Here is a 115,343-nt window from a genome sequence, read left to right on the forward strand (position 1 = left end):
AACTAAGCACCTGCTGCAATGGCGAAATCCTCAGTTTCGCTGTTTTAGTACTAGCACCTGTATAGTTCTTACCACCATCCACTTTAACCGTAACCATATATTCGCCAGCATCGATATGATCGTTGTTACTATAGGTAGCCGTTAACCCAGCAGGAAGGTTTGTAATTATTAATGACTTCACTGTGCCATCGTAAACGAAACTAGCATCTGCAAAAATAAAGGCAGGCAATACCGCTTTCATAATCGTCAGCTTAGCAGTCTGCGAACCATTTTCATAGTTGTTGCCCCCATCAATAACAGCTGTAACTGTATATTCCCCTGCTTCCGTCTGCTCGTTGTTCTGGCAGCTCACCTGTGTTCCCACTGGCAAGGCACCTGCAATAACTAAAGACTTCACAGTACCATCATAAACGAAACTAGCATCAGCAAAAGTAAACATCGGTAGGGTTGCTTTCTCAATCGTCAGCTTAGCAGTCTGCGAACCATTTTCATAGTTGTTGCCACCGTCAATAATAGCTGTAACTGTATATTCACCGGCTTCTGTCTGCTCGTTGTTCTCGAAGCTCACCTGTGTTCCTACTGGCAAGGTACCTGCAATAACCAGAGATTTAACAGCACCATCGTAAGTAAAACTAGCATCAGCAAAAGTAACCCCTGCTATAGAAGCTTTCGTAATTAAAAACTTCGCCTTCTCATACTGGATATTATAGTTTCTAGCTAGGAGGTTTACGTTGTTAATATCGTAGTCACCTACATCCTCACCCGCTACACGCGTTATGCTACCCGTAACTACCGAAGCATCATCCCCATTACGCAGATCTGAAGCTTTCACAGTATACGTCAATGCAGGGTCTGCATCACCATATACCTTCGTCTTCGCATCCGCTGTTACGGTAAGATTTGCTTTCGTGATACTCAGAGTTGATTGCTCATAGTTGACGGTGTAGTTATCTGCTGCGAGATCCACATTCGTAATATCGTAGCTGCCCACAGATTCGCCTACTGCACGTGTCAATGTACCGCTGACCACCGAAGCATCATCCCCATTACGTAGATCTGAAGCTTTCACAGTATACGTCAATGCAGGGTCTGCATCACCATATACCTTCGTCTTCGCATCCGCTGTTACGGTAAGATTTGCTTTCGTGATACTCAGAGTTGATTGCTCATAGTTGACGGTGTAGTTATCTGCTGCGAGATCCACATTCGTAATATCGTAGCTGCCCACAGATTCGCCTACTGCACGTGTCAATGTACCGCTGACCACCGAAGCATCATCCCCATTACGTAGATCTGAAGCCTTCACCGTATACGTCAATGCAGGGTCTGCATCACCATATACTTTGGTCTTCGCATCGGTTGTTACCGTAAGACTTGCCGGAACTATGGTTAATAACTGATTCACAGATACCGCAGGCAAGTATTCATTGTTTCCAGCCTGAGCTGCTGTAATAGTCACCGTTCCAACCTTTTTCGCATCAACCTTCCATTTACCGCCATCATTGTTGTCCTGATACACTTCGGCAATATCCGAGTCGGACGACACGAACGACACAGGTAGCTGTGATGTCGCCGAAGCTGTTAACACCACCGTTTGTTGTCCATAAGTTAGGTTGCCTAATGTTGCAAAACTTATGGTCTGCTCGCCCATCGTTTTTGCAGATGCCTGTGCTTCTGCACTACGATTGCCTACCTGGTCTACTGCTACCAAAAAGAATTCAAAAGTTTTTCCGTTCGGCAGCCCGGTATACCCAAAGTTTTCCGTCCCTTTTAAGATCTCTGCTACATAAAAGGTTGAACCGTCTTCACCTTTTACATAAAGTATATATTTTGCTAAATCCACTTCTGTATTGGCTTCCCAAAGCAGTGATATCTGCCCATTTTGCCCTATAGCCGTGAAATTAGCTGGAACCGCTGGAGGTTTAGCATCCACTTTTACACCAGTGGTACTTCCTACCGAATTTAATGTCAGGTTTGCATCATTGCCTGCAGCATCTTTGATTGCGCCACCATTCAATGATAAAGCACTTACGGTAATTCCATCATGGTCTTCCAGGCCGTTAATCACTACATAGCGGAACTCAAGAGCAGTGCTTCCGGAGCCAGATAGGTAATTAGCATAGACTGCCTGTCCCCCAATCGTAAGCGATAGTCCAGGCGTTCCTCCTGTCTTATTTACCAGCACAGCCTCCGAAAAGTTGACCGTAAAGTCCAAATTCTGATTCAGCAAGTAATAGCCATTGGCCGGCACAGCTACCGATGCTACTGTAGGTCGCACTCCATCTATCGCAATAGCATGTTGCCCAGCAATGGACTTCGGACCGCCAACCGTAGGCAAGGTCAATACCGCATCATCTCCAAAAGCATTTTTAATGGTAGCACCATTCAGTGATAGCGCAGTTGTAGATTGATAATCCAGATCGGGTGCTGTATCCCCTTCCTGTACCGTATAGCTAAATGTTAACGTATTAGTTCCAGTACCATTCATATAAATGGCCTCCCGGTCCACTGCCCCTGTTTCCAACAAAAGCCTAGGTGCATCTCCCATTGAATTCACTACCACCTGTTGATCGAAAGTCACGACCAGTGCAATTTCATCACCTATTTTATAAGTTCCATCAGCCCTTGAAGCGCCTACGGAGACGACTTTCGGGTTGATCGGATTAACCGTAATAGCTATGGTATTTGTAGCAGTCTGTGACCCTCCCGACCCCGTATTGCCTAAGTCATCTGTAGTTATTTGCAGCGAAGCAGGCCCATTATAACCTGGCGTCGGTTTAAATATCAAACCATTTAAAGCATTATTAATAGCTACAATAGGTCCTGTCAAAGTCATGCTTGCATCATTTGTACCGCTCCCTATTGACACACTAAGTCCTGAAGTACCAAATAGTGTAATCAGGCCATTAGTAGCTGTTAAAGTAAGCTGGACAGCATTAGCACCTGCATCCACATCCGAAACAAAAATCTGGTTGTTATTTGCAGCGCTAAATACTAATGTAGCATCCTGATCAACAGATTGTGCTCCCGGCACGAAATTGATTGGTGCATCGTTTACAGCTGTAACCACTAGTGCAATCGTTTTAGTGTCTGACAATGCCGTCCCACCAGTGTGTCCGTTATCGTTAATAGATACCGTCAGTGTCACGTTACTCGTTGCGTTGCTTGCCGTGGTAAATGTAATAGCACCAGCTGCTACAAAAGTATTGATATCAGAAATTCTTCCATTAAGTGTCAAAACGCTGGCCGTTCCTCCCGCAGTGACACCCGTTCCTGATGTCGCACTGAGCATACCACTAGGCACAGAAAAAACAACTGTCACAGAATTTGTTCCTGCATCTACATCACTAAAACTTATTCCTGTAAGCGGAGATGGGGTATCTTCCGTTACGGCAATGCTCAGAGGCACGGTAACTACAGGTGCATCATTTACCGGATTAACGGTTAAATGCAACCATGCTGTGCCACACTTAGAAGGAACTCCATTATCGCACACTTGGTATCGTAAACTATCCCTACCCGCGTAATTCGCGTTCGGTGTATACGTAAAACTACCGTCCGCATTCAGGACTACCGTGCCGTTAACAGGCGTTATGACTAAGGATGCCATTAAGGCATTACCTTCAGGATCCGAATCGTTCGTTAACACATTGCCCGTTGCTGGTATATCTTCTGTCAACGTAACATAGTCATCTACTGCAACCGGCGCATCGTTGACTGCGATCACGGAGACAGTTTTCGTAGCGGCCACAGATTCCTGACCACTATCGTGTACTTTGAAGCTTATCGTACGGTTTGCTGTTGACGGATTTTGCGACGAGTTACTATATTTAACCGCACGCAAAGCCGCCTGCCATTGCGCCAAATTCGCCGTGGCTCCAGCGGAACTAAGTGTCAATAGCCCCGTTGCGCTATTGTACAGCGCTGCCGTTATATTACCCATTGTAGTCCCATTATTGGTAAATTCCAACACATCTTGTCCAAATTGGAAATTACCCGTAATCGCTACTGTTGCCGAGGCTAAGGTTCTATTATCTGGGTCAGAAACTATAAGAGCGTCATCTACTACAACCGCTGTTCCTTCGGTATATGTTGTATTGCCTCCGCTAGTGGTAACTATCGGCGCAACATTGACAGACACAATGGTTATAGTAGACGCTATCGATAGTGAAGTCACATCGGTACCACCATTCGCTGTGCCACCATTATCCTGTATAGAAGATAACGTTATAACACGGTTTGTTGTATTGAGATCAGTACTTATATTACGATAAGTTAGTCCGTTAACTATGCCCAACATAATAGCCGGAGAGACTCCCCCGCTCTTACCTATCTCCACGGTCGTCGCCCCCCCACTTACTAAAACACCTACTGTAAGCCCATTTGTTCCTGTGGCCTGTGTGCCAGATACTAGGGGCACATCAGAGCCATCTATTGTCAATATCTCTTGATTACCATCTGACACATTAGCTACAGTAAACACCAGTTTACTTATTGCCTGCCCCGCTTCAATTGTACTTATAGCTGTTCCACTGAACAAAGAAACAGCAGCCCCGCCCTCTGTAAATGTCGGGTTTACTGCAGTAGCTATTAGCGTAGGTGCATCATTGACGGCCGTAATCTGTACAGTAACAATAGCTGGAGTACTTGTACCGCCATCGCCGTCATTAAGCGTTACGGCTATCGTACGTGCTGCTGTGGCAGGATCAGTAGTATTACTATTCGAATACGTCAGGTTACGGATTAATGCCCTCGCACTAGCCGGACCAGAATTAACATTAAAACTGATGACCAGATCGTTCGTTCCCGTTCCACCAGCCCAAGTACCTATAACCACGCCACCGTAAGTCACATGGCTACCCGATACCCCAATCTGCCCTGCTCCTGTTCCTTGATCACGAATGGAAAGAACATCTTCGTCGCTAACTCGATTAGCCGTAATGGCAACTTTCATATTTCCTCCGCTAAAATTAGGAGAATCCGAATCGGTTACCGTTGCATTAGAACCAGCATCAATTAATACGGCAGTACCGCCCTCCATATATGTAACAGCATCTCCATCCAGGTTGCTGATTGTAGGTACTGCATTAAATATTGGACACAGACTTATATTATCCAAATCTACATACTGAAACGATCCACCAAGCTTAATTTCCAGTTCATCAATCACGGCTGAGGCATACGAGCCCAAATCAATAAATGTATAACCATTATTGACAGAAGGATCTGTATTAAACCCTGTACTTTTCATTTGGGTGAATACAGGGGTTCCTGCCCGCTTCCCCGTTATAGTTACCGTTCCATTTGTAGCGAGTGTATTTCCAGATGCATCGTCCGATAGAAATAGATAGAAACTACCGACTTTGAATCCATTTGTACTCACCTTCCATGCCATCGGATCTTGCCCCGTACCCGAAAGGTGAAAGCCTGAGCCATTAATCCCTCGTACAGGACTGAACTTTCTCACTTTCCAATTACCAGAAAGCTGGTACGTCTGTCCATTATTCGAAAAGGAAGCTGCATTATCGGATTCTCCTTGGTCAAAATTTTCTATACTACATGGGCCTACAGCATGAGTTTCTCCAGCAGTAAAAGGGAGTGTCCCTACAATATTGCCAGTCATTGTGGCTATATCGGTCCCCGAATTTAGATGCAGCTTTAAAGTACCTTCTCCACTTATCGAGGCGATGCTTACCCTATAGACGGTAGTCGATACAGGTGTAATATCGCCTACTACCCCCATAGCGCCAATCCCCGTAAGCGAGAAGTCATCGACACTTACGTTCTTCACAGGCTTATCAAACGTAACCAGGAAATTCATGGTCGTCGCAGATGAATTTGGCGATCCATCCACCACAATACTGGACACCTGCGCAGGCGCATTCGCATTCGTGCTATAAGGCGGCCCTGCCATAAACTGATCCAGGTAGATGTTGAGATCTGGTGCTTCTATCCGCACCTCATCGATGTCGTAAAAATCAGGATTACCCACAAAAGACTGGTTCAATGTTCCATCAAAATCCACTTCCACCGAATTACCAATTTTTACTCCGCCTTTATAAGCCGTAACAGTACCATTAGTCGAGCCTCCAGATCCCGCATCTTTTAAGAATATCCCCTTAAATTGAAAATTTGTATCATCACTTTTTATGATGCTCCATTGCGTTACCCCACCAACGTTAAAATTATTATCAAACAATGCATTAGAACCTTGATAACCTTCTCCTGAAGCGGAAACAATAGTTGTCAAGGAGTGAGTTGTTGTAATAGCAAAGACAAAACCACCAGCGAGCGTCAGTTCATCTTCATCATCATCACTCTCAACAACACCAAAAGCTTTACCATAGCCAACACCAAAACCAATTATGGGATCAAACTTCACACCCTCAAAATCGATCGTAGTTTGGGCTGTTAGCGGCTGTACAAACGCTACCAAAAGGCAACACAACCAGAGCAAAAAGGAATACAATTTCATATGTATATAATTACTTCGTGATCCGTCAACTGGCGGATCGGTTTGTTTTTTATCTGTCATATGGAATACTCATAGGTGTTTGTGCTTTGCTAAACATGAGTATTTCATATTTTCAATAATTGCTGTTATAAAAGGAATTAGTTTCTAGAAGGATACTCACCTACCAGCGCAATACAATAATTCATAACTAGATAGGGTTGCCTATTTTCATGTGGTAGGCCCGCTCCCTGAACGCCAACTGCTGCTTGGTTTAGTTGTCCACCTTGGCTAGTGCTATACAAATTTGCAGGAACAGTATTGCCACGGGCAATGGTCACTGCACCATTGGCCAAATAATTCCCATTAGCCACATCCGTAGTTCCTGCTGCATTCGAAACCATTAGTTGATGCGTATGCGCAGGCATTTGATTTGGCAAAAGCGTGACAGACTCTGCTCCTCCTTGTTCACCTAAAGTATATGTAGAGAATCCTGGACTTTGCCCATGTCCAATAGCTACCCGCCCCCTAAGATCTGGCAATCCAAAAGTAGACTGCCCATTACCTCCATAAGTTGTACCCAATAATGCAAATAGAACCGGATTGCTATTGATTGACAAAAGCTGTCCATGACAAAAAGCCCATCCTCTTGGTGCATAATTGAATCCGAATAATTGTATTTGTCCTATAAATGGTTCCATAATATTTTATTTTTAATAACGTCGTTTAGTTTATATCGATTTTAATTCTTTATGTGTTATTTGTTGCGGCAACACCAACCCATCTCTTTCTAGACTATACACCTGCTTAGCTATAGTGTTTCCCTGTTCATGCCCCACTTGCACTATGACATCATGCCCATTGGCATTTTTCATTATTCCGTTAGAAGCTTTCGCTTCTGTTAAGCCAGCACAGTTGATAACATCTATGGATCGGCTTCCACCTACACAGTCCTCAACAAAGCGCTTATCATACCCTTGCGGCATAAGACAGACTACCATATCACAGCCACTATCTTCTTTTAGCTTTTTAGCCCAGGCTTCCGTTTCTTGCCAGGCTTGGAGATCCTTTTCAGCCCCCTCGGATGGGCCCATAGCCACTACTGCTACGCTTCTATGTCCTAACCAAATAATTTCATAAGGTTTAATCCAGGTTTGCCAATCTGATGCGTATCCTTTTCCATGGCTTTTCACCAGCGAAAAATCACATTCTTTTGCGAGCTTCAGAAGTTTCCTATCACCCAAAGCCCATTCATTTTCACCTATAGCAGCCACCTGATACCCCTGTTGATTCATTTTAGCCACTGTAGCTTGATATTGGCCATTGGCATGCACAAAATTACCCGCACTCAGCCAGAGTGCATTTTCTGTTTGCACAGCATCTGGCAACTCGGTTAAGAAATTAATGCGGTTATTCAGATTACCTGTACAATACACATGCACTGCATCCATTTCCGGCCTTAAGTTAAAGCGGGCTGCGCGGCCAAGTTCCGATCCGTAAGATCGATTACCTAGTATCATCGCACCTGATAATAGCCCTATTTTGGCCAAAAAATCTCTTCGACCTCCATTATTCATATTCATATTATGTAAGCCTAAATTGTTCATAGGTTATGTACTGTACAAATCGGGGTTTGTCCGATTCATTCGGTGTAGCAGCGTGCGGCATCGTCTCGACCCAAAGGATCAGATCGCCTTTCTTTCCTGCTATTTTCACTTCTTTATGCTGTGTTCGCAACACCTCTGCCGCTTCATGCATCCCGCCGTGTTCTCGGATAAGCGATTGAAATTGATGATGCATTTTAGGTATTAAGCTAAAAGCACCTCCCACTTCCTCGACATCATGCAGATACACCATACCTTGTATGTGGTAGCGAGGCCCAATCTCCATATCAATATCCCAGTGTAAAGGGCTTCCTCTAAAAGGATAGCCTGTCGATAGCGGAGGCATATACCCTAGCGGAGATCGCATGGATAACAGATCTTTCCGACGGTACAGATCCTCAAACACCGCCCTAATAGTCGGGTTGTGCCTGATAGCTTCTTCCGCTTCACTTTTTGCTGAAAACAAAAGTATTCCCTGCCAGTTGGCAACCGCTGGACACCAGGTATCTCTATTTGCTGGGTCAACACCTAGCTGTCTACAGATTTCTGTTTTAACCCGATCGCAATCTCCAGCATCTACAGCCTGCGGCACCACCAAAAAACCTTCGTTATTCCAAAAATCAAGCTGGTCTGTGGTCAATATTTGGTAAGTATAGGCTTCGGAAAATTTATTACCCACCGTATCGATACCGAGAAACATTTTCTTTGCCTCCTCAAAAGCAACTTCCCCCATCCTATTCTTTAGCCACTCTTCAAAGTGTAAACTATCCCTGCATTCACCAAAAACAAATTGGTACAGTTCCTGATTATTCAACTCGAACAATCCTCTAAATAATTTGGTTTTATGTAGGTAATCTTGCGATTTATCTTTCTTCTCGCCAAACAAAAAAGCCTGTTCTTTCAATCTGCTTAGAAAATCCAGAAACGTCTTGTCTTCGTCACTCTTAGCGAGATCATTCCTTAAATATTGAACAACCGTGTCTGCACACTCCTTTATTGTCTGCTGTGCTGTATCCAAAATCAAATCGGCATCTGCGGGTCGTTCGAAAGGATCCGAAATACCTGTAAAGGCCGGCATATAATCAGGGTCCTGTGGGTCAAGCAAGGCCCTTTTGTAGAGCCCTTTTGTATCTCGCTGCACCAGTACATCCAATGCACAATCTAGAAACAGCAATTTGGCATTATACGCTGTTTTCAATATATGCCTACCTACTTCATAAGGATTTATGGCCGCCAACAGCACGACATCAAAATCTGGTGCCATCGCATGCGCAAACCGCCCCAATCGTTTCACATTCTCTAGTCGATCTTCTTTTGAAAATCCCAAATCGCTGCATAAAGTCTGCCTATACACATCACCATCCACTATTGCAACCTTAAAACCTTCCGCCTCTAACCCCGTTTTCACCTGGGTCGCCAGTGTGGTCTTACCAGCACCCGACATTCCTGTCATTTGGATAATTACACCTTTTCGCTGCGACATATTAACTCCTCATATTGTGAATAAACACTTAAACAGTGCTCGTATAAAGCACTATCTTCCTCTTCCTTTAATTCAGCAAACACCTGATCTGGGTATTTACTGTGTTTGTGCAATCTTTCCAAAGCGGCTTTCGATTCGCTCAGCCTGGTGCCCACATGCGCATCAAAATCAGCCAATAACCCCATCATACCCGAGGCATAATCATAAAAACGATCTAAGGGATTACCCTGCAACCTGATGTTTATCAGGCCTTTATAAAAGATACGCAACACATCGGCTGTAAATAGCGAAAACTCTCGATAATGCCGTTCAGTAACTGTAACCGGATTTGCCTTCTCCGATAAATAGCCCGGTATCATCTGGATTCCCCTGCGTTTTTCATGCGATCGAATAATTGCTTTAGGTTCTCTACTTAAAAAATAAAAAGGGACGTTCGAAAACCATCCTCTTAGCAAGCCATATTGATGGATGTGCCAACTATCCAACTTAATAAATAATTGCTCCTGCCCTAGTCGTTGCTGTCCCAAGAAAGTTAATACAGCTTTAAAGAATCGCTCTCGGGATATTCCTTCCGGCAATAGCGCTTCGTCCATCTGCAATATCTCGTCCAATAGCGGAGCTTCGGGGATAGTAACGTATTTCTTATCTGCCACCAAACATTGCGACAACAAGGTGGATCCACAACGGCTGACATGAAAAATAAAAGCAGTAACCGAGCTTCCCTCAACCTCTGATGCCCATGCGCATAGGCTCTGAATATCAGATTGCGAGACCATTCGGCCTCTTCCCTTATTTCTGGCAGCTATTCTATTATCAAAAATTGTTTCGCCAAAAAATGGCTCTGCAACATAACGATCTTCCAGATCGAGCCACAATACCCGTGCTCCCCGGCCTGTTACTTCTAATTTATAGGGGATCCAGTTGCTAAGCATCTTGTAGTTCTCTTTTTAGTTGAAGTACCAATTGCCTTGCACCATCTCCCTCCATCATTTCTAGTTGAGCTATCATCGCTCTTTTAGTTGCCTCATCATAATCAGGTTTAGGCGCTTCTTCATATCCATGCTCTATAAACCAGCTATCTGTATCTTCGTCCCTTAGCCCATCAATAACCAAGTGAACCCGTACCTGATCACTTCTATTTATAATCTGATGTGTTTTAGAAAAATCGAGATACCAGCAGCTCCCCTCCTCCATAACGATACGTTCGCCTTCGAGGTAAAATTCTACTGCCGGATTCGTACATATTGGTATATGTATCCGGTATACTCCGTCGGCATATGCACAGCCACGATCCTTATGTGGTTTTATTTCTGCACCGGGGTAAAGCGCCATTAATCGGATCGATTCTTTTGCGCCCGGAATACCTTCTATCACGCCACGTATATAAGGCACCTGATCCAACAGCGGCGTATCCTGGTATGAACCTTCGCCGCCAAACCCAACGATTGTATGGCTACAACCATCAACAGAACGCAACGAAATACACTGCCAGCATCCTTCATAATCGTTCTGATTAAAATGCTGAACCCAGTTATACCCCACGCATAACAGTAACTCTTCTTGCAGCATAGCCACATCATAGTTTCTGTTGAATTTGATCGAATTATACCCCACGACTAATAATTGTGAAGTAAATGTAAATAAAAACCTACAAAAAGATATTATCTAAGGGGTGGACATCGGGGGGACACCCGTGGTAAAACGCTTATTATAAGGTGATTATTTTTACATAATCACTTAAAACATTTCTCTACTCCAATCTATTTAAGCCCCGATTTTTTATCCTTTAACAGTAAAAAAAAGCAAGTATGCGTCCATAGACGTAATCATTTTAAATAAAAAGATCGCTGCTTTTATTCTACAATTTGTACTTAAGCAAGGAATGCAGAAGACAGTTAAATTTCCATAACAGCACAAAATATCCTCTTTTTTTTGTAGCATTGTAATACGGTCGGTTTCGGCGCGTACGATCTTAAACCAGATTATAAAATTTTATAAACCTTCACACTTATGCATGTCAATAACACGACTGAAGAAAAAGAGAGTTTAACTCAGCAAAAATCAAGATTAGGCGTTCGTCTATTTTTCATTTATTTAATTTGCTACACCGGCTTTGTGATTTTAGGCGTATTTAAATACGAGCTATTAGCTAAGACGGTCTTTGCCGGCCTCAACTTAGCCGTCGTTTACGGTATAGGGTTAATAGTATTTGCTGTTATTTTGGGTATTATTTACAACTATTACTGCACAAAATATGAAGACGCTGCAGAGCAGTTAGCGGAAGGAGCAAGCAAATGATTTACGATATTTCTATCACTGCGCTCGTTTTCTTTTTCATTTTTGTAGGTTTAGTACTTGGTCTGTCCTTCTACTTTGGCCGCAAAAAAAGCTCCTCCTCATCCTACTATGCGGCTGGCGGACAAATCCATTGGGCTGTCAACGGTATTGCCTTTGCGGGCGACTACCTATCTGCAGCTTCATTTTTGGGTATATGCGGCATGATTGCCATTGCCGGTTTTGATGGGTTTTTATATGCTATAGGTTTTTTGGCGGGCTGGATTGTCGCTTTATTTCTAATAGCCGAACCTTTTAAGCGCCTAGGGAAATACACATTTACCGACGCCTTAAACGCCAAGTTCAACTCGCGCGCCATCACCCTTACGGCTTCCATCAGTACGCTAATTATTTCTGTCTTTTACCTTATTCCACAGATGGTCGGTGCTGGCGACCTCGTCATGCCTTTATTGGGCTTGCCGCATTGGGCAGGAGTCATCTTAGTGGGCGCTATTGTTATCGCTATTGTAGCCAGTGCAGGTATGGCTTCAACGACCTACGTACAGTTTCTTAAAGGCGGGTTACTTATTGTTCTTTCGCTCGTATTGACTTTCTATATCTTAAAAAACGGACTATCTACACCTCCCGAATTCAATGGCAACAAATACCATGCTTTCATTGAGCTTGTACCCGAGGTACAGGACGGTAAAGTCCATGCTGTCGAGGGGTGGGATGTATTGGCGCAGCAGCAAATAGGCGACAAAACTTTCGTCAAATTAGCGCAGAATGGAGTAGAACGATGGTTTGACTTCAACACCGAAAACACAAGCCCCCTACTGAAAGAAACACTCACTATCACGCAAAAGGGCGACGGCAGCGTGCTATACAACGGAGAACCTAAAGAAAATAGAAAATTTTATCAGGTCGGTCATTTAAGCAAGATTATTGTCAACGGGGAAGAGGTAAAAGAGACGGGCCCTTTAAATCCGTTTCAATTCCTATCAACTATTAAGGACAGCGAGATTGTCCGTTTCCAACAGGTCAAACTAAGCGATGGCAACGACCAAATCTCTGTATATTACCCCGAGATTACTCCAGGTTCTAAATATATGTTGCCGGGCCTAAAATATAAAATCGGTAGCGGAGCCGACCTTTGGAGTAAAATGGACTTTGTATCGCTCATGCTCGCCCTGTTCTTAGGGACAGCTGCTTTGCCCCATATTCTTATCCGGTATTATACGGTAAAAACTCCACGTGATGCCCGAAAATCCACTATCCTCGCTATCGCCGCTATCGGTGGCTTCTATATCCTCACCCTATTTATTGGTTTGGGTGCCGGGGTCAACGGCGTAATGGATGTAGAATCCAGTAACATGGCTGCCCCACTCTTGGCGCGGGCCTTTGGTGCTGCGCTTTTCTCCATTATATCGGCTGTGGCTTTTGCTACCGTGCTGGGCACCGTTGCGGGGCTTATTGTCGCTTCATCGGGTGCGATAGCGCACGATTTTATTGACGGCTATTTAAAGAAAAATTTAGATGACGCCAAAAAAGTCAAAGTCGGGAAAATTGCGGCCGTTGTAGTCGGTATATTTGCCATCTTATTAGGCATGGCCTTTCAGGGCATCAACGTATCTTTCCTGGTCGGCTGGGCATTTGCTATTGCAGCTTCCGCTAATCTGCCGGCTATTCTTTTTCTATTATTCTGGAAAAAGACTTCTTCTACAGGCATTTCTTCCTCTATCGTCGTCGGTATTGTTGCTTCTTTGGCTATCATCCTTACGTCCCCCACCATGTGGGACAAATACGGCTTAGGAGCAGGAAACGCTTTACATCAGTTGGAAAACCCTGCTTTGATCTCCTTTCCGCTAGCTGTACTAACAGTTTATATCTTTAGTAAGCTCTATCCCAAGAAAGCAGAAATAAAGTCTTAAACACGATATATTAAAATAACAAGCGGGCTCCCTTATTAGGCGAGCCCGTTCTGATCTAAGCTAGCACCATCCCTAGCCATCAAACTCGCCACAGTCGTGTTCTTTAAAAAGCTCTAGCGCATCTTTAGTGGTATAATAGGTAGCTATACGTTTATTATTCATCTCCAGGGGTGCTCCTTCTATCCGCAGCTCATACACTGGCGCCTCGTCTATTTGTGTCAGAATATATGTACGTTCGGCTGTTTTCAGTATGGTTTTTTCCATATCGCCTGACACCGTAAAATCATCCACCACTAAGCGATCCTTATCGTCGCATACGTTTGTCCATATCATCTTATTTGTTGCTACAGACAGGCCTGCCAGATCGCAGGCATAACAATTGCCAGAAAACTCAATCCCATACTTTTCAAAAACATTATCGCTGGTGCTGTCCACAACGGTTAGAGGCACTAAAGCTAACAAATCTGCTGGCACAATCACGTGCTCAGCTATTTCCGGCCCACCTTCCGTGCTATGCTCCACAACGTTTGCTGTTGTATCTGCCTGCCCTGCCTTTTTCTCACTGCCTGTTGTGCAGGAAGACAATATTGCCAGCGCAAACCAAAAAATCATTATTTTTTTATACATACCTATTATCTTTTTTTATCCCAGACCAAAACGGCTCATACGCTGCAAATTGTACTATATAGCCCTATTTTACCCTCGGATTTATTGATGGTAAAGTTGCCCAAAACTGTTCTTTACTACTATCCCTGTTTTCAGCCATTTTTATGCTACAGCTCTTTTTTTGTTGGCAGCTATAGGCCTTAACTAATATCTTTGCTAAAAATAGCACCACATGAAATCCCTATATACAGCCCTGCTCTGCCCCTTCCTAATCGCGTTTGTAGCTTGCAACTCGCAGAACAATAACAAAGAGACCTCAAAAAGCGCTGTCGAAGTTACGCAGAAAACGGTCACTTTTAGCGATTTTAAAAAGATTAAAGGAGTAGATAATGTACAGGAAGTACCTTTTCAGGTATTTACCAAGCTCGACTCTATACAACTTTTCACAGCGCCCCGTAAAGATGCCCCGCAGCTTAAAATAGGCAACGATAAGTTTAATAATTATTATGGTTTCGAAGAGTTCGACGATTTCTACGCTATACACTTCAGCATAGCTAATAATATTTCCAACAGCATCGAAGCCTTTGTGTTAAAAACAGAATTTACTGCCGCTTTCGACCTTACTCTGGAAGGCGCCGACCTCTACGAAATTAGGAGCAGCACCATCAAAAACGTAGACAATTTCAACGACAAATCCTTTGCTATTTATGGCAGTATTAACGAAGTATCCGAACAAGAGTTTAACACCGCTGCTAAAAACCGCATAGACGAAGTTTTAGTGAAAAACCCACACATCAAGTTAGTAAATGAAAACTGGGTGTACAGCCTCGGGGGCGATCAGCTGATTATTACCCAGCACGAGAATGTTTCCACCGAAGAGGGCCCCTTATCCAACGAATACATCGGGCAGTCACCGCACTTAAAGCTTGAAATATTCTGCGAAAACTCGGTAGATGTTGTTGATAGCTACTATTCGTTTTACGACTTAGAGACGGCAGCCGAATTTGCAGTTTTCACCAGCGGATACCCGCAAATTGTACCGAGCAAAAACTGGATTTCTTCCATTACTTCCAACAATTCTGTGGGGAGTGATTTTGTTATCAGCGAATACCTGCCCGCAAAACAAAATAGCGAGCCCCTACTCTATATCAACTTCACCAACTTCAAAATTGCCAACGAAAAGGCCGCTTTCTGGGCGGATGACCATACTTTCTACGCCGAGGTATACCCCTTAAACTCTGCCCCTGCCAAAGGTAAAAAGCAGAAAGCCGCTTTTATAAAAATACAAGTCAAAGCCAATCTTTCCATAGCTAAGGAAGCTATGCATTAAAAGACTGCAAAGCACTGCAGCTAGCTGCTACCCAGCTGCAGCTTTTCCCCTGTTTTTTGTCTATCAAAACACAACATTCTTATTGGTTTATTAAAAAACCTGCTCCGCTACCTTTATACGTTGTTCTTCTTGCTCCTGATGTTCTTCATACAGTTCCACCTTAATCATCTTTACATTCTTTGGCATACTGTAACTTATATCCTTGCTGTAATTATAGCCCGACACATTTGCACTCTCCTTGCCTGGTATTTTCCTCACCTCTACATAATACCTCAACGTTAAGCTCTCCTCCAGGTCGTCTCCTTTTTCAAAACGTATTTTCTTCACCTGCCTTATATTATGCCCACCTGAATAAATATTACCCTGCAAGCGAAACCTCCATTTACCGTCTGCGCTATCAAGCATCACAACCTGAGGCGTGAGTCGCTTGGTCACCTCTTTGTTCGTTGTATAAGTATGTGTGCGTCCTGTTTCTTGCGTTTCTCTACTCACCCGATGCGGCTGCACATACACAGGCTCTACTTTTAGCTTTTTCTGTGCTTCGGCACTGCAGCCCAACAGGCCAAACAAACAGGTTAATATAAAGATTAGCTTCATCTTATCTATAATTTGACAACTTCTACAGTAGCGCCCAATGCCTCCAGTTCCTGCGCACTTGCCAGCGCCCACTTGTAAGGTCCCTTATGGTAGAACACCCGATCTTGCTTACTTAATTTCAAGGCTTCAGGCCCCGATAACTTAAATTTCTCTTTCAATAACGCTACAATTTTCATTTTATTCGGGCCTAGTGCTGTAATATACACCTCGGTTTCAGCCCAATCCGAACGGTCTAGCTGCTCGATCTCATCGTCCTCGCTATACTCGGGCATATCCAGCACCGCTTGATACACCTCCTCCCAAAAAGCATTGCCCTCACAACCGATATCTCGCACAAAATCGAGCAAATATGCTTGATCAAATTTATTATCAAAAATAATACGCAGCCTTTCCTGAAAACCTGCTATAGTATCAGCCACCTTAATAGGTGTCCATCTTCCTGCGCCGTGAAAAGCAAAATATACAGGAAAACCTTCTTCCGCCTCATTAAAGTCTATAAAGAAGGGATCTGCAAAATAATTAGCCGCTACAACTAGCCAGCTTTCCTTAAAATCTTCTTCCCTTCCGCCCTGTAGACTTTCGCCCGAAACGGCGTTAAAAGCATACCCCGCTTGAAAAGCCAAAACCTGCCCAGGTTCGGGGTAATATTCAGGTAAACTTAAATTCTCAATCACATAATACTGTTTCCAAAAATCAAGCAACATAGGCCATTGCTCTACTTTAGCCTGCAGTTCTTTGCTTTTTTGCTCCCAAACAACCTGCTGCTCCGGGCTCTGCTTTAAATCTCTTTCGTTTTCCCTATCAAAAGGAAAGCTCCGCTGCATCCAATGCAACAGATCACGATCCAGCACCTTAAACCCCTCTTCCTGCAATGTTCCATAGGAAGTCAGGTAAACCTTCGTATCACCGTCACCTTTTGCTATAACAGCCACTTGTCCACCCGAATCATCCGCCACAGGCAGATAATTAGGTAAGTATTCTTCAAAATCGTACGTTTCGTAACGTTCTTTGATGTCTTCCTCATTCTGAAAAACACGTACCTGTTCATATACGAGCTCCGAATCAAACTTCTTTTGAAATATCTTTATAAAATCATACCAATGCTTAGGAATACGTTCTCTATTCATTCATTTGTCTTAACAGTTCGTTACTAGCTTTCTGCTTTATCTTCTTCGGCAATGTTTCAAAACCTGCATCGCTCAGGTTCCTGTAGTTATCTCCGACTTAAAATACTATCCAAGCTGCAGCTTTGCCCCTATTTTTACTTTTCAATATTAAGGAGAATTGAGCAGCTATCCAATCCCGATTATCAGCTATATTTTCATCGCTATTGAATTATATGGCCCAAACTGCGCCTATGTCCCTACCCGAACCTTCAAAAACAGATAAACCATGCATTTCCCCATAGCGATGATAAGCAGCCTCCAGTAAGAAAGCCGTAGAGTCTGAGCGGAAAGGCCAACAAGTATCAAGGAAAGTCCGGCAAGTCACAGCGGTGGTAACGACCACCGGGCCCGAGAGCTACAAGTAGGAAGGAAAGTCAGCGAGGTACATCGCCGAAAGCTACTACCCACAGGAGTTTATCAACGCCCCTCGAGGAAAGTCGACACCGTGCCGAAGATTGTTCAAGAAGTACAAGTGGATAAGCATCTTCCCTCAAGACTTTGCGAACAAGCCTAAGCGGAAGTTACAAATGGCCACGGCGGCCGCTCTCTTCCACTAAGGGAAAATGGCCCATTATATCATAAACCCAGCCTTTAAGCAAAATCCTCCAGATTGTATGATACAGCAGCTCCCTAAATTATTATGGAGTTGCTGCGTGATAGGTTTTATTGAAAAGTAAGTGTCCACTTCGGTCAAAGTTTTGTCCAGTTCGGTATAAATACCTCTTGACAAACTCCTTTTCCTTCTTTTTATTTCACAGCTTAGCTTAAAACTGATAAACATTATCTTATGAGAAAAATTGATTTTACAACAACTGGTGTAATTGCTTTTTTTATTAGACTGCAAATGCTCCGTCCTTTCCAATTAATGGAGCATACATTTATGTCAACAATTGGAATAACGACAAATTTTGACTCCAGTCATTTATATTCACCTATTAAGTCACCTCCTAACCAGTGGAAAAACATATGTGCCATACTGAGCCGAAAACCAGTACGGCTATATGACTTATAACCCATTGAAGAAAGCCATGATACGAAGCCTTATTATCCAGCCACAGCGCTACTACCCTCATGCTCGCAAGAGTAATGAACTACCACGAGGTAGCAGCTATGATATGGCCTATGGTGAGGTAAGGAGTTGGCAAATCGACGACAGCTGGTGTAGCATACAATGGTACAAAAGCAAGTATATTCTGCCTTATTGCATCGAGATAGAAGCCAAAGAGCAGCTTTATCTACCCGTATCAATAGGGCATCCTGATATACACTGGCAGTATATTATCTTGGGCGGCTACGGCATTAAAGAGGCCGGAGATCATGAGCTCATCCTGGCCGAAGGCTACCAGCATAAAATCTATGCCGATTGCTGCGACTTTATGAGCTTTGTACCCATCGGCCGCCATCTTATTGTAGGCTACAGTATCATAAGCGACTGGCTCGACAAACATAGAAATTTGCAGGTACCCGCAAAAGCAGACATGCCCCATACCCTGCTGCAGGATCGCCTGTACCGTAACGACCCCGCCCCCATTACTCCTGATATGCTCACCGAGCTCTATTACATACTCGAGCACCCTCGGATATCAGGCATCCAACAGGACACTAACATCTACGCTGCGGTAGGGCGCTTACAGAGCCTACACGAGCAACAGGAAAAATCCCTAATTGCAGAACCTAGTACTGCCGCAGAAAAGATCAAAGCAATACAACAATATATTGTTCTACTAATCGCTGAAGAAAAAATTATACCTTCAATCGCCGAGATTGCCGATCTGTACCATATAGACAAAGACCACTTAAGTAAAACTCATAAAAAGCTACACAAGCAAAGCCTACAAGATTATATTAACGACAAAAGATTAGAATACGCTCTCCTACTCCTTCAACAAGGTATATCTGTTGGAGCAGTGACTTATCGACTACATTATCACGATATCCCCGCTTTTAGCAATGCATTTCTGAAAAAATACGGAATACGTCCCAGCGAGTATCATTTATAAAGCCGTCTTCGACTTGTGCACGGATTTTTACAAGTAACATCACGTATTATTACAACCAAACTAGGACAAACCCTAACTACCTTTGGTGTATACCATTACATTAAAAAAATGAAAGCACTAGCAGGCGATATTAACAAACATTTCAGGCAGCATCTGACAATCTATCTAGACGCCCTGGCGGTGCTCTGTGCTGCTTTGCTGATCTATCTTTTTGTACAAACAGCTTTGAGCAAAGTATTGCACCATGCGGTGTTTCGCATTCAGATGGGCAAGCAACCGCTCCCGGGCTGGTCAAAACCAATATTGGTTTATGCACTGCCGGTTATTGAGTGGGCGACGGTGCTGTTGCTCTTATTTAGGCGGACACGCCTTTGGGGGCTTCTGCTTGCAGGAACTCTGCTGTTTGCCTATACCATATATGCCTACCTGGCTTATAAAGAAGTGTATGGCTATGTGATTTGCGCGTGCGGGAAAGTGTTTGAAGATATGGGCTGGCGCGAGCACTTTTATTTTAACGCCATACATACGCTGGTGGCGCTGGCAGGGTTTTATTGCGTTTATAAAAGCAAAACATTAAAAGCAAACAACAAGAAAGAATAAAAACAAACTATGCATAGTGGCTTTCGACGGGAAGCCGCAAAAAGGGTCTTGAGGACCGGGGAAATAAAGGTAGAACCTTTTGGGATTGCGACAATTTAGATATCAATCTCCGCAAGGAAAAACATAAGAACAGGCAAGTTGCCAAAACGTTCTACCAGGCTTTCCCGCTCTCTGACCAAATATTTTTAAACAATTAAATTTTTGAAGCTATGAAAAAGCTCATTAAACTTGTGCCTGCGATGGCACTACTATTAGCATTAGGTGTTTACACGGTAAACGCTAAAATGAAAGCAGCTGTTGCGGAAAAGACGCAAACGGAGAAAGAATGGATGTTGAAGCCAGGAGGTAATCTAACGGACCCAACTGATTATGAACAAGCTTCTGCCGGACGGTTTGAAGATTGTGTAGCAACTAATACATCTGTATGTGCAATTAAGGCTCCTGCCGATCCAAACAATCCGAATATCCCACTCTTTAGTGATCAGATACAAACTGCACTTGAAAGTGATTTAAATCATCCGGATATCAGCACAGGCCCTTATAATCCTTAAAAGGTTCTAAGAGATAAAAGGGCGTAGTAAAAAACTACGCCCTTTTTATGATCATCAACGATGATTCTGTGGCATACCACTTATTTGTATCACCGAAAAAGGCAACATAAAAGTATACCGATCATCTCCAGGAATCAATTCATAACGATCATCCAATTTTCGAACCAATATCTTAGCAAAACGAGGATCCTGATTGAGCCTTCTTAGATCCGACCATCGAATCCCTCCTCGAAAAAGCAATTGTTTTTCACGTTCCTCCAAAATAATCGTCAATAGATCATCATTCGACGCCAATTGCATTGGTACAAACCTATCCTTTTGCCAACGTTTTGACAATAATCGATTCAATACTTCCAGTGCCTTTTGTTCCCTTCCCAACCGAGCTAAGCATTCGGATTTTATTAAATATAATTCATCTATTGCTATACCACTGAATAATGCGTAATTACCTCCATCATAAGAACCTTTAAAACGAAAAAGACCAGTATCATCCGCTTTTAGAAAAGCAGTTTTCCGAAGGTCATACTCATTATATTTCTTAACCAAAACGGTATCTACAAATGCGTATCCCTGCTCATGGACACCAGATCTTGCCAACATAACAGCATGAAAAACAACATCTTTATTGAATACTTTGAACGGAATATCTGAATCCCGATCTACGTCATTATAATCTAACAAAACATCATTTATATCAAGACTATTCTCCGTATAATACAACGATAGTTCAAAATCGCCCATAATTAAGTACAACTTCGCTAGGGCTCCTAGGGCTGCAGCACGTGATGGACGAGTCGGAACCCCAACTCTATCCGGCAATAATTCAGCCGCACGCTCTAAATCATCAATTATGCGAGAATACGTTTCATGAACCGTAGACCTAACAACCGGCTCATTGATATCCGACACCAGTTGAAGGGGTAAGCCATATTCTGAATCTGCCATCCCCTTTGCATAATACGGCACATACAACTGGGCTAACTGGAAATAACTCCACCCCCGATAAAAATAAGCACGTCCTTTAATGATATCTCTGTCAGCTTCTGTCATACTTCCTAGTTTAGCCTTGTCTATTTCGTCCAAAACGACATTACAATGGAATATACGTTGAAAGGAATAGTTCCAATCTAAGTGATTCTGGGCATTAATATCCCATATATATGTCATACGCGCATCAATGTCACGTGAGTCCCAATCTGCTTTGCTCAAGAAATAGTAATCTGCCCCAATATCACCGGCTGCAGGATATTGCATATTGAAGACATTTTCATAGTCAAGTAGCGCCTGCAAATCCTGTACATTATCCGGAACCGTAAGTGAATCATCCGGCTTTACATCTAGATAATCCGAGCATGCCACGAAAGTATATAGCACACTGAATGACATCACAAGTAGTAGATTTTTCATAATATTTAAAAATTAGCGTTTAAACCAATAGACCAAGATTTAGGTAAAGGCAACTGTGCGACATCTGGGTCAAGATTATGCTTATTTGCCCGCCATATCACCCCTAGGTTTCGGGCATAAAACGTAGCTCTTATATTTCTAAGTGGCTTAATCCCATTTCTTAAAAACGTATACGATAGATTAATATCTTGGATACGTATATGGTCTCCTCGCTCTACCGTAACCTCTGCGTTTCTATAAAACTCGTCACGTCTGGTATTCGTGGGATAGATCATTGAAGGAACAGTGGTGTACCTTTCATCCCCCGGTTGTTGCCATCGTTCGTTAAAATCGCCGTGTTCAACCTGGCCATTAGCGGTCAGGAGGTTTGAATAATTAATAGTCTGTCTGCGGAAATAATAATTTGTACGATAGGCGATATTCATGGATACAGAAACTCCTTTCCATTCAATGGTATTCCGAAAAGCTCCGAAAAACTCTGGAAGTGCCGACCCATGAAAAACGAGATCGTTTTTTGTGACCTGCTGGTTCAACAAGCTGTAATCTTTTGTTTCCACCCCTTCCAAATATCCTATTGGGTCTCCGGTTTCGGGATCGAGTCCTCCCCAGCGATAACTAACAACCGAGTATGCTGGCTCTCCTTCAATAGGAGATACGGAGGAACCTGTACCGACCCATTGGCTAAATCGCGTAGGCTCGAGCATGTATTTTTCTATACGATTTCGGTTTAAAGACATCAGCAAAGTACCAGACCAATGCGTATTTCCCAGCTTGGTGTTGCTGTTCAACGTCAAGTCTACTCCTGTATTTTTTATTATCGCACTGTTCATGCTCAAAGATCCAAACCCCGTCGTTGGGTCAGTCTCCACCAAACTAACCAGATCCGTCGCCGTTTTCCGATAGAATTCGATGCTTCCCGCTAATACATTATTTACAAATCCAAAATCGAGTCCCAGATTAAATGTTCCTATTTTCTCCCATCGCAATTCAGCATTCGGTGGATTCATTACAACCGCATAAGGATACCTACCCAATCGGCTTGTTCCGTAATATTGCAGCGTCGTTACCGCGGCAACATCATTCCTAACATTTCCACTATACCCATAGGTTGTCCTGACCTTAAGTCTCGGTATTAGATTCGAGTGATAGAACTCTTCTTCCCCTATGTTCCATGCACCTCCGACCGACCAAAGTGGAGACCATTTGTCATTTGTAGCAACCCCAAATAAATTTGAAGCATCTTTACGTGCGCTTACGGAGAGCGTATATTTTTTCTTATATGTATACGAGCCGTTGCTATAGGCAGAAACAAACCTTTGTGTACCACCGAATGCCCTGTCTGAAAATATAATGGTAGACGCTCCCGCTAAGTTATCATAAATAGGTAGCCGGTTTACGTAATCTACGCGGTTGGTCGTCTGTAGGTCATCGTCGTACCCATACAGTCTTGTATTGTTTCCCTCATTTCTTGCATGCCGAATTTCCATTCCGATAATTGCAGCGATACTATGGTTTGCCCAATCCTTCGTATAATTTATTTGCCCTCTAAACGACTGCGCTTTTAGTTCAGACTGACTTCGATCTAATATACCCCCCAATGGAATCGGTCGTATAATACCGTTATCTGCTACTTGAGTAAAGCGGTTTATCAGATCTCTAGTATAATAGGTATCCTCGCTGTAAAATTGACGCCCAAAAGAAGGTTCGTGTTCGTATTGATAATAGACTTCTCCAGTCAGATCTGCTAAAAATCGATATTTCAAATTGGTACTGAACAACAGGTTGCTTCCGGTTGTCGTATTATCAGCGAGGTGCAGCTCATCGTAGGGTCGGTACCGCCAATCCAACAACCCTCCTCTTTCATCAACTTCATCGAGGTAACTGTTCCGATAATCTTTGGTCACTGCCAACGCCTGCCCATATTCGTCTACAAATTCGGCATAAGGGTACATACCTTTGGCAGCAGACATTTGTATATTGCCGAGGTGGTTATTGGTTCCAAAAAGCATCGAATAACGTATACCTGTACTCAAATCCAGCCGTGGAGTAAGTCTGAATGTATTCTGTATGTTAAGGTTGATTCGACGAAAATCATTTCCTACTAACGTGCTTCTATTATGATCGTATCCAGCGGAAAATAACGTGGTATAGTTTTCTCCCCCTCCATTTAGGCTGAAAGAATACTGCTGGTTTATACCGGTACGATAAAAATGATTGCTTAGATCTTTTCTGATATCCTGCTCACGAAAATAATCTAACTTATTTTTTAGCGTTGTTTCACTTATTTCTCCACGAGTATGTTCATCAAGGAGTTCGATTACAGGCGTCAGCGGAGGCCTATTTGTCGTATTTGCTAACATAGAGGTGAAAGCGCCCTGTTCGTACAGAAACTGCTCGATATCGATAAAATCGCTGGTAGACATGCGTGGCATATAATAGAGATCGGGTTTCTCTTGGATGGTACTGTTAGCATGAACGGAAACCTGCCACGGCGCTTTATATTTTCCTTTTTTTGTCGTAATTACCAGCACTCCATTCCCTGCTTTCGCGCCCCATATACTTGCCGCCGCCGCATCCTTTAAAAGGGTCACACTTTCCACATCATTGGGATTAATACTATTGATATCTCCCTCAAACGGAAAATTGTCCAAGACAATCAAGGGTGCCCCTTGTATGGCGCTCAGCGACGATACCCCTCTGATCACCATCCGTTGTTCGGCTCCAGTTCGCTTGTCAAACAAAATTGATGGCATTATCCCGTCCAATCTGCTGATTACATCTGTACCGATCTGCCGGTTGAAAAGCTCAGCGTTTACGACTTCAAAAGAACCGGTAGCCCTTTCCTTGGGAATACTTTGGTACCCTGTATTGACTGTCACTTCTTCCAGTACATTATCTGCCGGCTTCAGCGTGATGGTCACAACTGTATCTTTATCGATTTTCATATTTACATGGAGAGGATCAAACCCGATTCTTCTCATTGTCATCTGATATTCGGGTCTCCTCGGTAGGACTAATTCAAACATTCCATCCTTATCTGTTGTATATATCCGCTGTATGTCCTTCACAGAGATCGTGACACCAGGTACCGGCGCACGGTCTATTTCATCGACAGCTTTCCCCGAAAGCCGCACAACACCCTGTTGGGCAAAGGCTCCTTTTAAGACTAGGAAAATCGCGCCTACCAACACTAATAATTTCCCCTGTCTCATTGCCGCCCCCTTTCTTTTTTAAGGACATAGCCATATCTCGTCAGAACAAGTTCAGGCACCTCTATATCCAGTTCATGTATTGGCCGGTCTGCAACAACAAACATTTCCATCATGTGGTTCTCTATCTGCACGTCAAATCCCTGTTGTTGGAATGTCTCTTTCAATAGCTCGATATCCCCTAATCTTTCCGGCAGATCAACATCGATTCTATAGTTTATTCCGGTTGAATCGATAACGCAGGGAAAAACCTCATTATATTGGTTATTTAAGTAATTTACGATATTATCGACCTTGGCCCCCATAAAGTAAGTATTTGCTCCCGATGGGGAATTACCGACATACTTAGGCGGATTCGACTGAAGTTCGCCGTTTTGTACCAGCTTTAAGGTGGTCTTCGATTCGGATACCTGCGCACCTGGTTGTTTGCGAATTATCAGACTCGGCATTTCCTGTTCTATATAGCCCGCATAATAACCAGTGAAAAGCGCCATATCATCCAGCATTTTATCTTTGATTTGGTCCGCACTCCATTCAACCGGAAGAGCGTATTCGTAACTTATACTGAACTGCTCCCGATCAAAAGGAACCTCCCGATTGTAATAGAAATCAAGTCTCGAAGAATCCGCTGTAGCCATTATCCGCCGATTGGGCCTCATGGCGTCGAACCTTTTTCTTGGCGCAGCGATCTGAAGAAGTTTAAGTATTGCGTAATTAATATAATTTCCTTTTTTTGCAGACGATATAACATCTGTGTATTCCCGGTTCGAGATTTCAAAGCCGTCCATATATCCACTTATCGTAGTATAATAGGTGGGCCTATATGCCCTCAGATCAGTATACGTATCCGATAGAATTGTTGTATCCAGTTTTCCCCGATAATCAGGCAAGTAATATTCTTTTCCCACCGCTATACTTAAAAGGGCTTCCTTGTCCAAAAGATGGGGCTTAGTCGATTGCTCCAAGATGCCCGCTGGATTGATGATCGCTATATGTGGAATAGTTCGATGTGGGATGAGGTCGGCCAGACTGGCCCCATCAACAATAGTATAAAAACGTTCTCCTAAACTTTGTATCGTTTTGGAACCCGTTGTTGACAGATATTTTGTAATAAGTGATTCTTCCTGCCTCGTTACCGGCAACAATACAACCTCATTTGGCATTTCCTCAACAAGCTCATGCATTTTCGGCATGCTCAGGATGCAACCTGCACACCAAGTAGCCCAATAGTCCAATATGATCACCTTCCCACGATAGTCGGCTAGGCGAATTTCTTTGGTCTTCCCACCATATTCTACCACCTGCAAAGGCATATTCCATATTTCCTCAGGGATGGTATCCCCTATTTCTAAAGGCTTGATCTCCCCTATCTCAGTTGCCCCGCCTTGGCGGAGCTCCTGAGCCTTTGCTTCTACTATAGAAGCAAAACTAAACAACACACAAAATATCGCTATAAGCTGTAAGCCATAGGCCATAGGTCTTTTAATATCGTCAGCTCTTTCTTTATCAAGCAGAAAACTATCCGCTTCATTTAAGCCGTTTTGAGGGCTCCTTTTATTTTTGACTAGCATAGGCTCCACTTTACCCCTAGCCTCATCGTAAAACGAATGAAACCACCTTGAAATCAATCGATTCATATGCAGACCATTCATCATCTTCCCGTCATGGCAAGCAAAACGTGGCAGTCTATTCATCAGTCCTTCGAGTCGTGTTCGGGAGTTGTTCGACAATCCTTCGAGTGCTCTTCGACAGTCCTTCGACTGGGCTTCGAGTCGGCTTCGACACTTGTTCGACAATCCTTCGGGTGCTCTTCGACAGTCCTTCGACTGGGCTTCGAGTCGCACTCGAACAGCACTCGAACAACACTCGAACAGCAGTCGAACACCAGTCGAACAAATGTGCACCAAAGTACGACCCAATCTCGAAGCCATGCCGAACACCCCGGCTACCCTAGCCGAAGCGGTCTTAGTGTATGGCCTAAGTATTCTCCAAGTATGCGTGAAGTAGTAACAGTGTATAAGGAGTGTATTAAAAGACATTACATTAGCCATGCTCCATGATGGCTTCATAACTGCCTGGTTCTTGCCTCTCCCACCTTCGCCAGTTGTCCCGCGGGCGCGGGACTTCTGAACATAACAACTAAACTGATAATAAATTTTGCTGAGAGACAGCAATAAACATTGAAAGCTATTTAGAGATAAGTAATATCTTTTCCTTATAGGTTTTTCTAGGGCATAACAATCCCCTTTGCGTAAAAATCGCATCATAATTATTCGGTTTTTAAATCATTATTTAAAAAATTAGAAAAAAACCGACCTCCCTACCCATGCAAAAAGCATAGGTAACGATATATATTTTGGAATAATAGAAAATCAAGCTATCTTTAAAGTGCGAAATAAAAATAAACCGATTATTATTAACCCAAAAACAAGGTACACCATGTTTTAGTTGGAAAGTCGGTAAACAGGTCTATCAGGACAGTTCAAACTCCCTTTTGGCTTTTGAGCTGACAATTGGGTATTATTTAATACCAATAATGCCCCAAACTGTAGAAATGGCTTACGCCCCTCCCCTTTTATACCTGTATTATTTTAGCACAGCTTAGTCCGGAGGACAGCATACGTTCTTTATCAAAATGGAATAGGAAAACCATAGGCTACGATCCTTGATCGTGTCTGGGTGGTTCTGCTTGGTGGTTTTTAATCGTTTCATAATCATTTATATGGTTATAAAAACGATGACACTCTCAGAAAGCTAGAAGGAAAGTCAGATTGGTTAAAAAAACCAATGGGTCGAACCTTGCTGCTTTATGGTTGAGGGAAACCGGCAGGAACCCCTCGCAGTATAATCTTCACGAGATTTCTCTGCTTTGACCACCAAGAAAGACTTCCACAAAGTTCGCCCCATCGGTTATGTATATCACGAAGATAATAATAATCCGATAGATGATGGCGAACTCGCAGTCTTCTCGTTGGTCAAATTTGCCGGTTTTCTCAAACGAGAGACATCGTTTAGGCAGAGAAATATACTCTCTGCGCTATTAATCGCATCTACTAAACAAATATAATCAATCATTTCCATTTTTAAAAGCATTATTAATAAATAAATTGAAATGGCAAATTTATGAACAAGCACTTCAGCCAAATATTTATAACAAATATTAAAGAGTTAAGAGTATCACTAAAAATTACAGAAGCAGGGATGGACTACTTGCTTCAAAAATATAATTTGATTTACACAGGTAATGAAAAGCAATCCAAGGGAAGTATTTCTTTAGATCTAGCTAAACGAGTATCTGATCTATTCGGAAAAGATATCGAATATTTTCTTAATAAAGATTCCGTTTTGATAAGTGAAGATAATCTCCCCACAGAAACACAATTTTTTTTAACCAATACATTACCATACATGCTAAATGCTGAGCAGGACAAAGATGAGAAATTAAGCATTTACGCTTATACAATAGTGTATCTAAAATATTATAATAACAATAAAACAAAATTTGTTAATTCAGAGATCTTGCCATTTTTACCGGCTCCATTGAATAAGTCAACATCAATTGATTGGTCAGGCGGTCTATTGAAAGGACTGGCTACTAACACAAAAACATATAAAAAGAATCCTCTTATACCAGATCCACGCAACCGAGGAGAAGCTTACTACCAATTAAATGGTCCAATACCGACGGAAACTGTCGATAAAGCTCTAAAGAAAGTTAATATAGCTCTTTTGGAGAAAGCTATCAATTTGGCACTAAAAAAGATGGAAGAAAAAGAGGAATAAGAATTACTAAAAAAGGCTATGAAGAACATCGACAAAGAATGGATAAAGGAATTTGAAGAGAACATTTAAAAATCTGATAGCCCTAGAAAACTTAACTATCACTATTCAAGCATAAAACTTAGTTATTACTAAGCAAATAATTTTCAACACAACTCACATGGCGAAAACTAACTTAGATGCTATAATTCCTCGAGAAGATTTTGAAGTTGTAGGCACTCAAAACTCTACTAATCTCTTTAATAGCATTTCGATAACTAGTATTACTAGTGGACTATTCTATCCTTTTCTCAGAAAGCCAGATTTTCAAAGAGAGACAAACGAATGGGATGCAAAAAAAATAGCAGAGTTTATTGAGAGCTTTATAAATGGAGAGCTTATTCCCGCAATTATTCTTTGGAGAAATAATGCAGGATTATATTTTGTAATTGATGGAGCTCATAGATTGAGTGCTCTTATTAGCTGGATAAAAGATGATTACGGAGATGGTGAAATATCAAAGAAGTTTTATGGAGACAGCTTAAGCGATGATCAGAAGGAAATTGCTGAGAGAACAAGAAAATTAATAAATAAGAAGATGGGTAAATTTCAGGATATTGCAAATGCTACAAATGCTGATAATCCAGACCCAGCTATTCTAAAAAAAGCGATGAATTTAGGAGCTTATTCAATTGATGTCCAATGGGTAAATGGAGACGCCCAAAAAGCGGAAAAATCATTTTTTAAAATTAACCAACAACCATCAAAAATTGACCCAACAGAATTCAAAATACTTGAATCTCGAAAAAAAGGAAACTGTATTGCGGCGAGAGCTATTATAAGAGCAGGAGAAGGTCATAAATACTGGTCAGATTTCTCAGCAAACAAACAAAGTGAAATACAAATAATTGCAAAGGAAATTCATGAAATCCTTTTCAACCCAACCCTTAAGACTCCTGTCAAAACTCTCGACATACCAATCGGAGGAAAAGTAATGTCAGCACAAGCATTGCCATTAATCTTAGAATATGTAAATATGGTTAACAAAATAGGTGTCAATTTTGCAGATGAACTGCAAGACGACCAGACGGGGGATTCAACATTATCATATCTCAAAAATGCTAGAAAACTTGCTTGGCGTATTAATAGTGTACACCCATCTTCCTTAGGCTTACACCCAATCGTATATTTTTATTCTATCGATGGCAAACATAAACCTGCTTCATTCTATTTTACATTAGCTTTTATTCTAGAGCTAGAAAGAAAAGGTAAATTCAATGATTTCATAAAGGTAAGAGCGAAATTTGAGGAATTCATCTTAAATTATGATTACTTAATACAACAAATTACACGTAAATATCGAAGTGCCTTTTCGGCGATACCGCACGTTACAGACTTTTATATGCAAATCATAAAAAAATTATTAGAAAATAAAACAACAGAAAAATCTATAGAAGAACTTGTAAAAGAAGAAAACTTCAAATATCTAATACTAAATCAATTTGCTGAACACAAATCATCATTTATAAATTTTACTACAGAAACAAAATCCGAAATTTTTATACGCGAAGCTTTAAAAATTGGTTTAAAGTGTAAGATATGCAACGGATACATCCATAAAAACTCGATTTCAATCGATCATATTCAACGGGTTGAAGATGGAGGTAAGGGAGAGCCTGAAAATGGACAGCTTACCCATCCCTATTGCAACACAACTTTTAAGAATTGAAGAAATAAGTACGACAATAAGCTAATCCAAGAGTTTGAACATTTGCTAAATAAATATATAACCAATTGATAAAACCATGTTAAAAGACGTACTTACCAAAAACCTTGATGTAGTATTTTGCGGAACCGCAAAGGTAAAAGCATCAGCATTAAAAGGGTTCTATTATGCTGGACCAGGAAATAAATTTTATAGTGTATTACATACCGTAGGGTTGACTCCTGCTAAGTTGGAGCCAAAAGATTGTTATGATATAAACAAATACAATATTGGTCTAACCGATTTAGTACATAATGAATACGGTAACGACAACCAAATTTCTAGCGAAAACTATGATGTAACGGGGTTTATTGCAAAAATTGAAATGTTTCAGCCAAAGTACATCGCTTTTAACAGCAAGAAAGCAGCATCATTTGTACTGGGGTACCAAGGTATTACTAGCCTGGTAAACTATGGGCTTCAAAAAAAGAATATAGGACAATCAAAACTTTTTGTACTCCCATCCACCTCTGGAAGTTCTAGGCGATACTGGGATGAGGGGTATTGGTTTGAATTGAAAAAGTTGATAGATCAGGAAAGGGTTAGTACTCCGTCCCTCCTTTTGTGATGGGTGGAGAAAGTGAAAAAAACAGCGATGGAATTGCTCGGGAGATAAATTAAAAACATAAGTTAATAATTATGAAGAAAAGCTATTTAATTGGTTATGATTTAAATAAAACAGGTCAAGATTATACAACGCTCATCGAAGAGATTAAAAGATTAGGAACTTGGTGGCATTGTTTAGATAGTACGTTTATTGTCAAGTCTTCTTCACCTGCAACTTTAATTAGAGACCATCTGAAAAAATTTATCGATTCAAACGACGAACTTCTAGTAGTTTGCTTATCAGGAGAAGGAGCCTGGGCTGGATTTAGTAACGAATGTTCCGATTGGCTAAAGAATAATCTATAATAGATTGATTAAAAAATACTTAAACATCAAAACTAAACAATCGGGGACAATATGAGGCCGCTTTGAAGAAAGTGAGACAGTGAATTATTAGAGAATATAAAAATAACAACTCAATTGCAAAGACACTTACTTTCGTTGATCTGAAGTTACTCAACCCATAAAATATCGTGTTACCATATTTTACAATGAAGAAAAGTATATATTTTAACAAAAAAACAAGTATAATAAACAGAAAATAATATAAATACGGATAATTATGATAGAAAAAATAAAATCATTTATTATTAATGTAAAACTGCAAACCATTTTAGAAGGTGAAGAAAAAACTAAAGAGTATGTCAGGATTATAAAAGAACTGTCAAGCAGTAAAAATATAATGCCAGTAGGAAAAAACGAGGGAATCCAAATGTATTCGGTAAGAGGAATTAAAGACCTTAAAATCCCTGAGTTTATCTATGGTCATATAGCTAAAGGAACATATATACAAGATAAAGAGATCAATGTTATAGAAAATAATAAGATAATTAAAGATGTTAACAAGCCAAGAATTCTAAAGCCAACAGTAATAGACTTTTTGTTTATTCCAAAAAAACACAGATTAGTTTTAGAAAAGAAAAATGGGGGACCGTTAGAAAAAGAAGTTGAAAATTATCTTAGAACTTTTTTAAAAAACACCATTAGGAAAGAAGATGTTTTAGAAATAGTCCTTGAGAAGGACACCAATGTGATTCATCAAATATATGAGGCAAAAAAAGTTTTTAAATTGAATTACGAAATATCCTACACTAACGATGACGCTGTAGGTCACTTAGGCGAAGACCTAGAAGATATTATAAAAGAATCCAAAATCGGGAAACTTAAACTAAGCGCAGAAGCAGATAATAAAACAGTAGGTTTAAAAATTGATAAGTCAATTTTACTTGCCGGAGGTTTAGAGTTAGCTGAATCTAATGGTACAATTAACTCTGCACAAATTCTTCCCAAAGAAGGACAAAAAATCATCAATATTTCCAATAAAGAAAAACCAAAAATTATACCTATTGAAATAGACTTAGATTTAGGCGGTAAATTTAGGTTATGGTATTCAGAGATCATTAAACACCTTTAACCGTGCAAAACGAACAAGAGTATTTAACACAACTTGAAAAAACTCACGACGGAAACTGGAAGAGCTTTTTCAAAGTTTACAATCTTAAAAAGAGTTTTAAAAATAGTAGATCGTTAAAGATTTCGATAATTATATCTATTGTTGTACAGATCTTTTTACTTATCTCTAACAGTGATCTATATGTTTTTTTTAAAAATATGCTCTCTATAAATCTTTCAATAATTCCAAATATTCTGGGCTTTGCAATTGGTGCTTATGCATTATTAATATCTGGATTCTCAGAAAAAATTCTAATAAAAATTGCTAAAACTAGATTGAAAGAAAAAAAACTCCCATACAATAGTTTCCAAAAAACTAGTGCAGTGTTTGGAATGGCTATTTTTATGATGACAATTGCACTTCTCGTAAATTACCTTTCTCAAATAATTATCGATACAGGTTTTTTCTATAGCATAAAAGTTAGTGCCTGCTTAGCTGTAGTATTGAACACATTTCTCTTATTACTGTTAAACATAATTTCGATTTATGCAATTCTTCTTATTTTCAATACCATAATAAATCTATTTGCATTTTCGCAATTTATAAGTGCAATATTAACAATTGAAAAAAAAGAAGATGAAATAATCGGTGATAAATAGTGTTAAAAGCTAATGGCAAATTATCCGCTCTTAGGAAACCTAAAAATAAGTCGATTGTGACTATTGGAAAGAAATCAACATTTATACAGTATAATATTTTTAAATACCGACGATTAAAGCCGCCATTGAAAATGGTATTCTTTTCTAACAAAATTGAAGATTTATAATGTATCTTCGTCACATGCCCAATTAGATACATTTTGAATCACGAAATAATCATGAATTTATTAAGTAAAATCTACAAAAAAGATAAATTAGAAGATATTTTCACACCAAACACGATTGCTAAACTAACTTATATTAATAGGAGTATTGTTGAAAAGGATTTAGAAAAATATCTTTCTCTCCCAGGAAAGCAAATTATTGTTTACGGACATTCAGGAAGTGGCAAGACAACTTTAATAAGAAAATCTCTAAACAATAAAAGGCAAAATTTCATTAAAACACACTGTGAATCAAAAACTACTTTTGACGATTTACTGTTACAAGCATTTGATGATTTAAATAAATTTTATATCCACGAAAAAAACAGCAATTCACAATATTCAATCTCTGCTGAACTCAAAGCAGAATATGCTGGTTTAAGTAGTAAAGTAAATGAAACAAAAAACACCAGTCATGAGAAAAAAGAGACTCGAATCGTTCCAATACAACTAACCCCCCAAAAATTAGCACAATTTCTAGGTGAAATAAATTGCGTTTGGCTAATTGAAGATTTTCATAAAGTTGCTGAAATTGAAAAGCGACGAATTGCTGATGTCGTCAAAATATTTATTGATACAGCTAACGATTATAAAGAAGTTCGAATTATCTGCATTGGAGCTGTCGCCACTGCGAGAGAATTAATAGAACTTGACAACAACTTAAACAACAGAGTAGCGGAACTGCAAGTTCCTTTATTAAGTGAGGATGAAATATCGCAAATTATAAATAAAGGTTTTAGTCTGTTGAATGTGAATATCGATGATAGTACGAAAGAAAAAGTTGTGTTTTATTCCAATAACTTAGCCGCCATCGCCCATCAAATTTGCTTTGATTTATGTTTTGATTCAGAGATTAGAAGTTGGAGTTTTTTCAAGCGAAACATAAAAACGACGTCTTTTAAAGAAGCTGTAAATTCTTATGTAAGAAAAAACTCTGATACATTCACAAAGATATATGACACAATTATACGTGAACCCTCTGGATGGAATATTTTAAAAACTTTCGAGAATTCAGCCAAAGAAATGTTAAGCTTTAACGAGATTAAAAATAAAATTCCTAAAAACAAAAGAATAGCGGACGAAGAAATGTTGACTTTTTTAAGTCAATTACAACTTCCTGAATATAAAGAAATTTTGAGGTACGATAGAAGTTCTCAAAAATACTCTTTAGCAAGTCCATTTTTCAAAGCATTCCTTAAAATGAAATTTGCTTTAGAAAAAACCGAACATTCTAACGCGATAAAAACAAGTGATAATAGACGGAATAACAAATACTCTATTGACTCATCTCATACTCAAGATTTCAACATTGACGAAGATTATTTCACTAGCTTTAATGAAATATTAGAGCGTCTTATTCTTGAAAGCGGAGCAAAATCAGGTAGAATTAGAATTAAACATACTCGACGTTTAAAATAAATATAATTTCGAGTAGGCAACGTAAAATAACTCATTCCTATTAGCATTTTATTTTAACAATAAAAGGACCAAGCTTCCTCCGAAATAGCTTGGTCTTTTTAATAATAGGCTGCAAAAGAGGTGTCAGGTCAAATCATCTTCGATATTAAGGTAATATGGGTTGCAAATTGACAATAGTTAGAACACCAAAATAGACTGATACTCCTTAAGATGTGTATATGCTAATTCGATATGCTCATCCTTAAAAAGATTAGCTTTCCTTTGATTCCATTTTTTTATATGATGTTTGATATCTTCGACCGATTTAACACTTTCCTGCTTACTAGCAAAGTCTACTGATGCTAACAGCTCCAATGCATAAGTGGTTTCGAAACCTTTGATCAAAGTTAAAACCGACTTAAGACGATCTAACTGTTGCGGTTTAAGCTGAGTATGTACATATTCCTCCACCTCTTGATATTTCTCATAATTGAGTAAAAGTGGTTCAAATGCTTTTGCTTCATTCTGTTCTAAGCCCTTAAGATAAACACCATTAATACTGTATAAAACATGATTCACCTGTACGGCATATGGTCCATAATGATGAGCTTGAAACTTTAACTTCAGATTCTCTCCGCTTTCCTGTAAAAAGTATGCCAACTTATTTGCGGAAAATAAACTACTAATATCTCCGACTGATTCGTAATGAAACATCAAGTATAAAAGCATGGCTTTCCCCGGAGTCAGTTTTTTTGTTGTTGTTGTATTTTTCTCAGATTGGAGTATTTTTTTGATTTGAACGTTAGGTTCGTAAACATACACATCAATCCCTAGATCTCCTAGAGCACTTATAATCATTGGCTTAACAATATTCCAATCAAGCCCTCCATTACCACAACCTAAAGGTGGAATAGCTATGCTTTTAATATTATACTCTTTGATAGACTCTTTTAAAGCTTCAAGCCCTTGTTGAATATAAGAGATCTCTGAAGGTGATCGCCAATGTTCTTTGGTTGGGAAATTGATAATATATTTTTCACACAATATATCACCATCTTTGACAACCAATAGCTCTCCAACTTTCAATTCTCCTTTTTTACAGGCTTCCTTATAGACTTTATAATTATATGGATATTGGTTTTTAAACTGCAAAGCAATCCCCTTGCCCATAACACCCACTGTATTGACAGTATTGACCAATGCTTCAGCATCTGACTGTAATAAATCCCCTTTCAAAAACTTTATCATACCTAATAATATAATCTTCCCTCAACTGCAACAACAACCGGGATATCTAGTCCTAAGTTACGGACAATATCTTCAATTTCTATTTTTTTCGCCTCGTTTTTCACAACAATCTTATTGATATAACTAACAGGAATGTGACTCTTTACTAAAAACTCAGCCTGTTTAAAGTCTCTTCGCTGAAAATCGTCCTCTGTATTTCTCCAATCCTTAGCCTTAATAACATCCCATCTGAGTCTATGTAAATCACTTGGATTTGTCGAAAAATTTGCCAATCTTACTTTAGCATGTCGATCAGTAAAAACATATTGGAAACCATCTTGTATAATATGAGCACTGTCCACAATTATAAATACAATATCTTCCTGTGGATAACGCTTTACACCTCGAAGTCCATTAGCTATCATGAATAACATCGGGGATTGTCCCCAGAAATAAAAGGGTATATACTCACCTAAGGTGCCATAGCCATTAATAGGTATGACATAATCGTTACGATCTACAATCAATTGTTGATGCCCAATACTAATGTAATTAGGATCGATATTTTCATGATCTTTACAGCATAGGCCATGAGTCAAAATATATTTGATATTACGCCAATGCACCATGCGAAAGAGGTAAACTGGATCAGGAGTAGCCATTTTATAAACAAAGATATAAATTATTAAACACTAGTCATACCAGTCAAAAATTTTTTAGACTGTTGTTCATCGAAAACAAAACCGATATATTCGTCATTAGTCAAAACTAATAGTAAAAAATCACCCGTTGTAAATTTTCGATTGAGACGGGTGATTCTGAACTCTTCCGTACCAAAAGCCTTTCCATAATAAATAAAATTGCATAATGAAGTCAGTTTCGAATCATACCATAAGATCTTGATGTCGGCATGTACATTCTCCCCTTTCTTAAAAGATTTAGGAAATAGTTTTTTTCCATCGTCCATACGTACGTATATCCCGCTCTGGTGTGAACCATTACTACCAACATCATTTGGTGTTAGATATTTATAAAAATAACCATCACTATTGACGACACACTCCAGAGCTTTCGCAACTATATCTATCATAATTTTTAAATATTATGTCTAATAATAATCAAGTAATATCGATAAAACCTACCCTACTGCAATTGTAAGCAAGAACATAGGCTATAAAGTTCCTTCATCGTAGGAGCCTCACCTCTATGTAGGGCATTGCCTATTTCGTCCAATACGGAATAGTATTTAGCATTCTTGGCTTTGAAGATCTCACGCTCGCGCTGGAAGACAGATCTAATATCTTCATTATTCTCAATGCAATTATTGTAACGGGATAGGACAAAATCGTAAGCTGCTAACCATTTGCTTTCTTCCTTAACAGCAATCTCATCAAAAACATGAGGCTGTGAAACTCTAACTTCATTCAGATATTCCATCTCAAATGCCCGTAGATTGTCGGACAGATCTTCCTTGTTATTAATCAATGATATGATATTGTCAAACTTATTCTGCTGATTGGCTGTGAAGCTTCTACCCAAAAGAATTCCTAGTTTCTGATAGTATGCTGCAGTCTTATTATATATCAATACATTTTCATAAAGTTTGGAAAAGTTTACATGTTTTCTTCCCTTCGCCGTCTTTTCTGCTGCTTTTTTGGCGTCTTTGGATGTCAACAAACGAGATATTGATGTTTTAAACAAATCTGATTCAATAAACTGTTTGATCTCAATCGATTTGCTGATAGCATCCCATAGTTCTTCTTTCTTAGAATACTCGCCCAAGTCATCGCTCAACGCGTACTTTTTAATCAAATTATTCATCAAATCCATAAGACTGTAGGTCATCTCTAAAAACGATTCGTCAAACTGCTCCTGCTTCCAAATTTTGGCTAAATCGAAAATCATATTTGGTTTTATATTACCAGCATATTTGTAAACAATTGCTATAGAGTATGGTACTACCGCAGATCGCAGCTGACCTAAAGAGTTTTTACCTGCCCCATACTGCTTTTCTAAAGTTCTGAAAAGCATGATCCTAGCAATAGTTTCTTCAAAGAAATCTCGATCGATCGTAGGAGCTTTTTTCTTTTCTCCGCCGGAGATTATTTCAATGAATGACCTAAAGATCTTCTCTCCTCCTTTTTTGACCATATAGGGCTGATCTCCCCAAGACATATAATACTTAGCCAGCTCTTCTTTTGAAAACCGCCTCTCTTTAGGGTACTCGTTATTGATCCTAGTTTTGGCTGCCGGATTTTTCCGGATCAATGTATTGAACTCGCCCTTAAAACGTTCGAAAAACCATTTCTTTCCAGTAGGTGTTAAGGTACTTTCAGAAACTGCTTTCAGCTTGACCAGCTGTTCATTTCGAGACCGTAGATCGGTAGACGAAACCTTGGACTGAGCATTTGAATAAATACTGATCTGCGATATAAATTCATTAAGCTTATCCTCATCGGTATTCTTAGCAACATTAATTTTTGCCATTACCCGCACTTTCGAGATATCAAGTCCCTCTTTTTTGGAAAAATATATAGATGCTGTAGTCTGTCCACCATTCACGATCTGAAAATCTGTAAGAGACTTCAAAATATACTGTCCATTACTCTCTTTAAGCTCTGAATCTACGGCTGTAATGGTCATTCCGTTATTATAAGCGATAAAAAGCTCCGGTGTCTTCTTAATGGTATCACGAATACCTTGATTGACTCCTTTAAACTGAAGAAACGACCGTACGTTCTTTTCGAGAATACGTGTACTGTATTTACGATACAATTCAGCAATCAGTGCCGCAGGAAGTACACATAAATAAGATTCGAAATGTTCTTCGTCTGCTGCTTTCAGAAGATGTATCTCTTCAGGATATAGATTTTCGAAGTTGACTAGTAGAACCTCCCTATTTCCTTGGGAGATAAGAACATTATATATAAAATTAAGATCAATAAGTCTTTTAAAGACACTTATTGATTTGGATCGACTTTCCTTTCCAACCGTATATTTAACTGTAATACTATCATCGTCAAACTCAATCTTCTTTGGCTGCGGCTCCGCACCTCTTTTTTCTACCGTGATGGCCGCAGATACTAAGAATATTTCGATAACATCGATTTGTTCTAACCCCGCTGTAGAAGATAAAAAATTGACAAGAGCTTTGACCGGACTGGAATCTTGTACATCTTCCTCAAGGTGCTTCTTTATTGCTTTATTAACAAATTTTACAGATCTATTAAACTGTTGGTCGTAAAGACTTTTTTGCGAAATCAATAGATTTTCCTCTTGTCGCCCTAAATCAATCGACAATTCGTCTACAAGAAATATCTGCAGTCGCTCGCCAGATTCATTGATCACGTACCCATTAATCTTGAGATTATCGCTTTGTCCTAGATGAAAGGAATCATTGTAAATCTCGGAATCAACTAGTTTAGCATCATTAAGGAATGGCATTACATGGGTCAAAAAGTCCTGTTGAGAAATAAATTTTTCGTCGTCTTGACATTCTTCTAATAAATCTATTCTATACTTTAATAGTTCACTGATCTCCATATTAACTAAAGGGATTGCTCTTTTTTAATAAATTCGGTTAAATTGGTCAGACGGATTTGGTAACGCACTTTATGTATACTCTGAGAGATTAAATCTCTCTTAAGTCTTGGAAATCCATCTGCTAAACAGTCATAAAAGACTATTTTATCTACTTTATATCTATAGTTGTCATAACTTTCTAGGTCATTAAAACTGATGTTTTTTTCCTTCAATCCTTCAACGATGAATGAAAGATCTCCTCTGGAAGCTATCACTTTATCTTTTATACTGTTAATAAGATCTTGAAGAGAAATACCCTCAATATAGTTCTTATCAATATCAATGATGACCAATTCTAATGACTTTCCTAAATCTTCCTGTAACTGGTATTCACTTGAAATATTAATATCGAGCGAGCGACCGGGTTTGGTTTTTACTTCAAAGTCAATATCTGGAAATTCGAAATCATGTCCTTTATCATAAGGCCCTACCCAACTCTGCTCTATCTCTGGAATTGTAAATCTTGGTGAAGACTGAGATAGTAGGTAATCCATAAAGCAAAGTTCTCCAAAAAGTCCTATCAGAATCTCTTCGGATAATTTGGCACCTCGCTTCTCATCAAAGAAATAGGCCCAGCGATTGAAGGTTCTAAAAAACTCTTTGACACAAGCTTCATCTTCTTCAATTTGGTGAATTTTATTATATATTGAAATCACAAAATCATTAAAAAGATCCCAAAAGTATTCGTCAAGGACACGGATAATGATCCGATCTTCTACTGGAAGATACACTATAGAAAGATTCGAAAACTCGTTTTTGTCCAGATACTCTTCTTTTAAGCTAATAGCCTTCAAAGTCAGACAACGTTTTCCATCGGTATCAATTCCTATAGAAAGATCTGGTTTACAAACCGAATCAATCCGTAAGATCTTTATAGCGCCGTCCGGGTGTATAAGTTGCCACTTTTCATTCAAAACAAATGCATCCATATTATTCGGCATTAAACATTTTCACTATCATGCGGCAGAGGGGCATCTGGATCATCCCCATCTCCTATATCTTCTGATTTGTCATAGTCCCCGACTACATACTCGCCTCCTGGATCAGGATCTATTTTAGGGAAGCCAATGGCTATACCCACTAGTGGCACTTTTGGAGTTTTATCAAAACCTCTTTGTATGTAAGAAGCTTTCATGTCTTTTGTTTGATCTTTATCATCGACACGATATACAGCTTTCATATCCATCAAGTAAACAACTATAAGCCCATCTTGATCAGACATCTCTTCACGATAAATACGCTCAGGTGGATTTAACTTTTCTGCTTTTTCAAGCGCAAGTTTCTCATTATCTGCCTTACCTTTTTTTAGATAATATTCAGTCTTTTCGTTAATAAATTTTTGTTTGGCCTCTACTTTTTGAGATTCAGTCAAAAGTAAAGAGAAGTCTTTTCCCGAAGATACAATATTGGCCGATCGGTTACCTGCAGCGAAAAGCCCTTTGTTGATAAAATCATTGTAATATACATCGTCTTTTTTAGGCCCTGTGCGTACAGTCAATTCTATCCTTTCGGAAAGTCCGGTTTCATCTGTCTCTAAAAAAACGTTAGAAGCCCCTGTTAATTTAATAGCAATAGTCCAGTTTCTTAAGAAATGTTTCTCTTCACAAATCTCAATGAATTTAGCAATACTGGACATTTCAAAATCACAGTAATTATTTGGTAAGTCAAGGAATTGCAATGCTCCTTTTATATCGGTACGGTGTATCAAAAAGTCATCCTTGAGCTCCAAATTTTTACCTTCGAAATAATTTCTAAAGCTATCCCAAGTGTTTGATACTTCTGTTGCACTGGAAACATTAAACTTGGTAGTCTGCACAAGTTGATCCTGATAAGACCATTTGACTTCATTTGTCTTTTGCAGAATAGATGGTCTTGTAATTTTGAGTGTGCCTGGATGCTTACGTACGCGCAGTTCATAATCTTTTGGTTGCTTGCCTTCCCGTCTCATCTTTGTGAATTCGATTTCTAACTCTTCGATTGCTCGGGTCGTGGAATCAAATTTTGATACTGCATCTGATGTTGTAAATATCTTACAACAGTCCAAATAACCTGGTCTATAGCCGAACCAACGTCCCATCTGTAATAGTGTGTCAGAAAAATTAGTATTTCGCAGGAAGTAATTGATCGTTAATCCCTCTAAAGTAAAACCTCTAGATAACCTATTTCCTCCAACAGCGATATATTTTGCGCCTTTTCCAAACTGATCTTTCTCATAAACCAGTTTATCGCCAGTATCACTATTGACAGCCACAACATTTATTCCTTTTATGGATTCGTCCAGAAGATGCTTCAGGTCATTGAATGTTCTAGGTAACAGAAATTCGTCTCTATAATCATCCGCTACATGGTCTTTTATATTCTCAACAATGTAAGCGTAATACTTATACCAAAGCTTTTGGAAATAACCGTAGATGGAGTTTTCGGATGTAGGCAAATCGCTAGTAATCCTACCCGCAATTTCATTTATTAGTTCCTGTATCTTGTCCTTAGTTTTATTCTGCCAAGGTATAAACCGAGAAACATGAACCAGCATTGTGTGATGCGGGTTTGAAATAGATGAGCCCGTCATCGCAAATTGTCTACTATAACGTAAAGCAATACTCAATATAAAACATCCAACAGCATCCTTTAAAGATTCTGGCAACCCTTTTGGGAAAGTGTCAGTCTTCTTGGCTGCTCTGGTTTTAGTGTCGCTTGCAGATGCAGGGCGAATAACACCATCCTTTTCTACGACACGCTCCGGAAAATAGGTATTATAATCATAGATCGTCTCAATGATTGGCAACTTCTTCACATCATCATCATAGACGGTCTCAAACAGCTGTTTTGCGCCTATATAATTAGATGGATTCTTTAACAGTTCGATAAAGTCATCAGGATATATGTTGTCTACCAGTGAAAACTCTCTATTAACAACCTCACCGTTTACTTTATCTTTTATAACCCACTTCTTTTTACCTAACTTATTGCGATCTGCCAGAACATTCGCAAAAGGGGTAGCTGTATAACCGAGGTAGGATTTTTTTGTAAATAAGGCTAAAATAGCCCGAATATGACCATTTATTGTACTGGCTTCTTCTATTCCCTTTTTACCGAGGTTATTTAAAGAAGCATTATCAGCTTCGTCATCTACGATCAATAAAGGCAAATCATGTTTGTCTTTTCCTTCTGGCAGATGTTCGTTCAACCATAATAAAAGATTCTTTAATACACCTGAATTCTTTTTGCATACAAGAATGTTTCTCCGATCCAAAGGAAAATCAGCCTCCTTTAAGGTTTTCTTAAAGTCTGATTTATAAGAGGTCGGCGTAGTAAGTTGGATCTCGGTAAAGTTTGAAATACTACCAACTCCTTTTACTCCCTTCTTCTGGTTCTTTTTATCTATAATACCATAACCAATAACTTCTTCTTCAACTCGCTCCTGCGTCTGAGCTCTTAAATCCTCCATAATGCCAGACAGCACTATAATTAACTTATAACCACAGTCGACCGATCGATTGATAACAGCATTAAAATTACCAGTCTTACCGGACTGAACACTACCAACAACCATCCCTTTACAATAATAAGGCACTTGCGAGTCAGGATCTCCAAGCTTTTCCATAATACTTTCTGAAGACAATCGTATTGACTCAACAACTTTATCCGCTCGTCCTTTTTGTTTAAGGTACCTAAGGTATCTTTCTAAATAGTTTTCGGTTCTTGTGTTGATTTCATTCTTTCGTTCCTCTGTCAACCAGAAAGGATGATTGGTTTTTACAATTGACTCTGAATCTTCAATATTAATCGGGTGTACAGATAAATATTCTTTGACAGCGATATTATAAGCGTGATTTTTTGAATCTTGATCCAACTCAGCAAACTCACTGGAAATAATTTCCATTTTAGTAAAAACACTATCCTTTATTTCTCCAAATATAGAATCAACAACTTTCTCGTAGCTTTTTAATGCCTCCTTAATAAGGGCTTTGATCAGTTCTAAGTAGTTCATATTACTGTATAAGGTTTAAAATTGATTTTGGTATCGTATTTGCCTTTATTCCCATATTAGGAATAATCGAGTTTTTGATAACATCTTTCGATATTCCTGAAGAGATCAGATGTTTTATAGTATCAAGGAGGGTCTGCTCTTCGTTGGGCGAATTAATTTCTATTTTCTCAAAGTCAACATCCTCATACACTTTTCTAATTTTATTGACTTGGGTATTGATCATACGTAATAGCATACGTAGATTAGATTGATCTTTTGAACTGATTGAAGCTAAGAGAGTCTCAACCAAGGGAAACTCTTCGTTTATTTCAACTAGTGCTCCCTTATTAGTAGCTTTCCTTTGAAAAAGATCTATACTGCTTTTAGTATTGTTACTCGCTATTCTCTTTATTCCTCTATTGAAATACTCTTTCTGCGCCTCTTCTTTTAACTCAGATATATATCGATAAAAGGCTTTCCTTAATTCATACGGAATCTTAATCTGTGATTTAGAAACATTAAGATGTATCAGGTGATCAATCTTATTTCCCAGATCTACCTTCAATCTCGCTAGTTGAAGATTGGCTGATTTCCTAATTAGTCCATTCCATCCACCAAAAAGTATGATCCTGTCCGCTCTGTAAATATAAATTCCTTCTAAATCCAATAGACTATTGAACTTGGTAGTCCATATCGATGTAGCTTGTTTAGATTCGTCTATACTCCGCACCGGTAGCACATAACCCTCGAGCTTAATGGCTTCACCATTAAATAATGCCTGCTTAGGTACCAAAAGGCGAAGGTCTGGAACATCGTTTGGAAAAGGACTAAATGGTTGAAGTACCTTGTTATTTATCCTAATTGAAAAAGGTTTTTTCTTGCTCTCTAGAAAACGATGAAAAACCAGCGATAAATAATCTGAAGTAACCTCAGCTATCTCTTTTTTTATTGCTTTTAACCCGTTTTCGTGACTAAGATATGTTTCGAACTTGAATAACCCATCCCAAAGAATAATTGTATTGGGTTCGAAGTCTTTTACTCCATTTAAATATTGCTCAGACAATAAATTAAATTTCTCCAGAATATAAGTGATTTCTGCTTGCGTGTTCACTATAACACGCCATTCGCCTACATCTTTTAAGTAATCAACATCCCATGTTCTAGCATTGTACGAACCGCTTCCCTTTTTTCTCGATAAAACGGTAAACTTTCTTGTTTGCGAAAAAGAAGCAGTTTTCATCCCCAATCCAAATCGTCCTAGATCAACACGATCCCTATTAGACTCCATCAAAGAACTAGGAAACTTCATATTCTGAATCAACTCCAATTCTGTCATTCCATCTCCATCATCAGCGATGAATAACTTAAACCTAGGCCCCTCTAGATCCGTAAGAATCTCTATATTGGATGCTTTTGCCGAAATAGAGTTATCTATCAGATCTGCTAACGCACTCTCTAAAGTATATCCCTGCTCAGAAATGGATTTGACAAGATATTCGGGATTAGGAATACTATCTTCAAAATTAATCTTGATATGGTCTGGATTTGTCATCATAGGGATAAGGGTTTTACATCTAGTTTATCGGAAAGCTTCGTTTAAAATCTTTTGGCTGACTGTCCAGCTTACTTGAATAGTTGTATACACATATTTTTCTGCTCCAATTCGCGCAGCAGGGTTTTGAAGAATTTGGACCTGAGGTACAGCTGAAACATTAGATATTAGACATAGATAGTAGTCATCTCCTATACGCTTTGCAACTTTCCATTCTTTGTTAGTGAATAATAAACCGCCTTCCTCACCATCTCTTCCCTTAACCTCGATATAAACGGTTTTAATTTTTGATTCGATTGAAAAGTCGTATCCTATGCCTAAATCACGACAGTCTTTTAATATTCCTTCAAAAGGAAGTTTCCCAGCAGTGAATTGAGTTATAAAAAACTCCTCAGCTGCGCGACCTGTTATTCCTCGAGGAACATAAACACCATCCTTTTTTAATTTAACATCACCATCTGAGACGATATTTTCCAGCTGTTTGATTTCTGGATCATCCGTTTTATGAGATTTAGAAAGAATATCTTTTACCAACTCATATATTGTTGACTCATCTAAATCGGCTAAAGCATTTGCTACAGCCAACCTACTTTTGGACAAAGGTCTTTGGTACCACCCTGCCCTATGTCCAAACAAGGGGTCAAATTCATCTCGCCAATTTTGTACAGTAGAAGGCTTAACATTTAATAATTCTCCTATCATAATATGCGTATCGCGTTGACTGCCATATCCAAGCTTTGCGTAGGCTTCTTCATTAAACCTAGCCAAGTAATAGGACACATATAATCCGATAAAATTATTCTTCTCTGCCATACATTTATACTAATTGCTTTTAATGATTGTCAAGTTCTTCGTGCAGCAGCTCTCCATTGTGTCTTCTCATCTGTTCAAAGATCTCGTTGACCACAATCCCTATTTGATAAGCTAAATAAGGCGGTACTGCATTTCCTACTTGATGATATTGCTGTGTCCTTCCACCATAGAAATAATAATTATCAGGGAATGTCTGTATACGTGCTGCTTCCCGTACCGTTAAGCTGCGAGCCTGGAGTGGATCATAGTGAATAAAATAATGTCCATCTTTTGATATATGACTCGTAACGGTTGTCGCTGCATCATCAGGTTGTTGAACTCTGAATCGATCATTAAATTTTCCAGACGTTGCGTTTTCGTGATCAGGCAATAAATCTTTTCCGGCTGCAGCATAATCAACCATTTTGGGAAATGTTCCTCTTTCTTGAGTAAATTTTGCAGCAAAGTAATACCGATAAATATCCTGTAACAAATGTTTTCTAGAGACATGGTGCGAGATACCTTTCAAATTTGAATCATAAAACCATTCGTGTGCCGCAGTATCCGACTCAAAGTCATAAGTATCAGAATGAATAAACTCCTTACCTAAAGAGCTGGCAAGTCTGGTTCTTAAACCCTGATTCTCTAACTTTCCCGAAAGTTTTCTATCAAACTCAAGGATACTATTTTTCCAAGTATCAAGCGTATCGTTAACTCTTGTGTAATTTCTTTTCTTTTTACGTTTTCCATCATGATCCACAATCCATTCAGCCGAATCAAAAGATCTTGTAATACCACTTCTCAACTTTGGCAACCCGCCTATAACACTTCTTAAGGTTACCACTTCTTGCGGAATTAGTATATCTGGAATAACATTAATATCAGTACGTATACCTAACAAAATGACCCGATGTCTCTTTTGGGGAACACCATAGTTTTCTGACTTAATCAAGTAATCTTGAGGACTAAATACTGGTTCGTTATTGTGTAAATCTATATCTCTTGATAAGGTAGATAATGAATACACGTGATAGCGTACTCTATTCTCGTCAACTATTTCTACAAATGGAAGAGTGGGATCTCTTAAATCAGTTAGAATTTTAGAAAAGATACTTTCATTTCCTATGGTTTTGGCTGATAATAAACCTTTGACATTTTCCATAACAAAGACCGCAGGACTATGTTCTGCAATAATTCGGAGATACTCCTTGTATAGCCCTACCCTTTTATCCTTATCTTCGTCAAGAACAGTTTCTTGACGACGTGACCGACCTACTAGCGAATAAGCTTGACAAGGCGGACCACCAATAAGCACCCAATCTCTCTGCCCATTTAATGCACGTACTATACGCCTGTCTATTTCTTCATTGGTCGTTGCATATGGGTCGCCATTATCAGCCGTACCTAATGTTGCACACCAAGCTTCCTCGTCTGCTTCTCTAAATTGCTCAGGATATTTTGTATAAAGTTCGTTCAAAGTAATATCTCCTCTTACGAACTCATAATATTCACTAGGAACTTTACCTTCTGGAAATTTTCTAAAAAAACTGCGCAGTCTCAGGGTTTGATGTGCGTAAGGATCTTTTTCAATCGAAAGTTTTATCTGAAAAACACGATTATCATCATTATCTAAAATAGATGAAAAACCTTCTCCTAATCCTCCTGGTCCTGCAAATAAATCAATAATAGGAATTGGCATCTACTCGAAATCTTCGTGGTTAAAAAAATCCTTTACTGTTGATCCTAAAGTGGTAATCAATTTTTCCAAATTGACCACAGAAATATTTCTCTTACCATTTTCCACCTCACTTATATACGTTTTATCAACATCTGACTCATAGGATAATTTCTCCTGTGTCAAGCCTTTATTGGTTCTTAAATCTTTGATATGCTTGCCAATTCTCTCTTTAATATCCATACTGCAAACTCGACATTTTTCGACTATAAGTCAATCGGATATAAGTGAACTTTCTTTTATAAATACATTACAATTCTAATCAAAAAATGTATTCCTACATTTTCTTATTAAACACTCAACTAGGATTAATACAATTTAAAAAATCACCTTTCCCTCTCCTATGTAGACTTCCGGTATTGACCAAAATTATTTTAAGTTGTACCAGAGGCCATTGGTATATTATGATTTTCACACTATCCCTTTTTCGGAATTAAGAGATATGAATATTTCCTATATTAGCACTATGCACATATTCCCACCAGACCAACAATTGCCCACACAACACTTAGCCGCATGCTTCAACAGCACCTCGGCTACCTACAAATTCTATTGGTTGCTGGCTATATTAGACGCTATACAAGATGGGCAGCAGGAAGTAAATAAGCAACAATTATTTGCAGGCATGATAGCCAATGCGTGGTATACCGTAAACTACTTCAACGTATCTTTTGGCCAACAGGACATGATACAGCAGACTGTAAAGCAACTTAAGGATATTGAAGCAATCACAATTGATGAAAACCGTTTGCGAATAAAAGCGCAATTAGAAAGCTCGGACAACCTGACGACAAGAAAACTATTATTTCATTTTGACAAGCAAGTGCCCCACTGGTTTCTCAGCCCTTGGTATGCAGGCATGAACAATAAAGGGAAAATATATGAACTATCGCAGGCGGACATTAACAGCCCCATATATAAGCTGTATGCAGAGAAAATAGTTATATCCGACGGATGGTTTGCGTATTTGAGTAAGCACATCCGTATTATACGGGATTATGTGTACTGGAACCTTTCTTTATTCTTACAGACACGTAATCCGAACGTGCCGGATATCCCCAACAAATTGATAAAACCACCTTTGCGCAACTCGCTGACTAAGCAACGTAAATTTTGGGATTATGTGATGGAGGTGAATGGCCCTTTAAAATGTATTTATACAGGAAAAGAACTTTACAAGGCACAATATCACGTTGAGCACTTCGTGCCTTACAGTTTTGTGTCGCACGACCAGATATGGAACCTCATACCGGCAGATAGCAGCTTTAATGTGAGCAAAAGTAATAAGCTACCCGATTTGGAACGGTATTTTGAGCCGTTCTATACGATGCAAAATTTGGCATTACGCACTTATATTCGTGAGCGGCCTAAAGAAAAGCTATTGGAAGATTATTTTTATATTGGCACCGATTTGAGCGAGGGACTATCAAGAGAGAAATTTTATGATGTTATCAACCCGTTAGTGACTATTGCATCTAACAATGGATTTGAGTTTTTGTATAAATAATTGTAGCGATGGGGATCAATAACTTTTTTGAGATTGACCGAAACAGGCATATTGGTGAAACGCTGCATTTTTTCCTGATAAGAGACGGCTTTCCAGTGAGCCCCGGGCATACACTGATTATTACAAAGGCGCTGAGGGAAGATTATTTTGAGCTGACGCAGGAAGAAAAAGCAGACCTAGACAACGCTATACAACTAGCGAAGAAACTTGTGGAGGAAGAGTTTGCGCCAGATGGTTATAACATCGGCATGAACTGTGGCGAGACTGCCGGGCAGACGGTGTTTCATTTTCACTGCCACCTTATCCCCCGCTTTAGCGGCGACATGGAAGACCCTCGAGGTGGTGTGCGGTATGTGATACCGAGTAAAGGGAGTTATTGAGAAAAGTTGATTGTTTTGTCACAAATATTTAATGTTTTTGTGACAAAAATAAGATTAGAGTTTTCATATTTATTTCAGTAAAAATTAAGTTAAACGAATCGCTTAGTTTTCACAACAGTCTTTAATTCCTCAATTTTACTGCCGTACTAAAAATAGTTTCTTATAATAACGCAATAAGTGTTAAAAGCACGAATGTAAACATCCACTAACTAGTTTTTGCTAAATTATCCTTTTGATAACGCTCGACTTTATTCCTAAGATCTAATGTAGATGCCTGTATGGATGGGCCATCGGTGATCACGATAGAGGCTTCGGAACGGTGATAGGGACTTGTCTTGTCCCGTGTAGCAGAAAGCCAGTTAAAAGACCCTTCGATCAATACGCTATCATCGATGAGGATAGTCTTGTTATGTACACCATTGGCAAGCAACAAAAGAATAAAGATGTGTCCATTTTGTAACACGAAACTCAACGCTAGAAAAGGAAAGTATGGCCCATTTTTAGGTTGTCCAAATTATCCTGAATGCAAATATACACAACGCAACTAGATATAAAATGTCACCACCTACTCTGCTGGATAAATTATAATCTATTTATATGCTCACGTATCCTCTCCAATATGTCATTAAATTCGGGCTGTCCTTTATAGTACAATGCAGCAGTGGCTTGGTAACGATCTTTGAAACGCTGACGTTGCTCAATAGACCCCAATAAAAACGCCTCATTTTCTCGAATGGGCACCTCCTGATCTTTCTTCGGGAATCTATCTTGCTTATGCAAAAGATAGGGTTCTGTACCGATAAAATGACAAATTTCATCAAAAGCTAGTAAGCAATACACATCATAATACTGACGCATTAAATTGGATCGCTCTTTCCCTGTTTCTTGCTCTTGTCTATATTTGGTAGCAATAGTTTGAAGTTTTTCGACCAGCGTATACCCCGGATGATAGCATGCGATATCGTAAGCTTTATTATCAATTAACTGTCCTCCTACCACTGATACAGCTTTGTCATATGCCCATGAACTAATATGCGTTAGTTTGTTGGGGGTTACTGTATCAAATCCCACCTCTAACAATATTCCTTCTTTTACCCCGTCTACATAATCGGTCTGACTTTCATACTGTAAACGAATACCACCACTACGATAATACTTCTTGTCATCAAATGCAGTATCGCGTTCAATACTTACGATTCCATCAATATTAATATTTTCTGCAAGCCAATCATAATATTCTTTTCGACTCTTAATCTGATTTGGCTTAGTCTTCTTAGGATTGGTATTAACGGCTAATTCTTTTGGTGGATGGATATGGATGTCAATGTCTTCAGAAAAACGTTGGATAAACTGGTACCCTTTAGATAAAGACGTTCCTCCTTTAAGTTCAAATTCTAATCCCATCTTTGTTAGACCATACAGAACATGCATAATCCAATAGTCTTTCTCGATAAGGTATGCTAATATTCCCGTTTCCTTTTCGAGAAGGCGTAAAAGATCACTAAAGTCTTTACGATCGTGCAGATAGCTAGTTCGCATATTGCTTCGGATTCATCTGCTGCAGTACGGGTTGTAATATTTTTTTGGTCTTGGAATGCCCGTACTCCCGAACTGCATATTTCAGTTTATTAAAATCCATCGTTTTTGCTTTAGCAAGAGTATTGTTTAAGACCATCTCCCGATCTTCAGCTAATGTATCAAGGTGATTAACCAAATCGACTAAAAGGAATTCGGATGTAGCTTTTTTAGGAAAATACGGTGTTTTGTGAAAGAAGAACTTTTTACCGTCTAAATTGATTTCACCATGGCGTTTATGATTGTATACCAAACGTTTATTGTATAGTTGAGTAGTACCTACATTTAATGCATTATAGCTGTTCGGTGACATCAATAAAAAATGATCATCTTTTAAAAAACTACGTACCAATACCTCATCTTCGGGCGGAACTGCGCCAAAAACAGATTGTTTGGGAAAATGATACAAACCTGGAGCTACTTTCTCGAGCGTCCCATCATCGACCAATTCTGCCAAATGCCGATCTACCGCATTAGAGTATTTAACCAACTCTTCTCTGCGATATACCTTACCTGGTTTTAGCTGTTTTTTAAATGCTGTGACTCTGTCCATAACCTGATCCTTTATTAAGCTATATATAAACAAAGATAAGAAACAAATATCCTATTTACAATATTTATAATTCAAAATTCATGCAATATAAAGACATAACACACTTAAATAAAACAGATTATAAAAACAAACTCCTAAGCTGACACATATTTTCGGTTTGGGGGATTAAAAATGATCTTCTACTTCCGGGAGTCTTCTTTTGGATAGAACATATGAAGTTTATAATATACCGTTTCAAAGTGTTCTAACCCTTCGAAGTGTAATCGACCAACTATTTCTTCTGTGTAATATCAATAAAATCGTGTTAGTAAATGATCAATACTTAGCATTGTCTTTTTGGTGATTTTGTGAAATTCCAATATTATTTATTAATCTGCAAAAATCAGAGGAGGACTTCTCTCCTACAACAATGTATGATGATTATGCGATAGATGAGAGTTTATTTCATTGGCAATCGCAAGGAAGAACTACTGATAACTCAGCCACTGGAATGTCGTATATCAAACAAGTGGAACTGAATAAAAAATAATTTTCTATCTTTACAACTATGTTATACTTCTATAATAAGGCTATGATGGCAAAGCCTTGGTTTTCCTAATCAAATAGTCGCCGAGATGGCTTCCATGCGACAGTAATTCTACTGTCTCACAATTAATTCATGTATCAGATTTTTGTTCCCTGATGGGAAATGTTTATCCATACGAAAAGAATATGGGTAAAGTGTTACACCTGTATATGACATTCAGAATGTCCTGTCGGGGCAACTGGTACCAATTTAATAAAACAAAACAGTATAGAAATGACAATCGAAGATATGCAAACATTAGCCCTAGAGCATGGGCTGAGAATTTCGGAAGAGATGAGCGTCAATGAGATGGGCATCGACTTTAGAGTTGCCTTTGTAAAGGAAGTCAACGGTGAGAACTGGGTACTCCGTATACCTCGAAGAATCGATATGCTTGAACAAATCGAAAATGAAAGTAGAATATTGGATTTAGCCAAAAGAAACCTGTCGATCAATGTTCCTGATTGGAAAATTATATCGGAGCGCCTAATAGCCTACCCTTTACTGGAGGATGCGCCTGCTCTGACATTCGATGCGATAACACATGAGGTATCTTGGAACATAGATCGCGATAGCATAGTTTATGTGGAGTCTCTGGCAAAATCATTGGCCGAATTACATCGTATTACAGCTGACGATGTGAGAAAGAGCAACTTGAAAATAATGACTCCAAGTGAATTGAGGACCGAAATAGCTGACCGTATTCACTTGGTGAAATCTGAAATAGGTATCAGCGAGCCGTTGGAAAACAGATACCGTAGATGGTTAGACAATGACCCTTTGTGGCCTGAATTCACTTGTTTCATCCATGGCGATCTCTATGCAGGGCATATCTTAACCTCAAAGGAAGGTAAGACCTCTGGTATCATAGATTGGTCTACTGCGCATATGGGTGATCCTGCACTGGACTTTTCTGGCCACGTATCGGTTTTTGGAGAGGATAGCCTGAAGCGTTTGATAACGGAGTATGCTAAACAAGGCGGAACGATATGGGATAGGCTCTACGAACAATCTATAGAGAGGGCTGCAGCAGCTCCATTAGCATATGGCGCTTTTGCGGTAGAATGCAACGACGATAATCATATCAATGCCGCCAGAGCAGCCTTAGGTGTTGTTCAATAAAATGAAGTGAGGATAGTCTTATACGGATATAGCGAAACACCCATAAAAAAAGCCATTTACTAAACTAAACGGCTGTGTATATTTTTAGCAGATGCTATCTTGCTTAAAGCTTTTCGATCTCTTCGACTGTCAGTTTAGTAAATTTCACAATCTGCTCGGTAGTTGCCCCATCTTTCTTCATAGCCTTGGAGATCTCAATCGCATTTTTACGTGCGCCTTTAGCCAGACCTTCAGCCTTCACTAAACACCTTTTAAAGCCTTTTCTAACTCGGCCTTGGTTAAAGAAAGTTTACTACAGATATCAGCAACACTAAATCCCAGTTCTTGCAACATCTCGATTTTTCCTTTAAGAATGCCAGAAGCCATACCTTTCTCAAGGCCAGAAGCCATTCCGGTGGCTATTCCTTTCTCAAGTCCGGTAGCCAGACCTTTCTTAAGCCCACTAGCCATTCCGGCTTGCATCCCCTTATCGAGTCCCTCTTTTTTTGCCTTATCCAGTAAATATTCACGAGTTCCCATGATAATACTCCTTCCTAAATTTTGATGATAGTGTTTATATTATATGGCCATCAAGAGCCCTTCGGGGTTAATTTCTATTTCTTGTTCAAGTTCACAATAAACCTTCACTAAACACCTTTTAAAGCGTTTTCTAACTCGGCCTTGGTTAAAGAAAGTTTACTACAGATATCAGCAACACTAAATCCTAGTTCTTGCAACATCTCGATTTTTCCTTTAAGAATGCCAGAAGCCAGACCTTTCTCAAGGCCGGTAGCCATACCTTTCTCAAGGCCAGTAGCCATTCCAGTAGCCATTCCGGCTTGCATCCCCTTATCGAGACCCTCTTTTTTTGCCTTATCTAGTAAATATTCACGAGTTCCCATGATAATACTCCTTCCTAACTTAATTTCTATTTCTTGTTCAAAGATACTCAATACCTGTTGGTTATCAAAACTCACATAATAAGTAAGAAAGTCATATAACCCTTGACGGGTAGCCTTACTCATCTTACGTTTCATCATTTCGTCGTACAGGTCGTGCTTGATGGTTTTCAGTTGTTCGTCATCAGCAGAAGTATGTCGAATATCTAGCAAAGCTGTAAGCACCACAACAGCAAAAGGATTGTCGTTAGCACGTAATGCGACTTCATCCTGGTCCAAGATTTTATAGCTTTTAAAATTATACTGAATTTTGGTATCCATAAATTCGCTCACATACACAGACGGACGGTAGCTTTTATTCCGATCGTTGAGGATAGCAATAGCTGTAACCGGAACTTGGTAGCGTTCGAAGATCTTGTAATAATAACGAAACATACGCTCGGCAAGATCACCTTTGCCCTTACTGCTCTGAACCTCGATATGGCATAGGATAAACTTCTCGCTACCATCTTTTAAGAATACCTTGACAAGCTTATCAACGTAACGCACACCCTTGCCCCCATTCTCTGGCGGAAAAAGGCTCTCGAACTCTTTGTCCAAGTAATCAAAAGGTTTGTCCAAATCGAACACCTCTGCAGCATCAGGAAACATGAACTGCAAAAAATGAGAAAAAGTTTGTTCGAGAATAGATTTCCACAAAAGGTCATCTACACGCCTAGATTTTCTAGTCATAACTGTTTATCAAATGGTTAACAACACAAACATAACAATTAAAAATGACTAAAGCTAATATTATTAGCAAAAAAGATATATCATGATATAGCAGCTAAGAGCGGGATTTTTTAAAAGATGTGGTTTATATTTGAAGAAATCGCCCCCCCCTCCTCTAAAAAAACAGGCTCAATATATGGTTGTCTTCATATTGTTGAGCCTGTTTAATTATTAGTAGGTGAAAGAAAATATAATTTAACTCCTTATTTTAAACTTGTTAATCCCAAAACGGGTTTTGCACGAGATTAGGGTTTTTATCGATTTCTCCCTGTGGAATAGGAAACCAGTAATTTTTTGCTGTAAAAACACGTTTTTGATACACAGATCTTTTGAAGAAAGCTTTCGGATTGCTTTCGTTATCATCTTTCTCCGTACCAGAAAAATTCATACCATAAAAGTTACCATCGAGTTCCTTTTCTCCAATTTTCCACCGCCTAATATCACGGTACCGAATCCCCTCGTTGTTAAGCTCGACCCTACGCTCTCTACGGATTGCTGCCCTCATATCTTCCTGAGAAACAGGAACAGGTATAGAGTTTATCCCAGCGCCATACCTAGGGATGCCTGCCCTTTCTCGTATAAGATTTACATATTTTTCCCTTCGAAATAGCACAAAACAAATGTTTCCCGTCTCTTTCTGGGGAATAAGTCGGTATATTCTTTTATAGGCTGATCATATATTATTTTTTTTAAAAAAATAATATATGGAAGGTATACTTGCAAATCTCCTTTAGCGAGCCCACTTAACGCAAAACATTGTAGTCCCTTTCGAAGGTAGCTACGCAAGAAAAGTATTATATCCGGGTGAGTGTTAGCGAGACCTATTGATAGAAGTCGTACAAAGCGAGATAACGTAAAAAGAAAGGATATTGATAAGGATAAAATACGTTCAGGCTCCTTCGCTGAACGTAACAGAATATAGAATTTTCCTTAGTGCACTACGAACTTGACTTTTGCCTTCCTTCTGTATTGTAGAGATAATATATGAAATAAAACCATTTTTCAGCTGGGTCTATTTAAGGCACAGAGAGTCTTTCCTTTTATTTATCAAAAATTTTATTTCACATGTATATGTAAACACCTATACACTTGTAATTAAATTATAGAAGATGTATATTGCTGATTATAAACTATAAATATTGTAAAAAAAACGATTCTACTTCTTTTAGTATTTTTCAAAAAGTTATTTTGGCTGTTCTAAATAGGGCAAAATAAAGGAAATACATCCATTATAGTAGTCTGACATTTTACATATAGTAAACGCTGACTTATAAAGCTTATAAATATGAAAATTTTTGTAATTTTATTAATGTTGCTCTGGTTTGTTGGTTATGTAATAGCTTTACTGAAAATAGCTAAATCAAAAAAGAGAATACCTTTCTTGAGTGTTGTAGCAATGTTATTATTTCCATTTTTATGGATATTTTTTATTAAACAGCTTTCTCATATTGAAAGTGTACTTAAGTTTAATCAAAAAAAGACATATATAAAATTACCCCCAACAAGAAATTGATTATTTCGGAGTAAAAGCTATCGAAACTTAATACTCTGCAAAAGTGTTTCAAGAAAGGCTTCTGCTTTACGGACTTCATTCTCTTGGCAAGTTACGCTCCCCATCAAATAGTAGCGATTTTGTTGATCTATTATTGTGAAATATTTCTTAATAAAATCCTTAAAATAATAAACCAGTACATTGTAATTATTGACTTCTTTGATTTCATCAAAGTACTGATGTTCCCGATAATCGATGTACTTTCCTTCTACATAATACCCCCCTGGATCGGTAGCCCTTCTTTCGTCGCTTAATTTTAACCGACTAGGATGAACATTATTAATATTCACCGATACAATATTAATAATCAGACCATCATAAGCCCAAAACTCGCCATTAAGGTCTGACTGTTTTTTCCATATATCATAAATTGGAGTAACATATCTATCTCGAAGAAGGGGATAAACTTCTGCGATGCTGACTTGATTCTGAGCCGTAAGATAAGAACTGCTAGCAATACTATGGAAGGACAATAATTCGCCGCTCTTTTTTGAGTTTTGAGAAAAAGTGGTCAAAAAAGAAATAGAAAAAAATATAAATACGATCAACTTTACTTTCATAAATATAATACTCCTGTATAAAGAAGGCACTGTCGAATAGTTCTTAATTTGATTACTGATTATTGTAAGATACGATTTTTACTGTGTTAAACGAATGCGACAGCCTGTATCTCTGTTGCCAGACGGTGAAGCCCCTCTTCTATCTTCTTAAGCTGCAACTAGCGGGACTTTTTCAACCCTGACGAGTAATCGCAGCTGACTGACCCGTCGTGAAATAGCTATACCATTAAGTGAGTGATAAGATTATATTTCTAAAACAATGCTATTTGTGTTGATTTACTCGTCATAATTTCAAAGTATTTTTCCTTATATTCATCAGTTAAAAAACTTCTATCAATCCATTCTCTTACCTCATCAAACTGTTTAGAAAAGTCTTTGTAAATATTATCACGAACAATATCCGTCAGACCTAAACTCGTAGCAAAGAGATCAAAATCTGAACGCTTTATTTTCCGTTTTCGTCCACCCAAGGTCAAAGCCAGATCCTCTTTGTCATCGGGATAAATTAAGTTTACATTTAAAAGATCATACGCTGGTGAAAACAAAACACCTTTATCCGTATGCACTAAAGAAAAGTTTTTTAGGTGCATATCGTTATTTCCTGTTAAAAAAGAAAATAACACCAATCTAAAATATTTAATGACATCCAAACCCGAGTTGGTAGCATAGTGCTTGATAATTTTACCTACACGCTCGTAGGAGCTTTTGTATTTTTGTTCTGTCAATAAACCAGATACTTGACATAAATCCTCTACGTGAATTTTCTTGCCAGCAGCACGGTCAAAACGTTTGGTAATGTAAGCCAGTTCGCCAGTTGAAGTTCGAATTAAGCTGTGTTTAGCCGTATCAATTTTAAATAACTTTGCGAGGTGCATAGTCAAATCTTCTACCTCTGGCATAAAGGCAAAATCTTTAGACTGGGGCTTCAGAATATAATCTCCCCATAACCCTACTAAAGTCAATCGTTTATTACCTTTTTCACCTTTTAGACTTAATGATATTTTGGGTTGCACACCAGTCAAAGCCAAACGTTCGTTTACTGTAATTTGCGCTAGTTTGTTTAACTTCTCTTGATCTAATTCTAAGACAGGAATGTGGGATGTTCCAAAGAATCTTCTGGAACAAGTAGCGTGATATTCACTAGCCTCAACAGGTTGATAACAGAACAAACAATTAAGCATGATTCTCCAATTCTATAGGGTATACAGAAACAGCACCAATAGTATCTCTGCATAAATTGATTAATAGTTCAAAACGGTCACGTGGATTGAGCTTCCAGTGTTTCTCCCCAATTTCTAATAACCACCCTTCGGGAATTAAGCCATCAAAAAAAGAAAAAAGCACCTTACTATGATAAGCTGATTCTGAAAGCGGTAAAGTCAAGCTAATTGCTTTAGAACTGGTATTTTTTAAATATTCGTCTGTATAATGAAATGTATAACCATCATCACCCTCAACTAAAACACCCGCTAATTGACTTTGAAAATATATTTTTGCTTGTCGTGCCATTACGCTCTACTTTTATCAATTACTCCCACTTCTTTTCCGAATAATGCTAATACATCATTAACTTTATCTAAACGAAGTGTTTTCTTGCCTTGCTCCAGATCACGAACAAAACGAAGTCCTACACCAGCATTTAATGCTAATTCTTCTTGTGTCAGTTTTAGTTCTTTCCGCTTTTCTTTTACAAACAATCGTAATGTGTTCATATCTATACCTTTTCTGGTATAAATATACACATTAACTTTAAAACAATACCAGCTCGGGTATAAAATAAATAAAAACCAAATAACTATACCTCAAAGGGTATATTACAAACTTTACTAAAAACCGTATTGGTTGAAATGATGAGCTAAGTAGCTCAATAGGAATAAAGACAGGGAAAGCAAGGGTAATGGATATTACGGTTTGATTTGTGCCACTTAAGAATATCATTGATTTATATTTTGGCCAGTATCACCCACTTTTAGAAGCTCCTCGAAAAATAAATACAATGAATTTTACTTTCATAAATAATTACAGACTAATTATTGGCTCTAGGCACTCTCCTGGCATATACTTATTATTATTCTCATCGATAAGACAGTCGATCTTATTTGTTTTTAGGTTATAGAGTATCTTGAAAGTTCTCTTTGGATGCTTGTCTACTTTATCGGGTGTGAAAATCAAAATATTCTCTGCTGCTTTGTATGATCCGTTTATAAATTGCAGCTGCTGGCTAGGAGCAAAAAATGTACGCCCTTCTTTTTCCTCCTCTTTCTTTTTTACCGGATCGTAACTGTAACGAGTAACTACCATTCGGGCATTATCTCCTGACCAGCCATATTCTAAAAGGTTTTCAACCACATAAACCAGCGAATCTTTTTGTTCTTCAGCAGTATAACTGAAGCAATTTTCGCCCTCTTCCCTAACAGCAGCCCCTTTTGGCCTGACCTGCGCTAAAGGAGCTTCTTCCTTTAGCAATGCAGGAGCAGGAATGTTATTTGATTTTTCCGACTGGCCAAAAACTGAAATACCGATAAAAACTAAACATGCTGCTATAAATATTTTTCTCATTTTATTACGTAGTGCATCAATTTTTATTGAAAATAAACGATAAATATAATGCTTTAGAATAAACTTATTGCCTTTTCTAAATCTACCGTTTTGTTGGGCGACAAATCTAAAAAATAGTTCACCTGCCAGAGCTGTGTTTTCTGCGCTTGTTGACTAGTCGTTAAATCCCAAGGAGGATAAACCCTAATACCTCGTTTACCTTCCTTGTGCTTGATTTTATCGGATAGAATTTTGTGTTCGTATAATACTGCCTTTGAAAAAATGAAAACACCGAAATTCTCACTTTGTTTTGTTGCAATGATATAGTGCTCATACTCGTCTGAAATGTCGAAAGGTTCGGTTATACCTTTTTCATTCCGTTTCCAGATCGTTACGAATTGTCCAGTTTTTGAAGGAGTAATTTTTGCTTTTCGAAATTTTATTTCTTGTCCATTAAGAAGAAAACTCAAGGCAAAATAAGCTTTACTTTCGGCTTCGCACTCTACGTTTGTCAGCTTCAATCCACACGGTTTGAAAACAGCTTCATTAATCAGTTCCAGCTCGGGATATATAGTTCTAGAATTTATCAAATCGTACCTTATTATTATTGTAATTATTGCCGGAACACCTACTCGGCGCTTGAAACAATAGACTAGCACAAAAAGCCTAGCATCGAGCTGTATCTTAAATATACACTATTTGCTAAAATAATAAATTTAACCGACAGCGCTGTTTTGCGCTATTCAAATACCGTGTAAAACACTACATTTACTAACTCAAACACTGCCTTTGCTATTTTAGGGTTTTTGTTTTGCTATTATTGTGACAAGTTTGATGAAGATTAAACTAAACGCCATGAAAAAAATCGTCTTAATATTTATCAGTTTCTTGACTCTACTTTCTGCCGTATATGCGCAGAAAGGTATCAACCACTCTATACATTATGCTGCTGGAGGAAGATTAAACATGCATGTTGATAGTGGAGCAAACAATGTCTATTATAACAGTAAATTTCCAAATCAACCAAACACCTCTTTTAATTATTTGCCTGAAGTCAATCATGTAAGTGTCCTAATGTATTTTAGGAAGAAAGAGAACCCACAGAATTTTCGGTACACTATCTTAGAGGATGATACCCCATTAGTAGTAAACAAGCCGGTCAATAAAGAGCAATTGCATGATGTTATCAGGAAAGATATTGATTGGAAAGACGAAGTGCTTGATTCTACATCACTTGGTGTTTTTCCCTTAAAAGGCAAAACAATAACTATACTAATATACAGCGTCGAAAACCCATTGAATATCCAAAAAACTATTTTCTACGGAAAGCCTATTCCGCGAGCGAAAATTGAAGTCTTATCAAAACGTTTTGCTACCGAAAAAGGCGTTAGCTACAGTTCAATAACCGATCTAAAAGAGGTAACAGATCTTGTTTTTACAGAGAAAGATGATGAACTCACTATAGTAAAAGATTTATCAGAAATAGATTATCTTTACTCCACTTCCATAAAAGATAAGAAAACAAATAAAATAATCTTTGAATCCACTTCATGGCGATATGGAGGCTATCTTAATGAAGAAGGTAATAAGCATTTACCTTATGTAAAGCTTGACAAAAGCATTTTCAAAAAATCGGGAGATTATGAAATTATCATTCAACCAATGATTAAATGGAATAGCACGCTTGAGGGTGTTTTAGAATATAATCTTTCCCCAAAAGAAATAGAAGAATATACAACCAGGCATACCCTCGCAATCACTCTAAGCCAAGAGAACTACACGTTAAGAGACCTTTTGACCTTTGTAATTACCGTGACTTCCATGATTGGGTTAGTCTTTCTTTTTATCCTTTATATAAACAAAAAGCACAACAAAAAAAAACTAGCAGAAAAAGAGCAGCAAGAGCAGTTAGCTAAGGTTCAGTTAAGTTCGATTCGTAGCCAATTAAACCCTCATTTTCTGTTTAACGCATTGTCTGGCATTCAAAACCTGATGAATAAAAACGAGGTGGACAATGCCAATAAGTATTTGGCTAAGTTTGCCCGCCTCACACGCACCGTACTGACAGATAAAGAACTGATTAGCTTGGCGCAAGAGAAGAAACTATTGGACGACTACCTGCAGATGGAGCAATTGCGGTTTGGCTTTAAATATAACATCTTCCACGATGAAGACCTCGATTTAGATAATATAGAAATACCGAGTATGTTGCTACAGCCTTTTGTAGAAAATGCGGTGAAACACGGAATAGCAGAAAAGGGGCATGATGGCGATGTAATTATCAGGTTTACTAAACAAGAAAATGATTTGATATTAACAGTAGCAGATAATGGAAATGGCTTTAATACAGCAACGAAAAGCACCGGCTTAGGTCTGCAATTGAGTGAAAACAGAATAGCTTTATTAAATAGTATTTATAAAGAAAATCACTTTATCTTAGCTATACAGTCAAACAGCGAGGGTACAAAAATAAACTTGACATTAACAGACTGGCTATAATATGGTGAGAGCAGTTTTAATAGATGACGAAATTTCTAATATAGAAAACCTACGGACTTTGCTTGAAAAGCATTGTCCGCAGGTAGCTATCCTAGAGACAGCACAAAATGTAAAGGATGCTGTAAGCATTATTGAGAAGTATATGCCTAATTTGGTGTTTCTAGATATTCAAATGGGCAAACAGACCGGGTTTGATGTGCTAAAACTACTTCCAGAACGGAGTTTTGAGGTTATTTTTGTTACTGCTTATGACCTTTATGGCATACAGGCTGTGAAATTTGCAGCATTGGATTACCTTTTAAAACCAATTGATATCGAAGAATTGATAACGGCAGTAAATAAAGCTGAACGAAAAATAGCAGCACAGAGCCAAACTTCGCAGCTCGATTTTTTAGTGCAACAGCTAAAAAAACCTGAAGCAGGCGGAAGCAAAATTGCCCTGCAAATGCAAACAGAAATAAGGTATGTGATGCTATCGGAAATTGTGCGTTGTGAAGCAGACAATACCTATACACACTTTTTTTTAACAAGTGGTGAAAAACTATTGGTTTCTAAATCACTTAAAGAATATGCAGATCTTTTGCAGCCCAAGGGCTTTTTGCGAACACATCAAAGTCATTTGGTAAACCCAAAATATGTAAAAAGCTGGCTTAAAGAAGATGGTGGTGTTTTACTGATGATATCAGGCGATAAAATCCCCATATCAAAACCCAATAAAGAGACCGTAAGGCAAGCATTACAGCGGATTTAATGCTTAAAATAAAATAGGAGCACATAATAAAAAAGGTTTCGGCCTTACGACCGAAACCTTCTCTAAAAGAACTACATGACTTTTGTTTAAAAAGACCTATAGTTACCTTGTAAATATTGATTGGCTTTTTCTTCCTTGAATTTAGCTGTTTTCGCATCCCAATGCAACGTTTCGCCAGGGAAACGACCAGCGATAGTGCCCAAAAGAATGGTCTCTGTAAGACGGGAAGCATAATCAAAGTCAGCCGAACATTCAGCCTTACCTAAGCAGGCGTCGACGAACTCATGGTAATGTTTAGCCCCTTCTCTATCATAATCGCGAACAGGTTCGCCTAGATTAAACTTCTTGGAGACGTCTGCGATTTCCTTAGAGATATCAACATATTGACCATCGACGATCTTAGTAGGCAGTTGCATAAAGTGAGGCAATAATAAACGTCCTTTAGTACCTACAAACATAGCTCCCTGCTCGGGCAGCTGACCTTCGCCTGCTAATTTTGGATCAAGAGATAATACACCAGGATCGTCCTGTTTTACTTCTTTCTTTTGAGCCCCCTGCATATTGGGCAACATAAGATCTTCATGCATTGCCGGCGCGCCGGGACCATCGTACCAGATCCACTTTAAAGACTTACCGGTATACTTTGTGCCAGGAAACTCATACGTTACCTTGTTGTGCTCTGGGAAACCAAAACCATTCGTGGGTCGACATTCGTTGACAATAGTACGTGGCACATCGAGTTGCAAAGCATTATAAGGCGTATCAAAAATATGTACGCCCATATCTCCTAAAGTGCCACAGCCGTAGTCCATGAGTTGTCTCCAACGCCCGGGGTGATAAACGTCTTTTTTATAAGGCCTTTTCGGCGAAGTGCCTGCCCATAAGTTCCAATCCAGATGTTCCGGGATAGGGTCCTCTCCTACTGGCGGCGGTCCGTCGTAACCATGGTTTTTTGGAGACCAAGCGTGTACGGTATGTACCTTTCCGATGATGCCGGACTGAATTAACAGAGTAGCTAATTTATAATCGTAAAAAGAGTGAACCTGAATTCCCATTTGGGTAACCAGCTTTTTTTCGGCTGCGATTTTTTTCATCTCACGCGATTCAGACACATAATGGGTTAATGGCTTCTGGCAATAAACCGGTTTATTCATCTGCATAGCTAGCATAGATGCCGGAGCGTGCGTATGATCTGGGGTAGAAACAATAACCGCATCGATCTGATCACCGAGTTCTTTCATCATCTCCCGATAGTCAGAGAAAATGCGAGCCTGAGGGTGTAGCTTATGTGCTTCAGCTAGGTTGATAGCGTCAACATCGCAGAGTGCGAAAACATCTACACTTGCATGCGAGGATATAGCGTCCAAATCTGCTCTCCCCATACCACCAACACCGATGTGTGCCGTACGCAAACGACGGTCAGTTGGGAAAGCCTTTAGGAAGGAAGGTGAGAAAAGCACTCCCAACGCGCCTAAAGCACTGGTTTTTAAAAATTCTCTTTTATTCATATGTATTTAATCTGTTTTTTATTTGTCATATGGAATATCCAAATTATTTGCATTCGTAGTTGAGTAGCTTGTGCTACATGGATACTTCGTTTGTAAAAAATTAACTTTCACTGGTCATATTAAAATATCCAACATAAATTATAACGCTTTTTTGTTTATAATAGCTATTCATACTGCTTTGCGGTCATCCAAATTTGTAGGACCTACATGACCTGGATATCCATAAAATAGTACTGTTTATGTTTAAGTAGAATCGAAAATAAGATTATTCCCCCTTTATTCCAAACAATTAACAAAACAAAAACGGAGAATAGGACGAAAAAGAAATTTTCAAACAGACAGGCCAAAACGAGGTCATCAAAAAAGAAACCTTTTTACAAAAAACAAAGCAATACCCCAATAATAGGGTATTTAAGATTTCCGATTTATTGCGCATCTTTGAGCCATTATCCAAGTACTTCGCATAAAACATGAAGAGTCTTTTATATTTTCTATTTTTTCTATCGTCCGTACAGGCTCTTTATGCGCAGTTGCAACCAATTGACCAAGCTAAAAACGATAGCTTACTTATTGTTTTAAGAAAAGGAACAACCGATAGTATACAGGCTCGGGCCGCCTTTCATCTTGCCAAAATATGGATAAACATAGACTCGGCCCAAGGATTAAAATATCTTGAAAAAGGAAAGTCACTAGCTAAAAGCAACGAATACTTAAACGCGATATACCGCTATCAGGCCATAACGTCCTATAAAGATGAACAGGAAGTGGATTTCCTGCTAAACATATTTCGTAAATACGATAATCCAGACAGTTGGGATTATACCTACCGGGTAGCTATAAACAGAGTAAGGTGGCTTAACAATCGCCCTCGCTCGGATGAGGCTCTAGCGATGCTGAAAAAGGACATCATACCATTAGTTGATAAACTTAAAAACCCGGCTTACTTGGCAGAAGTACCTTTAGAAATGGGGCGGGCATTCTTAAACCAAGGAATGGATGACGAAGCGGTCCAGTACCTTGAAAAGTCGGCCGAGCGATACGAAAATATACAGCCTAAGAGCGAGCCCCTACTGTACAATCACATCCATGTCCTGGGGTCATTAGCGAATGTTTATAACACCCTGCGAAATAACAAAAAAGCAGACTCGGTGATTCACCGTGCTAAAGAGCTTTTAAAAATACAGCCAAACTTTCCGCAGGAGTTGCGTATAGCTTCCTATGAAGCGATGCACCTGGTATTGAGCGAACAATACAAAGCTGCCGAAACACTGGTAGATCAAATGTTGGCTAAAAGTAAAGGTGTTCCTCGGCACTACTTATTAAACCTTCATTTCCAACGATATAAAGCATTAGCGGGAATGAAAGATTACCACAAAGCATTAATCACACTGCAACAAAGTCACCCCATTGATAGTATACAAATAGACCTAAAGACATATGGAGCTGTAGATCTAAATAAAATACTACAAAGCTATGCAATAGCGTATGAGGACGTAGACGATTACAAACAGGCTTCACAATATTGGAAACGCTACGTTAAACACCGAGACTCAGTCAGTAAAGACGAGATTGCAACAGAAATTTCCAAATTGGAAGTTCAGTTACGAACACAGGAAAAAGATGCCGCAATAGATAATTTAAAAATTGAGAAGGACAAAGCTGATCTAAAGATAAAAAACCAACAAATATTGAATTGGCTTTTTGCCCTTGCCACAGGCTTATTGTTGACATTATTAGGCTTTATTCTATATATTTATAAAAATAAACAACAGGCCACCAGCAACCGCATAAAACAATTGGAAACCGCCAACAAATTAGAAGTTACAAAAGCGCTCCTCGAAGGTGAAGAAAGAGAACGCCAACGCATAGGCCGTGATTTGCATGATAGCCTTGGCGGATCATTATCCGGAATACGGATGCAATTATCGGAATCGCAACAGCAGCAACCCGAACCAATTTTGGATCGTGCAATAGTACAGCTGGAAGATTCAATAGCCGAGGTTAGGCGTATAGCACGCAATATGGTTCCGGAAAGCTTATTATGTAGCGGACTTGATACCGGACTACAGGACCTTTGCGTAGCTTTTTCTTCGGCAGATGTCGCAATCGAATACCAGTCGGCAGGGATATCAGCAAATTTGCCTGTTAACATACAGACAAACATATACCGCATTGTCCAAGAACTACTGGTGAATGCGCTAAAACATGGAAAAGCAAATAACATTATTGTACAATGTATACAGAGCAAAAATACCATACTCCTTACCGTAGAAGATAACGGAAAAGGGTTTAGTATAACAGATGCACACCATACACCCGGAATAGGACTTAAAAATGTTCAACGCCGGGTAGATTATATGCAAGGACAATATAATATAGAAAGTGCCCCCGGACATGGCACAACTATTAATATAGAAATACATGTCAACTAAAAAAACAACTATCGTCATTCTGGATGATCATCCTATAGTAGTAGAAGGGCTTAAATCACTATTTCTAAAACATAATCCTGCCTTCGTAGTTTATACATTCGAAAGTGCAAAATCTTTTCGGGCTTTTATGGAGACAAGGCCAGCCATAGACGCCATGCTGTTAGACATTAACCTGCCCGACGGCAATGGCCTAGACATCTGTAAAGAACTTATAGAACAGTCTTCTTCGATCAAGATAATCGCACTGAGCAATCAAATAGAACAAAGTATTATCCGCCAAATGTTTGATAATGGCGCATATGGTTTTTTATTGAAAAGTACGCCTTCCTCTAAAATCGTTTCAAGTGTTGAGGCCGTTCTACAAGGACAGGTAATTATGGATCCTGAAGTGATGCGTATACTAAACACACCTGTACAGGCTAAGTTGTATCCCGCATTAACCCGAAGAGAGAAGCAATTGATAGAGCTGATGGCAAAAGGAAAAACAACAGCTGTTATTGCTGAAGAGCTATTTTTAAGCAAATTTACCGTCGATACTTATAGAAAAAATTTGTTACAAAAGTTTAAGGTGAAAAATAGTTCCGAGCTGTTAATGCTTGTCGTGCAAGAGAACCTCCTATAAATAGGAGGGTAAAAACACCTATTAACTGGTATTTCAAAAAATAATATCGTATCGTAATTTTGATATAAAGAAAGGTTGATCAAACAATTTAATTTATTTTAGTAAAAAAATAAGAAAACAAATAGTTATTTAGAACCACTTTGATGAAGAAAACAACATTATTGTTAGCGAGCACTATCTTCTTCGTAGCCTGCAACAACACTCCGAAAGACGGACAGGAAAATCAACAAGACACGGTATCGACCTCCCTATCGGGGAGCAATAACGAAACTTCGGAGACAGAAACCGTAGCATCTTTTGATATAATGAACATATCGTTGACCACTGCAGATATAGGTGATTTCCCTTTCATAAATTTACCTGAAGGGCTAGAAGAAATGAACAAACCTATGCTCAGTAAATTTGATGTTTGTTTTTTCCCCATAGACGGCACAATGACACCTTTTGAGGGTAGATTGTATAAAACTTTTGTATCACCTGTACGTGGAGAGGAATTTTCGCAGCGCTATTTCGAAAAAAGCATGGAAGACTACCTGAAAGCAATTGGTGCTGTCAAAGTATTTGATGGTGAAATTACGAGAGAAGAATATGACCGCTACAACAAACAAGATCCTAATAAAGGAGGAGAAGGTGACATGGGCTATTTTGATCGGAACATAAAATTCTGGGCCTTACGGAGTGCCGATAAAGGAAATATCTACATACAATACGGGGCGAACAATGCAGGTGGAACTCTAAATGTTTTACAAGAAGAGAATTTTATACAGACCATCACGAAGGTAACCGCAGATGAGATTGTAAAGGATTTGAACGAAAAAGGAAAATCTATTTTATATATCAACTTCGACACAGACAAATCAAACCTAACAAGCGAGGGAACAGATGTGGTAAAGCAGATTGCTGAAGCTTTGAAAAAAGAAAGCGCACTAAAAATCAGTATTGAAGGACACACCGATAATACCGGAAACGCAGCACATAATAAAACATTATCCGAACAACGAGCTCATGCAGTCTTACAGGCACTGACAAAAGATGGTATTGAAACCTCTAGGCTTCTAGCTACAGGTTTTGGTGCAGAAAAACCACTCGTGGCAAACGACTCTGAAGAAAACAAAGCAAAAAACAGACGAGTGGAACTCGTAAAGGTAAACTAGCAAACAAATAACATATCGCACAAATATTAATTATTGCTACCTGAACGAATCAGGTGGATACGGAATCTTATTATAGATATATGAAAAACTACTTTCTTTACCCGCTCCTTGCATTATTATGCATATTCACTTCCTGCAGTAAATCAGACGACAACCCCGACAACCCGACTCCCGGTGAGGGCGGACATGTAAGCGGCACATACTGGCCACTAGCCCTGAACAATATGTGGACTATGGCAAACCCTAAAGACCCTTCAGACATCTCTGCAAATAGGCTTATTCATAAAACAATTACACACGAGGGAAAAACCTATTTTCAATTTAAACCGCTGAACACCGAAGGCGATGAAAATTTAAAAGACGGAATTCGTGAAGAGAATGGTGTATTCATAGAGTTGCATGGAGGCTCTAACGTGTCGGGACAAGTCACATCAGCAGGAACAATAACATCCATAAACACCAAATTGAAAGTTGGCGAAACTTGGAAAGATGAGATGACTCTAAAAATTTCCGGCGTTGCTACTGGAACTATAAAACATGTAAACGAAGGTAAAATATTAGAAAAAGTAGCTAGCGCAACAGTCAACGGAAAAACATATAAGGATGTATTAAAAACCGAACTAAAAAAGACGATACTGATCAACGGGACAAGTAATACTCTAAAAATAACGTATGAAACTTGGCTTGCCAATGGAATTGGTCCGATCTATGAAAAAGAGACCTATCAAGACTCAGAAACTGTAAGCTATAACTTGGTAAGTTATACCGTAAAATAGAAAATCGTAAGATAATAGTGAATAAAGTAAACAATGATGGAGGCTATCTTTACAATAGCTTCCATTTATTTTTTAAAACATTAAACTATTTTAAACACCTACGAAACATCAACTGTCTTAAGAAACTATTCGAAGCACTGTAACGCATCAGCGATGTTGGCAACAAAATTCACATGCTTCCCTTGATTACTTTCGTAAATAAAGTCTTTTAAACTTGTACTCGTAAACTTCTTAAAATCGCCAACGATAAACAAACGAACACGATAGTTTGAAAACTTTTGAAGAATGTCTCCTGCCATTTTATTCTTTAAATCGAAAAAGTCTGCACTCAGGTTTTTCTCATAAATAACGACATGATTAAATCCTTGATAATAGACATTCCCTAAAAGATCCAAAGCATCTTCCGTGTTCCGGATTAAGATAGTATCGGAAATTATTTCAGCGACTTCAATTTCCTTTATTTTATGTGCTTTAATATCCATTTTTAAATTTCAAACAATAAAGATAACTTTTATCGACAGCTTTCATAGCTAATATTGAATACGATGTAATCGCGAATAGATTTATATTGTGCTATTTAAACGGTAAAAAATAGTAAGATGTTTTATTTAGCTTTGTGTTTTATAATTTTAGCGCAGACGTGGTTAAAGTACTTATAATAGATGATGAAGAGAAGTTAAGGTCCTTACTCTCAAAAATAATCAGTTTTGAAGGATTCGAGGTTTCGCAGGCAGCAAGTATAAAGCTAGCCATGCAACGCCTGGAGACTGAAGAAATAGATGTCATTATCAGTGATGTGAAGCTACCCGATGGTAGCGGAGTAGAAACAGCAAAGGTAATAAAGGAGAAATATCCGGCTGTAGAGGTTATACTTTTAACTGCATTTGGCAATATACCAGATGGTGTGCAGGCTATCAAAAATGGCGCTTTTGACTACATTACCAAAGGTGATGATAACAACAGAATTATTCCTCTCTTATATAAAGCGAGTGAAAAGGTTGCATTGAACAGAAGGGTACTGCACTTAGAAAAACAACTGGCTAAAAAGCACTCTTTTGACAAAATTATAGGAAAATCAAAACCTATACTAAATGCCATTGAACTGGCAAGAAAGGTGGCTAACACAGATGCTACTGTTTTACTGACCGGAGAAACCGGAACAGGAAAAGAAATTTTTGCACAGGCTATACACCAAGAAGGTCAAAGAGCAAAATATAATTTTGTTGCAATAAACTGTTCGGCATTTAGCAAAGATTTACTGGAGAATGAACTGTTCGGGCATAAAGCAGGGGCTTTTACAGGAGCAACAAAAGATCAAAAAGGATTATTTGAAGAAGCACATAATGGCACTATCTTTCTAGATGAAATAGGAGAAATGGCAATAGACCTCCAAGCTAAGATTTTGAGAGTACTAGAAACCGGCGAACTCTTACGTGTTGGAGACTCTAAACCCCTAAAGGTAAATGTGCGTGTAATTGCGGCAACAAACCGCAACCTAGAAGAAGAAATAGAAAAAGAACATTTCAGAAGTGATCTCTTTTACCGCCTGTCGGTTTTCGGAATTCACTTGCCAGCTCTGCGCGATCGGCCAAAGGATATCACGTTGTTGGCCGAACATTATGTGAATGCTTTTGCCCTAAAGGCCAATCGAAAGACTTTACAAATGAGCGATGAATATATTAAAGCGCTAGAAAATAACAGTTGGAAAGGGAATGTCCGGGAACTGAAAAACATTATTGAAAGAAGTGTGATTTTGGCAGAAACCAATATTTTAGATCTGGATACACTCCCACCTGACCTACAATATGGAAAAAATAAATCGCAATTATTATCTGCATTTTCGATGGCAAGTGCTGAAAAACTCCATATACAAAAAACACTCAACTACACAGCAGGAAATAAGGCAGAAGCAGCCAGGCTCCTAGAAATAGGTGTAGCAACACTATATAGGAAAATTGAAGAATATAAAATTAAATTCCCAAACAATTAAATAATCTTCTGTCGTAAGAACAACTGCAAAACCAAACTTTAACGAACTCCGTTCAGATACCAGTTGCTTACAAAACCGTAATATAGCGACACCCTTAAAACATACAACCGGCAATAACCACCAAGATCTGTAAATATTCCAGTAGTATTCGCCCTATCATTCTGATAAGAACCCTATCAAAATGATAGGTTCTTTGGCATTAAACCAGAACAACAAAAACACCAAACCACCTAAACAGCAGCACCTTACAAAACCACACCTAAAACAGGAATAGCATTTGGCATGCTCTATCGTAAAATAGTGATTACGATACTTTTGAGCATAATAAAATGAAAACAAAAATCAGTACTACAATACGTCTGTGGGCTCCTGAAGCAGCACACCTCATTGTGGAAGATAAGAATAGTGAAGCTATAGCTGACTACTGCTTACTGCATAAATTAGCGGAAGACTGTTTGCTAAAAATACGTTCGGGTTTAGATAATGAACTGGAACTCGTGCAAAAGATTGTTAAAGTGATAAACCTACTCTATTTAGAAGGCAATCAATACACCCGTAATGCGATTGAAAATGAGTTTTTGACAACCCTAGCTATAGACGAAAGCCCAGGAACACTTAAAAAACATCTGGAAATGTTCCCTACAGAACTAAAGAAAGGATATATCAAAACAATATTGGAAAATTAAAGACGACAAGAAATGATAACAGCATTATTCATAATAGCAGTTTGTGTATTTATATACATCTGCTACGTATTGCTTAAGCCCGAGCAATTTTAAACAAACTCTTTAACAGCATAAAATGAATACAGAAATTATAGGCATAGTACTCGTCTTTGGGCTTGCAATAGCTCTTGCCCTACCACTCGGTAAATACATCGCTAAAGTGTATGACGGAGAGAAAACATTGTTAGACCCCATATGTGGCCCAATAGAGAGGTTAATATACAGAACAACAGGTATAAAACCAGAGGCAGAGATGAACTGGAAGCAACACATACTGGCCTTATTAACTATTAATACCGTATGGATTGTACTAGGGATGCTAATTTTAATGACGCAGGAGCGTCTTCCTTTGAACCCCAACTCCATCCCTAACATGCGGATTGACGTGGCCTTAAACACCGTTATATCTTTTGTTGTAAACTGCAATTTACAACATTATGCAGGCGAATCAGAACTAAGCTACCTAGGGCAGTTATGGTTGATGTTTTTGCAGTTTGTAAGTGCGGCTACGGGCATGGCTGCGGTAGTTATCTTGTTTAAAGCTTTTAAAGAGAAAACAGCGGATACACTGGGGAATTTTTATGTACACTTTATAAAATCATGTACAAGAATACTTCTCCCTCTTTCCTTTATCGTGGCTACCCTTCTTGTTTTTGAAGGAACTCCCATGACTTTTGAAGGGAAAACTAACATGACCACATTACAAGGCGAACAAATACAAGTATCAACAGGCCCCGCAGCAGCATTTATAGCAATAAAACACATCGGCACGAATGGAGGTGGCTTTTTTGGAGCAAATTCGGCACATCCATTTGAAAACCCGACTTATTGGAGCAACTCGGTTGAAATGATTGCACAATTGTTAATACCACTGGCTATGGTTTTTGCATTTGGATACTTTATAAAAAGAAAGAAACTTGCCTGCATGATATTCGCCGTGATGACACTGGGTTTTACACTTCTAGTGGTGCCAAGCATGTATATGGAGATGCAAGGCAATCCGGCTATAGCAGCTATGGGAATAGATAATTCATTAGGTGCTATGGAAGGAAAAGAAGTCCGCTTTGGGGCTGCGACCTCTGGCTTCTGGAGTATCGCGACAACTGTAATCTCGACGGGTTCCGTAAATGCTATGCATGACAGCATGATGCCATTATCTGGCATGAATCAGCTTCTTGCGATGATGATAAACGCTTTTTACGGAGGTGTTGGTGTAGGGGTGTTAAACTTTTTTATATTTATTATTCTGGCCGTTTTCATCAGTGGTTTAATGGTAGGCAGAACCCCTGAGTTTCTGGGAAAAAAAATTGAGGCCCAAGAAATGAAAATAGCGATGCTTATTGCCCTGCTCCACCCCTTTCTTATATTAACAGGGACAGCCCTAGCGGCCGCCCTACCACAACATACCGCAGATACTTTAAACAACCCGGGCTTTCATGGGCTAAGCGAGATGCTCTATGAATATACATCTGCAGCAGCAAACAACGGCAGTGGCTTTGAGGGGCTTGCAGATAATACACGATGGTGGAATATAAGTACCGCTCTTGTTTTGTTGCTTTCGCGCTTCTTGCCAATTATAGGCCCCATTGCAATAGCTGGTTTATTGGCTTCTAAAAGATTTGTGCCCGATAGTAACGGTACATTGAAAACCGACACAGCAACTTTCGGACTTATGGTATTTGCAGTTATTGTCATCGTGGCTGCTTTGGCTTTCTTTCCCGTACTGACGTTGGGGCCGATAGCTGAATATTTCTCACTTTAGTAAATAGATTAAAGACTTTTAAAATGAATAGCTCAAATTCGTTATTTCAGAAAGACATGATGTATACTGCATTAAAACAGTCTTTTATAAAACTACATCCAAAAAAAATGTTCAAAAACCCGATTATGTTCGCGGTTTGGGTAGGAACGTTAGTGATGCTTATGATAAGTATATGGGTCCTGACAGGAGCTGAAGGACAAGGTACTTTCGCTTATAATTTCGTCCTCTTTGTTGTTATGTTGCTAACCTTATTGTTTGCCAATTTTGCGGAGGCAATTGCAGAAGCACGCGGTAAAGCGCAGGCAGATAGCTTGCGAAAGACGAGAGAAGAAACACCTGCTAAACTTGAAGATGGGCGTACAATATCTTCGGCACAACTGCAAAAAGAAGATATTTTCATATGCGAAGCAGGAGATATCATACCCGCTGACGGCGAAATCATAACAGGTTTGGCAACAATTGATGAAAGTGCTATTACAGGAGAATCAGCACCTGTTATCAGGGAGGCGGGAGGAGACAAAAGTTCGGTAACAGGGGGCACCAAAGTATTATCTGATAAAATTGTAGTAAAAGTAACTACACAACCAGGAGAAAGTTTTCTGGACAAAATGATTGCCTTAGTGGAAGGTGCAGCCCGCCAAAAAACACCCAACGAAATAGCTTTGACCATTTTGCTGGCAGGCTTCACATTAGTATTTATTCTTGTTTGCGTGACCTTAAAGCCTTTAACAGCTTACGCGCAGGTGGAAATTACTATAGCAGCATTGATCTCTTTGTTTGTTTGTCTGATACCGACTACCATTGGAGGTTTATTGTCCGCCATCGGAATTGCAGGAATGGACAGGGCTTTACGAGCGAATGTAATTACTAAAAGTGGTAAAGCGGTAGAAACAGCAGGTGATATTAATGTTTTACTATTAGATAAAACAGGAACAATAACAATAGGTAACAGGAAAGCTACAGCGTTTTATCCGGCCAACGGAATCGAGGATAAAAGGCTCGTGAAAGCAGCTGTTTTAAGCTCTATGGCCGATGAAACGCCAGAGGGAAAATCTGTTATCGAGCTGGCAGGAGTCAATCCGTTGAGTTACCCTATGAACAACCCGAGCTTTATCAAATTTACAGCAGAGACGAGAAGTTCTGGTGTAGATTATGAAAACATACGTATACGCAAAGGTGCGACCGACGCTATTAAAAATTTGGTAATAAAAGTAGGGAACGATTTCCCTAAAGATGTGGAAGAAAAGGTAAAGACAATTGCGCAAAATGGCGGAACACCCTTGGTGGTATCAGAAAATGAAATAGTATTGGGTGTGATCGAGTTGCAAGATATTATTAAAACAGGCATTCAGGAACGATTTGACCGCTTAAGAAAAATGGGAATAAAAACAGTCATGGTGACTGGAGATAATCCATTAACAGCAAAATATATAGCAGAGAAGGCAGGGGTCGACGATTTTATAGCCGAGGCTAAACCCGAAGACAAGATGAATTATATCAAGAAAGAACAAATGGAAGGCCGCTTAGTAGCGATGATGGGCGACGGAACAAATGATGCCCCAGCATTGGCACAAGCAGATGTGGGCGTGGCAATGAATAGCGGGACACAGGCCGCTAAAGAGGCTGGTAATATGGTCGATTTGGACAACGACCCTACAAAATTAATTGAGGTTGTAGAAATAGGAAAACAATTACTGATGACACGAGGTACACTTACCACCTTTAGTATAGCAAATGACGTCGCTAAATATTTTGCTATTATTCCAGCACTCTTCATTGCAACCATCCCTGCATTACAAAAACTAAATATTATGAACCTACAAAGCCCTGAAAGTGCCATTCTATCCGCTGTAATTTTTAACGCTCTCATTATTCCGATGCTCGTACCTTTAGCTTTAAAAGGAGTTGCCTACAAACCAATCGGAGCAAGCGCCCTACTACGTCGAAATCTTTTCATTTTTGGCTTCGGTGGCATTTTAGTGCCTTTTGTTGGCATTAAAATAATTGATATGACTTTGTCTATTTTCTTTTAATCATCCCTTAACGTGAACATGCAGATGAAAAATCATATTTTACCCGCTATTAAACTTACTGCCCTGCTCCTACTGCTACTTACAGTTGTATACCCACTGGCTGTTTGGACTGTAGCACAATTTGCTCCAAATAAAGGAAAAGGAGCGACAATAGCAGACAATAAAAATGAATACTATGTAAACATTGGCCAATCGTTTACAGCTGATCAGTACTTTCATTCCAGGCCATCAGCAGTAGGATATAATGCTGCCGTTTCAGGAGGAAGCAATAAAGGTCCGTCTAATAAAGAATATATAAAAGAAGTGCAAACGAGGATTGACAGCTTCTTAATTCGCAACCCTATGGTGCAAAAAGCTGAAATACCAGTAGATATGGTTACAGCAAGCGGCAGTGGTCTGGATCCCCATATCTCGGTGCAGGGGGCAAAGGTACAAATCAAAAGAATTGCCGAAATAAGAGGTCTAGAAGAGGCTACGTTATATAAATTGGTTGACGGACAGGTAGAAAAACCACGATGGGGTTTATTGGGGCCTGAAAAAATAAATGTTCTGAAATTAAATATCGCACTCGACGCAATAAGCTTGCGCTAAGCTATAGGTAATGCGATAAGAGCAACTAATAATCGTTTGACAATGGATAAGAGAAAAAGTGCTGCACATTTTTTGGAGATGATTCGAAAATCGAAGAGAGGAAAATTTAAGCTATATATTGGGATGAGTGCCGGCGTGGGTAAAACCTATCGAATGCTACAGGAAGCACATTCACTTTTACAAAATGGAATTGATGTTAAAATCGGCTATATTGAGACGCACAATCGCCCTGAAACACATGCCTTACTGGAGGGCTTGCCCGTAATACCGCGTCGTAAAATCTTTTACAAAGGAAAAGAATTAGATGAGCTGGACCTACAGGCGGTTATAAACCTACGCCCTGAAGTGGTCGTGATTGATGAACTTGCTCACAGCAATACAGAAGGAAGTGATAATGAAAAACGCTGGCAGGATGTAATGGATATATTGGATGTGGGAATTAATGTTATTAGCGCAGTAAATATTCAGCATATAGAAAGTTTAAACAAAGATGTCAAACTAATTGCGGGGATCGACGTCAAAGAGCGCATCCCGGATAGTGTGGTAGCTCAGGCCGATGAAGTAGTAAATATTGATCTGACAGCCGAAGACTTAATTGACCGTTTAAAAGCAGGTAAGATATACGATCAATCCAAAGTAGCGCTTGCACTATCTAACTTTTTTAAGAGCGAACAGATACTACAGCTCCGGGAATTGGCTCTGAAGGAAGTCGCAGCACAAGTGCAACGCAAGGTAGAATCAGAAGTTATTTTATCTAAAAATATTAAAAAAGATCGTTTTATGGCATGCATAAGCTCTAACGAAAAGGCAGCAAAAAATGTTATTCGCAAAACAGCTCGATTAGCAAACTATTACCAAAGTAAATGGTTTGTACTCTATGTACAGACGCCAAAAGAAAGTGCCGACAAAATAGCTCTGGATAAGCAGCGCTTTTTAATTAATAATTTTAAATTGGCAACAGAGCTGGGAGCTGAAGTAATTAAAGTAAAAGCAAATAACACAACGAAAACGATTATTAAAGAATGTGAAAATCGCAGAATAACAACGGTCTGTATAGGTAAGCCAAAAATAACATTAGCTAAAATTATGTTAATGACAGATACTTTTAACACCTTACTCAATAAACTATCGCAGGAAAGTATAGATCTTATTATACTGTCGTAAAAGAAGTAGCCCCCTGTCGGCATAAACCTGCTAGACAACAGCTTAACCAAATTCGTGTAATGTAGAAAAACAATGAGAATTAAAACAAAAATAACCTTTGGTGTCGGGCTTTTATTTTTATTAATACTGGCACTGGCTACAATAAGCGGCTGGTATGTGTACAAATTGAAAAAAGATACAAGCAATATATTAGTCGCAAATTATAAAACATTACAATATTCCAGAAATATGTTGCTCGCGTTAGAAGAAACAGCTGGAGATAAAAATGCATTAGATAGGTTTCAAAAAAATCTAGACCTACAAGAAAAGAACGTAACAGAACCAGGAGAAGTCGAAGCTACGAAAACAATAATAACACATTTTGAACAGTTTAAAAAACAACCCGAAGACACGCTTCTAGTATCAGACATTCGTAAAGATATTACAGAAGTGATGCGCCTTAATATGGAGGCCATAAATCACAAAAGTGATATTGCAGACGAAACCGCACAAGAAGCTATTGTTATTATTACTATTACCGGTGCTTTATGTTTCTTGATTGCTTTCATTTTGTTGGTGAATTTGCCTTCTAACATCGCAAACCCCATAAAAGAACTTACGGAAAGTATTAAAGAAATTGCAGGTCAGAATTATAAAAAGAAAGTAAACTTTGAAAGCCATAATGAATTTGGAGATTTAGCAAAGTCATTCAATACCATGGCAGAAAAATTGGAAGAGTATGCCGAGAGTAAACTTGGAAAAATTTTAAAAGGAAAAAAAAGAATAGAAACATTAATTGATAACCTGCATGACCCAATTATTGGGATAGATGAAAACAAAAAGGTATTATTTGCAAATGAAAAAGCCCTGCTTATCTCAGGTTTGAAAAAAGAAGAACTAATTGGTAAAAAGATACAAGATATAGCAGTAACAAATGACCTAGTGCGCACCATAATTAAAGATATCTTTAACAAAAAAGAAGAAAAAACAGAAACTGAACAGCTAAAAATATATGCCGACGCGAAAGAAAGTTATTTTGAAAAAGAAATTATAGATATCAATATTATCCCGACAGGAGAAGAACAAAGTGAATTTATAGGACAAGTTATTTTTCTAAGAAATATTACGCCCTTTAAGGAACTCGACCTAGCAAAAACCAATTTTATGAGCACGGTGTCTCATGAATTTAAAACTCCGATAGCCTCCATACAGATGGGAATTCAACTATTGGAAAATAATCAAATAGGTGTGTTAAATAAAGAACAACTGGAGCTATTAAGTAGTATCAAAGATGATACTACGCGTTTATTGAGAATAACAGGTGAATTATTAAATATTACACAGGTAGAGAGCGGGGCTATACAGGTAAATTTGCTTGCCACGGAAATACAGCCTATAATTTCTTATGCCGTAAATGCAAACAGAGCGGCGGCTGACAACCGAAATATTAAAATAGATATAGAAATAGACAATACCCATAAAATTACAGCTGATAGTGAAAAAACAGCTTGGGTATTAACAAATTTAATATCTAATGCTGTTAGATATTCTTATGAAAACAGCATAATATATGTGAAAACTAAACAAATAGATAATCAGGTGCAATTTTCTGTTACCGATTCTGGCCAAGGTATACAATCACAGTTTTTAAATAAAGTCTTCGAACGTTATTTTAGAATACCTGGAACGAAAAAAGAAGGCACAGGGTTAGGCTTAAGCATAAGTAAAGAATTTATTCAGGCCCAAGGCGGTGAAATATGGCTAGAAAGCGAATATGGAGTAGGCAGCACATTTCACTTTACACTTAATACAGCTGATAAAGTACAATAAAGGTAAAGCCCACATGAATACTAAACATATATCAAGTGGGCTTCCCATTTAATTAGTTCTATTTTTTCAAACTTTTGATTCTGATATTTCGAAACTTAACAACAGTCCCGTGACCCAAAAAAGCAATATGACCAGTTTTGTTTAAAATAGCCTTCGAGTAGCTATCAGCTGGTAAATCTTTAACAGCCTGGTTAATATGCGTATTTAGTATCTCAACACCATTCACTTTGATAATAAGGTGATCGCCTTTAGCGATTACTTCTTCAGTATTCCACTCGCCTACTTTCAAAGGAAAATATCTTTTTGCCGGTACAATACCGTATAAAGAACCATGATATTGATAAGGTTTCAGATCTTTATATTGCGGGTCATTATTGTCTAATATTTGAAGTTCCATACCACTGTACCCCTGCTCATTAGACACCATATCGTGTCTAATTCCTAAACCATTATTAGCTCCTTCTGTCAAGAAAAAATCAAAACGTAGTATGAAATCAGAAAATTGATCTTTTGTATATAAGTTTCCTCCCATCTCTTGAGAAGGTCTCATAACTATGTTTCCGTCTTCCAATACGTACTCTTTTGTGTTTCCAACCCACGAATCCATATTCGTTCCGTCGAATAAAACCGTGAATCCCTTTTCAACTTTTTTCTTTTGAGCATATCCTGTTGTTACGAAAAACAAACCTAGGGTTAAGACTAAAAGTATTTTATATATATTTTGCATCTATCTGTATTTAAATGATTTTACTTATTTGTTGACTTTCAAAACAACGTAGGGCAACCGTCGAAGCATTCACCCCAAATTTGACATCGGCTATGACAGGGCTTCCTGTTCTAATTGCATCAAAAAAACGTTGAAAATGTAGGTAGTGTGCATCTGGATGATCCTGTTTAGCTAGAAAGTGAATTTCTTTATCATTTACTTTCTGTATGCTATCAAAACCTGGAATACCATGCAGTATATTTTCATAAGTACTCCAATCTTGTTCTTGTAAGTGTTGTAATGAAACTTTATCCCAATTAACCTGTAATGTTCCCTTTTCACCAACAATTTTAAAGTTTGTGCTTCCCCAGTCGTTGGCAATACCATCGACCATATTGGCTCCTAGGAACATCTTAAACTGCTGTTGTTTTAATTTATCCTCATAGTCTACCAGTGAAAAGACAACGTCTGGTGTATCCCTACTTCCGTCATTGTAATAAACAATATCCCCATCAGAATAAACGCGTTTAGGTTCGCTTACCCCTGTAATGTAATGTACACTCGCAATAACATGAACAAAAAGATCCCCAGCCAGCCCGGTACCATAATCACTCCAATTGCGCCAACTAAAAAAGCGTTGAGGGTCATAGGCTCTTTTAGGGGCATTACCTATAAATTGATTCCACCATATAGTTTCAGAGCTTGCACCTTGTGGTGTTCGAAAGGCATTCAGCATAGATGGAGCTCCTGAGAAACGGGCATCAACAAAATTTATTTTACCGATAGCACCATTCTCTATCAAAAGTTTCGCCATCTCCATCCCTACTGCTGACACCCCTTGTGTGCCCATTTGAAACACCTTTCCACTCGATTGCTGGGCATTTATTAACGCTTTGCCTTCTGATCTCTTATGAATAATTGGTTTTTCACAATAAACATGCTTACCATTCTTAAGCGCATCAATAGCTATTTTTTGATGCCAATGATCGGGTGTACCAATGATTACAGCATCGACATCAGGCATTTTTAAAATATTTAGGTAGTCCATTTCTGTCCGAATATGTTCTCCCCATTCTTTTTTTGCGGAGTCTAAACGTGCTTGAAAAACGTCACATACCGCAATAATTTCCACACCAGGAATACGTAGCGCGGTGTTTGCATCGGCCGTACCCATTCCACCTTTTCCAATCAAAGCAATTTTAACAGTGTTATTTTTTTTATTTTTCGCTAATAAACCTTCCAGATTAGGAGTTAAGCTAAGCGCTGCTCCGCCTAGAGCAACGCTATTTATAAAGAACCGTCTATTCATGATACTTAAATGGAATTAAAACTAATTTAGAGTCAGGGTTAATTTTATTTTCAGATACTTCTGTTATAGAAAGAGGTAACAAATAATCGCCATAGCGAGCCTTTCCATCTGCAGAAACGAGTTTTGTTTTATTAACGGTGTAACCTACCTCGGCATACTTCGCTCCCTTTTTTATATCCCAGTTCTTTTTAAGCTCATAGCTTTCTTTAGGTAGAAGTTTGTAATTTGTACTACCCTCATTATTCACCTGATTGACTAAGGCCTCCGCATCAGTTGCCTCCTCTAAAGAAAATAAAACATCCTTATCGGTCGGATAATTCACCGAAACTTTCAAATAATAGCTACTAATGGGAGCCGTTTTTGAATTGATATCGTTAGCATCATTGAGCAAACCAAATTGATTAAAACCAATAAAAGGTTCTATGATATGTGGAATTGCTAATATTTCCATCGTTGATCTCATCTCTGTTGTAGAGCTGCTTTGAAAGTCTACCTGCGCAGGTAACACATAAATTTCGTTTGGATTTTTAGCTAATAGCGTTAAATATTCCGCTGCATTTATGCGAACATCAAAAGTTTGCTTATAAGCTGATTTATTAAAAGTCAGCGTAGTGCTTTTTAATGTATAAAAAGCAGGATCGAGAACTTTATAGGTTGTATTATTAGCTGTATTGTAGGCTTGAAGAAGCTCTGGTTTTACTTGCAGAGAAGCAGTAGCGTCACGTTGCCCTACACCGGATTTTATAATGGTAATGGGAAGTATAGCCTCTGCAAAATTATAGACATCTATTGTATGTAGCCCCTCTTTTAAGAGATATATTTCGTCATCTACCATGTCTTTCTGCAAGGTGTCTTCGCAAGAACTATTCAAAAAAACAGTACTCAAAAAAATGCCTAACAACAGACTATATTGAATTATCTTTTTCATATGTAAATAAATTGTCTTTTAACAGTTATACAAAATATCCAATCCGAATAGAATGGGTTCATATAATAACGGTATAGAACCTATACTAGAAGGATATTTCATACTTTACTTTTTTAACTACCACCCATAATTTTGAGTAATATTGGTCATCTCACTCAATTGATCCTGATGAATAGGAAAAAAATAGTGCTTTGGTTGAAAAACTCTTTTCCCAGGAAAAATAGATGTCGTTCTGCTCCAAGAGCCTTCGTATGTAGTAGACGCTAAGTTTCTAGTATAAAACGGTTCATTCATTTCTTTTTCAGCAATCATCCAGGTACGTACATCTTGATATCGATTCCCCTCAAAAGCCAATTCGACCATACGTTCTTTTTGCAATAGTGTGCGCAATAGTTCTTTATTACCTTTGACCTCTGGATAGGCCTCTTCCAACTTGTTTAAACCACTACGTTTACGTACTAGATTAATGTATGTCAATGCTTCTGCTTCCTGTCTATTGGGTTTCTCATTACAGGCTTCTGCATAATTTAAATAAATCTCTGCTAAACGATAAAACGGCCAGGTGTAATGTCCCCATTTTCCTTCTTCAATATCATTTGCGGGATTGCTCATTCTACGCCATATATAACCTGTCTTAATACAATCACCTGTTTGTGTATAAGAAGAAGTTCCTCCGGTAAAAAATGTAACCAGCTTATCTCCGTGAAACCTATTAATCCAGTACATACCGCTTGCCAGCACCGATGCATAGAAACGTGCATCACGACCAACATAGCTATTATGAGCTTTAATAGCAGCAAAATCATCTAAAGGATGGATAAACCCGTCAGTAAATCCAGTTTCTACATATCCAGATTTATTATCTATAATGGGCTCACCATTCGCTTGATAAGCCGTAATAGGATAACGCCCCGTACTAGCCATGGGATAGGTATCAACTAATTTTAAAGAGGGTGAATAACCTCCGTAACCTTCTTTTAATACTCTTGGAGGAGCAGCACGAACAGCTACGTCAAAACCATTATTTATCCATCTTCCCCATATAATCTCTTCGTTCCAATCCTCATGAAAAACTCCCATGTAGGATTTAATTGCTTTCTTCACTGGATCACTTTCCCCGGTAGCTTCATAAAGCTTATACTGATTGAGATCAATAAGGTCTTTAGATGCCTTAGCTGCTAATTCCCATTTATTAGGATCTGTAGTCTGCGGAAAGAGAGGCTCTCCGTCTTTATTTTTTAATTCAGCATGATATTTTGAGCCATTATATAATGGCCTAGCCATATACAGTAAGAGCTCAGACTTTGTTGCTAAAGCCGCCCCTTTGGTTATACGACCATACCAGGCTGGGTCAGTTATCTTAAGAGGTAAAAGATCGACACTTTTATCGATTTCAGATACAATAAAATCAATATTCACTTGCAAAGGATGTCTATCTATATCCTCGCCTTTGATCGTGGTTTCTGTATCTTGATCACCCCATATATATACAGGTCCGTATCGTTTGACTAAAGAATAGTAAAAGTAAGCCCTTAAAAAACGAGCCTCAGCCTTCATCACATCTTTGTTTTGTTGACTGATCTCCACATTTTTGTCCACGTTATCCAAAAATATCGTTGCCTGTTTTATGCCTCTATAGTTATGAGCCCAAGTATGATAATCGCCGTTTGTTGTTCCCCACGAACCATTGTTAATATTGATCCAAGGAACCCATGCGGTCCAAGAAAATAAGGCTTCATCACTTAATGGAACCATACCACCTTCTCCTCCAATCATATCACTCTCATTAGGAAGAAACCCATATATTTGAGCGAGGTAGGCCTCTGTCGTTTGTCTTTTATTAAACACCTCATCCATAGTCATCTGATTTTGCAACTCGACCTCAAGATATTTACTACAAGATGTAATGGTAAACAGGAAGCTTATAAAAAACAGTATATAAAAAAACTTTTTCATGATCGCCATATTATAAAATTATATTAAGTCCGAAATTGACCACACGCATCTGGGGATAAACGCCGCCGTAAGAGGTATCCAATTCAGGATCCCAAATTTTAAACTTACTCAGTGTAAACAAGTTTACACCTTGCGCATAGATGCGTACTTTTGACAATTTGTAACGTTTAACAAGATCTGTGGGTAAGGTGTAACCTACCTCTGCATTTTTCAACCTTAAAAAACTCATGTTTTTTTGCCAAAATGTTGAGCCTTGTGAGTTATTACTATTTTCAATCATTGATAATCTAGGATATTCTGCATTTGGATTAGGATTTTGTTCTGTCCATCTTTCATCAGCAACATCCGAATAAATCTGTCCATAAACCAAAATACTACCACTCTGTCCATACAACGGTCCTCCGCCTATAATTCGAGTGACATTACCAACACCGTGAAAAAAAGCAGAAACATCAAAGCCTTTATAGCCTATACTTGTACCAAATCCATAATTAATTTCCGGGATATAGGCATGTCCTATTGCTACACGGTCGTATGAATCAATAACCCCGTCACCGTTAATATCCTTGTACTTAATATCTCCTGGTCTAACAGCGCCAAATTTCTGTGTAGGACTTTCTGCAATTTCTTGCTCCGACTCAAATAAGCCTAAAGAAATCAATCCATTTTGTTGGTACAATCGCTTACCTACTTCCGACTGGTAAGCCCAAATAGGTGTTGGGCGGTCATCATAGAGCTTTTTATTTCTGTTATAGGTAAAATTCCCACGCCCCTGAATCATAAAATCACCTTGCTGATGCGTAATCTCCATAGAAGCATCAACACCCCGATTTATCATACGCCCTAAATTGACATACTGCTTCACATTCACTCCAACAACTGAAGGAACTGATTCTTGTAAAATGTAAATTCCATCCCGCTTTTCGTAAAAGTAATCGGCATTGATCATTATTTTATTAAATAAACCCAACTCTAAACCCGCATTCTTTTTTACTGCACTTTCCCACGATACATTAGGGTTGCCGGGATGCCCGGTCGCTATACCATCTCGCCATTGCTGGCCTGTGCTACCAAAATGATAGCCGCTCGTCCAAGCCATCTCCGAATTATAAGCAAAACGCCTATCTCCACCAATTTGATCATTTCCAATCTCACCCATAGAACCGCGTAACTTTAAAAAGTTAACCACCGGCTGCAGAGGTTCAAAATACTCCTCATTGCTCATAATATAACCAAGAGCTACAGATGGGAAAAAACCAAACCTTTTAGCGGGTGAGAAATTTTCTGAACCGTTATAACCAAAGTTCCCCTCAATGAAGTACTTGTCATCATAAGAATATGTTGCTCGCGAAGCCACCCCTATATTACGAAAGGGAAAGGCTGCTATATAATCGCCAGGAAAATTATTAGTACGTTGGCGCATACTAAATAAAACCAACCCACCAACACGATGCTTCTCCGCAAATAAGTTGTCGTAAAACAAGGAAGCCTCTAAATTAGTCGTCCGCTCACCTCGATTTGATCGAGCTAAAGAGAGATAATCACTTCCATCTGCATTTTTGTGTAATATCAGATTTCCATCCTCGTCACGTCCTGTAGCGTAGTATGTAGCCGGATTTTTTCTTTTATCTAAAGTGGAGCCATTAAACGCATCCCAAGAAAATTTGATATTACCTTTCAAACCGTTCGTAACCAATTCAGAAAAATCTTGGGTTAAACTCACTAAAGACTGTGCGTTATTCCAAAAATCTTCTGAATAGCCTGTGCTATTCAAGGCATAATATGGGTTTTGCCCGACTAAGGGTTGAGCATGTGTTCCGTCTGAATACTGAGTTGGTATAGCAATAGGTGTGGTATGCAAAGCCATTTCATACATCTTAGCCATATCAACGCCCAATCTATTCTTGGTCTCGTACTGGTTTGACAAATTCAAGGATAATTCGGTGGAAGAAGATAATCTAATATCTAAATTTGATCGGAAGTTAATCTTGCTATAATTAACCGATGGGTCATAATTTGGTGTTTTCTGAGGTTTAAAAATACCATTCTCTGCCAGATAAGAACCTGAAACGTAATAACGCACAACATCTCCACCACCTGTAACATTCAAGTTTAGCCTGTTACTCGTGGTAAAATCCTTAAACAATTCGCTCATCCAATCGACATTCGGGTATAAATCCAAGTCCGTTTTATTCACATATAAATCTTTTAAGTCTTGGGGAAAGGGAATGCGGCCTGAAGCCTCAAAATTGACATCATTATAATAGTCTATCCATTGTGATGCATTTGCCAGTTTAGGAACTTTAGTCGGTGCTAATGTTCCTATTTCAGCACGCAAATCAATGGTAGGTTTATCACTTTTCTTTCCTCTTTTTGTAGTGACTAAGACAATACCATTGGCTCCTCGAACACCATATACAGCAGTAGCAGTTGCGTCTTTTAAAATTGAGAAAGACTCCACATCTTCCGGGTCCACCAAATCAAGAGATCGCTCAATTCCATCAACTAAAATAAGCGGACGATTGTTGGCCCCGAAACTACTAACACCACGAATCCAAAAAGAAGCTCCGTTGCCCGGCTCGCCCGAACCTTGAACAGTTACAATACCCGCCATTTGACCGGCTAAACTGGTACTGATTTTTGCTACAGGCATTTTCAGATCATTAGGCGATACTGTAGTTATCGCTCCAATAACACTTGCTTTACGCTGCTTACCAAATGCAACGACAACAGTTTCATCAAGGCTACTAACGTTTACTTCTAATTGTACTTGTAAGATGAGGTTATTTGAAAGTATTACTTCCTTAGAGATAAAGCCTACTAAAGAAAATACTAAAACACCTTTCGAATCATCTAATTCCATTTTGAAATATCCATTTTCATCAGAAGAAGTACCGATATTTGTACCTTTCAAAAAAATAGACACACCTGGCAGAGCTTTGCCTTCAGGATCTGTGACCTTGCCAGTTATAGTTTTACGTTGAGCATTTTGCTCCAGTTTATTTGCAAGCTTTAGATCTGAAAATATTGATCTGGTAATAAGAACAGTATTATTCTTGATCTCATAGGATAAATTCCGTTCCGATAATATCTGATTTAACAGATTGTGGAGATGTTCTCCTTTTGCCGTAACCGAAATCCGTTTCTCGTTCCTTAATAACTTACCGTTATACAAGAAGTCTAAACCAGTCTGCTTATGTATTTCATCCAATACATCAACTAGCAAAGCATTTTTAACTTCGATAGACACTTTCTGCCCGAACGAATTAGCATGAACATGCACTAAAGAAAATAAGAGAATAAAAGCCAGTAATTTCATCCATAGGGGTACTTTAATCAATTTTTTTAGGTCAAAAAGAGATTCTATATAATTCCTTTTATACATTTGTAATGATTTAGTTTAAATGATTAGTAATTCTGTCTGGTCAAATGACACTAGATCTATCTATATCGGGAGTGTGGCAGCACTTCCGATACTTTATTATCCGTTTGCTCGTTTTTACATAACTAGGACCCTCCCATCCTCTATTTTAAATTTATAACTTGTTATATATTCTAGCTGTTGTAGCAATTCAGACAATTTATTTGTCCTTCTTATCATTCCTGTAAAAGTATCTTGCCTGGTAGAGTTAATAATAAAATCGTCTATTTCGTACCAATCTTTTATTTTTGTTAATACAGTTTCAACATCATCATCTGTAAATCTAAAATAACCTTCACGCCATGCCATTACTTCTTTCAAATCAGCCTTTCTCAACTCTATATTTCCTTTACTAGAATTGGTTATAGCTTTAAAGCCCGGCGACAGCACTTTTTTATGATAATTCGTTTCGACCTCCACTTTCCCTTCAACCAGCGTGGTTTCAGTATGTTTTGAACTAGTTTTAGAATCAATATTGAATTTAGTCCCTAATACTTTTATAGTTGTATTCTTAGTATGTACCAAAAAAGGACGGTCTTGATCATGATTGACCTCGAGATAAATCTCACCGTCCATATAAACTTCTCGCTTCTTATCGTTAAAATGTACAGGATACCTGAGCTCCGCACCAGAGTTTAAATAGGCTAATGTACCGTCAGCTAATACGAGTTTTAAAGAAGATCCTTTAGGACAAATGAATGTATTATACTCCTGCTTTAAATCATTACCAGTTTTAATATGATAAGTTAATTCTCCATTCCCGGAAGACCTGAGTTCTATTCCAAGTTTAAGAAGAGCTGCTTGCTCATTTTCGACGACTGCAACCTCTTGACCATTTTGAAGCTTTATAATGGGCATAGTTTTATCAGGCAAAAAAATTTCATTTCGACTATAGATTCGTTCTTTTGTACTCACTCCTTGTTTTTGTTTCAAAACAAAAAAACCAAAAACAACCAGTAAAGAGGCTGCAACTGCTACTATAGTTTTAATAAATCGGCGGGATACAAAATTTTCGCTAGGCTTTTCATTATGAATTGAAATAGAAGTTTTGATTTTTGACAATACCTCTTCACTATTCGCAAAAGCAGAAAGCTTTCTCGTGGTCGATGGCGCTAACCAACGCTCAATCCTTGAAAAAAACTGATCTTCACCCATATCTTGAATAAGGTCTAAAAACTCCTCAAGCTCTTCGGATGAGATAGAATTAGTTACATATTTATCAAAAAGTAATATTATCTTTTCCTCTTGCATAAACTATAAATTGGTTAGCATAAATCGATACTTTTTTACACTACTTATATATAGTACAACTGAAAAAAAGAAAAAGACTAGTTAGAAAGGAAGTTTTTTTATTATAAAAAATAAAAAAAGATTAAAGGCAGTATGAATTGCTGCAAAAGGGCTTTACGCAGACTCTTGACTGCTTGAGCCATATGGTTTTTAACAGTGTTTTTAGAAACCTTTAGTTGTTGGGCTATTTCGTCCTGAGTAGCTCCTTCTATTTTACTTAATACAAACACAGTACGTTGTTGAGTAGGTAAACCTTCTACCTGCCTGAATATCTCACTACCGAGCTCCTTATTTTCTAAAAGACGATCATTAGATACAAATTTATCCGTTGCTAAAATCAATAAATTATCAAATGCTGCTTTTGAACTTTTTATACTTTTGAGTTTATTTAATGTTTCTCTCTTAGTTATAGTATAAATAAAAGGCCACAGTTCCTTCTCCTCATCGAGCTTATCCCTATTATTCCACAGCTTTATAAAAACTTCTTGAACAATATCTTCACTCCAACCGGTATCTTTCAGAACAAAAAAGGCCACATCAAACACACGATGAGCAAACTTCTGATACACAGACTCCATTACAGTTTGTTCCCCATGTTTTAATAATGAAACAAAAGCACCATCATCTGTAACATTCTTCATTTTGTTTAAATTGATAGGTTTGAGTAACTGCTAACATTGAATCTAGCTTTATCATATTCGGCTCTACTTTTATAATCGTTACTGTATGTCAAGTATAATATAAAATTTATACTCATACAAGTTCTTATCTGATGTTTTTGAAAAAAATAGTCTTAGAATTTATAAAAATCATCATCCATGACTATAGATAAAAAAGAAACATATTATGTATCAATCATTAGCAGATTTAAACGCACTATTTGCTATACTGAAATATAAATAAAATAATAAATACGAAAGATTGTTTTATTTTTTATGATATTTACAATAACCTACGTTACCTAGTCAATTACAAGCAGAAATAGCTGCCATACATTTATTTAGAGATAAATAAAAGATTATAAACATATGAAAAGAAGAAAATTTTTAGGTTCATTATCTACAATTGGAGGATTAGGACTACTTGACACAAAGTCTGTCTATGCCCATATAAGCGATCAGTCTACAAATGAAGTAAATAATACGCCCGTTGTTTTAAGAAAAGACACTATTATTATTGGAGGAGGTTTAGGAGGAGTTGCATCAAGCTTAGCACTTTTAAAACAAGGCCATTCTGTTTTGCTAACAGAAGAAACCGACTGGCTTGGTGGACAATTAACATCGCAAGGTGTACCGCCCGATGAACATGAATGGATAGAGTCGCATGGCGCTCCAGAGTCATACCTTGATTTTAGAAAAAAAGTAAGATCGTATTATCAGAATAATTATCCAATTATAGATTCTTTAAAAGAAAACGCTGCTCTTAACCCTGGAAATGGTGCAGTATCTCGACTTTGTCACGAACCCATTGTAGCACTAAGAGTTATAGAATCGCTGTTAGCACCCTACATAGCTAATGGACAATTGACAGTTATGTTAAAAACCACGCCAATCAGCGCCGAAGTAGACAACAATAAAGTTATTGCTGTGTTAGTAAAGTCCAACGAGATTACTTATAAACTCTACGCTGACTATTTTGTAGATGCAACCGAGCTAGGAGATCTCCTTCCGCTAACAGGAACAGAATATATAACGGGAACAGAATCAAAATCGCAGACGAATGAATTACATGCACCGGACAAAGCAGACACTACGAACAATCAAGCTTTCACCATGTGTTTTGCCATAGATTATGTGCCGAATGAAGATCATACGATAGAAAAGCCAAAAGATTATGATTTCTGGTACAATCACGTGCCACCTCTTAGCCCCCCGTGGTCAGGAAAAATATTAGGTTTACACTACTCGTATCCTCGTACATTAAAACCAAAAGAGTTGGGTTTTCACCCCGAAGGTGAACAGACCGAAAACAAACTAAACCTATGGAATTACCGACGAATAATTGATAAAAACAATTTTACTCCTTCCTTTTTCAAAGGCGATATTACGATTGTGAATTGGCCACAAAACGACTATATGCTTGGTAATCTTATAGACGTTTTTGAAAACGAGTTTAATAAGCACATCGACCGAGCAAAACAATTAAGTTTATCCCTTCTCTATTGGTTGCAAACAGAAGCCCCTAGACCAGATGGTGGCAAAGGCTGGAAAGGACTACGATTACGCAAAGATATTATGGGGACAGAAGATGGTTTAGCGAAATACCCCTATGTACGAGAATCAAGAAGGATTAAAGCTGAATTCACCGTATTAGAAGAACATGTAGGCCGTGAAAATAGAGCGATCGTTGCAAAGCCCAATGAAGACAAAACTAAAGCAAAACATTTTGAAGATTCTGTCGGAATTGGCTACTATCATATTGATTTGCACCCGACCTCTAATGGTGTTAATTATGTAGATTTCAGCTCCCTACCTTTTCAAATTCCATTAGGTTCGTTATTACCTATCCGAATGGAAAACATTTTTCCAGCGAATAAGAATATAGGTACAACACATATTACAAACGGCTGTTACAGATTACATCCGGTGGAATGGAGCATAGGAGAAGCTGTAGGACACCTTATTTCGTATGCTAAGCATATAGGAGTAGCACCACGACAAATACGCAAAGACAATCACATACTAAAAGAGTTTCAAACGTACTTACATCAACAAGGTGTACAAACAGAATGGCCTATTTGAGAATATACATAAACAAAAATACCCGGGATTACATTAAGCATGAGCAATATAAAACTCTTTAATCTCGGGTATTTTAAATTGGTTCGGTTTCCCATCCAATCTTTTCGCTTCTTCTTCAATATAGTCGTTCAATTCATTAAACTCAACAGTCGCATAGCTACTTGCCCGAAGAAGTTCAGGCAATTTTCTGAAAGCCTGTTTCCCCTTTCCCAAAGAAAAGAAATTCTCATTAAGCTGACACATAAACTGATACATATAAGGATTTTCCCCATATATACTACCTTGAAGATAAGGTTTAATTTTATGAGCAGTACTGATATCGTATTCGTCTAACGCAAGCTCTAACCAATGTTCTAAAGAATAGAAAAAAGATAAGTCTAATTTATTTGGAGGGATAAAGTTCCAGTTTTCTTTTAAGGCAGCTAAACTAAAAAACAAGTGTACCCATGATATCTCAAAACCATAAAGTTGGCTATCACCCTGTGAAAACCAAGAGCCTCTGCGGGAAAGACGCTGGCCGTTCATACTTTTTCGCACTTCATACGAAAAAGTACGAATAAGTTCATTGCGATTTTCAAATGCGCCGATATGTTGAAATTCGGTAATATTCCAAAACTTTTCAATAATTTCATAAAAAGTTCTTAAATCATCATAAGTGCCCCATATCTGAGCCCCTATTCCACTTTTTGTATATGTTGCGTATATCATGTTGTAAATACTTTAAATAAAACAATTGTCTTACTTACCATCATTCATCCGCTCTTAACTCTAAGTTTAAAAACGAACACATCTTATATACTGCATCAGAAAACAAATGCGAGCGCAGCTTCTCGCTATTAACAGTCTATTACACAAATTAAATAAGAGCTGTCACCACAAGGTCATACCTTTCTTAAGACATGAATAGTTGTCGTTATAGCTAAACTAAAAAATATACAAACCACTAATTTACGGGAAACCGTAATTCACAAAACATACTGTACCCAAAAACGATAAATATTCCTTGAATTTAATCAATCGTTCAATTCTCGTAACAAATCATCTAAATCAAGTCCCCTTGTATACATATCCAAGGACCCATCGGCTTTCGTTGGCCACATTTCTTTCGGTCTATCGTAGTAAAGCTCTACACCATTACCATCAGGATCGTCCAGATACAGTGCTTCAGATACACCATGATCACTAGCGCCTGTGAGCGGATACGATGCTTTAAGCAAACGGTCAAAAATAATTGCCAAGTCTTTCCTTGTAGGGTATAGAATAGCAGTATGATATAAACCTACTCCGTATCGAGGTGCCGGTGGAGCATCTTTGCTTTGCCAAGTGTTTAAGCCGATATGATGATGATAACCACCAGCAGAAATAAAAGCAGCTTGGTTGCCATACAAAGTTGTAAGTTCAAAACCCAACAAGCCTTGATAAAATTCAAGAGACCTTTCGAGGTCTGCTACTTTCAAATGCACATGACCTATACGCGTTTGCTCAGGTATTTTATAATCACTCATTTTATTTAATTTTTTATGAGAAGATACAAAAACCATACAATAAATAACAGGTGTATCGTTCCTATATTAAAAAATAATCTCGCTATTAAGACAATTTATCATTGTCTTATTCAATTTTCATATGAAGGCAAAAAGCGTCTATCGTTAACGTCTGAATCACCATATTTAGCACGTGTTTCTTGTAGTTTCTCATGCATCTGAGCTCTTATATCATGATAATCCGGTTGTTCATAAACATTGCGTAACTCTTGCGGATCTTCTTGCAAATCATAGAGTTCCCATTCATCAACATCGTAATAAAAATGCATTAATTTATAGCGATCCGTACGAATACCATAATGGCGCTTAACAGTGTGTATGGACGGATACTCGTAATAGGTATAATACACCGCATCGCGCCATTGTTTCTGTTTACCGTTAAGCAAATCTCGAAAAGACTCTCCTTGCATGTCTACTGGCACTTCGGCTCCGGCATAAGTTAATAAAGTAGGTGCAAAATCTAAGTTTTGTACTAATGCGTCAAGAGATTGTCCGCCCTTTATTTCAGCAGGGTATCTAATTAGCAATGGGGTTCGCAAGGACTCTTCATACATAAATCGTTTATCATACCAACCGTGCTCTCCTAAGTAGAAGCCTTGATCGGACGTATAAATTACAATCGTATTATCTGTTAATTCGTTTTCTTCCAAGAAGTCAAGCAAACGCCCCACCCCATCGTCAATTGCAGCAACAGTGCCTAAATAATCTTGCATATAGCGCTGATAACGCCAACGCATTAGGGTACTGTCCGACATTTGAGCGTAGCTCTCTTTAAAATCAGTCATGATGGGATCATAAACAGCATCCCAGGCCGTGCGCTCTTCGACAGACATACGACCCAGATTATTAATATACGCTGCTTTATCCCAAGTAAGATATTCTTTCAGGCCCAGCTCATCCATCATAGCAGGAGGTATCTTATTATCGCCTGCCCAATTCATATGATGAAGAATATTCATTTCAGCAGTTTTTGCAGCAGTACCTCTGCCCTCATAATTATCAAAAAGTGTCGTAGGTTCTTTATATGTTTTTGACGTATACTCTTGAATATGTCGTAAAGCAGGTAACCACTCACGATGAGGTGCTTTTTGATGATAAAGGACACAAAAAGGCTTACTCGTATCTCGATTAGCAATCCAATCCAGTGTCATATCAGTAGTTAAATCTGTAACATATCCTTCTACTTGTTGCTTAGTACCGTTAATAATAAAATTAGGATTATAATATTCGCCCTGATCGATGAGTACAGCAGAATAGTCAAATCCTTGTGGAAGTCCGTCCATATGTATCTTACCAATGAGCGCAGTTTGATAACCACTCTTCTGCAAAATCTTAGCAAAATTATCCTGATTCCAATCAAACTTAGCTTCATTATCAACTTTTCCATTCATATAACTATGTTTCCCTGTCAATAGAACAGCACGACTGGGCGCACAAAGCGAGTTAGTAACAGTAGCTCGTGTAAACATGGCACCTTCTTTACTAAGACGATCAATATGAGGGGTGTGATTCAAACCATGTCCATACGCACTTATTGCCTGATAACCATGATCGTCACTCATGATATAAACAATATTAGGTTGCTTTGACTTTACTTGCCCATACCCTATAAAAGGATATAAACTCAAAACAACTAATAATATACATGCCGTCATTAAAAATTTTATTTTCAACATATATACTTTCCGTTCCATAATCATTAAATATGACCCCATAATTTGATAATAACTTATTTTACTAAAGGTTTTGCTTCTTATTATTGAATACAATTATAAGAAACACTTCATCAATTGCTAAGTAAAAAGCAATTAATATTATTAAAATACAGAGAGCATGGTGATCAATGTATTTATTAGCTATTCAAAAAAAAATGCTACTTTCACCAGTCAATCTATTTGGGGTAGCCAAACAGTATTATTCATTTAAGCTAAAGCCATGAATCCATTAATTGAGCAACTGCTAAAATATGGACACATTAATGAGGGTGTACAACAAGAAATCAATCTTAAAACTAAACACTTATTAAAGAAAAAAAACGAGCACTTACTTAGAGAAGGACAAAGCTTTTCGAGCTATTTCGTTATAAAGAAAGGACTGATTAGAGCTTATTTTCATAAAAACAAAAAAGAAATAAACACATGGTTTGGAGAAGAAAACCAAATATTTTATTCTATCCTTCCTGTGTATGCAAATAGTCCTTCTTTTGAAAACATACAATTTCTTGAAGATTCAGACGTATATTGTATTTCTAGTAACGACTTAAGTCAGCTATACAGCATGTATCCGGAACTCAATATTATTGGAAGAAGAATAGCCGAGGAGGTGGCTATATTGCTCGAAGAAAGAATCGTTTCGCTACATACCAAATCTGCTTTAGAACGATATAATACGCTTATTAAAGTACAACCAAATTTACTAAATAGAATAAACCTTGGCCATATTGCATCTTATCTCGGCATGACCCAAGAGACATTGAGTAGAATAAGAAAGTAAAAGTTGATTTTGACTTATGTCAAAAAATAAAGTACATTCCCGTGTTATTTTTGGCGGATAAATTAATACATAACATATGAATTGGATTGCACTAATTGCCGCTGGATTTTTTGAAATAGGTTGGCCTCTCGGCCTAAAGATGGCTCAGCAAACAGATAATAATAAGTTAAGTTGGATAATCGTGGCCATTGTTTCCATGTCGATCAGTGGTTTGTTATTATTTTATGCACAAAAATCAATTCCTATAGGTACTGCATATGCCGTATGGACGGGACTAGGAGCAGTAGGGACTTTACTAGTTGGGATATTTTTCTTCAATGATTCAGCTAGCACTCTCCGACTTCTTTCGGCCTTATTAATTGTATTTGGAATTATTGGTTTGAAAGTATTTTAACATAACAAACACCTGATATGCTCATTAAGTATATCAGGTGTTTATGTTAAAATATCGCTATTGATATATGCTATTGGGGTCGTTCATCGTTTTTTGATCCTCCGAAACTTTAAAATACTCCCCTAGCCACCAAGGCGACCTAATAGCAGCTGGCTGAAAATCCTCACTATTCATATAGCCCAATATGGATTTCAAGAGTTGTTTGGCAACAAAACGTTTATTCAGATCCGTATGCAAGTCTATAGAAGTAACAAATAGCTTGCCTTTACCAACCATTCCTTCAAAAGCAAGAGATAGTTTTCTATTATTCGCAAAATTATCGATCATTTCTATGAGCGGGCTTCCTCCCTCCAAAGAGTCAATAATCATCGTAGTAGAGTTAAGGTGCAAGTCCCACCATTGCCAATCCGTATGTCCTGCAGTCGGAAAAGAAGAAAACATGGGGTGCTCAGGGTCTGCTAATAACCCCATTGTACCCGCTTGTTTAGGGAAATGGACAGGGCTCCAAAATACAGGGACAAATTTCCCTTCTAATCCTTGTACTTTCTTCCAATCTGGATTAAAAAGTACCGAATGCCCTTCTTCCAATAGCCTGACTGCTTGATTGACATCCCGCGTATATTTCACCTTTCCAAAATCTACCTCATCTAAAGCAGGATATACCCAAATATTCCATGAGTTTTTATATTCTGTATCTTTGATACGTATTTCTACAGTCAATTGCTCTGCCTTTTTAATATCCTTTAAATCAACTATAAAATCACCTATTTGACTATTAAGCCCCTTATCCAGAGTTGCTACTAACTCTCCTTCTGCCAATGAATTCTCACCGTCCCTTACCCACCACTGTATCACTTGATTATTTAATTTTTTGCCACCATAATTTGAAACAGATACTTCAGCTTCAAAAGCTTCACTGTTTAAATATGTTGCTTTTTCAAACTCTATTAAAGGTACTACAGGAGAGTTAAAAGCTCTAAATTCTGATGCATCAATAATTCCTTTACTATCCCAAAAAGCATCCAACAATCCTACTAAAGCAGTACCTTGGCCCGGGAAGTCGTGCAGATCTAAAAGCTGAAAGCCACTAATACCTTGTGTCTTCAAAGCTCTCTCAATCTCCTCTTTATAAAGAATTGCAGCAAGTTTACCGGAAGACATCAGAAAATCATCAGCCTTTTGGAGCATGTTTTTCTGCAAAAGATCAGCTTTAATAGCCTTGAAATTTAAAGGATCAAGCACTCCCGTATATTTTTCAATTTCTCTAAGATTTGGATACACAGCGTATTGACCAATTTCGTGTGTTACGATAGGAACATTTGTACTGGCTACTGAATTTTTATAATTGGTATTAAATGAAGGAGACTGAGTATTAAAGACACCTTGCCCTCTCACCCAACCATCCACTGTCCGCTGTGTAATAAGAAAATCGTCATTATATTCAGGACGATCTCCATGCCCACGTTCGAAAGTATACGCTGTATTTGCATAGAGGTGTCGGTTGTCCATACGTTTCAGAGAGTCCACCATCTTATTCAACACGTGCATATCTCCCTGTAACTCGTTACCTAAAGCCCACATCATGAAAGAAGGATGATTTCCATATTCCCTAATCATATGTTTAGCCTCTTCGTACAAAAAATCCACTGTACTTCGATGTTCTCCAATATTTAATGCCCAAATAGGTAATTCAGCTTGCAGATACACTCCTAACTCATCTGCTGCTTCAAAAGCCCCTTTCGGTGGACACCACGAATGAAAGCGTATATGATTTAGCCCCCACTCTTTAGCTTTTGTAAAAACATCAAGCCACCCTTTTCTATCCATTGGTGGATGCCCAGTTAAGGGAAAAATATTACATTCTAAAGTGCCTCTTAGAAAAACAGGCTTGTCGTTTAACTCAAAAGTTTTTCCCTTGGCCGAAAAATCACGGAAACCAAAATCTATGGCACGGCCTTTTAATGCATCTTGTTTGCTTAAAGAAATTAAAAGCGTATAAAGATGAGGAGAGAACTCATCCCACCCGTGCACATCGCCAGGCATATTGTATGTAAAATCAACTATATTTTCATTTGGCTGGAGAACAACTGATTTGCTATAACCTTCAGTCTCCGATCTAGCCCCTTTATCAAAAACATTGATTACTATATTTTCCTTTATAGCTTTAGCATTATTATTCTCAATTATCGCTTTCACTCGGATAGTTTTAGAGGCTAAGTCTGGAAAAACCTGTACATCTGTAAAATGTATAGCAGGTAGAGCTTCTATACACATTTCTCCAATAACACCGTTCCAAATAATTTGAGTATGATCAGTGTATGCATGCCCCATATTATCATAACTCAGGTCGAAAAACTTTCGATTATCGATACGTAAGGTAATGCGGTGTTCCTGACCTACTTTTAAATAATCGGTCAGATCAAAATAATGAGGAGAAATTAAACTATTAGCACTCTGATTAATAGGTACACCATCAATCCAGACATCCGTTTTCCATAGAACACGTTCTAGCTTAAGAATATACTTTTTATTTTTCCAATCTTTAGGCAGGCGAATTGATCGCTCATACCAAGCAGCGCCAACATACCTGTTTTTACGCGTTAAATGAGACAGCTGTGGTCTTTGCAAAGCTGGCAAAAGCTCGTTTCTAACACCTAGACCTGCCCCATCTGTTGTCCCCGGCAAATGAATACTTTGTGAGAACTTTTTGTTTAGCCATCCTGAGTGCTGCCCTTGATCCAACGAGTCTAGGGCTACTGTCCAGCTTCCTGACAGATCCAATATCTCTTGTCCTTTAGCAGAAAAAATAGTACTCAATAAAAGCAGAAGCAATACGATGTTTTTCATAATTTATTTTTTTTAAAAAAGTACAATGAATTATTATCCTGCCAATACTTCTGCAATAATACTTTTACAAGCTTCTTGAATAATTCCAACATCAACAGAATAGGAAATATAATTGACACCCAGATTTACCCATATTTTAGCATCATTGATATTATCTGTAAACACACCTGTTGCTATATCATTGACTTTACACCTCGCAATAATGTCTCGCATCTTGTCCAATACTAAAGGATGGTTAATTTGCCCACTTACTCCTAGTGCCTGGGATAAATCGTAAGGGCCGAGAAATACAATATCTATCCCCTCTACCGCTAATATCTCATCAATATTTTTCACGGCTTCCGTTCCTTCCAGTTGTAAAATAAGCACACAATCGTTAGCCTCTCTAAAATATTCAAAACGATCTTTATTCGAATATTCAGCCGCACGAACAAACCGACATACACCACGCATACCCTGCGGATAAAACTTCGCCGATTGCACAGCCTTTAGCGCCTCAGCAGCATTGGTAACCTGAGGAACCTGCACACCCCCAGCCCCAATATCTAACGCTTGACCTATATTAACCGCCTCATTTTCGGCTACTCTAATAATAGGAAAAGTAGCAGAAAGCTGAGCAGCTCTAATTAAATTTTGAGCGTTCAGAATACTATTCGGCCCATGCTCTAAGTCTATGATAATAAAATCAAAGCCAGCGTAGCCCATGGCCTCAACCATACCAGCATCAGAAGTTTTGGAGAAAGGTCCAATAACAGTTTCTCTGTTTTTAATCTTATCTATAAAATTCATCTTATTATTCATTATGGTTTTAACTCATTTCTCTTTTCTGCGTGAAGGCAAAAACAAAATAGCCTGTTCTGTATGCAAGCTTTCTAGTCCTAATCACCACTCAGCAACAGAGCCGTCTTGATGTCTCCACACAGGGTTGTGCCAATCATGCCCTATTTTAGCCATTTCTCTGACATAGGCTTCGTTCACAGTAATACCTAAACCTGCACCGGTAGGTATTTGCACAAAACCGTCTTTATAATCAAATACTTCTCGATTAGTGATGTAGTCTAACAGATCGTTTGATTTATTATAATGTATGCCTAAACTTTGCTCCTGAATAGCGGCATTATACGACACGGCATCAACCTGTAAACAGGCCGCTAAAGCAATAGGGCCCAAAGGGCAATGTAAGGCTAGGGCCACATCATAGGACTCTGCCATTGCTGCGATTTTACGGCATTCGGTGATCCCTCCTGCATGAGATACATCGGGCTGAATAATATCAACCGCTCGACTCTCAAAGATCTTTTTAAAATCCCATCGAGAAAACAAACGTTCACCCAAGGCGATAGGAATACTTGTTAATGAAGCCAATTGCTGAATACCCTCTAAGTGCTCGGACAATAATGGTTCTTCTATAAAGATGGGGCTATACTGCTCTAATTCTCGAACTAATATTTTAGCCATAGGCTTATGCACGCGCCCGTGAAAATCTATTCCGATATTGATATCATTTCCGAAATTTTCCCGTATCATGGACATACGTTCCAGCAAAGCATCTACTTCCCTATAGGAATCTATAAAGCGCAAGCGATCGGTACCATTAATTTTGATAGTTTTAAATCCTCTACTAACGACTTGTTGAATTTCATCAAGCAAAAGCGTAGGCTGATCACCACCTACCCAAGAATAAACCTCAATCTGAGATCGACATTTACCACCCAGCAGTTCATAAATAGGCGCATCATAAAACTTACCTTTTATATCCCATAGCGCCTGGTCTATGCCTGCAAGTGCACTCATAAGAATGGGCCCACCACGGTAAAAACCACCACGGTACATGCTATTCCAGTGATCTTCAATATCCAAGGGGCTCTTCCCTATTAATGTTGCCATCAGTTCTTCAACTGCAGCATGAACAGTGTCTGCCCGTCCCTCCAGAACAGGCTCACCCCAACCGATAATCCCCTGATCTGTTATAATTTTTAAGAATAACCAACGTGGTGGCACCTTAAACAATTCGTACCCTGTAATCTTCATTGCTAAAAGTTATCTGCATGATATAAAGCGGCAGTAAGGCCTCCATCTACCAAAAACTCACCACCTGTAATATTCGCACTGGCTTCGGATGCTAAAAAACCGACCAGCCGTGCAATATCCGCTGGAGTAGAAATACGCCCAGTAGCATGTAGTTTCAAAACATCCCGCTCGACCGCATCAGGCGATTCTTTATCATGAAGCCAAGTTTGATAATGATCTGTATCTGTAAAACCGGGACAAACACAATTCACGCGGATTCCATAGCTACCCAAGCTTAAAGCCATACTACGTGTCATAGCATTAACTCCACCCTTAGCCGCTGCATACATTTCAGTATGCGGTAATGTGCGAAAAGCATGATTGGAAGAAATATTAATGATTGCTCCTTTCACTTCCGTTTTAACCATTGCCTCTGCAACATATTTAGAACACAAAAACACACCTCTTAGATCGGTATCAACAACTCTGGACCAATCATCAAGTGTAGCTTCTAAAAGGGGCTTAAAAAGAGTAACTCCTGCATTATTGACAAGCACATCGACCTTACCATAATGAGATATAACTGCACGCACCATATCCTTAACACTTTGCTCTTCACGCACATCCGTCTGCACAAAATAAGCCTCCTGACCTAAGGACACTAATTCTTTTTCGAGCTGTTCGCCTTCTTGTTTGTTTAAAGTAGCTAACACGACACAGTAGTCTGAAGTTGCAAACTGACTAGCGATACCTTTTCCGATACCGCTTCCTGCTCCAGTGACAACGACTACCTTCTTATTTATTTTATTCATTAAAATATATTGACAACATTTAAATCAATTGAAACCTTGTTTTAACTCAAACTCTGTTATCTTTTGTTTCTGGAACAAAAAAGAGTAAAAACAAAAAGTATACTCCACAGAGCAATGAAAAGCTTAAAAAGGTTTGGAATATACTTAAGCTGTTAATCATGACAGGGAAAATATACGTGATTGCGAAACATGCTATCCATAGAAAAGCAGAAGCAATAGCCATAGCCTGCTCGCGTACTTTGATAGGAAAGATTTCAGCTATAATAACCCAGGTTACGGGAGCTAAAGTTGCAGCATATGTTCCGATAAAGAGCAAAACCAACCCGCTCACGAAACTTTGAGGAATGTAATTGCCCTGAAAAGATAAACCAATAAGCAATAATAAAACAGACATAAGCCCCGAACCGAACAACATCATTTTTTTTCTTCCCACACGGTCAACCACACGAATAGCTACAAGTGTAAATGCAAGATTTATAGAACCTATTAAAATCTGTATAAAAAGCTGATCATTGACATCCATTCCAACACGTTCAAAAATAATCGGCGCATAAAACAAAACAGCATTTGCTCCAGATATCTGTTGGAATATAGCAATAATGACTCCTAAGATCAGTAAACCAAAATATGGCTTCTTTACGAGAAACTTTAAAACTTGCACATTGGAGTCGCTTCGTTTCTCTTGCTGCGACTGCATATATGCCAGTTCGTCCTCGGCATCTTGTTTATTAAAAATTTTATATAAAAGTGCCTCCCCTTCTATTTGCTTACCTTTATAAAAAAGATATTTAGGGCTCTCTGGCAAAAAAATTGAAGCAAATAAAAACACAATGGCAGGCACAGCTCCGCTAATAAACATCCAACGCCAGTTACCCTCCACTTGCGCTAAATAATAGTTAGAAAGATAGGCTAATAATATACCGATGACTATAGCCAGCTGATTAATAGACACCATCTTACCGCGAGAACGCAGTGGGCTTATTTCAGCAATGTAAAGAGGAGATAACACCGATGCGCCACCTACACTAAAACCAGCGATAACACGCCATATAATTACCTGATCTATAGTTTTAGCAAGCCCCATCAGGATAGAAGATGCAATAAAAATGCAAGCAACACCGATTAATGATGGTTTTCTACCAATACGCTCCGCTATTTTACCGAAGAAGATAGCACCAAAAATACAGCCTATATATAAACAGCTTGCTACCCAGCCTAACTTTTCTGGACTCAATGCAAATTCAGGTGTAATAAAGGGAATTGTTCCAGAAAAAATCGCAATATCAAAGCCAAATAACAAGCCTCCTAAGGAAGCAATTAAACTATAGGTGAATACCCGTTTGTCCATAGCATTTGTAAGTGTATAAATTGTAAACACCTAAATTAGTGCAACGCTTTGAAAAGAAGATGTATAAAACCAGTAATTTAATGGATTATATCACCTTTGAAATACTGGTATTTCTATAATTTAAGGGAGAAACCCCCATATGCTCTTTGAAAAGGCGAGAGAAGTAATATTGATCGTCAAAGCCCAACTGGAATGAAATTTCAGATATCCTTAGATCCGAAAACTGTAGTTTATAACAAGCTTCTTGTATTTTCAAATAATTGAGATACTCTATTGGCGAATAGCCTGTTCTTGTTTTAAACAGCTTTGAAAAATGAGAAACAGATAGATTATTATACGAAGCAATCTCTTTTAAGCTTACCCGGCTATCGATCTTGGTTTTTAAATAATCAATAGCTAAATCGATCACATCGCTTTTAGAATCATCGTTTAAGCGGTCGAACATTTTACGGTGTAAATAGGTACTTAAAAAGTAGGGTATAATTAGAGAGATCGCATTTAAAACCTCGCCACTATATTCACGGGAAAGTAATTTATACATTTTTTCAAATGTAAATTTTTGTTCGTCGCTAAAAATCAATGAGTCGGTCTCTACAGAGATTGTTTGTAAGTGCTCGGTTAACAAAAGATCAGCCTGTACACCACCAAAATGCAACCAATAAATACTCCAAGGATCGGCCTCATCTGCACCATAGCTATGCGGGATGGTTTTAGGAATTATAACAAAACTATTCGCTTTCAACGTAATCTCTTCCCGACCAACCTGAACTTTGCCGCAGCCATCCACACAATGAATCAAAATATACTCGCTGCAACCGTTCCTACGTCTCCGATAATGCCCCTTTGCCTTTGGAAAATAACCAATATCCGTAACATAAAAACTTTGCACTATTGCAGGCAACTGCTTATTTTCAATGACAGTGCGTGGGACAACAACACACAACTCCCCCTCAAAGCCGTCACGTTTACTTCTTGAACCTATCATAATTTAAAAAAATAAGATAATCTATCACTACGAATATACGTTATAAAAAAAATAGATGAACATCTAAACAGCAAGATTTTACAAACAAATTGCGAAGAGACAAACATACTAACCATCATAAAATCAAACCATACTGCTCAATGAAAGTAAATGTAGGATACTAAACGATATAAACTAACTCCATTTTTATAAAAAACTTAATTATTATCTATCATATAGAAGAGTACTATGCGTATTTCTATCTTTTTTTATTGGCAGTCATGCTACTTCGTAACCAGGTGTGTTAGTATTTGACGAACGATGTGAGTTTCATAACTCATAGGGAAATTTAGAATGTATGGATTCAATAAGCTTGTCTTCTTGGTACAAAAATGTGTAGTATAAAGATTTCCAATATATATCGAAGGGTAAAATTCCGCCAAAGTTCAACGAAGGCCAAAAAACTTTTTGGCGGAATTTCACCCCTATTTTCAATGCTCTATAGCAAAAAAGAACACTAAAATCATTCTTTAAAGGCACTCTATGTGCATTTTTCATTTCCTACGAGACATATTTAGCTTTCGCTTTCCCATCTGGGTTTTACTTTTTCCCGTCTGGGTTTTACCTTTTCCCATCTAGGTTTTCCTTTTTCCCATCTGGGTTTTACTTTTTCCCATCCGGGTTTTACCTTTTCCCGTCTGGGTTTTACCTTTTCCCGTCTGGGTTTTCCTTTTTCCCGTCTGGGTTTTACCTTTTCCCGTCTGGGTTTTCCTTTTTCCCGTCTGGGTTTTACTTTTTCCCGTCTAGGTTTTACTTTTTCCCGTCTAGGTTTTACCTTTTCCCATCTAGGTTTTTACTTTTCCCGTCTGGGTTTTACCTTTTCCCGTCTAGGTTTTCACTTTTCCCATCTGGATTTTCACTTTTCCCGTCCGGGTTTTACCTTTTCCCTAAAACTTATTCAACATCTTCCAGTAAGGCCAATTTAGATATCATAATATTTGGTCCTTTCGTAGCTTTTACTTTTAACTTTAAAATGCCATCATTAGAATCTTCGCGCATAACATGTAGTTTTATCCATTTGCCCTCTCCGTCATGTTTTCCTAAAGTAAAATCACGCCCTTCAAAATTAATATCAGCTTCTCTCCCATTGTTATTCCAATCATGAAAATAAACATATAAAGATCCTATCATCCCTTGCGGTGCTTTTATATCGATTTCTATATCCTTACCTTGCCAAGCGCTCGACACTTCCTCTTTCCATACACCATCCGCACGTACTTCATAGCTCGTCCCTTTTTGAGTTTCCGCACGATCAACTTGAGCATTCCAAGTAACATTTTCATTTTTCCGATTAGCTAGAGCTCCTGATTCGACATATAACAATGCATTTTCAAACTCCGCAGGAACGACCGAGGTCAAAGGCTCGACATAGGTCAACATGGTGCGCAAAGTACCTGCATCAACCTGATGTTCTGGAGCAAACGTATCCTGCTGCATATACTTTAACAAACTATTCTTCAACTGCACAGACACTATATTACTTGTGTCATGAAGAGGGAAACCACTAATCAATAATTTACCTTTCCCTACCTGTAGCTCAAAAATAGAAGCTAACTTATTATTCCTATGAAAATCATCGATAGGTTGTGCAATAGGACGGTAAGCAGCTGGGTAATCGTTGATATAAAATGCACGTGCACCTTTATAAATTGACTGCCATTGCCAATCGCTGTGATTATCAGTCGGGAACTCCTGTAAAGCGGGATGCTTGTCCTGAACGACCATGCCTATCGTATTTTTCCCCTGCCCCGGGAAGAAAGTTAACGACCAATATAGCGGATAATAACTTATCAAATCCGAAGTTTCTAAATTACCCAGTTCGGAAGCATCTAATAAGACCTTGCCTCCATTATTTAGAATCGTTTGCACCTCGGCATCAAAACGAGAGGCAAGATGAACATCTTTTAAAACGGGTTGATCAATTTTAGGATAGACCCAAATATCCCATTGGTTCTTTTGCGTTCCTTGCTCTAATCCCACCTCAACAGTTACTTTAGTAGCCTTTTTAACCGTACTTAGATCTACCTTAATTTCCCCCAGAATAGGTGAAGTTCCAATTTCAAAACGTTGTTTATTAAATTTACCTTGCGCTATAACACGGTAGTCCTGATCTCTGACAAGCCACGTCACAACATCTGTTAGAGCTGTAGTCCCATGGTGCGACAACTGAATCTTTGCTTGGAGCAATTCATCAGCCTGCCATACAAATTTAGGCAAACGCAATAAAGTGACAGTTGTATCATGGTGCGATTTAAACTTTTCAGGAGTCGTAATGCCTTTGCTATCATAAAAAACATCTAACCAGCCCACTAAAGCCTCTCCCTGCCCTTGATAATCTTGCATACTTAAAAGCTGTATACCTGCACTGGAAGGGGTTCGTAAAAAAGATTCGATTTCATATTTATACATAATCTGATTGAGTGCGCCTGAAGCCTGTACAAATGCTTCATTCTGCTCTTCAATATTATTTTTACGGGCTTGCTCTCTAAATTCTTCGAAGTTGCGTGCCTTCAATACACCTGTATATTTTTTAATTTCATCCCAGCGAGGGTATACTGGCCATTGGCCAATTTCATGGGCAATAACAGGGATGTTGGATTTGCCATACACATCTTCAAAATCCCAATCCGTATGCGCCCCACGAATACCTCTCGTACTACCCAACTCTGCAATATAATGCGTGGCAATAAACTCATCCATAGGCGTAATTTTACGAGCAGAAGAAACGGAATACAATTGTCTATTATCTTTCTCTTGGTAAGGTTTTAACCAAGATTCCATCACATCAAAATCTGAGTTCCCGAGTTCATTACCAATGGACATGGTTGCAAAAGACGGATGATTAGCGTAAGCGTCAAACATACGTTTGATTTCTTTCTGCGTAAATGCATCTGCCGAAGGGTTGTGTCCAAGACCTTGAGGCCTGCCTAAAGTATTCATCTCTTCCCGTCCAGGATTGTCTACAGCCATCCACCAATCCAGCCAAATAACCTCGGGTTGTAAATAAATACCCTTACGATTTGCAGCTTGAAATGCAGCTTCTGGTGGACACCAAGAATGAAAACGAACATGATTTAAACCATAGGACTTATAAATATCAAAAATACGCTCCCACTCGTCTACGTTCATAGCAGGATAACCTGTTAAGGGAAAGTGCACACAATCCAGATTGCCACGAAGAAAAACAGGCTTTCCATTCACAAGTATTTTTGACTTCGTTGCGGTAACTTCCCTAAACCCTACCTCTATTGTTTTACGATCTATAGTTTTATTGTTTTTATGATCTGCGATAACAATGTCTAATTTATACATATTAGGGTGCGTATCATCCCACAGTTTAACAGCGTCTGGCATCTTTTCTTCAACATTCAGCACATGCTGACTATCTTGAAACACCAATGGTTTTGTCACGGTATATACTAGATCATTAGTCTTCAGATCAGATAGATGAAAATGAACATTAACTTTCCTTTTTTTACCTCCTTCATTAATTAGTGTATCTTTTATCTGAAGTACTTTTGGTGAAATTTTGGTATATACTTGAGGATTTCCCAAACGTACAGGATCTTTGGCTACCAATTCAATCTCTCCTACGATACCATTCCATATACTCTGTGTATATTCGGTGTAAACATGTCCTTTATCACCAATGTTATGAATCATTTCGTTATTGACACGAATAGTTAACTTATGTATACCTGGTGTCAAATGCCCCAAATCATGCATATGTGCTGAACTTAAGGCGTCGTACGTAGACATTTCTACGTCATTTAGATACACCTTAGATTCCCACATGACCCGTTCAAGGTGTAGAAAAACACGCTTATTTTTCCAATCAGCAGGAATATGAATTTCAGTTTGGTACCAAGCGGGGCCATAATATTTATATTCCCGTGTTAATATTCCAAAATCAGAGCCTGAAGTTTTCTGTCCATATTTTGCTTCATCGGTCGTCCCTGGCAAAGCTATTTTACTTGTAAGATTTTTAGTATACCATTTCTCTGCAATGCCTACATTATTTTCATCCAGACTAAACTGCCACAGCCCTTTTAAACTCATACGCTCTTGCGCATGAACGAACAGGGTCGATTGACAAAAAAACAATATGACTATTAATAACCTCTTCATAATTTTGAATCTATACATTATTTTAACAAAAACTTCACGAACAAAACTATCAAACTAAAAAACGTTTTAAATGGACTTAAATCTGTAAAGCATGTAAAATATTATGCATCCCTCGTGCTTTCCAACATTTGTGATTTAAAGAAAAAACAAAAAAACACTTCTCACCTAATTCATTATACAACCGCAAATTATAGTAAAAACATTTTCAAAATACAGTACCTTAGCGGACTAATCGAATAACAACTATTTTGACATATGGGTAGTCCGGGGCAAATACCTTACCGTAGTTTTATACATATAGATCGAGCGTCGACAACGCCAGTCTATATGCAAGTTACGCATCAACTGATCAATGCCATACAACGGGGGTATCTCCTAACTGGCACAAAATTGCCAGGCACGCGGTTGTTAAGCAGTACGCTGGCAGTGCACCGAAAAACAATTATCGCAGTTTATGAGGAACTGGACGCTCAGGGTTGGATAGAAATACGGCCCAATAAAGGTTCATTCGTTTTACAAAAAAAGGATGCAAAAGGAAAGCGTATTAGCACTGAAAAACAAAATCTATTGGCTTATTATCCAGAGAAAACAGGCTATAGTTTTGAAAAATCAAGCTTATTAGACAATCCATTTGAATTTTCATCGTGCCACTATTCGTTCAATGACGGGACACCAGATATACGCCTCACACAAATAGAACAGTTGTCTAAATTTTACAGCTCCAATATCAAACGAAAAAGTAATCTAAAAAAATTAGGATACCACAATTCGGACGGCAGCGAATATTTCAAAGAAAACTTATCCAATTATCTTAATTTATCCCGGGGCTTACATATATCAAAAGAAAACATACTCATAACACGTAGCACAGAGATGAGTGTCTATATTATTTCAGAGATATTATTAAGAGCCCTTGATATTGTCGTAGTCGCTTCGTTAAGCTACTTTTCAGTTAACATGATTTTTCAAAAATCAGGAGCACGCATAGTACAAGTTCCAGTAGATGAAGAGGGTATACAAGTAGACGCCCTAGAGAAGCTGTGCAGGCAGTATACGATCCGGATGTTATACCTAACACCACATCATCACTACCCGACAACCGTCAGTTTAACTGCAGAGCGAAGAGTTGCATTACTAGATCTGGCGCATCAATATGGTTTTATAATTTTGGAGGATGACTATGATTATGACTTTCATTATGATCAGAAAGCATTACTACCACTCGCCAGTGCAGATACCAATGGAATGGTTATTTACATAGGCGCATTTGGAAAGTCATTGGCCCCAGGCTTTCGAACTGGGTTTATTGTAGCACCCCAAAATGTCATGGCTGAAATGCGTAAATACCTAGGTATTATTGACCGCCAAGGTGACGTACTTATGGAAATGGTTTTAGCAGAAATGATCGCAGAAGGAGAAATTAATAGACATTTAAAAAAATCAATTAAGATATATCAGGAAAGGCGTAATCTATTTGTTAATATACTAAACCAGACCTTTGGAGAAAACATACATTTTCAACAACCATCGGGTGGGTTAGCGGTATGGGTTCAATGGAAAAACCCTATCAACCTGCTCCAGGTAAGTCAGGAATGTAGAAAAGAGCAATTATTTATACCAAAAAACTTGCTTTACCAGCATAAAGATTTAACCGCTATGCGACTTGGCTTTGGCCATATGAATAAAGAGGAGATGAACTCCAGTTTAGCAATCTTAAAAAGAAATATAGATGTGTTAACAAAATAAAACATGCTTCAATACACATCGTTATATCAATTTAAGAGCTAACTTTAGCCGCTAGCTCTTAAATTGGACAAGAAACAGTCTAATTGCCCTTAATTTAATTATTTCAGGAAATCTTTCTTTTGATAGGCCGGGTTCGGGTAGGTGTAAAATCCTTCGCCGGTAGCTACTCCCAACTTATTTTTATCTATGAAATGCTCTTTCAAATATTCTACAGTCTTTATTTTTAATGGATCTTTACTAGCTTCTGCTGTCATTTTGTTGATATTATAGGCCGTTGTAATACCAACTATGTCTAGAATAGCAAATGGCCCAAGAGGTGCTCCCGTAGCCACCATCCAGGTCTTGTCAATGGTCTGTGGATCGGAAACTCCTTTCACTAAAAGATCCGTCGCTGCATTAAGAAAAGGTACTAATAAGGAATTTACAATATAACCGGGTTGCTCTTTATATAAAGGCAATGCAATCATACCAATAGATGTTGCAAACGCCACCAAGTCATCAAAGACCTTTTCATCTGTTGCAGGATGCCCCATGATTTCAGCTGTATTATGTTTCCATATTTCATTAGCAAAATGAAGAGCAATAAATTTTTCAGGACGCCCAGTTTCTGCTGCAAACTGGCTAGGCAACAAAGTCGATGAATTAGTAGCGAAAACTGTTTTCTCAGGAGCTACTTGAGCTAGTTTATGATAAAAATCTATTTTAATTTTTGGATTTTCAGGTACAGCTTCAATTAATAGATCAGCATCCTTGACAGCTTCTGCTAAATTAGACGTATAAGACAAACGCTCATGCGTCGCTTCTAATTGTACTGAAGTTGCATTCAAATCCCGTTTAAATGCTTCGCTCAGAATAGCAAATTTAGATTTTGCTTTTTCCAACACTTCATCATTGATATCATAAACCGTAACTTGATAACCATGAAAAGCAGTTTGAAAAGCAATCTGATACCCCAAGACACCGCTACCTGCTACTGTTACATTTTTAAAGTCCATATTACTACTATTTAGTTATACATTATTAACTCAAATACAGCTAATTTAAGTTAAATTAAAGATATATAATGTAAAGGACTAATTATAATTGACAAATAAAAAAAGCCACCTCCCCATATAGAGAAGGTGGCCTTATTCGTTTACCTTAACTTAATTTGTTCCCGAAAAAGGGTTCTGATCAGCAGCAGTCAACGACTCATTATTTGCCATTTCTAACTGAGGTATCTGACAGATCATTCTATAATCATTAGATGCTAAGCTACCCTGTGGCTGTGCAGCACTAGCCACATATCCATTCAGGTTCATCAAGCCACGCGGATAATGACCTTCTACATAGCTAGGTGTTGCTTGCAAGCGTACCAAAGGCTTTTGTAATCTTAACAAATCGTAAATACCTGTAACACCCTCACACAAAAGCTCTTTCCGGCGCTCAATGTAAATAGCCTCTAATAAATCTGTCCCTGCAGACGCTGTTGTTAATTGTTTAACTCCACGAGCTTTCTGAAGTTGATTCAAATAGCGCTTACCTTCTCCGCCATCAATATGGGCAGCTGCTTCTGCCATGATCAATAACATTTCAGCACTACGCATCAAAGATATTTCGGGTCTGGTATTACCTTGTTTTGCTCCATTCGCATCGCCATAATGTTTATACTTATTATATGCCCACTTGGTCGAAATATCTTTACTTCCATTTTTGGTTCTTTTCCAAAACTGATAGCGATCCTCCTCTTTTTCAAATAGTTGCTCAAACTTCCCATCAACAAAGAAGTTCATAAAGCTATAAATTGGCCCATCCGTATATCCTTCTCCATAACTTTCATCCTGATTGTACCAAAAGTTAAACTGCGTAGCACCACCAAAATTATTTTGATCTGTCACCTTCATAGCCCAGATAATTTCAGGGTATTTCTTTGATATAACGTCATCAAAGCCACCGTTAAATTCTTCTTTAGACATTAGGACAGGATACTTATTGAAAACAGACTTAGCCTCTTCCAATGCTAGCTCCCATTGATTCATCACTAAATGTACACGTGCTAAATGACCTTTTACGACATCTGCATTAACATGCCACTGTTCTTGACGTTGAAAATCCACTAACAAAGCTTTCGCATCATTAAAGTCAGCAAGAATCTGCTTGTAAACTTCAGCTACGGACGATCGAGGCAAACTTTGCTCGGCAGTAGAAGATAATCTCAATATAACGCCTGGTTTATCCTTAGCTATTACGTAAGTCTGTTGATAATTTTGAATTAAATGGAAATAACAGATGGCACGGATGGCCTTTGCTTGCCCCATTAAATTCTTTTTCTCTTCTTCGGTTCCTTGAGCAGACTCAACATTATCAATCACGCGGTTAACTTGATTAATAATGCTATACATCATACTCCAAATACCATTGGCATAGCCATTAGCCTGTGTTTTACGAGGTTCATAATCATAAGATGAGACTTGATTTCCCCCCATATTATCCGTAGATATAATATCAGCACCTCCTAAATCTACATACATTTGTAATCCTGCTAAACCGGCATATGCCCGATCTTCACCCTCAGAATTAAAATACAATTGTTTGTAAGCCGAAGTTAAAACTTTATTTAACCCAGAAGTACTTGTTAATGCGACCTCCTCCGGAGTATCTATTGACGACTTTGTATCTAGAAAGTCACTACAGCTTGTCGTAAAGCCCAGTAGTCCTGCTAAAGTTAGTAACTGTATATTTTTTAATGTCCTATTCATTTTCATTGTTAAAAAGTAATTTGTACGCCACCTGTGTATACTCTCCTAGAGCCCTGAATACCGTTATCAGTATCTGCACTACCGTTGTAGTTATTACCAGAAAGACCAGTTTCCGGATCAGAATATCGTTTCTTGGCCGAACCAAAAGTTAAAAGATTATCACCTGAAACGAATAATCTCAGATTGGCAATACCCAATCTACTTAGCTTAGTAGCTGGTACTTTATAGCCTAATGTTACGTTTCTTAAACGCAGGAAGTCATTATCGAATAAATAAAAATCGGATGCTTTACGTGTACTTGAATAATCGTTGTCCGACCATCGTGGCAAAGAAGCCTGATCGCCCGGCTTTTGCCATCTATCAGCCACTAAGTCCTGAACAACACCTACTCCATTACGTAAAGTACTACGTTCTATATAAGCAAAGTCATACATCTTCGCGCCTAACGAATAGTAAAGCATAAAGGAGAAGTCGAAGCCTTTATAATCAAAGCTATTGGTTACCGAACCGTACACTTTAGGCAAAGCAGAACCCAACCATTGATAATCATCAGTTGTGACCTGACTATAGTCCTCCGTTTTTACCCAATCATTATCATTACCTCTAATCCAATACTGCATATTACCATTCTCGGGATTAACACCAGCATTTTTCACCATAAAGAATTCGAATAAAGACTTTCCTTCTGCTACTTTATAACCTGCTGTTCGGTTCTCGTACGTAAATTCACCATCAGGTAGTGAAGTAATTTCGTTTTTCAATGTAGAAAGGTTGGCATCAATCTTCCAATTGAAGTTTTCCTTGCGGATTGCATCTGCGCCAATTGTAAATTCGAAACCACTATTTTTTAAATTACCCAGGTTTGTGTTTCTCCCAACAATACCACCTTCCTGCGCTGATAGCGGTAGAGATTTATAGAACAACAAGTCTTTTGACTGTCTTTGATAGTACTCGATTGACCCGTGAATTCTGTTAAAAAAACTAAAGTCAATGGCGGTATTAAACTGTTGGTTTTTCTCCCATTTTAGATCACGGGTAGCCATCGCTGTAGGACGTAAGCCAGCAATTGTATACAAATCATCTGGCGAATATACACCTTGATAAGCATACCAAATTTCATCTCCTACGCTTCCATTAGCATTCCTAGTTATCAACTTATCATTACCTGTCGTACCATAACTTGCTCTATACGAAAGATTAGACAACCACGAAACGTCTTTTAAGAAATCTTCGTTACTCAATCTCCAAGATAAACCTGCTGAGTAAAAATTACCCCACCTGGAATCTGGACTAAAACGTGACGAACCATCACGACGTACCGAACCAGACAAGAAATACTTATTATCGTAGTTATAATCAACCTTACCGAAAAAAGACATTAAAGCATAACGGTCTTTATTAGACTTTGCTTGCCAGTTTCTCGTTGTTGACCCCAGCTCGTACTGCCCGATTTGCATAATTCCTTCTCCGGAACTCTCATCATAATAATAATCTTTAGAATAAGATTCCTGACCGGCTAATAATGATAAATTATGACTACCAAACCCTTTTTCCCAAGTCAGTATATTATTAAAAGTTACCGATTTAGTTTCTGAGTTTCTGCGTGCAGCAGCACCCCCCGCAGTCATTGCTGTAAGTCCATAAGGAGGAAGCTGAGCAGCACCGTGTACAGCAGAGGTATATTCAAAATATTTATAAATATTATTGTCTAAACTAATAGAGGTTTTAAACTTAATGTCAAAAGGTAAGTCAACACCTGCATGAAAGCGTGAAGAAATCATGTGACGCATATTATTGGTAAAACTTTCATCATTTTCGTTATTCCAATAATCACCGCTGTAAGCCATTGGGTTGGCACCAAAGAAACTATTTGTATAAGCTCCAAAATCAAGCATGCGCTCACCCGTCTTACCCGAATATTCCCAGTCGGTGTTATCAACATTACGTAACCAAGGAGATTGCAAACTATTGGAGAAAAGCACAGCTCTACTCACTCCAGAAACATTCTGACGAGACTGCGAATAAGAAATATTTCCTCCTATCTCTAGCCAGTCCGTTAATTTAGTGGTGACACTAGTTCTAAAATTATAGCGTTTAAAATATTGTTTATTTGCATAGCCATTATCATTCAGATAGCCTGCAGATAAAAAATAATTTGTTTTTCCTTCATTGGCTGTCCCACTTACGTCCAAGCCATGGTCTTGGCGAAGCTTTCTTGAAAAAACAGCGTTATACATGTCA

Annotated in this window: 95 protein-coding genes (1 of these 95 running past the window's edge); 37 read left to right on the forward strand and 58 right to left on the reverse strand. The window is 38.4% G+C overall.

Annotation, left to right across the window (positions count from 1 at the left end):
• From ORI89_RS11770 to ORI89_RS11795, 6 genes are all read right to left on the reverse strand, one after another.
• A partial coding sequence (locus tag ORI89_RS11770) for a beta strand repeat-containing protein (protein WP_268230685.1) occupies positions 1 to 6,535 on the reverse strand: 6,535 nt, incomplete at its 3' end.
• Positions 6,536 to 6,612: 77 nt separating this feature from the next.
• Positions 6,613 to 7,152, reverse strand: coding sequence for a phage tail protein (locus ORI89_RS11775; RefSeq protein ID WP_268230686.1), 540 nt, complete (start codon positions 7,150 to 7,152; stop codon positions 6,613 to 6,615).
• Positions 7,153 to 7,182: 30 nt separating this feature from the next.
• Positions 7,183 to 8,058 (reverse strand): hypothetical protein, encoded by an 876-nt coding sequence (locus tag ORI89_RS11780; RefSeq protein WP_268231065.1) that lies wholly within the window; start codon positions 8,056 to 8,058, stop codon positions 7,183 to 7,185.
• Complete coding sequence (gene cysC, locus ORI89_RS11785) at positions 8,036 to 9,538, reverse strand: adenylyl-sulfate kinase (protein ID WP_268230687.1); 1,503 nt, start codon at positions 9,536 to 9,538, stop codon at positions 8,036 to 8,038. Before cysC ends, ORI89_RS11780 begins: the two co-directional genes overlap by 23 nt.
• Positions 9,517 to 10,470, reverse strand: coding sequence for a hypothetical protein (locus ORI89_RS11790; RefSeq protein ID WP_268230688.1), 954 nt, complete (start codon positions 10,468 to 10,470; stop codon positions 9,517 to 9,519). Before ORI89_RS11790 ends, cysC begins: the two co-directional genes overlap by 22 nt.
• Complete coding sequence (locus ORI89_RS11795; RefSeq protein WP_268230689.1) at positions 10,463 to 11,152, reverse strand: aspartyl/asparaginyl beta-hydroxylase domain-containing protein; 690 nt, start codon at positions 11,150 to 11,152, stop codon at positions 10,463 to 10,465. Before ORI89_RS11795 ends, ORI89_RS11790 begins: the two co-directional genes overlap by 8 nt.
• Positions 11,153 to 11,548: 396 nt before the next feature.
• On the opposite strand from ORI89_RS11795, the gene ORI89_RS11800 reads away from it, so the two are divergent.
• Together ORI89_RS11800 and ORI89_RS11805 are read left to right on the forward strand one after the other, a co-directional pair.
• A complete protein-coding gene (locus tag ORI89_RS11800) occupies positions 11,549 to 11,836 on the forward strand; it encodes a DUF485 domain-containing protein (RefSeq protein ID WP_268230690.1) in 288 nt (95 codons plus the stop codon).
• Positions 11,833 to 13,743 carry a solute symporter family protein gene (locus tag ORI89_RS11805; RefSeq protein WP_268230691.1) on the forward strand — a complete coding sequence of 637 codons (1,911 nt, stop codon included), beginning with the start codon at positions 11,833 to 11,835 and terminating at the stop codon, positions 13,741 to 13,743. The genes ORI89_RS11800 and ORI89_RS11805 overlap by 4 nt, the downstream gene beginning before the upstream one ends.
• Before the next feature lie 72 nt (positions 13,744 to 13,815).
• Here ORI89_RS11805 and ORI89_RS11810 read toward each other — a convergent pair whose 3' ends face one another.
• Complete coding sequence (locus ORI89_RS11810) at positions 13,816 to 14,370, reverse strand: hypothetical protein (protein ID WP_268230692.1); 555 nt, start codon at positions 14,368 to 14,370, stop codon at positions 13,816 to 13,818.
• A gap of 211 nt (positions 14,371 to 14,581) precedes the next feature.
• Between ORI89_RS11810 and ORI89_RS11815 the strand changes: the two genes are divergently transcribed.
• Positions 14,582 to 15,679 (forward strand): hypothetical protein, encoded by a 1,098-nt coding sequence (locus ORI89_RS11815; RefSeq protein ID WP_268230693.1) that lies wholly within the window; start codon positions 14,582 to 14,584, stop codon positions 15,677 to 15,679.
• Positions 15,680 to 15,769: 90 nt separating this feature from the next.
• Here ORI89_RS11815 and ORI89_RS11820 read toward each other — a convergent pair whose 3' ends face one another.
• Together ORI89_RS11820 and ORI89_RS11825 are read right to left on the reverse strand one after the other, a co-directional pair.
• Positions 15,770 to 16,276: a hypothetical protein gene (locus ORI89_RS11820; RefSeq protein WP_268230694.1), complete on the reverse strand. Its 507-nt coding sequence runs from the start codon at positions 16,274 to 16,276 to the stop codon at positions 15,770 to 15,772.
• A 5-nt stretch (positions 16,277 to 16,281) separates the two neighbouring features.
• Positions 16,282 to 17,403 (reverse strand): hypothetical protein, encoded by a 1,122-nt coding sequence (locus ORI89_RS11825; RefSeq protein ID WP_268230695.1) that lies wholly within the window; start codon positions 17,401 to 17,403, stop codon positions 16,282 to 16,284.
• Positions 17,404 to 18,443: 1,040 nt separating this feature from the next.
• On the opposite strand from ORI89_RS11825, the gene ORI89_RS11830 reads away from it, so the two are divergent.
• The 3 genes from ORI89_RS11830 (at position 18,444) to ORI89_RS11840 (ending at position 20,593) form a co-directional block, all read left to right on the forward strand.
• Positions 18,444 to 19,442, forward strand: coding sequence for a helix-turn-helix transcriptional regulator (locus ORI89_RS11830; protein WP_268230696.1), 999 nt, complete (start codon positions 18,444 to 18,446; stop codon positions 19,440 to 19,442).
• A 108-nt stretch (positions 19,443 to 19,550) separates the two neighbouring features.
• Positions 19,551 to 20,042, forward strand: coding sequence for a MauE/DoxX family redox-associated membrane protein (locus tag ORI89_RS11835; RefSeq protein WP_268230697.1), 492 nt, complete (start codon positions 19,551 to 19,553; stop codon positions 20,040 to 20,042).
• A 209-nt stretch (positions 20,043 to 20,251) separates the two neighbouring features.
• Positions 20,252 to 20,593: a hypothetical protein gene (locus ORI89_RS11840; RefSeq protein WP_268230698.1), complete on the forward strand. Its 342-nt coding sequence runs from the start codon at positions 20,252 to 20,254 to the stop codon at positions 20,591 to 20,593.
• Between the two features lie 54 nt (positions 20,594 to 20,647).
• On the opposite strand, the gene ORI89_RS11845 is transcribed toward ORI89_RS11840, so the two are convergent.
• The 4 genes from ORI89_RS11845 to ORI89_RS11860 form a co-directional block, all read right to left on the reverse strand.
• A complete protein-coding gene (locus ORI89_RS11845) occupies positions 20,648 to 22,000 on the reverse strand; it encodes a RagB/SusD family nutrient uptake outer membrane protein (RefSeq protein ID WP_268230699.1) in 1,353 nt (450 codons plus the stop codon).
• A gap of 5 nt (positions 22,001 to 22,005) precedes the next feature.
• A complete protein-coding gene (locus tag ORI89_RS11850; protein ID WP_268230700.1) occupies positions 22,006 to 25,212 on the reverse strand; it encodes a SusC/RagA family TonB-linked outer membrane protein in 3,207 nt (1,068 codons plus the stop codon).
• Entirely contained in the window at positions 25,209 to 27,476 is a 2,268-nt protein-coding gene (locus ORI89_RS11855; protein ID WP_268230701.1) for a TlpA family protein disulfide reductase, read from the reverse strand. The genes ORI89_RS11850 and ORI89_RS11855 overlap by 4 nt, the downstream gene beginning before the upstream one ends.
• A gap of 652 nt (positions 27,477 to 28,128) precedes the next feature.
• Positions 28,129 to 28,290: a hypothetical protein gene (locus ORI89_RS11860; protein WP_268230702.1), complete on the reverse strand. Its 162-nt coding sequence runs from the start codon at positions 28,288 to 28,290 to the stop codon at positions 28,129 to 28,131.
• A 42-nt stretch (positions 28,291 to 28,332) separates the two neighbouring features.
• Here ORI89_RS11860 and ORI89_RS11865 point away from each other — a divergent pair, with 42 nt between their 5' ends.
• From ORI89_RS11865 to ORI89_RS11895, 7 genes are all read left to right on the forward strand, one after another.
• Positions 28,333 to 28,992, forward strand: coding sequence for a hypothetical protein (locus ORI89_RS11865; protein WP_268230703.1), 660 nt, complete (start codon positions 28,333 to 28,335; stop codon positions 28,990 to 28,992).
• A 157-nt stretch (positions 28,993 to 29,149) separates the two neighbouring features.
• Entirely contained in the window at positions 29,150 to 30,697 is a 1,548-nt protein-coding gene (locus ORI89_RS11870) for a GmrSD restriction endonuclease domain-containing protein (RefSeq protein ID WP_268230704.1), read from the forward strand.
• Positions 30,698 to 30,773: 76 nt separating this feature from the next.
• Entirely contained in the window at positions 30,774 to 31,301 is a 528-nt protein-coding gene (locus tag ORI89_RS11875) for a mismatch-specific DNA-glycosylase (RefSeq protein WP_268230705.1), read from the forward strand.
• Positions 31,302 to 31,372: 71 nt separating this feature from the next.
• Positions 31,373 to 31,645, forward strand: a complete 273-nt coding sequence (locus tag ORI89_RS11880) for a SinR family protein (RefSeq protein WP_268230706.1) — start codon at positions 31,373 to 31,375, stop codon at positions 31,643 to 31,645.
• 256 nt (positions 31,646 to 31,901) lie between these two features.
• Positions 31,902 to 32,753 (forward strand): DUF4747 family protein, encoded by an 852-nt coding sequence (locus ORI89_RS11885; RefSeq protein ID WP_268230707.1) that lies wholly within the window; start codon positions 31,902 to 31,904, stop codon positions 32,751 to 32,753.
• 2 nt (positions 32,754 to 32,755) lie between these two features.
• The gene (locus ORI89_RS11890) at positions 32,756 to 33,391 is read left to right on the forward strand and encodes a hypothetical protein (protein WP_268230708.1); all 636 of its coding nucleotides are present in this window, start codon (positions 32,756 to 32,758) and stop codon (positions 33,389 to 33,391) included.
• Positions 33,392 to 33,609: 218 nt separating this feature from the next.
• Positions 33,610 to 35,013: an AAA family ATPase gene (locus ORI89_RS11895; RefSeq protein ID WP_268230709.1), complete on the forward strand. Its 1,404-nt coding sequence runs from the start codon at positions 33,610 to 33,612 to the stop codon at positions 35,011 to 35,013.
• Between the two features lie 177 nt (positions 35,014 to 35,190).
• On the opposite strand, the gene darG is transcribed toward ORI89_RS11895, so the two are convergent.
• The 10 genes from darG to ORI89_RS11945 are packed head-to-tail and all read right to left on the reverse strand — an operon-like array spanning position 35,191 to position 48,033.
• On the reverse strand, positions 35,191 to 36,240 hold the full coding sequence (gene darG / locus ORI89_RS11900; protein WP_268230710.1) for a type II toxin-antitoxin system antitoxin DNA ADP-ribosyl glycohydrolase DarG: 1,050 nt from the start codon (positions 36,238 to 36,240) through the stop codon (positions 35,191 to 35,193).
• Between the two features lie 2 nt (positions 36,241 to 36,242).
• Entirely contained in the window at positions 36,243 to 36,881 is a 639-nt protein-coding gene (gene darT / locus ORI89_RS11905; RefSeq protein ID WP_268230711.1) for a type II toxin-antitoxin system toxin DNA ADP-ribosyl transferase DarT, read from the reverse strand.
• 23 nt (positions 36,882 to 36,904) lie between these two features.
• Complete coding sequence (locus ORI89_RS11910; protein WP_268230712.1) at positions 36,905 to 37,309, reverse strand: EcoRII N-terminal effector-binding domain-containing protein; 405 nt, start codon at positions 37,307 to 37,309, stop codon at positions 36,905 to 36,907.
• Positions 37,310 to 37,362: 53 nt separating this feature from the next.
• The gene (locus tag ORI89_RS11915) at positions 37,363 to 39,762 is read right to left on the reverse strand and encodes an AIPR family protein (RefSeq protein ID WP_268230713.1); all 2,400 of its coding nucleotides are present in this window, start codon (positions 39,760 to 39,762) and stop codon (positions 37,363 to 37,365) included.
• 5 nt (positions 39,763 to 39,767) lie between these two features.
• A complete protein-coding gene (locus ORI89_RS11920; RefSeq protein WP_268230714.1) occupies positions 39,768 to 40,730 on the reverse strand; it encodes a PD-(D/E)XK motif protein in 963 nt (320 codons plus the stop codon).
• An 11-nt stretch (positions 40,731 to 40,741) separates the two neighbouring features.
• Complete coding sequence (locus tag ORI89_RS11925) at positions 40,742 to 43,792, reverse strand: Z1 domain-containing protein (protein WP_268230715.1); 3,051 nt, start codon at positions 43,790 to 43,792, stop codon at positions 40,742 to 40,744.
• A gap of 1 nt (position 43,793) precedes the next feature.
• Complete coding sequence (locus tag ORI89_RS11930; protein WP_268230716.1) at positions 43,794 to 45,326, reverse strand: ATP-binding protein; 1,533 nt, start codon at positions 45,324 to 45,326, stop codon at positions 43,794 to 43,796.
• A 24-nt stretch (positions 45,327 to 45,350) separates the two neighbouring features.
• Positions 45,351 to 46,136: a DUF3883 domain-containing protein gene (locus ORI89_RS11935; protein WP_268230717.1), complete on the reverse strand. Its 786-nt coding sequence runs from the start codon at positions 46,134 to 46,136 to the stop codon at positions 45,351 to 45,353.
• A gap of 19 nt (positions 46,137 to 46,155) precedes the next feature.
• Positions 46,156 to 47,814 (reverse strand): DNA cytosine methyltransferase, encoded by a 1,659-nt coding sequence (locus tag ORI89_RS11940; RefSeq protein WP_268230718.1) that lies wholly within the window; start codon positions 47,812 to 47,814, stop codon positions 46,156 to 46,158.
• Positions 47,815 to 48,033, reverse strand: coding sequence for a helix-turn-helix domain-containing protein (locus tag ORI89_RS11945; RefSeq protein ID WP_268230719.1), 219 nt, complete (start codon positions 48,031 to 48,033; stop codon positions 47,815 to 47,817).
• A gap of 259 nt (positions 48,034 to 48,292) precedes the next feature.
• On the opposite strand from ORI89_RS11945, the gene ORI89_RS11950 reads away from it, so the two are divergent.
• Positions 48,293 to 49,357 (forward strand): HNH endonuclease domain-containing protein, encoded by a 1,065-nt coding sequence (locus tag ORI89_RS11950; protein WP_268230720.1) that lies wholly within the window; start codon positions 48,293 to 48,295, stop codon positions 49,355 to 49,357.
• A gap of 8 nt (positions 49,358 to 49,365) precedes the next feature.
• Entirely contained in the window at positions 49,366 to 49,737 is a 372-nt protein-coding gene (locus tag ORI89_RS11955) for an HIT family protein (protein ID WP_268230721.1), read from the forward strand.
• Positions 49,738 to 49,942: 205 nt separating this feature from the next.
• On the opposite strand, the gene ORI89_RS11960 is transcribed toward ORI89_RS11955, so the two are convergent.
• Positions 49,943 to 50,209, reverse strand: a complete 267-nt coding sequence (locus tag ORI89_RS11960; protein ID WP_268230722.1) for a hypothetical protein — start codon at positions 50,207 to 50,209, stop codon at positions 49,943 to 49,945.
• Here ORI89_RS11960 and ORI89_RS19280 point away from each other — a divergent pair.
• The gene (locus ORI89_RS19280) at positions 50,181 to 50,285 is read left to right on the forward strand and encodes a topoisomerase DNA-binding C4 zinc finger domain-containing protein (protein ID WP_442800883.1); all 105 of its coding nucleotides are present in this window, start codon (positions 50,181 to 50,183) and stop codon (positions 50,283 to 50,285) included. The genes ORI89_RS11960 and ORI89_RS19280 overlap by 29 nt on opposite strands.
• Positions 50,286 to 50,319: 34 nt before the next feature.
• Here the strand turns inward: ORI89_RS19280 and ORI89_RS11965 are convergent, their stop codons facing one another.
• Together ORI89_RS11965 and ORI89_RS11970 are read right to left on the reverse strand one after the other, a co-directional pair.
• Entirely contained in the window at positions 50,320 to 51,276 is a 957-nt protein-coding gene (locus ORI89_RS11965; RefSeq protein WP_268230723.1) for a nucleotidyl transferase AbiEii/AbiGii toxin family protein, read from the reverse strand.
• On the reverse strand, positions 51,266 to 51,865 hold the full coding sequence (locus ORI89_RS11970; RefSeq protein ID WP_268230724.1) for a hypothetical protein: 600 nt from the start codon (positions 51,863 to 51,865) through the stop codon (positions 51,266 to 51,268). Before ORI89_RS11970 ends, ORI89_RS11965 begins: the two co-directional genes overlap by 11 nt.
• A 367-nt stretch (positions 51,866 to 52,232) precedes the next feature.
• Here ORI89_RS11970 and ORI89_RS11975 point away from each other — a divergent pair, with 367 nt between their 5' ends.
• Together ORI89_RS11975 and mph are read left to right on the forward strand one after the other, a co-directional pair.
• Positions 52,233 to 52,394 (forward strand): DUF3427 domain-containing protein, encoded by a 162-nt coding sequence (locus ORI89_RS11975; RefSeq protein ID WP_268231058.1) that lies wholly within the window; start codon positions 52,233 to 52,235, stop codon positions 52,392 to 52,394.
• Between the two features lie 270 nt (positions 52,395 to 52,664).
• Complete coding sequence (gene mph, locus ORI89_RS11980) at positions 52,665 to 53,552, forward strand: Mph(E)/Mph(G) family macrolide 2'-phosphotransferase (protein ID WP_268230725.1); 888 nt, start codon at positions 52,665 to 52,667, stop codon at positions 53,550 to 53,552.
• Positions 53,553 to 53,655: 103 nt separating this feature from the next.
• Here mph and ORI89_RS11985 read toward each other — a convergent pair whose 3' ends face one another.
• The 4 genes from ORI89_RS11985 to ORI89_RS12000 all read right to left on the reverse strand — a co-directional run bounded on the left by ORI89_RS11985 (position 53,656) and on the right by ORI89_RS12000 (position 55,814).
• Complete coding sequence (locus tag ORI89_RS11985; RefSeq protein WP_268230726.1) at positions 53,656 to 53,793, reverse strand: hypothetical protein; 138 nt, start codon at positions 53,791 to 53,793, stop codon at positions 53,656 to 53,658.
• Entirely contained in the window at positions 53,793 to 54,071 is a 279-nt protein-coding gene (locus tag ORI89_RS11990; RefSeq protein ID WP_268230727.1) for a hypothetical protein, read from the reverse strand. Before ORI89_RS11990 ends, ORI89_RS11985 begins: the two co-directional genes overlap by 1 nt.
• A 107-nt stretch (positions 54,072 to 54,178) precedes the next feature.
• Entirely contained in the window at positions 54,179 to 55,162 is a 984-nt protein-coding gene (locus ORI89_RS11995; RefSeq protein WP_268230728.1) for a hypothetical protein, read from the reverse strand.
• Between the two features lie 256 nt (positions 55,163 to 55,418).
• Positions 55,419 to 55,814: a RagB/SusD family nutrient uptake outer membrane protein gene (locus ORI89_RS12000; protein ID WP_268230729.1), complete on the reverse strand. Its 396-nt coding sequence runs from the start codon at positions 55,812 to 55,814 to the stop codon at positions 55,419 to 55,421.
• A 672-nt stretch (positions 55,815 to 56,486) separates the two neighbouring features.
• Between ORI89_RS12000 and ORI89_RS12005 the strand changes: the two genes are divergently transcribed.
• Complete coding sequence (locus ORI89_RS12005; RefSeq protein WP_268230730.1) at positions 56,487 to 56,714, forward strand: hypothetical protein; 228 nt, start codon at positions 56,487 to 56,489, stop codon at positions 56,712 to 56,714.
• A gap of 17 nt (positions 56,715 to 56,731) precedes the next feature.
• Here ORI89_RS12005 and ORI89_RS12010 read toward each other — a convergent pair whose 3' ends face one another.
• From ORI89_RS12010 to ORI89_RS12035, 6 genes are all read right to left on the reverse strand, one after another.
• A complete protein-coding gene (locus ORI89_RS12010; protein WP_268230731.1) occupies positions 56,732 to 57,313 on the reverse strand; it encodes a hypothetical protein in 582 nt (193 codons plus the stop codon).
• 251 nt (positions 57,314 to 57,564) lie between these two features.
• The gene (locus ORI89_RS12015) at positions 57,565 to 58,494 is read right to left on the reverse strand and encodes a HipA domain-containing protein (protein ID WP_268230732.1); all 930 of its coding nucleotides are present in this window, start codon (positions 58,492 to 58,494) and stop codon (positions 57,565 to 57,567) included.
• Complete coding sequence (locus tag ORI89_RS12020; RefSeq protein ID WP_268230733.1) at positions 58,487 to 58,822, reverse strand: HipA N-terminal domain-containing protein; 336 nt, start codon at positions 58,820 to 58,822, stop codon at positions 58,487 to 58,489. Before ORI89_RS12020 ends, ORI89_RS12015 begins: the two co-directional genes overlap by 8 nt.
• Positions 58,822 to 59,025: a type II toxin-antitoxin system Y4mF family antitoxin gene (locus tag ORI89_RS12025; RefSeq protein WP_268230734.1), complete on the reverse strand. Its 204-nt coding sequence runs from the start codon at positions 59,023 to 59,025 to the stop codon at positions 58,822 to 58,824. Before ORI89_RS12025 ends, ORI89_RS12020 begins: the two co-directional genes overlap by 1 nt.
• A gap of 307 nt (positions 59,026 to 59,332) precedes the next feature.
• Positions 59,333 to 59,872 carry a hypothetical protein gene (locus ORI89_RS12030; protein ID WP_268230735.1) on the reverse strand — a complete coding sequence of 180 codons (540 nt, stop codon included), beginning with the start codon at positions 59,870 to 59,872 and terminating at the stop codon, positions 59,333 to 59,335.
• A gap of 53 nt (positions 59,873 to 59,925) precedes the next feature.
• Positions 59,926 to 60,441, reverse strand: coding sequence for a MepB family protein (locus tag ORI89_RS12035; protein ID WP_268230736.1), 516 nt, complete (start codon positions 60,439 to 60,441; stop codon positions 59,926 to 59,928).
• Positions 60,442 to 60,706: 265 nt separating this feature from the next.
• Here ORI89_RS12035 and ORI89_RS12040 point away from each other — a divergent pair, with 265 nt between their 5' ends.
• On the forward strand, positions 60,707 to 62,350 hold the full coding sequence (locus ORI89_RS12040; protein ID WP_268230737.1) for a sensor histidine kinase: 1,644 nt from the start codon (positions 60,707 to 60,709) through the stop codon (positions 62,348 to 62,350).
• 1 nt (position 62,351) lies between these two features.
• A complete protein-coding gene (locus ORI89_RS12045; RefSeq protein WP_268230738.1) occupies positions 62,352 to 63,101 on the forward strand; it encodes a LytR/AlgR family response regulator transcription factor in 750 nt (249 codons plus the stop codon).
• An 86-nt stretch (positions 63,102 to 63,187) separates the two neighbouring features.
• On the opposite strand, the gene ORI89_RS12050 is transcribed toward ORI89_RS12045, so the two are convergent.
• On the reverse strand, positions 63,188 to 64,561 hold the full coding sequence (locus ORI89_RS12050) for a Gfo/Idh/MocA family protein (protein WP_268230739.1): 1,374 nt from the start codon (positions 64,559 to 64,561) through the stop codon (positions 63,188 to 63,190).
• A 518-nt stretch (positions 64,562 to 65,079) separates the two neighbouring features.
• On the opposite strand from ORI89_RS12050, the gene ORI89_RS12055 reads away from it, so the two are divergent.
• The 4 genes from ORI89_RS12055 to ORI89_RS12070 all read left to right on the forward strand — a co-directional run bounded on the left by ORI89_RS12055 (position 65,080) and on the right by ORI89_RS12070 (position 69,593).
• Complete coding sequence (locus ORI89_RS12055) at positions 65,080 to 67,041, forward strand: tetratricopeptide repeat-containing sensor histidine kinase (protein ID WP_268230740.1); 1,962 nt, start codon at positions 65,080 to 65,082, stop codon at positions 67,039 to 67,041.
• Positions 67,031 to 67,663 (forward strand): response regulator, encoded by a 633-nt coding sequence (locus tag ORI89_RS12060; protein WP_268230741.1) that lies wholly within the window; start codon positions 67,031 to 67,033, stop codon positions 67,661 to 67,663. The genes ORI89_RS12055 and ORI89_RS12060 overlap by 11 nt, the downstream gene beginning before the upstream one ends.
• Before the next feature lie 143 nt (positions 67,664 to 67,806).
• Positions 67,807 to 68,817: an OmpA family protein gene (locus ORI89_RS12065; protein ID WP_268230742.1), complete on the forward strand. Its 1,011-nt coding sequence runs from the start codon at positions 67,807 to 67,809 to the stop codon at positions 68,815 to 68,817.
• An 80-nt stretch (positions 68,818 to 68,897) separates the two neighbouring features.
• Positions 68,898 to 69,593 carry a hypothetical protein gene (locus ORI89_RS12070; RefSeq protein WP_268230743.1) on the forward strand — a complete coding sequence of 232 codons (696 nt, stop codon included), beginning with the start codon at positions 68,898 to 68,900 and terminating at the stop codon, positions 69,591 to 69,593.
• Between the two features lie 125 nt (positions 69,594 to 69,718).
• On the opposite strand, the gene ORI89_RS12075 is transcribed toward ORI89_RS12070, so the two are convergent.
• The gene (locus ORI89_RS12075; RefSeq protein ID WP_268230744.1) at positions 69,719 to 70,075 is read right to left on the reverse strand and encodes a DUF4180 domain-containing protein; all 357 of its coding nucleotides are present in this window, start codon (positions 70,073 to 70,075) and stop codon (positions 69,719 to 69,721) included.
• A gap of 134 nt (positions 70,076 to 70,209) precedes the next feature.
• Between ORI89_RS12075 and ORI89_RS12080 the strand changes: the two genes are divergently transcribed.
• The 8 genes from ORI89_RS12080 to ORI89_RS12110 all read left to right on the forward strand — a co-directional run bounded on the left by ORI89_RS12080 (position 70,210) and on the right by ORI89_RS12110 (position 79,667).
• Positions 70,210 to 71,583, forward strand: coding sequence for a sigma-54-dependent transcriptional regulator (locus ORI89_RS12080; protein WP_268230745.1), 1,374 nt, complete (start codon positions 70,210 to 70,212; stop codon positions 71,581 to 71,583).
• 329 nt (positions 71,584 to 71,912) lie between these two features.
• Complete coding sequence (locus ORI89_RS12085) at positions 71,913 to 72,269, forward strand: DUF7674 family protein (protein ID WP_268230746.1); 357 nt, start codon at positions 71,913 to 71,915, stop codon at positions 72,267 to 72,269.
• 12 nt (positions 72,270 to 72,281) lie between these two features.
• Entirely contained in the window at positions 72,282 to 72,362 is an 81-nt protein-coding gene (locus ORI89_RS19285; protein ID WP_442800886.1) for a potassium-transporting ATPase subunit F, read from the forward strand.
• Between the two features lie 22 nt (positions 72,363 to 72,384).
• The gene (gene kdpA / locus ORI89_RS12090) at positions 72,385 to 74,070 is read left to right on the forward strand and encodes a potassium-transporting ATPase subunit KdpA (protein WP_268230747.1); all 1,686 of its coding nucleotides are present in this window, start codon (positions 72,385 to 72,387) and stop codon (positions 74,068 to 74,070) included.
• A gap of 23 nt (positions 74,071 to 74,093) precedes the next feature.
• Entirely contained in the window at positions 74,094 to 76,103 is a 2,010-nt protein-coding gene (gene kdpB / locus ORI89_RS12095; RefSeq protein WP_268230748.1) for a potassium-transporting ATPase subunit KdpB, read from the forward strand.
• Positions 76,104 to 76,127: 24 nt separating this feature from the next.
• Positions 76,128 to 76,694 (forward strand): K(+)-transporting ATPase subunit C, encoded by a 567-nt coding sequence (locus ORI89_RS12100; RefSeq protein ID WP_268230749.1) that lies wholly within the window; start codon positions 76,128 to 76,130, stop codon positions 76,692 to 76,694.
• Positions 76,695 to 76,736: 42 nt separating this feature from the next.
• The gene (locus tag ORI89_RS12105; RefSeq protein WP_268230750.1) at positions 76,737 to 77,858 is read left to right on the forward strand and encodes a sensor protein KdpD; all 1,122 of its coding nucleotides are present in this window, start codon (positions 76,737 to 76,739) and stop codon (positions 77,856 to 77,858) included.
• A gap of 72 nt (positions 77,859 to 77,930) precedes the next feature.
• Complete coding sequence (locus tag ORI89_RS12110) at positions 77,931 to 79,667, forward strand: ATP-binding protein (protein ID WP_268230751.1); 1,737 nt, start codon at positions 77,931 to 77,933, stop codon at positions 79,665 to 79,667.
• A gap of 58 nt (positions 79,668 to 79,725) precedes the next feature.
• Here the strand turns inward: ORI89_RS12110 and ORI89_RS12115 are convergent, their stop codons facing one another.
• The 7 genes from ORI89_RS12115 to ORI89_RS12145 all read right to left on the reverse strand — a co-directional run bounded on the left by ORI89_RS12115 (position 79,726) and on the right by ORI89_RS12145 (position 89,918).
• Positions 79,726 to 80,394: a 3-keto-disaccharide hydrolase gene (locus ORI89_RS12115; RefSeq protein WP_268230752.1), complete on the reverse strand. Its 669-nt coding sequence runs from the start codon at positions 80,392 to 80,394 to the stop codon at positions 79,726 to 79,728.
• A 10-nt stretch (positions 80,395 to 80,404) separates the two neighbouring features.
• Positions 80,405 to 81,682: a Gfo/Idh/MocA family protein gene (locus tag ORI89_RS12120; RefSeq protein ID WP_268230753.1), complete on the reverse strand. Its 1,278-nt coding sequence runs from the start codon at positions 81,680 to 81,682 to the stop codon at positions 80,405 to 80,407.
• Positions 81,675 to 82,610 (reverse strand): DUF1735 domain-containing protein, encoded by a 936-nt coding sequence (locus ORI89_RS12125; protein WP_268230754.1) that lies wholly within the window; start codon positions 82,608 to 82,610, stop codon positions 81,675 to 81,677. The genes ORI89_RS12120 and ORI89_RS12125 overlap by 8 nt, the downstream gene beginning before the upstream one ends.
• A 117-nt stretch (positions 82,611 to 82,727) precedes the next feature.
• Positions 82,728 to 84,566, reverse strand: a complete 1,839-nt coding sequence (locus tag ORI89_RS12130) for a RagB/SusD family nutrient uptake outer membrane protein (RefSeq protein ID WP_268230755.1) — start codon at positions 84,564 to 84,566, stop codon at positions 82,728 to 82,730.
• A gap of 10 nt (positions 84,567 to 84,576) precedes the next feature.
• Positions 84,577 to 87,951: a TonB-dependent receptor gene (locus tag ORI89_RS12135; protein ID WP_268230756.1), complete on the reverse strand. Its 3,375-nt coding sequence runs from the start codon at positions 87,949 to 87,951 to the stop codon at positions 84,577 to 84,579.
• Between the two features lie 114 nt (positions 87,952 to 88,065).
• A complete protein-coding gene (locus ORI89_RS12140) occupies positions 88,066 to 89,238 on the reverse strand; it encodes a FecR family protein (RefSeq protein WP_268230757.1) in 1,173 nt (390 codons plus the stop codon).
• Positions 89,239 to 89,339: 101 nt separating this feature from the next.
• On the reverse strand, positions 89,340 to 89,918 hold the full coding sequence (locus tag ORI89_RS12145) for an RNA polymerase sigma factor (protein WP_268230758.1): 579 nt from the start codon (positions 89,916 to 89,918) through the stop codon (positions 89,340 to 89,342).
• Between the two features lie 387 nt (positions 89,919 to 90,305).
• Between ORI89_RS12145 and ORI89_RS12150 the strand changes: the two genes are divergently transcribed.
• Positions 90,306 to 92,018, forward strand: coding sequence for an FAD-dependent oxidoreductase (locus ORI89_RS12150; RefSeq protein WP_268230759.1), 1,713 nt, complete (start codon positions 90,306 to 90,308; stop codon positions 92,016 to 92,018).
• A 33-nt stretch (positions 92,019 to 92,051) separates the two neighbouring features.
• Here the strand turns inward: ORI89_RS12150 and ORI89_RS12155 are convergent, their stop codons facing one another.
• From ORI89_RS12155 to ORI89_RS12165, 3 genes are all read right to left on the reverse strand, one after another.
• Complete coding sequence (locus ORI89_RS12155; protein WP_268230760.1) at positions 92,052 to 92,726, reverse strand: DUF6904 family protein; 675 nt, start codon at positions 92,724 to 92,726, stop codon at positions 92,052 to 92,054.
• Positions 92,727 to 93,031: 305 nt separating this feature from the next.
• Entirely contained in the window at positions 93,032 to 93,523 is a 492-nt protein-coding gene (locus ORI89_RS12160) for a VOC family protein (protein WP_268230761.1), read from the reverse strand.
• Positions 93,524 to 93,633: 110 nt separating this feature from the next.
• On the reverse strand, positions 93,634 to 95,277 hold the full coding sequence (locus ORI89_RS12165) for a sulfatase family protein (protein WP_268230762.1): 1,644 nt from the start codon (positions 95,275 to 95,277) through the stop codon (positions 93,634 to 93,636).
• A 220-nt stretch (positions 95,278 to 95,497) separates the two neighbouring features.
• On the opposite strand from ORI89_RS12165, the gene ORI89_RS12170 reads away from it, so the two are divergent.
• Positions 95,498 to 96,055, forward strand: a complete 558-nt coding sequence (locus ORI89_RS12170) for a Crp/Fnr family transcriptional regulator (RefSeq protein ID WP_268230763.1) — start codon at positions 95,498 to 95,500, stop codon at positions 96,053 to 96,055.
• Between the two features lie 76 nt (positions 96,056 to 96,131).
• On the forward strand, positions 96,132 to 96,449 hold the full coding sequence (locus ORI89_RS12175) for a DMT family transporter (protein ID WP_268230764.1): 318 nt from the start codon (positions 96,132 to 96,134) through the stop codon (positions 96,447 to 96,449).
• Positions 96,450 to 96,506: 57 nt separating this feature from the next.
• Here ORI89_RS12175 and ORI89_RS12180 read toward each other — a convergent pair whose 3' ends face one another.
• The 7 genes from ORI89_RS12180 to ORI89_RS12210 form a co-directional block, all read right to left on the reverse strand.
• The gene (locus ORI89_RS12180) at positions 96,507 to 99,296 is read right to left on the reverse strand and encodes a sugar-binding domain-containing protein (RefSeq protein ID WP_268230765.1); all 2,790 of its coding nucleotides are present in this window, start codon (positions 99,294 to 99,296) and stop codon (positions 96,507 to 96,509) included.
• A gap of 33 nt (positions 99,297 to 99,329) precedes the next feature.
• The gene (locus ORI89_RS12185; protein WP_268230766.1) at positions 99,330 to 100,085 is read right to left on the reverse strand and encodes an HpcH/HpaI aldolase family protein; all 756 of its coding nucleotides are present in this window, start codon (positions 100,083 to 100,085) and stop codon (positions 99,330 to 99,332) included.
• 93 nt (positions 100,086 to 100,178) lie between these two features.
• On the reverse strand, positions 100,179 to 101,327 hold the full coding sequence (gene dgoD / locus ORI89_RS12190; RefSeq protein WP_268230767.1) for a galactonate dehydratase: 1,149 nt from the start codon (positions 101,325 to 101,327) through the stop codon (positions 100,179 to 100,181).
• 2 nt (positions 101,328 to 101,329) lie between these two features.
• On the reverse strand, positions 101,330 to 102,118 hold the full coding sequence (locus ORI89_RS12195; RefSeq protein WP_268230768.1) for an SDR family NAD(P)-dependent oxidoreductase: 789 nt from the start codon (positions 102,116 to 102,118) through the stop codon (positions 101,330 to 101,332).
• A 46-nt stretch (positions 102,119 to 102,164) separates the two neighbouring features.
• Positions 102,165 to 103,466: a sugar porter family MFS transporter gene (locus ORI89_RS12200; protein WP_268230769.1), complete on the reverse strand. Its 1,302-nt coding sequence runs from the start codon at positions 103,464 to 103,466 to the stop codon at positions 102,165 to 102,167.
• Positions 103,467 to 103,551: 85 nt separating this feature from the next.
• Positions 103,552 to 104,451, reverse strand: a complete 900-nt coding sequence (locus tag ORI89_RS12205) for an AraC family transcriptional regulator (RefSeq protein ID WP_268230770.1) — start codon at positions 104,449 to 104,451, stop codon at positions 103,552 to 103,554.
• A gap of 933 nt (positions 104,452 to 105,384) precedes the next feature.
• Positions 105,385 to 108,618, reverse strand: a complete 3,234-nt coding sequence (locus tag ORI89_RS12210; RefSeq protein WP_268230771.1) for a sugar-binding domain-containing protein — start codon at positions 108,616 to 108,618, stop codon at positions 105,385 to 105,387.
• 255 nt (positions 108,619 to 108,873) lie between these two features.
• Here ORI89_RS12210 and pdxR point away from each other — a divergent pair, with 255 nt between their 5' ends.
• Positions 108,874 to 110,364: a MocR-like pyridoxine biosynthesis transcription factor PdxR gene (gene pdxR / locus ORI89_RS12215; RefSeq protein WP_268230772.1), complete on the forward strand. Its 1,491-nt coding sequence runs from the start codon at positions 108,874 to 108,876 to the stop codon at positions 110,362 to 110,364.
• Positions 110,365 to 110,462: 98 nt separating this feature from the next.
• Here the strand turns inward: pdxR and ORI89_RS12220 are convergent, their stop codons facing one another.
• The 3 genes from ORI89_RS12220 to ORI89_RS12230 all read right to left on the reverse strand — a co-directional run.
• Positions 110,463 to 111,359, reverse strand: coding sequence for a 3-hydroxyacyl-CoA dehydrogenase (locus ORI89_RS12220; protein ID WP_268230773.1), 897 nt, complete (start codon positions 111,357 to 111,359; stop codon positions 110,463 to 110,465).
• Positions 111,360 to 111,509: 150 nt separating this feature from the next.
• Positions 111,510 to 113,102: a RagB/SusD family nutrient uptake outer membrane protein gene (locus ORI89_RS12225; RefSeq protein ID WP_268230774.1), complete on the reverse strand. Its 1,593-nt coding sequence runs from the start codon at positions 113,100 to 113,102 to the stop codon at positions 111,510 to 111,512.
• An 8-nt stretch (positions 113,103 to 113,110) separates the two neighbouring features.
• Positions 113,111 to 115,343, reverse strand: partial view of a SusC/RagA family TonB-linked outer membrane protein gene (locus ORI89_RS12230; RefSeq protein WP_268230775.1) — the 3' portion only. It continues 1,067 nt past the right edge of the window; 2,233 of the gene's 3,300 nt are visible here — the last part of the coding sequence; its start codon lies off the right edge, out of view; it ends in the stop codon at positions 113,111 to 113,113.

The sequence above is a fragment of the Sphingobacterium sp. UT-1RO-CII-1 genome (assembly GCF_026711005.1).
Lineage (GTDB): Bacteria > Bacteroidota > Bacteroidia > Sphingobacteriales > Sphingobacteriaceae > Sphingobacterium.

Excerpts from the sequence above, each read along its gene's own strand:
- ORI89_RS11775 (WP_268230686.1), bottom strand. The coding sequence starts at position 7,152 with ATGGAACCATTTATAGGACAAATACAATTATTCGGATTCAATTATGCA.
- ORI89_RS11780 (WP_268231065.1), bottom strand. The coding sequence starts at position 8,058 with ATGAACAATTTAGGCTTACATAATATGAATATGAATAATGGAGGTCGA.
- cysC (WP_268230687.1), bottom strand. The coding sequence starts at position 9,538 with ATGTCGCAGCGAAAAGGTGTAATTATCCAAATGACAGGAATGTCGGGT.
- ORI89_RS11790 (WP_268230688.1), bottom strand. The coding sequence starts at position 10,470 with ATGCTTAGCAACTGGATCCCCTATAAATTAGAAGTAACAGGCCGGGGA.
- ORI89_RS11800 (WP_268230690.1), top strand. The coding sequence starts at position 11,549 with ATGCATGTCAATAACACGACTGAAGAAAAAGAGAGTTTAACTCAGCAA.
- ORI89_RS11805 (WP_268230691.1), top strand. The coding sequence starts at position 11,833 with ATGATTTACGATATTTCTATCACTGCGCTCGTTTTCTTTTTCATTTTT.
- ORI89_RS11810 (WP_268230692.1), bottom strand. The coding sequence starts at position 14,370 with ATGTATAAAAAAATAATGATTTTTTGGTTTGCGCTGGCAATATTGTCT.
- ORI89_RS11815 (WP_268230693.1), top strand. The coding sequence starts at position 14,582 with ATGAAATCCCTATATACAGCCCTGCTCTGCCCCTTCCTAATCGCGTTT.
- ORI89_RS11820 (WP_268230694.1), bottom strand. The coding sequence starts at position 16,276 with ATGAAGCTAATCTTTATATTAACCTGTTTGTTTGGCCTGTTGGGCTGC.
- ORI89_RS11825 (WP_268230695.1), bottom strand. The coding sequence starts at position 17,403 with ATGAATAGAGAACGTATTCCTAAGCATTGGTATGATTTTATAAAGATA.
- ORI89_RS11830 (WP_268230696.1), top strand. The coding sequence starts at position 18,444 with ATGACTTATAACCCATTGAAGAAAGCCATGATACGAAGCCTTATTATC.
- ORI89_RS11835 (WP_268230697.1), top strand. The coding sequence starts at position 19,551 with ATGAAAGCACTAGCAGGCGATATTAACAAACATTTCAGGCAGCATCTG.
- ORI89_RS11840 (WP_268230698.1), top strand. The coding sequence starts at position 20,252 with ATGAAAAAGCTCATTAAACTTGTGCCTGCGATGGCACTACTATTAGCA.
- ORI89_RS11845 (WP_268230699.1), bottom strand. The coding sequence starts at position 22,000 with ATGAAAAATCTACTACTTGTGATGTCATTCAGTGTGCTATATACTTTC.
- ORI89_RS11850 (WP_268230700.1), bottom strand. The coding sequence starts at position 25,212 with ATGAGACAGGGGAAATTATTAGTGTTGGTAGGCGCGATTTTCCTAGTC.
- ORI89_RS11855 (WP_268230701.1), bottom strand. The coding sequence starts at position 27,476 with ATGATGCGATTTTTACGCAAAGGGGATTGTTATGCCCTAGAAAAACCT.
- ORI89_RS11860 (WP_268230702.1), bottom strand. The coding sequence starts at position 28,290 with ATGGAAATGATTGATTATATTTGTTTAGTAGATGCGATTAATAGCGCA.
- ORI89_RS11865 (WP_268230703.1), top strand. The coding sequence starts at position 28,333 with ATGAACAAGCACTTCAGCCAAATATTTATAACAAATATTAAAGAGTTA.
- ORI89_RS11870 (WP_268230704.1), top strand. The coding sequence starts at position 29,150 with ATGGCGAAAACTAACTTAGATGCTATAATTCCTCGAGAAGATTTTGAA.
- ORI89_RS11875 (WP_268230705.1), top strand. The coding sequence starts at position 30,774 with ATGTTAAAAGACGTACTTACCAAAAACCTTGATGTAGTATTTTGCGGA.
- ORI89_RS11880 (WP_268230706.1), top strand. The coding sequence starts at position 31,373 with ATGAAGAAAAGCTATTTAATTGGTTATGATTTAAATAAAACAGGTCAA.
- ORI89_RS11885 (WP_268230707.1), top strand. The coding sequence starts at position 31,902 with ATGATAGAAAAAATAAAATCATTTATTATTAATGTAAAACTGCAAACC.
- ORI89_RS11895 (WP_268230709.1), top strand. The coding sequence starts at position 33,610 with ATGAATTTATTAAGTAAAATCTACAAAAAAGATAAATTAGAAGATATT.
- darG (WP_268230710.1), bottom strand. The coding sequence starts at position 36,240 with ATGATAAAGTTTTTGAAAGGGGATTTATTACAGTCAGATGCTGAAGCA.
- darT (WP_268230711.1), bottom strand. The coding sequence starts at position 36,881 with ATGGCTACTCCTGATCCAGTTTACCTCTTTCGCATGGTGCATTGGCGT.
- ORI89_RS11910 (WP_268230712.1), bottom strand. The coding sequence starts at position 37,309 with ATGATAGATATAGTTGCGAAAGCTCTGGAGTGTGTCGTCAATAGTGAT.
- ORI89_RS11915 (WP_268230713.1), bottom strand. The coding sequence starts at position 39,762 with ATGGAGATCAGTGAACTATTAAAGTATAGAATAGATTTATTAGAAGAA.
- ORI89_RS11920 (WP_268230714.1), bottom strand. The coding sequence starts at position 40,730 with ATGGATGCATTTGTTTTGAATGAAAAGTGGCAACTTATACACCCGGAC.
- ORI89_RS11925 (WP_268230715.1), bottom strand. The coding sequence starts at position 43,792 with ATGAACTACTTAGAACTGATCAAAGCCCTTATTAAGGAGGCATTAAAA.
- ORI89_RS11930 (WP_268230716.1), bottom strand. The coding sequence starts at position 45,326 with ATGATGACAAATCCAGACCATATCAAGATTAATTTTGAAGATAGTATT.
- ORI89_RS11935 (WP_268230717.1), bottom strand. The coding sequence starts at position 46,136 with ATGGCAGAGAAGAATAATTTTATCGGATTATATGTGTCCTATTACTTG.
- ORI89_RS11940 (WP_268230718.1), bottom strand. The coding sequence starts at position 47,814 with ATGCCAATTCCTATTATTGATTTATTTGCAGGACCAGGAGGATTAGGA.
- ORI89_RS11945 (WP_268230719.1), bottom strand. The coding sequence starts at position 48,033 with ATGGATATTAAAGAGAGAATTGGCAAGCATATCAAAGATTTAAGAACC.
- ORI89_RS11950 (WP_268230720.1), top strand. The coding sequence starts at position 48,293 with ATGAATATTTCCTATATTAGCACTATGCACATATTCCCACCAGACCAA.
- ORI89_RS11955 (WP_268230721.1), top strand. The coding sequence starts at position 49,366 with ATGGGGATCAATAACTTTTTTGAGATTGACCGAAACAGGCATATTGGT.
- ORI89_RS19280 (WP_442800883.1), top strand. The coding sequence starts at position 50,181 with ATGTGTCCATTTTGTAACACGAAACTCAACGCTAGAAAAGGAAAGTAT.
- ORI89_RS11965 (WP_268230723.1), bottom strand. The coding sequence starts at position 51,276 with ATGCGAACTAGCTATCTGCACGATCGTAAAGACTTTAGTGATCTTTTA.
- ORI89_RS11970 (WP_268230724.1), bottom strand. The coding sequence starts at position 51,865 with ATGGACAGAGTCACAGCATTTAAAAAACAGCTAAAACCAGGTAAGGTA.
- mph (WP_268230725.1), top strand. The coding sequence starts at position 52,665 with ATGACAATCGAAGATATGCAAACATTAGCCCTAGAGCATGGGCTGAGA.
- ORI89_RS11990 (WP_268230727.1), bottom strand. The coding sequence starts at position 54,071 with ATGGGAACTCGTGAATATTTACTGGATAAGGCAAAAAAAGAGGGACTC.
- ORI89_RS11995 (WP_268230728.1), bottom strand. The coding sequence starts at position 55,162 with ATGACTAGAAAATCTAGGCGTGTAGATGACCTTTTGTGGAAATCTATT.
- ORI89_RS12005 (WP_268230730.1), top strand. The coding sequence starts at position 56,487 with ATGAAAATTTTTGTAATTTTATTAATGTTGCTCTGGTTTGTTGGTTAT.
- ORI89_RS12010 (WP_268230731.1), bottom strand. The coding sequence starts at position 57,313 with ATGAAAGTAAAGTTGATCGTATTTATATTTTTTTCTATTTCTTTTTTG.
- ORI89_RS12015 (WP_268230732.1), bottom strand. The coding sequence starts at position 58,494 with ATGCTTAATTGTTTGTTCTGTTATCAACCTGTTGAGGCTAGTGAATAT.
- ORI89_RS12020 (WP_268230733.1), bottom strand. The coding sequence starts at position 58,822 with ATGGCACGACAAGCAAAAATATATTTTCAAAGTCAATTAGCGGGTGTT.
- ORI89_RS12025 (WP_268230734.1), bottom strand. The coding sequence starts at position 59,025 with ATGAACACATTACGATTGTTTGTAAAAGAAAAGCGGAAAGAACTAAAA.
- ORI89_RS12030 (WP_268230735.1), bottom strand. The coding sequence starts at position 59,872 with ATGAGAAAAATATTTATAGCAGCATGTTTAGTTTTTATCGGTATTTCA.
- ORI89_RS12040 (WP_268230737.1), top strand. The coding sequence starts at position 60,707 with ATGAAAAAAATCGTCTTAATATTTATCAGTTTCTTGACTCTACTTTCT.
- ORI89_RS12045 (WP_268230738.1), top strand. The coding sequence starts at position 62,352 with ATGGTGAGAGCAGTTTTAATAGATGACGAAATTTCTAATATAGAAAAC.
- ORI89_RS12055 (WP_268230740.1), top strand. The coding sequence starts at position 65,080 with ATGAAGAGTCTTTTATATTTTCTATTTTTTCTATCGTCCGTACAGGCT.
- ORI89_RS12060 (WP_268230741.1), top strand. The coding sequence starts at position 67,031 with ATGTCAACTAAAAAAACAACTATCGTCATTCTGGATGATCATCCTATA.
- ORI89_RS12065 (WP_268230742.1), top strand. The coding sequence starts at position 67,807 with ATGAAGAAAACAACATTATTGTTAGCGAGCACTATCTTCTTCGTAGCC.
- ORI89_RS12070 (WP_268230743.1), top strand. The coding sequence starts at position 68,898 with ATGAAAAACTACTTTCTTTACCCGCTCCTTGCATTATTATGCATATTC.
- ORI89_RS12075 (WP_268230744.1), bottom strand. The coding sequence starts at position 70,075 with ATGGATATTAAAGCACATAAAATAAAGGAAATTGAAGTCGCTGAAATA.
- ORI89_RS12085 (WP_268230746.1), top strand. The coding sequence starts at position 71,913 with ATGAAAACAAAAATCAGTACTACAATACGTCTGTGGGCTCCTGAAGCA.
- ORI89_RS19285 (WP_442800886.1), top strand. The coding sequence starts at position 72,282 with ATGATAACAGCATTATTCATAATAGCAGTTTGTGTATTTATATACATC.
- kdpA (WP_268230747.1), top strand. The coding sequence starts at position 72,385 with ATGAATACAGAAATTATAGGCATAGTACTCGTCTTTGGGCTTGCAATA.
- kdpB (WP_268230748.1), top strand. The coding sequence starts at position 74,094 with ATGAATAGCTCAAATTCGTTATTTCAGAAAGACATGATGTATACTGCA.
- ORI89_RS12100 (WP_268230749.1), top strand. The coding sequence starts at position 76,128 with ATGAAAAATCATATTTTACCCGCTATTAAACTTACTGCCCTGCTCCTA.
- ORI89_RS12105 (WP_268230750.1), top strand. The coding sequence starts at position 76,737 with ATGGATAAGAGAAAAAGTGCTGCACATTTTTTGGAGATGATTCGAAAA.
- ORI89_RS12110 (WP_268230751.1), top strand. The coding sequence starts at position 77,931 with ATGAGAATTAAAACAAAAATAACCTTTGGTGTCGGGCTTTTATTTTTA.
- ORI89_RS12115 (WP_268230752.1), bottom strand. The coding sequence starts at position 80,394 with ATGCAAAATATATATAAAATACTTTTAGTCTTAACCCTAGGTTTGTTT.
- ORI89_RS12120 (WP_268230753.1), bottom strand. The coding sequence starts at position 81,682 with ATGAATAGACGGTTCTTTATAAATAGCGTTGCTCTAGGCGGAGCAGCG.
- ORI89_RS12125 (WP_268230754.1), bottom strand. The coding sequence starts at position 82,610 with ATGAAAAAGATAATTCAATATAGTCTGTTGTTAGGCATTTTTTTGAGT.
- ORI89_RS12130 (WP_268230755.1), bottom strand. The coding sequence starts at position 84,566 with ATGAAAAAGTTTTTTTATATACTGTTTTTTATAAGCTTCCTGTTTACC.
- ORI89_RS12135 (WP_268230756.1), bottom strand. The coding sequence starts at position 87,951 with ATGTATAAAAGGAATTATATAGAATCTCTTTTTGACCTAAAAAAATTG.
- ORI89_RS12140 (WP_268230757.1), bottom strand. The coding sequence starts at position 89,238 with ATGCAAGAGGAAAAGATAATATTACTTTTTGATAAATATGTAACTAAT.
- ORI89_RS12145 (WP_268230758.1), bottom strand. The coding sequence starts at position 89,918 with ATGAAGAATGTTACAGATGATGGTGCTTTTGTTTCATTATTAAAACAT.
- ORI89_RS12150 (WP_268230759.1), top strand. The coding sequence starts at position 90,306 with ATGAAAAGAAGAAAATTTTTAGGTTCATTATCTACAATTGGAGGATTA.
- ORI89_RS12155 (WP_268230760.1), bottom strand. The coding sequence starts at position 92,726 with ATGATATACGCAACATATACAAAAAGTGGAATAGGGGCTCAGATATGG.
- ORI89_RS12160 (WP_268230761.1), bottom strand. The coding sequence starts at position 93,523 with ATGAGTGATTATAAAATACCTGAGCAAACGCGTATAGGTCATGTGCAT.
- ORI89_RS12165 (WP_268230762.1), bottom strand. The coding sequence starts at position 95,277 with ATGGGGTCATATTTAATGATTATGGAACGGAAAGTATATATGTTGAAA.
- ORI89_RS12170 (WP_268230763.1), top strand. The coding sequence starts at position 95,498 with ATGAATCCATTAATTGAGCAACTGCTAAAATATGGACACATTAATGAG.
- ORI89_RS12175 (WP_268230764.1), top strand. The coding sequence starts at position 96,132 with ATGAATTGGATTGCACTAATTGCCGCTGGATTTTTTGAAATAGGTTGG.
- ORI89_RS12180 (WP_268230765.1), bottom strand. The coding sequence starts at position 99,296 with ATGAAAAACATCGTATTGCTTCTGCTTTTATTGAGTACTATTTTTTCT.
- ORI89_RS12185 (WP_268230766.1), bottom strand. The coding sequence starts at position 100,085 with ATGAATTTTATAGATAAGATTAAAAACAGAGAAACTGTTATTGGACCT.
- dgoD (WP_268230767.1), bottom strand. The coding sequence starts at position 101,327 with ATGAAGATTACAGGGTACGAATTGTTTAAGGTGCCACCACGTTGGTTA.
- ORI89_RS12195 (WP_268230768.1), bottom strand. The coding sequence starts at position 102,118 with ATGAATAAAATAAATAAGAAGGTAGTCGTTGTCACTGGAGCAGGAAGC.
- ORI89_RS12200 (WP_268230769.1), bottom strand. The coding sequence starts at position 103,466 with ATGGACAAACGGGTATTCACCTATAGTTTAATTGCTTCCTTAGGAGGC.
- ORI89_RS12205 (WP_268230770.1), bottom strand. The coding sequence starts at position 104,451 with ATGATAGGTTCAAGAAGTAAACGTGACGGCTTTGAGGGGGAGTTGTGT.
- ORI89_RS12210 (WP_268230771.1), bottom strand. The coding sequence starts at position 108,618 with ATGAAGAGGTTATTAATAGTCATATTGTTTTTTTGTCAATCGACCCTG.
- pdxR (WP_268230772.1), top strand. The coding sequence starts at position 108,874 with ATGGGTAGTCCGGGGCAAATACCTTACCGTAGTTTTATACATATAGAT.
- ORI89_RS12220 (WP_268230773.1), bottom strand. The coding sequence starts at position 111,359 with ATGGACTTTAAAAATGTAACAGTAGCAGGTAGCGGTGTCTTGGGGTAT.
- ORI89_RS12225 (WP_268230774.1), bottom strand. The coding sequence starts at position 113,102 with ATGAATAGGACATTAAAAAATATACAGTTACTAACTTTAGCAGGACTA.